Below are 115,343 nucleotides of genomic sequence, written 5' to 3' on the forward strand. Positions count from 1 at the left end.
CGCGGCGCGGCCCACAGCAGTCCGGTGGCCATTGCCGCGGCGAGGGCCGCGTGGTTGCTGGGGAAGGAGAGGTCGTCCGCGGGCGGGCAGGCGGCGAGCGATTCGGCGTCCGGCAGCGCGCGGCAGGGCCGGTCCTCGTCCACGACGAGCTTCAGCGCCTCGCTCGCGGCGTACGCCCCCGCGGTGCCGACGGCGGCGAGGGCGGCGAGCGGTCGCGGCTCCCTGCCGCGCAGCGCGGGCAGGGCGGTCCATGCCGCCAGCAGCGCGAGGGCCACCAGGAGACCGTCGGAGGCCAGGTCGAGTGGGCGGCCGAGCCCGTGCGGCAGGCCCCGGAGGGCGTCGGTGACCTGGCGGTAGACGGTCGCCGAGGCGCCGTCGGTGACCTCGATCCGCCCCGGGTCGCCGAGGCCGCCGGGGGCGAGCCAGGCGACGAGTGCGCAGCCCGCCGCGAGCACCGCAGACGCCGCCGCCCAGCGCGCCACGGCGGGGTGTGTGTCGTTCATGGGCCAGGGAGCCTAGGCGTGCGGCGGGCCCGGGGCTTCGGCCGAAAGGGAGAGAGACGCCCTGACGAAAGTGGGAATCGGGACGGCCGGCAGGCAGCGAACCACTGGGGTTGACATGCCCTCAACAGCTGCCAGGATGAGTGAAGCTGGGAGGTGCTGTTCGATTCTGTTCCGTCAGCCGATCTCTGGAGGTCCCCCCATGGACGGACGCACCGATCGCAGAACGTTCCTCACCGGCGCCGCCGCAACCTTCGCCGGAGCCGCGGCGGCAGGCATCGGCCTCGCGGGCGCCGCGCGGGCCGACACGTTCGAAACCGTGCTGGACACCACCTCGTTCGCCGGCTACCAGGCGTTCGAGGCGCACTGGAACTACCTCTACCCGTGGGGCTCCGACCACAACGGGACCGCGCGGATGTACGGGAGCACCTCCGACCACAACCACGTCTACCTGGAGCCGGGCGGGGTGCTCACCCTCAAGGCCGCCCGGATCACCTGGGACGAGGGAACGAGCAGTTCCTCGCCGCACCTGCCGATCCACTACCACTCGGGCGCGGTGCACCTGAAGCACCAGGTGCTGGTGAACAGCCAGTTCCCCAACTACGAGGTGAAGGGCGAGTTCCAGGCGCCGAGCGCGCCGGGGACCTGGCCCGCCTTCTGGCTGACCGGGGTCAACAGCTGGCCGCCGGAGAGCGACATCCTGGAGTTCAAGGGGGACGCGCGCAACTGGTTCAACACCTTCCGCACCTCCTCCGACGTGGACAGCACCATCGTGTCGGTCTCCTCCCCCGGGAGCTGGCACGAGTACCGGGCGTGGATCACCAAGGTCAACGACGCGGACGTGGACATCCACTACTACCTGGACGGCACCTGGAAGGGGGCGCACCGCGGCGCCGGCTTCGTGGGCAAGCCTCTGTGGCTGATCTGCAACCTCCAGATGGAGGGCTCGTCCGGCAGCTCCGGCCCCTCGGGCGAGACGCTCTACCACGCGCGCAACGTCTACGTCGGCCGCTCGCGCGCGAGCTGAGCCGCCCGCCCCGGCGCGCCCCGGGCGCCGGCGCGCGACCGGGCGCACGAGTGGCAGTTGCGCCCCGGTGCGGGCCCGTCCCGCCGCGCGCGCCGCCGCGGCCGGACACTCGCCGGGACGGGGCGGCGTCCGGCCGCGGGAGCCGGGCGCGCAGCCCGCGCCGGATCGCGCCAGTTCGACGACAGCCGTAGTTCGACAATGGCCGTAGTTTGACAAGCGTCAAACTTTGGCGTTCAGTGGGACTCGCGATCCGGCGCACAGCCGAGTGAAAGGTGCGTGGCATGGTCAGGGTGGTGCGGTTCCACGAGCACGGCGGGCCAGAGGTGTTGCGGGTGGAGGAGGCCGAGCCCGGGAAGCCGGGCGCGGGCGAGGTGCGCATCCGGGTGGACGCGCTCGGGCTGAACCGGGCGGAGGCGCTGTTCCGCGCCGGGACCTACGGCCAGCCGGTGCGGACGTTCCCCGCGGGGCTCGGCTACGAGGCCGCGGGCGTCGTCGAGGCCCTCGGCGAGGGGGTCACCGGCCTCGCCGAGGGACAGCGGGTGAGCACGATCCCGGCCTTCCGGATGAACGACTACCACGTGTACGGCGAGGCGGCGATCGTCCCGGCGCACGCGGTCGTCGACCGCCCGGAGAACGTGGACGCGGTGACCGGCTCGGCGGTGTGGATGGCCTACCTCACGGCCTTCGGCGGCCTGGTCCACACCGGCGGGCTGCGGCCGGCCGAGACGGTGGTGCTGACCGCGGCGTCCAGCAGCGTGGGGCTCGCGGCCATCCAGCTCGCCCGCCGCCTCGGGGCCAGGCCCGTCGCCACCACCAGGACCGCGGCCAAGCGCGAGCAGTTGCTCGCGGCGGGCGCGGCCGAGGTGATCGTGACGGACGAGGAGGACGTGGCCACCGGGGTGCTCCGGGTCACCGAGGGCCGCGGCGCCGACCTCGTCTTCGACGCGGTCGCGGGCCCCGGCGTGAGCGAGGTGGCGCGCGCGACGGCGCACGGCGGCAGGATCGTGCTCTACGGCACGCTCGGCGGCCAGACCATCGAGGCCCCCGCGCTCAGCTTCCTGCGTTCGGGGGTCCGCCTCAGCGGCTACAGCATCACCGCGGAGACGACGGCCGACGCGGGCAAGCAGCGGGAGGCCACGGCCTTCGTCACCGCCGGCCTGCGCGACGGGACGTTCCGGCCGGTCGTCGACCGGGTCTTCGAGGGGCTCGACAGCATCCGGGAAGCCCACCGGCACCTGGAGTCGAACGTGCAGATCGGCAAGATCGTCGTCACCGTCCCGCGCTGACGGGCACCGACCGCGCGCGCCGGGCGCGCCGTCGCACACCCCCGCGCGCCGTCACCGGCCGGCACCTGCCGCCGCGCCCGGTCGCCTGCCGTCGCGCACCGCCGCGTGCGTACCGGCCGGGCGCCGGGCGCGAAGCGGCGGAACACCGAACGCCCGGGGAGCGCGAACGTCCTTGCGCGCCCCCGGCGTTCAGGCCTGGCGGCCCCCGGCGTTCAGGCCTGGCGGCTCCCGGCGCTCCGGCGTCGCGCCTTCCGGCGGTCAGGCGTCGCGCCTCGCCAGGAGGAGGGTGCCGAGCAGCAGGGCGGCGGCGCTGTACGCGAGGAGCACGCCGAGCCCAGGCCAGGGGGCGATCGGCAGCCGGTCCAGGCCCCTGGTCGACTGGATCGCCAGCCCGGCCGGCATCGGGGAGAACTCCTCGATGCGTTCCCGCCACCGCTGGTCGCCCATCAGGGAGGCCAGCACCGGCGCCAGGTACAGCAGGGAGAGCACCAGCGTGAGGGCCGCCGCCGTGTCGCGGACGACGGCCCCGACGCCGAGCGCGAGCAGCGCCACCAGCACCAGGTAGAGCACGGTGCCCACGGCCGCCCGCAGCGTGGGCCCGTCGGCGAGCGAGAGCCCGGGATAGCCGTTCGCCGCGGTGAACCCGCCGGCGGGCAGGATGCCCCGGCCCGCGGCGAGCGAGCCGAGCACCGCCACCGTCCCTGCCACGGCGACCGCCGCCGCGAGCACCCCCGCCTTGGCGAGCAGCACCGGCACCCGCCGCGGGAAGGCGGCCAGCGTGAGCCCCATGAGGCCGGTGCCGTACTCGCCGGTGATCACCAGGACCGCGAGCACCGCGACCGCGGCCTGCCCGAGCCTGACCCCGTCGAGGCTGAGCCGCGTGGTGTCCTCGAAGCACTCGGCGGGCGAGGGGCACTGGGAGACGTCCACGGCGGCCATGGCCGCGGCGCCCGCGCCCACCGTCAGCAGGACCACGGCGGGCAGCAGCCAGCCGGTGCTCGGCACGGTCCACAGCTTGGTCCACTCCGCGCGCAGCGCCCGCCTCACGCGTCCCGCCTCCGCATCCGCGCGTACGCCGCCGCGAGCACCACCGCCGTGTAGCCCGCCAGGACCGCCAGGCCCGCCCAGGGGCCGATCGCCGTGTCGTAGCGCCGCACCGTCTGCTGAATCGCGAACCCGGCGGCGGGGGTGAGGCGTTGCAGCCACTCGGCGGCGTTCAGCGGCAGCCCGCCGGCCAGCAGCCTGGGCACCAGCAGCGGCAGCAGCACCAGGGCGATCGCCGCCGCGCTGTGCCGCACCAGCGCCGTCACGCCGAGCGCGAGGACCGCGACCAGCCCGAGCAGCAGCCCGGTGCCGAGCACGGCGCGCAGCACCGGCCCTTCGGTCAGCGAGACGCGCCCGGCCCCGTCGAGCATCGGCCCCGCCAGGAGCACCGCGGCCGCCGCGGCGACCGCCCCGGCGGCCCCGGCCACCGCGCCGAGCACCGTGGCCTTCGCGGCGAGGACCCGGCCGCGTCCCGGGGTGGCGGCGAAGGTGAGGCGGATCATGCCGCGCCGGTACTCGGAGCCGAGGAAGAGCACCGCGAGCGCCACCACCGCGACCAGCCCGGCGAGGGCGCCTTCGAGGAGGTTCCTTGCGCTGTCGTCGGCGAAGCCCGGGTCGAGGCCGATGTCCCCCGCGCCCCGCAGCGTGAACGCGTCCGGGCCCAGCCGCGTGGCGGAGCCGCCCGCCGCGAGCGAACGGGCCCGGTCCTGCCACTCCCCCGCCGCCGCGCCGCTCTCCGGCCGCAGCGTGACCCCGTCGAACGTGGCCTCGGCCTCCGTCGGTTCCTGCGAGATGCTCTCCCCGCCGAACTGCCGGTCCACGTGCACCTCGTCGGGCGAGGCCACGAAGAGCCCGGCCTGTGCCGTGGCGGGCAGCCCGGTGAGGTCGACGCTGCCCACCCTGCTCCAGTTTTCGCCGTCGGCCGACTCGTAGCCGGTGACGGTCCGGCCCTCGCGGGTCAGCCGCAGCCAGCGCGGCACCGCGGCCTCCGCACGCTCGCCCGCCACCTGCGTGAACCCGGTCTGGAGCCTGACGCCGTGCCCGGGGGTGGCGACGAGCGCGGCGTAGGTGCCGCCGGCCTCGTCGCCCGCCCTGATCATCAGGCCCGCCTTGGCCCAGTCCTGGGTGCCGGTCAACTCGGTCACCCTGGCGACCAGTTCGCCGTCGCCCGGCAGCGGCTGGTACAGGAAGTGACCGCCGTCCCGAATGCGGAAGTCCGCGGAGGCCCCGGAGTCCGCGGGGTCCTCGCCCCCTCCGGCGACGGCGCGTTCGCTGCCGTTCGCGGTGATCAGCGCGATCAGCACGGTCAGCACGACCGCGGCGAGGAGGGTGAGCACCCAGCGCGGGACCGACCTGAACTTCGTCCACTCCGCGCGCAGCAGGCCGCCGAACCCGGGCGTCCCGTCCGCGAAGTTGCTCCGGTAGGGCACCACCCCGGCGCCCGTTGCCGCATCCGCGCCCCTGTCCGCGCCTGCGCCCGCGCTGACGACGGGGGCCGCGCCCCCGTCCGCGCCTGCGCCCGCGCCGGCGCCCGGCCGCTCGCCGCTCACGACCCGTCCTCCGCCCGCTGCCCGGCGGCCCGGTAGTCGGCCGCGTCCCTGGTCAGTTCCATGTACGCCTCCTCCAGCGAGGCCCGGTGACCGGCGAGTTCGGTGAAGGGCACGCGGTGCTCGCCGAGCAGCTCCACGATGCGCTCGGCCGGGAGGCCGGAGACGGTGAGCGTGTCCGCGTCGAGGGAGGCCACGCGCGCACCGGCCCGGGCCAGCACGGCCATGGCCCGGCCGCGGTCCCGGGTGCGCAGGCGGGTGTGGCCGCCGGAGGCCGCGTCGAGCAGCTCGCGCACGCCGGTGTCGGTGAGCAGCCGGCCACGGCCGAGCACGAGCAGGTGGTCGGCGCTGTCCTCCAGCTCGCTCATCAGGTGGCTCGACACCAGCACGGCCCTGCCCTCGGCGGCGAGCGAACGCAGCAGCCCGCGAATCCAGCGCACGCCCTCCGGGTCGAGGCCGTTGACCGGCTCGTCGAATATCAGCACCGGAGGATCGCCGAGCAACGCGCCCGCGATGCCGAGCCGTTGCCGCATGCCGAGCGAGAAGCCGCCCACGGCGCGGCGGGCCGCCGAGGCCAGGCCCACCTGGTCGAGCACCTCGGTGACCCGCCGCGCCGGCAGCCCGCCCGCGTGCGCCAGCCACAGCAGGTGGTGCCGCGCGGACCGCGCCGGGTGCGCGGCGGAGGCGTCGAGCATCGCCCCCACCTCGCTGAGCGGCTTGCGCAGGTGCCCGTAGGGGCGCCCGCCGATCAGCGCGGCCCCCTCGTCCGGTCTGTCGAGGCCGAGTATCAGCCGCAGCGTGGTGGACTTGCCCGCGCCGTTCGGGCCCACGAATCCGGTGACCTGGCCGGGCCGCACCGTGAACGTCAGGCCGTCCACGGCCACGGTCGGGCCGTAACGCTTGCGCAGGCCGCGCACGTCGATCGTCGCTTCCAAGCTCATGGCCCGGAGGCTACGGACGCGGCGGGGCCCTTCGCGTCCCACGGGCGTGCCGACTTGGGGGCCACGGGGCAGGGGACGGGCGCCCGGTCTGTCCCTCCTGAGAGCTACTCGTGTGCCCCCGGCCAGGGGGATTCGGCGGGAGGGCGGCGCGGCAAGAATGTGAGCCATGAAGCAGCCGAGTGCCCTTGGAGAGCGCCTGGCCCACGCGGGCCGGGCCGCCGGCCTGGCCCGCGTGGGCCAGGCGGCCGCGGCGGCGCTGTGCCCGGCGGCCGTGGCGGAGGCCGTGCTGCGCGCGGACGGCGCGGTCGGTGTCCTGCCCTTCGCGGTGATGCTGGCCTTGTGCACGACCGTGCCCGTGGCCTTCTTCGCCACGTATCCGCTGCCGGCCGCGCTCGCGGTGACCGCGGCGGAGCTGCTGACCCTCCCGCTGGCCACCGGGCCGAGCCTGGTCGGCGCGGTGCCCGCGCTCGGCCTGTGGCTGCCGCTCGGCCTGCACAGGTGGCGCGCGGCCAAGGCCGCCGCCAGCCGCAGGGCCGAGTCGGCCCGGGCCTTCGAGGGCACCCTGCTGGAGCTCACGGCCCGCGGCGAACGGGCCCGCATAGCCCGGGAGTTGCACGATGTCGTCGCCCACCACATATCGATGATCTCGGTGCAGGCGGAGACGGCCAGGCTGACGACGCCCGGCCTGCCGCCCGAGGGTGCCGCCCGGCTGCTGGCCATAGGCGACACGGCGCGGACCGCGCTGACCGAGATGCGCCGGCTGCTCGGGGTGCTGCGCGAGGACGCCGACGGACCTGAGCCGGGCAGGCGTCCGCAGCCGGGGCGCGGCCGGCTGCTCGACCTGCTGGAGCTCGTCGACGAGAACCGCGCCACCGGCGGTGGCCGGGTGCGCCTCATCGTCCACGGCGCGGAGACACCGCTCGACGACGGCGTCGCGCTGACCGCCTACCGGGTGGTGCAGGAGGCCCTGACCAACGCCCGCAGGCACGCGCCGGGGGCCGCGGTCGACGTCGAGGTGGGTTACGCACCCGGCCAGGTGCGGTTGCGGGTCCGCGACATGGGCCCGGGTCTCCCGCCGGGCCCGGCGGCGGGCGGCGGGCACGGGCTGCTCGGCATGCGGGAGCGGGTGGCGGCCGTCGGCGGCAGCGTGCGGGCGGGGCCGGCGCCCGGCGGGGGGTTCGTGGTGGAGGCGGCGCTGCCGGCGGGGGCGGGGCCGTGAGCGCCCCCGGGCCCGGGCAGCCCGTGCGGGTCGTGATCGCCGACGATCAGGAGGTGGTGAGGGCCGGGTTCGCCGCCCTCCTCGGCACCCAGCCCGACCTGACGGTGGTGGGCACGGCGGCCGACGGGGCCGAGGCGGTCGAGCTGTGCCGGGGGCAGCGGCCCGACGTCGTGCTGATGGATGTCCGGATGCCGCGGCTGGACGGCATCGAGGCGACGCGGCTGCTGACGTCGGGGCCGAGGCCGCCGCGGGTGCTGATGCTGACGACGTTCGACCTGGACGAGCACGTCTACGACGCTCTGGTGGCAGGGGCCAGCGGCTTCCTGGTCAAGGACGTGACGGCCGAGCGGCTCTTCGACGCGGTTCGCGTGGTGGCGGCGGGCGAGGCGTTGCTCGCGCCGAGCGTCACCAGGCGGCTGATCGGGGAGTTCGCCCGCCTGCGGCCCCGGCCGGCCTCTCCCGCGCTGGGGGCGCTGACGGTGCGGGAGCGGGAGGTGCTGCGGCTGGTGGCCGAGGGCCTGTCCAACGGGGAGATAGCCGCGCGGCTGTCGGTCAGTGAGGAGACCGTCAAGACCCATGTCAGCCGGGTGCTGCGCAAGTTGGGCCTGCGGGATCGCGCCCAGGCGGTCGTCGCCGCCTACGAGTCCGGCCTCGTCGTGCCCCGTTCCCCGGGCTGAGCACCGCGGAAGCCGGGCCCGCCGCCCGGTGCAGAGCCCGCCGCCCGGTCCGGGGGTGGCGGACCGGGCGGCGGGCCGGGGCGGGCGCCGGGCGCGGCCCCGGCGGCGCGCGCCGGGGCCGGGCGGGCCGGGGGCTCAGGACACTGTGGCGCGCCTGAGGGCGATGCGGCCGGGGATCACCGTGGCGGCCAGGGCGATCACGAGGGCGGTGCCGGCGATCGCCAGATAGGTGAGGGGAGCGAAGGAGGGGGATGCCTCGCCGGTCATGCCGATGCTGAAGGAGGTGAGAGTCGCCAGCGAGACGACGGTGCCGAGCAGCACCGCGACCAGGCCGACGCCCAGGGCTTCCAGGCGCAGCATCCGCAGCACCTGCCGACGCGTGGTGCCCACCAGGCGCAGCAGGCCGAGTTCGCGCGAGCGGTCGGCCGTCGACATGGCCAGGGTGTTGACGGCGGCGATGGTGGTGAAGGCGAGGATCAGGCCCATGCCGAGGTAGACGACCTGTGCCTGCGACTCCCGCTGCTCCGCGCCGGCCTCGGCCACCCGGGCGGCGCCCCCGGTTTCCAGTCCGGGGAAGTCGGCGAGCGCCTCGGCGATCCGCTCCTCGGGGAGGTCGGTGGCGAGCAGCACGGTGTCGGCGAGCGGGTTGTCCACGTGGGCGGCGAGCAGGTCGTGGTCCAGCGTCAGGTCGCCGAAGCCGAGGCTGCGTTCGTAGACCGCGGCGACCTGGAGCGTCACCGGCGTGCCGTCGCCGAGCACGAGCTTCCACTCGTCCCCCGGGTGCAGCCCGTGGCTGTCGGCCACCACCTCGCTGACCGCCACGCCGTCCGGGCCGAGCCGGTCGAGGGAGCCCTCGGTGACGCCCAGGTCCATGGTGTCGGTCAGGCCGGCGCCCGTGGTCACGCCCTGGACCGCGTACTTGTCGAGGCCGGGGGTGCGGACCGTGCTGTGCACGATCTCGGTCACCGCGGACACGCCTTCCAGCGCGCGCAGGTGGTCGGCGGCGGCGCCGGGCACGCCGGGGCCGTTCGCGGCGGCCACCACGCGGTCGGCCACCACGCCCTGCCTGGCCTGCCGCTCCGCGGCCTCGCCGAGCGTGGTCTGCGTGAACAGGATGGTGCCGGCCATGGCCACCAGCAGGGTGAGGGGGGTGAGGACGGAGGCCAGGCGCCTGGCGTTGGCGGCCGAGTTGTGGGCGGCCAGGTGGCCCGTCACGGCGAAGAGCCGCAGGGGCACCCCGAGGAGGGCGAACGCGCCGCGCGCCAGGGCCGGGCCGAGCAGCGCGACCGCCACGCACAGCAGCAGGACGGTCAGGTAGGTCACCGGCGTGGAGGCCGGCTCGACCCGCAGCAGGGACAGGACCCAGAGCAGCACGGCGCCGCCCGCGAGGACCAGCAGCCCGGCGACGAGCCGGCCGGGGCCGAGGCGGCGTGGTTCCGCGGCGGCCTCGGTCAGGGCCTGCGCCGGGCGGAGCGCGGCGGCGCGGCAGGTGGAGACGCGGGCGGCGAGCCAGGCCGCGAGCAGCGTGGCGAGGACGGCGGCGGCCGCCGGGAAGGGGCTGCGGACCTGGCCGAGCGTCTCGGGGACGGCGCCGAGTTCGACGAAGCGCCGGTAGAGCGGTCCCGAGAGGGCGAAGCCCGCGGCGGCGCCGACCGGGCCGGCGGCCAGGCCGACGAGCAGCGCCTCGCGCCCGATCAGCCGCCGCACCTGGCGCGGGGTGGCCGCGATGGCGCGCAGCAGGGCGATCTCCCGGTGGCGGGCGCGTGCGGTGAGGGCGAAGGTGCCGACCACCACCAGGATCGCGACCAGCAGTCCGGTGCCGCCGAGCGCCGCGCCCATGCTGACGAGTTCGACCCGGGCCTGGGCGGCGTCGAGGAACTCGGCCTCGCCGCGGCCGGAACCGGTGTGGACCTCGGCGGGGGTGCCGTCCAGGGCCTCGGTGAGGCGGTCGGCGAGTTCCTCCGTGGAGACGCCTTCCGCGGGGAAGACCCCGAGCACGGCGTCCTGACCGTTGTGGCCGGCCAGCCGCCTGGCCTCGTGGCCGGTGAAGAAGAGGGCGGACTGCTCGGCGATGTCGCCCTCGGCGATGCCGCTCACCGTGTAGCGGGCGGGGGCGGCGGTGGACTGCACGGTCACCTGGTCGCCCACCTGCGCCCCGGCGTCGCGGGCCAGTTCCCGGTCCAGGACCACCTCGTCGTCGGCCTCGGGGGCCCGTCCCTCCGCGAGGGTGAAGGGGGTCAGGGCCGCGGAGGACCAGGCGTGGCCGAAGGAGCGATCGGGGTCCTCGCCCGCCACGACCGCGGGGAAGGACAGGTCGGCGAGCACCTCGCCGACCCCGGGCACGGCCGCGACCTCCCCGGCGGTGCCGCTGGGCAGCCAGACCCGCTCGTACACCGGCTTGGCCTTGTGCTTGACCTTGCCGTGCTTGTGGGTCTCGTGGTGCACGTTCTGGTCGGCGGCGATCACGACGGGGGTGGCCGCGTAGCGCTCGGTGCGGATCTCCCCGCGCAGGCCGGTCTCCAGGAGCGAGCCGCAGGCCGTCACGAGCGCCGCAGCGCAGGCCAGCGCGAGGAAGGCGCCGGCGAATCCGGCCTTGCGGGCGCGCAGTGTCTCCAGTGCGTACCGGAACATCAGGCCCACGCCCCCAGGTGCGTCATGCGCTCGGCGACGCCTTCTGCGGTGGGCGCGGACATCTCGTCGACGATTCTGCCGTCGGCGAGGAAGAGGACGGTGTCCGCGTAGGAGGCGGCCACCGGGTCGTGCGTCACCATGACCACGGTGCCCTGCCGCTCGTGGACGACGTCCCGCAGCAGGCCGAGGATCTCCCGCGCGGTGACGGTGTCGAGGGCGCCGGTCGGCTCGTCGCCGAAGACGACGTCGGGGTCGGTGATCAGCGCCCTGGCGATGGCCACCCGCTGCTGCTGGCCGCCGGAGAGTTCGGCCGGCCTGGCCTCGGCCTTCCCGGCCAGGCCCACGCGTTCCAGGATCTCCGCCACCCGGGCCCGGTTCGGCCGCTGCCCCGCGAGCCGCAGCGGCAGGCCGACGTTGTGCCGGACGGTGAGCGAGGGCACGAGGTTGAACGCCTGGAAGACGAAGCCGACGCGGCGGCGGCGCAGCCGGGTGAGGCCGTTCTCGTTCAGCTCGCCGAGGTCGGTGCCGCCGATCCGGACGGTGCCCGAGCTGACCCGGTCCAGGCCGGCCGCGCAGTGCAGGAAGGTGCTCTTGCCCGAGCCGGAGGGGCCCATGACGGCGGTGAAGGTGCCGGAGGGTATGGCCGTGCTGACGCCGTCGAGGGCGCGGACGACGTTGGCGGAACGGCCGTAGATCTTGGTGACGGAGTCGAGGCGGACGGCGGGTGTCATGGCTGTCATGAGGGGTCTCTCGGTTTTCTCGCGGCCGCACACGGCTTACGGGTACGGTTTTGCTGTTTTTTTTCGGGATGTTAGAGGTTTCAGAGGGACAAGAGCGCTGATGTTTCAGAAGTGAGATGCGGGGAAGGCGAGGAAGCGGGTGAGGACGGTGCGGGCGTCCGGCGGGGTCAGGTGGTCGGGGCGCTTGTAGCGGTTGAGGAGGGCGATGTACTCCTCGAACAGCTCGCGGAGTTCGTCGAGGGTCAGCCGCACGGTTCCCCTGGAGTACGGGAAGCCGTCCTGCCACGGGTCGGCCTCGCCCTCGGCCGCCGCACGCTGGGCCGCCTCCTGGAGTTCGTCGAAGAGCCTGAGGTCCGAGGCGTAGGCGAGCCGGTTCATCTGCCGGACGACGGCGCTGGTCTCCGCGTCGCGGCGGCTCGGGGGCGGGAACCGCAGGTCCTGCGCGACGGCCCGCCACCAGCGTTCCCGGCCCTGCCCCCGGCCCTCGACGACCTCGACGAAGCCGTGCCTGGCGAGTTCGCGGACGTGATAGCTCGTGGCCCCGGTGTTGAGGCCGAGTTCCCTGGCGAGCATCGCCGAGGTGGCGGGCCCCTTCCTGGCCAGCCACTCCAGGATCTTCAGGCGCCGCGGCTGGGCGAGCGCCTTCAGTCCGTCGAGCGAGGGCGTCTGCCGCGGGGGCGGGGGAGAAGGCGGGGACGGGGTGTCCGGCGCCTGGTGGGGGGCGCCGTCGGCCGGGCCCGGGGGGTTCGCTGCCATGTGCACAGGCTCTTATGCACAGGTACGTGTGCACGATCCGGCGTCCCACCGGATGAGGGCTGGGGATAACCCCACCTGCCGCCCCGCCTGCCCCCCGCCTCCGCCCGGCCGGCAGGCTCCGCACGAGGGCCCGTGGCGGCGCGGTGTCAGGATGTACTCATGTCCTCGCCGAGTACCACCGGGCCCAACGGGCCCACCGCGCACCCCACATCCGCCACTCCCCTCCCCTCCCGCCCCGGCGCGCCCTCGGACGCGCCCGCCCCCGGCAAGCCGGTTGCCGCCCTGGCGATGAGCCGCGGCGGCGCGCGGCAGTTGCTGAACGAAGCGGCGGTGGCGGCCTTTGCCGAAGCGACGGATTTGCGGTACCCGCCGCTGCTTGACGACTTCGGCACCGAAGAGGCCCGCGCGATCCTGGCCGAGGCCGAGGTCCTGATCACCGGCTGGGGGTGCCCGCCGGTGGACGCCCCGGTCCTGGCCGCCGCGCCCCGGCTGCGGGCGATCGTGCACGCGGCCGGCACCGTGCGCCTCCACGTCACCGAGGCCTGCTGGGAGCGGGGCATCCTCGTCTCCTCCGCGGCGGCGGCCAACGCGCTGCCGGTCGCGGAGTACACCCTCGCCATGATCCTGCTCGCCAACAAGCGGGTGCTCGGCATCTCGGCCGACTACGGCCGCGGGCGGGAGCGCCGCAACTGGGCCGCGGAGGGGGAGGTCCTCGGCAATTACGGCCGCACGGTGGGCATTCTCGGCGCCTCGCTGATCGGCCGCCGGGTGCTGGAACTGCTGCGGCCCTTCGACCTGCGTCCGCTGCTGCACGACCCGTTCGTCTCGCCGGAGGAGGCGGCGGCGCTCGGGGCCGAGTCCGTGGGCCTGCGGGAGCTGTTCGAGAGGAGCGACGTGGTCAGCCTGCACGTTCCGCTGCTGCCCTCGACCCGCGGCATGGTGAACCGGGAGCTGCTGTCGGCGATGCGCGCGGGCGCGACGCTGATCAACACCGCGCGCGGCGCGGTGCTCGACCAGGACGCCCTGGCCGAGTTCGCCGCCGCCGGGCGTGTCAGCGCCGTGCTCGACGTGACGGAGCCGGAGGTGCTGCCGCCCGGCCACCCGCTGTGGGACTGCGAGAACGTGCTGATCAGCCCGCACATCGCCGGCTCGGTGGGCAACGAGGTGCAGCGGCTCGCCGAGTACGCCGCCGCCGAGGCGGCCCGTTACGCGGCGGGCGAGCCGTTCGCTTATCCCGTGCTGCCCTCCCGCCGGGACCTCACCGCCTGAGCGGACCCGCCCACGGGCTCCCCCCGGCCCCGCCGTTCGGGCGGGGGCCGGGGCGAGCCGGCGACAGGGCCGACGGGGCCGACGGCACGGGCTGGGCCGACAGGGCCGACGGCACGGGCTGGGCCGACGGGGCCGACGGCACGGGCTGGGCCGACGGGGCCGACGGCACGGGCTGGGCCGACGGGGCCGACGGGACAGGCAGGGCCGACGGGGCCGACAGGCTGGGGAAATCCCTCGCCGCGGCGCACCTCGCCCGGTACGGTCGCCGGGTGTTCCCGCTGCCGGGAGCCCCGGCGAGCCGGGAGCGGCCGCCCGGCAGCTCCGACCGAGAGGAGGGGTGCGCCCATGGCCTGCCGTATCAGTGCACTCGTGCTCGGTTGCCGCGACCCGGAGGCGCTGGCGCGGTTCTGGTGCGAGGTCCTGGACTTCGTGGTGCTCGACCGCGAGGAGGGCACCGTCGAGATCGGGGCGCGCGAGGGCTTCGGGGGCCCCCAGCCGACCATCGTCTTCAGCCGCCGCGACGAGCCGAAGAACGGGACGCTCCGGCTGCACTTCGACGTCAACGCCACCGACCGCGATCAGGACGCCGAGCTGGAACGCCTCTTGGCGCTGGGGGCGCGCCCGGCCGACATCGGGCAGAGCGGCGAGGAGCCCTGGCACGTCCTCGTCGATCCCGAGGGCAACGAGTTCTGCCTGCTCAGGCGCCGCCTCGACCCGCTCTGACCACCCTGGCCCACGCCCCCTGCGATGCACGCCCCCGGCGCACGCCCCCGGCGCAGGTGGCCGGCGCACGTGACCGGCGTGCGCTCAGCGGGCTGCCGTCCGCGCGGGGGCGGTCGCCCCGGCGGCCGTCGCCTCGACGGTGGCAGCGCCGAGGGCGGTCGCGCCGGCCGGGGCCCCGGGCTCGCCCGCCGCCGTGGCCTGTTCGGGCTTCCGGGCCGCGGCGTCCTGTTCTGGGGCCTGGGCCGCGGCGTCCTGCCGGGCCCGGCGCGGCAGGAGGAAGCCGAGCAGGAAGGCCACGGCCAGCAGCCCGAGCGCGAGCAGCGTCACGTGCCGCCCCGCGGTCACGAACCCGGCGCCGGGGCCCGGCTTGCCTGCCGCGGAGAAGAACACGGTCCCCAGCACCGCCACGCCCAGGCTCGAACCCAGCTGCTGCACCGACTCCAGCAGGCCGGCGGCCGAGCCCACCTCGTGGTCGCGGATCTCGCCCATGACGATGTCGAAGAGGGGCACGAAGATCTGTCCCATGCCGAACCCGTAGACCAGCAGCGGCAGCGCCAGGTCCGCGCCGTCGAGGCCCATGCCGGAGCGGTCGAAGACCAGGTAGACGCCGCCGAGTCCGACCGCCATCAGCGTCAGGCCCAGGTGGAGGATGCGCCGCCCGAGGCGGCCGCGCATCGCCGCGCCGAAGCCGGAGCCGAAGAACGCGCCCACCGCCCAGGTCGCCATCGCCACGCTGGCCTTCGCCGGGCCGAAGCCGAGGCCGAGTTGGAGGAACAGCCCGAGGGCGAGCGAGAAGCCGACCACCGAGCCGAAGAAGACCAGGGTGAAGGCGACGCCCGAGGTGTAGGAGCGCCTGGTCAGGACGCTCAGCTCGACCAGCGGCGCCCGTCCGGCCCGCCGCCGGCCCGCCTGCCGCGCGGCGAAGGCGGCGAGCCCCGCGACCGAGCCGGCCGCCGGGGCCAGCAGCCAGGCGGGCCAGCCCAGTTCGCGGCCCTGCACCAGCGGGAAGACCAGCAGGAACATCGCCGCCCCGGCCAGCAACGCCCCCGGCACGTCAAGGCGCAGTTCGCGCGCCCCGCGTGAACGCGGCAGCGCACGCGCCCCCGCGCTCAGGGCGAAGGCGCCGAGCGGCAGGTTGATGAGGAAGACCATCCGCCAGCCGGTGCCGAAGAGGTCGGCGTCCACGAGCACGCCGGCGACGACCGGCCCGAGGATCGTGGAGAGGCCGATCACCGGCCCCAGCGCGCCGAAGGCCTTGCCGATCTCCTGCGGCGGGAACAGGTCGCGGATCAGCCCGAAGGACTGCGGGATCATGATCGCCGCACAGAGTCCCTGCGCGACCCTCGCCCCGATCAGCGCCTCGGGCGACCAGGCGAGCGCGCAGGCCACGGAGGCGGCCAGGAAGCCGGCCACGCCGAGCAGCGCCATGCGGCGGCGGCCGAACATGTCGCCGAGCCTGCCCCCGGTCAGCAGGCCGACCGCGAGGGCCAGCGTGTACGAGGCGGCGATCCACTGCAGTCCGGCCTCGGAACCGCCGAGGTCCTCCCGGATCGAGGGGGCGGCCACGTTGACGACCGTGGCGTCGAGCAGGTTCATGATCATCGCGGCCAGCACGGCGAAGAGGCCGAGCCAGCGGTGGTCCCGGCGCCCGGGCGCCTCGGTGAGTTTCTCCATGGCCACAGGCTTTCAGCCGTACCGGAACGAATCGTTCCTAAAGCCCGCGGCAGAATCGACGGCATGCTGGAGACATCGGCCCGCCTGCTGCGCCTGCTCTCCCTCCTGCAGACCCCCAGGGAGTGGAGCGGCACCGAACTCGCGCGGCGCCTCGGCGTGACCACCAGGACCGTGCGCAACGACGTGGAGCGGCTGCGCCGCCTCGGCTATCCGGTGGACGCGGCCAGGGGCCCCCTCGGCGGCTACCGGCTGGGCGCCGGGAGCAGCCTGCCGCCGCTGCTGCTCGACGACGAGGAGGCGGTGGCCGTGGCGGTGGGCCTGCGCACCGCCACCGGCGGCTCGGTGGCGGGCATCGAGGAGTCCTCGCTGCGCGCCCTGGCCAAGCTGGAGCAGGTGCTCCCGCCGCGGCTGCGGCGGCGGGTCGGGGCGCTGGGTGCGTACACGGTGGCCGCGCCGCCGGACCGGGGCCCCGCGGTCTCTCCCGAGGTGCTGACCACCCTGGTCACGGCCTGCCGGGACCGGGAGCGGCTGCGGTTCGACTACCGCGCCCACGACCGCACCGCCAGCCGCCGGGACGTCGAGCCCTACCGCCTGGTCAACCGGGGCCGCCGCTGGTACCTGATCGCCTGGGACACCGCCCGGGAGGACTGGCGGACGTTCCGGGTGGACCGGATCGAGCCGAAGGTGCCCACCGGGCCGAGGTTCGCCCCCAGGCCGCTGCCCGACGAGGACCTCGCCGCCTACGTCACCCGCGGCGTCGGCTCCGCCGTGGTGCGCTACCGGGCGCGTGTCCTCATGTACGCGCCCGCGCAGGAGATCGCCGAGCGCCTGCCCGCGGGCGTGGGGCAGGTGGAGGCGCTGGGGGAGGGCTCCTGCGCCGTGACCTTCGGCGCGTCGAGCGCGGCGTCGCTGGCGGTGTGGCTCGGCGCGCTCGGCGTCGACTTCGACGCCTCCCAGGCCCCGGAACTCGCCGCCGAGTTGCGGCTGCTGGCCGAGCGCTACGCCCGGGCGTCCGGCAGCGCCCAGGGCCGCCCCGCAGGAGGGGAGTCCCTGCCGCCCGGGGGAGCGGGCGGATAGGCGTGCCGGGGCCCGGCCGCCCGCCGGGGCGCGCCGCCCGCCGCGACGGCCGGGCCGGGAACGGGCGGCGCGGGCCGTCAGCTGCCGCGGATGGCCCGCTGGTAGGCACGCAGCGCGTCGGGGTCGTCGATGCTGCCGTGGTGGTGGTACTGGCGCCAGCGGCCCTCCTCGTAGCGGAAGTACCGGCTGGTGCGGATGTCCAGCGGGGTTGTCGTGCCGTCGGCGGTGGTGTAGCTGCCGGTCTCCCGGCCGGCGAAGACGGCGTGCCGCTCGCCCAGGTAGGCAACCGCGTCGCCGAAGGTGACCCGGACGGTGACGGGGCCGTGGAAGATCCGGGCGTAGAGATCGGCGATGGCGTCCCCGCCCCGGAGGATGCCGCCGACCGGATTGTTCAGCTGGGCGAGGGGGTGCGCGGACCAGTCGGCGCCGAGGGCGTCGAGATCGCCGTTGTTCAGGCTGTAGTAGAAGGTTTCGAGCGCCGCCTCGGCCCCCCTGTGGGAGGGGTCTCCCGTCTCGGCAAGCCGGTTGCGCGAGGCAGGCCCGAAGGACATGTCCGTCTTTTCGATCATGCCGCGGTCAACTCGCCCGCGCTCCCTGTCATTCCGCCGCCGGGGCGGCCGGGCGCCCGGTCCTGGGCGGGTGACGGGGGCCCTGTGCTGCCCGGCGTGCCGCCCGGCCGGAACTTCCCGGCGTTCGCGCGCTTTGTACGGTGGGCGGGGAATCGGCCGGGAAGCGCCATCCCGCCCCGGCCGAAGACGAGACAGACGAGACGACGGAGTGATGGGCATGGCCCTGTGGGACCGCATCAAGGAGTCGGCGTCCACGATGCAGACGCAGCTCAACGCCAAGAAGAACGACCTGAAGAGCGGCGCCTTCCGCGATGCGAGCATGGCGATGTGCGCGCTGGTGGCGGCGGCCGACGGCTCGATCGACATCACCGAGCGCCGCCGGGTGGCCCAGCTGATCGCCTCCAACGAGGTGCTCCAGAACTTCCAGGCGGACGATCTCCAGCGGCGTTTCGAGGCCAACCTCGACAAGCTGGTCGCGGACTTCGAGTTCGGCAAGGTCGGCGTGCTGCAGGAGATCGCCAAGGCGAAGAAGAAGCCGGCCGAGGCCCGGGCGGTGGTCCAGATCGGCATCGTGATCGGCGGCGCCGACGGCAACTTCGACCAGACGGAACGCGGCGTGGTCCGCGAGGCCTGCTTCGCCCTGGGCCTCCCGCCCGCCGAGTTCGACCTCTGAGCCGAAGCAGCCGGCCGCGGGCGGGCGGCCCGGCGCACCGCCGCGCCGGGAGTGCCGCCCTCCCGCGGGCCGCCCGGGCCCGTCGGCCCGCTTTCCCGGCCGCCGCGCCTCGGTGTCCCCGGGGCCGTGGCCGGTCCCGGGCCGTGGCCGGTGTCGGGGCGCGGCCGGTGTCGGGGCGCGGGGCGGTGGCCGAGGGGCCGGCGTCCCTGTCGGTGCGGCCCTGTAGATTGCCGGACACAGGCATTCGAGACGCGTCGGCCGGGGGCGTCCTTGCCGCCCGCGGCGCGAGAAAGGCAGGGTGACGGTGGGAGTCTCGCTATCCAAGGGCGGCAACGTCTCGCTGACCAAGGAGGCCCCGGGGCTGACCGCGGTGCTCGTCGGCCTGGGCTGGGACGTGCGCACGACCACGGGCGCCGACTACGACCTCGACGCCAGCGCGCTGCTGCTCGGCGACTCGGGCAAGGTGCTCTCCGACAGCCATTTCGTCTTCTACAACAACCTGACCAGCCCCGACGGCTCGGTCGAGCACACCGGCGACAACCTGACCGGTGAGGGCGAGGGCGACGACGAGGTGATCAAGGTGAACCTGGCGGCCGTTCCGCCCGAGGTCACCAGGATCGTCTTCCCGGTCTCCATCCACGAGGCCACCGCGCGGGGGCAGAGCTTCGGCCAGGTGCGGAACGCCTTCATCCGCGTGGTCAACCAGTCCGGCGGCGCGGAGATCGCCCGCTACGACCTGAGCGAGGACGCGGCCACCGAGACCGCGATGATCTTCGGTGAGCTGTACCGGCGCGACACGGAGTGGAAGTTCCGCGCGGTGGGCCAGGGGTACGCCTCGGGGCTGGCCGGCATCGCTCAGGACTTCGGCGTCAACGTCTGAGCCGCCCCGTGGCCGCCGGGCCGGCCGGCGGCCACCACCGGCGTTCCCTCGCGCACCGCGCGGGTGACCGGGGTGCGTTCCGCGATGTCGAGCAGCCGCGCGCGCTGGGCCTCGCCGAGGGTGCCGAGCAGGTCGATCCGCCGGGTGATGCGGTGCGCGCCGCCGGGGCCCTCCTCGTAGGCGAGGTGCACGCGGACCCCTTCGAGCGGCCAGCCCTTGCGGCCCGCGTACATGCGCAGCGTGATGGCGGTGCAGGAGCCGAGCGCGGAGAGCAGCAGGCCGATCGGGCTCGGGGCGGTGTCGGCGCCGCCCACGGACTTGGGCTCGTCCGCCGCGAGCGGATGCCGCCCCGCGCGGATCTCCACGCGGTAGTCGGCCGCCGTGCTGGTGGCGATCGCCGCCGTCTTCCTGGTGTATCCCGCCTGCGTGGCGCGGTCGGCGCCGGCGGCTTCCCCGGGTGTGCCCATCCTCGTTCTCCCCTTCCGCGGGGCCGCGGCCCCTTGGTGACCGGCCCCGTCCGCGACCGCTCCCTACCGGCCCTGTCCGCGACCGCTCCCGACCGTTCCTGACCGCTCCCGTCCGCGACCGGCCCTGTCCGAGACCGGCCCTCTTCCCTACCGGCCCCGTCCGCGACCGGCCCGGTCCCGGCCGGCCGCCTCCGTGCCGACCGGCAGGGGGTTCCCCGCGGCGGGGCCCGGCATGCCACGGCGGCCCCGCGAGCCGGGCCGCACCCATATAGTTTATGCTTCAACGTCTGGTGCGGGAGATCCGCACCGGCCCGCCGCCACCGCCACCGGCGGCCCGCCGTGAACGCGCGCACGTGAACGAGAGGGAGCCCAAGCCCATGAGCACGCCCGTCAAGCTCGCCGTCATCTACTACTCCTCGACCGGCTTCAACGCCGAGATCGCCGGCGAGGTCGCCGATGCCGCCAGGAAGCAGGGCGCGGAGGTGCGCCTGCTCAAGGTCGCCGAACTCGCCCCGCAGAGCGCCATCGAGTCCAACGAGGCCTGGGCCGCCCACGCCGCCGCCACCGCGGACGTGCCGGAGGCCACCCAGGACGACGTGGTGTGGGCGGACGCCGTGATCTTCGGCTCGCCGACCCGCTTCGGCAACATCTCCTCGCAGCTGAAGCAGTTCCTCGACACGCTGGGCGGCGCCTGGGCGCAGGGCCTGCTCGCCGACAAGGTCTACAGCGGCTTCGTCACCACGGCCACCCGGCACGGCGGCCAGGAGTCCACGCTCCTCGCCCTGTACAACTCCTTCCACCACTTCGGCGGCGTGGTCGTGGCCCCCGGCTACACCGACCCGGTGAAGTTCGTCGACGGCAACCCCTACGGCACCTCGCACGTCGACGCCCAGGGCGGCAACCCGATCGGCGACGAGACCCGCAACGCCGCCCGCCACCAGGCCGAGCGCGTCGTGCGGATAGCCGCCGCCCTCAAGCGCGGCCTCGCCGCCTGAGCCGCCGAGAAGGCGCGGCGGACCGCGGCCCGGCCGCCGCGCCCCTCGGCCCCCCCGGGGTGCGGTCGGCCCCCGCGGCACCTCCGGCGTTCCCGGCGCCCGTGGCGCGTCCCCGGCGCCCCCACCCGCGCGCCGCACCGGCGACGCGCGGGCGGCGGGCCGTTCCCCGGCCCGGGCGCCCGTCCGCCAGGCTGCTGGGTACACGCCACGCCGCGCGCGCCGGCGCGCCGGAGCACCCCCCGGCGCGCCGGCCGGGCGCGCGGCGACCCGACGAAAGGAGCCGGCGGCGGCCATGAACCGCAGGAACGCAGCACCCACCGGCGCCTCTTCGGCCGCGCGCGGCCGGACGCGCCCCACTCCCACGCGGCAGGCCCGCCGTGGGTGAACTGATCCTGGTCCGGCACGGCGAGACCGAGTGGAGCGCCACGCACCGGCACACCAGCTACACCGATCTGCCCCTCACCCGGCACGGCGAGGAACAGGCCAGGTCCGTGGCGCCCCTGCTGGCCGGCCGCCGCATCGCCCGCGTCCTCAGCAGCCCGCTGCGCCGGGCGCTGCGCACCGCGGAGCTCGCCGGGCTCCCGGAACCCGAGCCCGACCCCGACCTGCACGAGTGGGACTACGGCGGGTACGAGGGCATCACCACCGAGGACATCCACCGGGAGCGCCCGCGGTGGGACCTGTGGACCGACGGCGTTCCGCCGGGGCCGGAGGGGCACCCCGGCGAGCGCCCCGAGGAGGTCGGCGCCCGCGCGGACCGGGTGCTCGCCCGGCTGGCCCCGCTCCTCGACGAGGGCCGGGAGGGCGAGCGGAGCGGCGACGTGGTCCTGGTGGGCCACGCGCACTTCCTGCGGGTGCTCACCGCCCGCCGCCTGGGCCTGCCGCCCGCGGCCGGGGCGCTGTTCCTGCTCGACACCGGAACGGTCAGCCGGCTCGGCCTCGAACACCACCGCCCGGTGATCACCGCCTGGAACGCCGGCCGGCCCTGAGGGAAGCGGCCCGCCGGGGCGGGAGGAGCCGCCGGGGCGGGAGGGGCGGCCGCGCCGGGCGGGGCCGCCCGGCCGATCCGGGGCGGAAGGCGGCCGGGGCCCGCGCCGCGGGAAGTGGGGCTCGCCGCGCCGATGAGTTCCGGGCGGGAGGCGGGTCTCAGCATGCAGGGAGCACGCCACTCGACCCGAGGAGCACACCATGTCCCGCATCACGCCCACCCTCTGGTTCGACGACCGGGGCGAGGAGGCCGCGCGTTTCTACGTCTCGGTCTTCCCGAACTCCGGGATCACGCGGATCACCCGCTACACCGGCGCGGGCCCCCGCCCCGAAGGCGCGGTGATGACCGTGGACTTCACCCTGGACGGGCAGCCGTACACGGCGCTCAACGGCGGCCCCGAGTTCACCTTCAACGAGGCGATCTCGCTGTCGGTGAGCTGCGCGGACCAGCGGGAGGTCGACCACTACTGGGCCGCGCTCTCCGAGGGCGGCGAGGAGGGCCCCTGCGGCTGGCTGAAGGACAGGTTCGGCCTCTCCTGGCAGGTGGTGCCGAAGGAGATGGAGGAGCTGCTGGCGGACGAGGACCGGGAGCGCGCCGGGCGCGCGATGGCGGCCATGCTGAAGATGGGCAAGCTGGACGTCGCCGCGCTGCGGGCCGCGGCGGACGGCGCCTGAGCCGGCCGCGCCCCCGATCGGCGGCCGGCCCGGCGCCGGCGGCCCCGGACCGGGTCCGGGGCGCCGGGGGGAGGGTCCTAGGACGGCAGCCGCACCGACTGGGCGTGACGGAAGAAGTCGGTCGGGTCGTAGGCCTTCTTGACCTGCTGCAGGCGCGGGTAGTTCTCGCCCCAGTAGAGCGTGTACCAGGGCACGCCGGAGGTGTTGTACGCGGGGTCGGCGATGTCGGTGTCGGGGTTGTTGACATAGCACCCGTCGAACCGGTCGCCGGGCACCGGGTAGCCGCCGGTGTCCGCGAAGACCGCCGCGTACAGCTCACGCAGCCAGGTCAGGTTGGCCTCGTCCTCGGCCGGCGAGGTCCACTGGGCCTCGAACTCGGCGAAGAGCACCTCGTCCCGGTGGGCGGTGGCGGTGGCGGTCCTGGAGAGCTCGTTCATCCGGCCGCCGGCGCCCGCGATCTGGGCGAAGGAGTTCGCGTTGGAGTAGTCGGTGCGCAGCAACTGCTGGTAGATCGTGGCCAGTTGGTCGTCGGTGAAGCCCGTCTTCGTCCAGACGGTCTTGATGGCGCTGCGCAGGGAGGGGTCCATCATCGAGGTGGCCGCGCTGATCGGCAGCAGCTTGCTCGCCGTCAGCCAGGCCAGGGGGCGGCCGGCGAAGGGGGTGGTGATGCCGGTGCCCGCGGTGATCTCGGCCCCGTAGTCGGCGAGGAAGCCTGCGGCGTCCGGCAGCCCGCCGTCGACCTGGGTGACCAGGGCCATGCCGCCGCCGGCCCGCTGCCTGGCCAGGATGATGCCGGAGAGGCCGAGTGCGTCGCTGCCCGGCTCGCTGTTGTTCCGGTACCAGTCGGTGTAGTTGTTCAGCAGCCGCACGAACTGGTCCTCGGACAGCGTCGCCCAGGGCACGGCGACCGAGCTGAGCAGCACGCTCTTCGGCGGGGCAGGCAGCTGGGCGGCCGGGTCGGAGCCGGCGGCGTCGGGGGAGCGGAACCAGTAGCGGGTGATGACGCCGAAGCTGCCGCCGCCGCCACCGGAGATCGCCCACCACAGGTCGTGGTTCGTGTCGCTCGCGTTGCGGCAGGCCACCACGGTGCGGGCGCGGCGCCTGCTGTCCACCACGACCACCTCGACGGCCGAGATGTAGTCGGCGACCAGGCCGTGCTGCCGGGTCAGCAGGCCGAAGCCGCCGCCCGTGGCGTGGCCGCCGATGCCGACGGAGGGGCAGACCCCGCCGGGGAGGGTGACGCCGAAGTCCCGGTAGAGGGTCTCGTAGATCTGCCCGAGCTGGGCGCCGGCCTCGATGCAGAACGCCCGGCGGCTCGCGTCGTACGAGATCCGGTTCATGGTGGAGAGGTCGATCACGACCTGGGTCTGCGCGTTGTAGACGAAGTCCGCGAAGCAGTGCCCGCCGCTGCGCACCGACACCCGCTTCCCTGCGCTCGCGGCCTCCTGCACGACCTGGAGCACCTGTTCCGTGCTGCTCACCAGGCGCACCGCCTCGGGCTGCGCCACCCACCGCTGGTTGATGCCGCGGACCAGCTCCTCGTAACGGGCGTCGTCCGCGGTGACGCTCACCGGGCTGGGCAGCGTGCCGCCCTCCAGGGGGCGGAAGCCGGACTCGGCCGCCGTCGCGCGGGACGCGGCGGCCCCGGCAAGTGCCGCCCCGCCGGCGGCGCCCACCCCGCCCTTGATGACGCTGCGTCTGTTGATGCCTGCCATGTCGTACCTCCGTGAGCTTCGCTGTGAAACCGTCCCCGCGGGATGCGGGCGGCGCCCGCGCGCCGCCCGCCGACTGCCGCGGGGCGGGCGCCTGGTGAGGGATCGGGCGCCCGCCGGCCGCCCCCGTGCCGAGGCACGCGGGCACGCCGGGAACGCGTGCCTGACTGTGTGGTGAACCTGGTGAGGAAGCGCTGGGACAACGCCGGCCAGGCGGGGCCGTGGGTGGCCGCCGGATGCCGGGCGCCTGCCGTGAAACGCCGGGAGTACCGCCGAAGGAACCGCCGAGTGCACCGCCGAGAAAAGCCGTCGGGAACAACGTCAGAAAGAACCGCGGAACGAACCGCAGAACGCGCGGGTGAACGCATCGGTGAACGAGCCGGACGAGGCCCTGCGGAAAGTCCCGCCGAACGAGCGCGGAAAAGGAAGGGGAAAAGATAGGAAAGGGGGAAGGCGGGAAAGGGAAGTCGGAGGGGCCGGGGGATCGGGGGCGGCCCGGGCGCCGTCACGGCCCCGCCGGCGCCGGGCGGACCGCGCTCAGCCGGGCGTGGGCGGCCCGCATGTCACGCCGGGGAGAACGGGCGGGCGGGAGTACGGGATTGCCCGCGGAACGCCCCACCGGCGCCGCGCCGCCTGCGTCTCCCAGCTCACCGAAACTCCCCCCTGCCTACGGACGAGAAAAGGCGCCGTCCCACGTGCCCGAGAGTGCATACTCGCCACATCCGCACGGCGTGAGCACGTTATGAGCGCGCCTCCGCAAACGTCAACCAGTCGTCCACGCAATGCCCCCACGCCCCGCCCCCGGCGCGCGCCTCGGGCACCGTCGCCCGCCTCCCGCCCGGCGCCTGACCTGCACGGCTCCCGGAAAAGCCGGTGACATTGCCGGCCCGGGGCGCGCTAAGTAAACATAAAGCGAAGCTGAATCACGCGTTCATCATCTTCACGTCCGTCAACGCCCGCGGTCCGGCGCGGGGTTCGGCGGCGGCGGGGGCCCCACGTTTGGCGCGGCGGGTGAGGGTAACAGCGAAGTAACGACAACCCGGCACGAGGGATCTCTGCGAAGGGGAAGTCGCATGACGACAGTAGTGATCATCATCCTGGCCGTGGTCGTCCTCGCCCTGCTCGCGCTGCTGCTCGCGCCGTCCGCGAACCCCGCGGCGGCCGGCAGACTGCAGCGCCGCTTCGGCCCCGAGTACGACCGGACCGTGGCCAGGCACCACGGCGACACCAGGGCGGCGAGGAAGGACCTGGCGGAACGCCTGCGCAGGCACGGCGGGCTGCACACCCGGGCGCTGGGCGCGGAGGAGCGGGAGCGCTACCACCGGCGCTGGGCCGGGGTCCAGGAGAGGTTCGTGGACTCGCCGGGCGGCGCCGTGGCCGAGGCGGACCACGTGCTGACCCAGCTCATCCACGACCGCGGCTACCCGGCCGACGCCTACGAGGAGCGGATCTCCGCGCTGTCCGTGCACCATCCGCGGCACGTCGAGGGCTACCGGAGGGTCCACGCCCTCGCGGGGCGGGAACCGGCGGACGGCTCGGTGACGGAGGAGCTGCGCGCGGCCGTGGTCTCCGCCCGCGCGCTGTTCGAGGACCTGCTCAGCCCGCAGCCGCAGGACGAGAAGGACCGGCAGGACCGGCCCGAGCGCCGGACGGCCAGGCTGCTTCGGCCCCGTGGCCGCGGCGAGCGCGCGGCGGCGTCCGGGGCGCAGGCCCGCCCGCAGGCCGGGGAGGGCGCGGCGGGCCAGGAGGCCACGCCGCCCGCTCGGGACTCCGGCGCCGGCCGGGCCGCAACGGGCCGGGAGGCGTGAGGAGATGAGCGCACACACGCGGGGCGCGGGCAGGGAGCGGCCCGGCACCGGGCAGGCCCCCGGCACCGGCACCCGGTCCGGCGCGGAGAGCGAGCCCGGGCCCGGCGGGCGGTCCGCCCCACCGGGCGAGGCGGCCACGGGCCCGGGCGGCGCCGCCGCGGAAACCGGCGGCGATGCGGCGGAGACGGGCGGCGGCGTCACGGAGACGGGCGGCGTCGCCAAGACGGGCCGCGGGGCGGCAGGAGAGACGGGCCGCGGGGCGGCGTGGACGAGCCGTGCGGCCGGGGCGGCGGAGGCCGTGCCGGGCGAGGCCGCCGGCCCGGCGGCGGGCGCCGAAGTCCCGCGGCCCGCCGCGGGAGCGGCCGGGGAGGGCAGCCTCCTCCCGGCGGCCGAGGCGGCGCGGCTGCGGGCGAGCCTGCGGCGGGCCGTCGTCGGCTTCGTCGACGGACCGGCCCAGGCGGTGGTCGAGGCCGACGCCGTCCTGGAGTCCGCCGTGACCCACCTGACCGAAGCCCTGCGGGAACGCCGGCTGGCGCTGCGCACGGCCTGGCAGGCGGAGTCGGCGGAGTTCGGCGACGGCGCCCTCGGCGCCCTGGGCACCGAGGAGGCCCGGCAGTTGCTCCTCGACTACCGCGACACCACCGAGCGCCTGCTGGGCGCCTGAGGCGGCGCCGCGCGGGCGGCCCCTCTCAACCCGGCGGTCCCGGTGCCCCACACACCGGGACCGCCGCACGCGCGCCGGCGCGCCCGGCCCGGCCTCCCCCGCCGGCCCGCCCGGCCCGCCCCGTGTGCCCCACGGCCCCGTCTTGCGCAACTCCCCGCCCGGCTACGCGCCTTCGCCACCGCCGGGACCCTCGCCGCCGCCGGGGCCTTCGCCCGCGTCCTCGCCGCCGATGCCGAGGTCGCGCCGCATCTCGCCGCGCAACTCCCGGATCAGGCCCCGGGCCGCCTCCAGGTGGGCCCGGACCGCCTCCGGGCCGTCCCCGGCGCGGCCCGCGCCGCCGCCCAGCCGCTTGACGACGCCGTAGGCCGAGCTGAGCCTGCGGTTCGCGGCCACCGCCGCCGCCAGCACCGCGTCCGGCACGATCAGCTGCGCCTCCGCGTACGAGGCCAGGTACCCGGCGCGCACCTCGTCGAGTTCGCCCGTCGGCACCCCGGGCACCCCAGGACCGCCCGGCGCCCCAGGACCGCCCGGCGCTGCGGGCTCCCCCGCCTCGGGCGGCAGGTGCTGAAGCGCCTCCCTGAGGGCGGCGAAGTAGCGGCGGGCCGCCTGGTTCAGCGAGACGTAGGCGGCGCGCCGCAGCTCAAGCTCCCGCTCCCGGGCCCTGGCCGTCTCCTCCGCGCGCCGCCTGCGCTCCGTCTCCCGCCGCTCCAGCGCGAGCGCGCGCTCGCCGCTGCGCTGGGTCAGCCAGGTGGCGCAGAGCGTCCCGCACACCCCGATCACCGCGGCGATCAGTGCCTCCACGGACGGCTCCCTCCCCTCCCGCACGCCGGCGCCCGGGAGCGTACCCAGGCGCGAGCCGATTGCCGCGCGCCCCTCACCCCCGGGCCGAAGACCGGTCGCCCGTACGGCAGTTGAGCCCGCCGGGCGACCGCGGTCCCCATTGTCCCGCCCGTCCCCCTCGCGATACCCCGCCTTCCCTCTTCACAGGGAGTAACGCCCGTGCCTTCGTTCGGTAATCTGGGAAGCATGCATCGCGACCCGGCGAGCGGCGAGGGGGACCCCGGCCGCGACCTCCTGGACTCCGCCCTCAGGCTGCTGCGCAGCGACTTACCGAGGGCGAGCACCGTCCGCGTGGTGAAATCCCTCGCCGGCGGCTACTCGGACGCCCGCGTCGTGCTCTGCGACATCGGCAGCGTCCCGGGCCGGGACGCCGACGGCGCGCTCAACGGCCAGTACATCCTCAAGGCCGGCTTCTCGACGCGGCGGCCCCAGGCCGCGGCGCACGGCGCGTTCACCGAGCCCCTCGGCGAGTTCGGCCGCACCCGGGTCCCGCGGCTGGCCTACTCCCTGCAGGACTCGGGCACCAGCCTCGACGTCTACGACATCGCCGGCTTCAGCCTCGACCGGGTCCGCTCCGCCGATCACGTGGACGCCGAGGACCGCGAGGAGGTCTGCGCCCGGGCCTCCCGCCAGCTGCTCCGCGCCCAGCTGGACGCCGCGGGGCCGCCCGGCTACCAGGGCAGTGTCGGCACGGTCCTGCGCGAATGGCTCGGCGAGGACTTCCCCGGCAACCAGCGCGGCGCCCGGGTCCGCGAGGCCGCCGCCCAACTCGACGGCGGCGGCCGGGTCTTCCGCTACGAGGGCGAGCTCCTGCCGAACCCGCTGGTCCTCTTCGACCCGGCGCTCGGCATCGCCGACGCCCCCCTGCCCTGCTTCCGCGGCCCCACCCACGGCGACCTCCACCTGCGCAACCTCCTGGTCCGCGGCTCGCTGCCGACCCGCGACCTGGCGTACTGGCTGATCGACGTCAGCTGGGACGCCCCCGCCCCGCTGCTCTACGACCACGCCTATCTGGAGCTGTCCGCGCTGCTTTTCGGGCTCGGCACCTCCACCAGCGGCCGGGTGCTGCCGGTGCTCGCCAGGCTCGACGACGAGAGCCTCACCGTCCCCGTCGAGCTCGACCTCAACGACGTGGGCCTGGTCACCCTGCTGCGCCGGATACGCGGCGAGGCGGCGGCCGTGCTGGAGGAGCGCGAGGCCAAGCGGGTCGACGTCTGGCGGCGCCAGCTGCTCATCGCCAGGATCGCCGCCGGGCTCAACTGGGCGGCCAAGCCCCTGGACGACCTGGCGCTGCGCCGCGCGGCCCTGATCAGCGCGGGCTGGGCGGCCCGCCTGCTGCTGCGCGAGAGCCACCCCGCGCAGTGGGTCGAGCTGGCCAGGGGGGAGCGCCTGAGCACCGTGGGCCTGGCGACCGGCGCCAGCGCCACGCCGGTGACCGCCGAGGAGGCGCTGCGCCGCTGGCGCCCGTTCCACCAGGCCGGCGGCGCCATGGACCTGTTCCTCGTCGCCGACGCGGTGGCGGGCAAGCCGGAGCTGGCGGCCCTCGCGCACTGCGGCTGGTCCGCGGTGATCGACCTCGACCCGGACAGCGACGAGAGCGGCCTCGCCGGCGTCGTCCGGCCCGAGCTGGCAGAACGCCGCCACGTCAGCATGTTCGGCGCCAACCGCCCCCAGGTGCCGCCGGCCGGCGCGACGAGCTGGCTGATGGCGGCGGGCTGGCACTCCCGGGACGAGCCGGCCGCCGAGTCCGACGCCGACTGGCGCCGCGGCGGCCACCTCCAGCGGGTGCGGCGGCTGGTCGACGACACCCACGAGGGCACCCCGCACCAGGCCGCGGCCGTGCTCTGCCTGCGCTCGGGCCGGCGCGACCGGGAGATCGACCGCGTCGCCGAGTACATCGACGAGCGGTACGGCGGCATCGCCGTCCGCCTCGACCTGGCCCAGGCCCCGGCGGTGGGCGGCATCGACCTGGACGCCTTCTTCAGCGTGGTCGCCGAGTCCCTGCCGCCCGCGGACCGTTCGGCGATGCCCTCCCTGCCCGCCCTGGACGGCGGGCGATGGCACCTCAGCTGGTCCGACCTGCACCGCCTCTCGGTCGACCTGGAGGTCCTGCACTCGGAGATCCTTTCCGACAGCCAGTCCTCCGCCCAGCCGAGGGACGGGTTCTGGCGCGGCCGCCCGCCCACCTGGCAGGAGCTGGAGGCGCGGGTGGACGTGGCGCGCAGCGCCTACCCCAGCCTGCTGGAGGAGATCGAGCAGCGCCTCGGCGACCACCAGCTCGCCACCGTCCGGCTCAACCACTCCCCCGGCGCGGGCGGCACGACCCTCGCCCGCCGCGTCGCCTGGGACCTGCACCGGGCCTACCCGACCGTGCTGCTGCGCACCTACTCGGAGACCACCGCCGACCGCATCGACGAGATCTACCAGGAGACCGGCCGGCCGGCCCTGGTCGTCGCCGAGTCCGCCGTCCTGCCCGAGTACGACTGCGACGAGCTGACCCACTCCCTCGCACAGCGCAACACCAGGGCCGTCCTGCTGTGGGTCAACCGCACCAACGTGGCCCGGGACCGCAGGCAGGGGACGCACCAGGTGGTCGACCCCCTGAGGTCCCCGGAGCGAGAGCGGTTCCTCGACGAGTTCCGGCGCCGCGCCACCACCGACCGGGCCAGGCAGCGGCTCGACGACTTCGCCGCGGGCACCGCGAACGTCGTGGCCGCACAGGAGCTTTCGCCGTTCTTCTTCGGCCTGTGCGTCTACGAGGAGCGTTTCGAGGGCATCGCCTCCTACGTCCGCAACCACCTCGCCGAGCTGAGCCCCCGGCAGAAGGAGCTCGCCCGGCACCTGGCTCTCATCACCCGCTACGGCCAGGAGGCCGGGCTGCCCGTCGACATGGTCGAGTCGTGGATGGGGCGCGAGCGCCCCCGCTTCGCCGAGCTCTCCGAGGCGGATTTGCACGACCTCCTCGGCCCCGACCTGCGCCACCTGGTCGTCGCCAGGGGCCGGACCCTGCGGCTGCTGCACCCGCTGATCGCCGAGGAGGTGCTCAAGGGGGAGGCGGACGGGGCGCGGTACAGCCTCGGCCAGATCTCCGTGGACTTCATCAGGAAGACGACCGAGTACCTCGGCCCGGACAACAGCACCACGGCCTTCCTCCTCAACGAGCTGTTCATCCGCCGCACCAGCTGGTCGCCCGAGAAGCGGAAGGCGGACAACTTCTCCGAGCTGGTCGAGAGCATGCCGGAGGAGGCCGGCGCCCGGGTGTTCGAGCAGCTCACCGAGCAGTGCCCGAACAACGCCCACTTCTGGAACCACCGCGGCAGGTACGACATCTACAAGGTGCGGGCGGACTTCGGCCGCGCGGAGGGCTACGTCCTCAAGGCGGTCGAGAAGTCCAAGGGCCGCGACGCCACGCACCTGCACACGCTCGGCATGGTCCGCAGGTTCTGGATCGAGAACGAGCTCAAGGAGCTCGCCAGGGACGGCGGGAAGCACACGCCCGAGGAGCTGCTCGCCTCCGTGGAGCCGCTGTTCGACCGGGCGATGGAGGCGTTTGCCGACGCCGCCAGGCACCAGCGGAACACCGACTACACCTGGTCGACCCCGATCCAGCTGATCGCCCACGTCGTGGAGCGCCTGTGGCGCGCCTCGGGCGAGGGCAGCTTCGCGGACTTCGTCGCGGGCAACGCGCCCTCGGCGCTGTGGGCCACCGAGCAGCTCGCCCGCGCCGAGGAGCTTCTGGACAACCTCCGCAACACCAACGCGGAGGGCAAGTACTACCACCTCCTCAACAACCAGCTGACCGAGCTGTACGGGGACATCGAGCGGCTCGTCGAGCAGTGGCAGGAGCTCAGGCGCCGCGGCCGGCAGCACCCGGAGGTCGACCTCGCGATCGCCCGCACCCTGTACGCCCAGTCCGGGCGCGACTGGTCGCGGATCTCGGAGGAACAGGCCCGCACCATAGCCGAGATGGTGGAGGGGTCGGTCACCAGCGGCCGGGCCACGGACGCCGACCTCAGGCTGTGGTTCCAGTCCTACCGCAGGCTGCCCGAGTACAGCGAGACGAACGCCATGGAGCGGCTGGGCTGGTTCGCCTCGGAGAAGAACAGCCTGGACGCCAACTACTACCTGTACATCCTGCACTTCCTCATCTGGCTGCGAGGAGACGCCCGCGACCAGGAGCGCATCCGCTACTACCTGGAGGAGTGCAAGCGCCTGGGCCGCCAGCACCGCAGGCAGTGGAGCTTCGAGTGGCTCGGCAAGGAGTCCCGCCCGCACCCCCTGGTGCACTTCAGCGAGCTGGGCCGCCAGCGTTTCGGGCCCACCAGCTTCTGGAGCCACCCGCAGCCGCTGGCCCGGGTGCGCGGGGTCATCGAGGAGATCCACGGCCCGCAGTCGGGGCGGCTGCGCATCACCAACGGCCGCCTTCCCGCGTTCTTCACCCCGCGCAACCGCTTCCGCGAGACCCGGGACGTCAACGCGGCGGTCGAGTTCTACCTCGGCTTCAGCTACGAGGGCCTGCGCGCCTGGGAGCCCACCTACCCCGGTGAGGTCCCCGAAGCCCTCGCCCAAGCCGAGCCGCTCCGCCCTCCGGCCCCGGCGGCCCCCACCCCCGCCCTCAGCCTCGGCCGCGCGTCCGCCCCCGAGCCCCCCGGGCCCCCCGGGCCCCGAGCTGCCGCACCGGCCGCGCCCGAACCGGCAGCCGCCGCACCGGAGCCGGCCGCGCCCGCCGCCCCCACGCCCACGCCCGCCGCCACGCCCGCGCCCGCGGCCCGGGTCTCCCCGCCCACCACGCCGGCCGCCGCCGAGCCGCCCTCTCCCGTCATACCCGTCACGCCCCCACCGCAGGTCACACCTCCACCGCCGGTCATGTCCCCGCCGCCGCCCGCGGCGCGCCCCCATCGGCCCGACCCGGCGGTGCTGCGGTCCCTGGCCCCGCGGCACAAGGGCCAGGGCACCCCGGAGGACTTCCAGCGCGCGATCCTCGATCTCCTCCAGCGGGCGCGCGCGGGCGGCCGCCCCCTCACCTCCCTCGAACTCGGCGACGCACTCCAGACCCTCTTCGGCCCGGAGAGCTACCGGCGCTTCCGCAGGGAGTGCGGCAGGGGGAAGCTCAGGCGCGCCGTCGAGTCCGTCGGCTTCCGCACCGTCCCCACCCCCCAGGGCTTCGACGTGGACCTGCTGTGAGTCACCGGGTGTGAGTCACCGGGCGGCCGGGCCTGCCCCGGCCGCGGCCTCCCCGCGGAACAGCGCCTCGAACTGTGCCCGGCCCTCCCGCTCCAGCCAGGCGCGGAAGGTGAGCAGCCCCGGGTGCAGCCGCCGCAGGGCCGGGATGTCGGCCTGCCAGCCGCCCCGCTCGTTGGCGAACCGGTATCCGGCGAGCGCGTCGGGGTCCTGTCCCTCCAGGGTCTCGCGCGGAATCGGGCGGTAGGCCACCGGGCCTCCCGTGGCCTCGGTGATCGCCTGGCACACCTGGGGCATGGTCAGCTGGTCACCCGCGAGTTCGAGGCTCAGGCCCAGGTAGGTCTCCGGGTCGCCGAAGGCGAGCGCGGCGAAGGCGCCGATGTCGCGCACGGCGATCAGCTGCACGGGAACCTCCGGCAGGAACACGTCGGTCAGCAGCCCGCCGCGCACTCCGAGCCGCGGGTCCGACTGGTTCTCCATGAACCTCACCGGCCGGAGCACCGTGGCCGGCAGCCCGCGTTCCCTGAGGTGGCGCTCGATGCGCCACTTGCTCTCCCAGCGCCGGATGCCGCTGTCGCGCTCCGCGCCCCCGACCGAGGAGTAGACGAGGTGCCGCACGCCCGCCCGCAGCGCCGCGTCGGCCACGTTGACGCCGAGGCGGACCTCGTCCTCGGGGGTGAACCCGCCGGGAACCCCCCGCTGCCCCATGGTGGGCTGCACGCTGAACACCCCCTCGACGTCCCGCATGGCCGCGTCGAGCGAGGCGGGGTCGTCCATGTCCCCCGGCACCAGCACGGCCCCCGCCGCGGCCAGGGCCCGGGCCGCCGGGGAGTCCTTCCGGCGGACCAGGGCGGAGACCGGGTGCCCCGCGGCGAGCAACTGCTGTGCCACGGCGCCCCCTTGCAGGCCGGTGGCCCCGGTGACGAGCACCGGCCCCCGCCGCGGCACCGGGGACGGCCGCCCGGGACCCGGCGCCGGTTCCGGCCCGGGCCGCGCCCCCGGCCCGGAGTGCCGAGGGGATTCCGGACGCGGACGGGACTCGGCACTCGGAGGGAACTCGGGATGCGGACGGGACTCGGGATGCGGATGCGGCACGGCGGCCTCCTCACAAGAGCGTTCCCGGCCCGCGCGCGCCCCCCGGCGTGCCGCACGGCACGGCCGCACTGGCACGCCCGGGGGGCGCCGGGCAACGGGCAACCGACAAACGGGGACTCTCCCCGCTTTCGTCGGCTAACATACGGGGACCGTCCCCGCTTGACAAGCGGAACCGGGGACGGTCCCCGTTCGACGAGAGGAGGCGCCGTGCCGAAGACCGCGGGCGGCCCGCCGGCGCCCGGGCGCCCGCTGCGCGCGGACGCACGCCGCAACTACGAGCGGCTGCTGGCCGCCGCCCAGGCCACGTTCGCCGAGCACGGCATCGACGCCCCCCTCGACGACATCGCCCGCCGCGCCGGCCTCGGCAACGCCACGCTCTACCGGCACTTCCCGACCCGCCAGGCGCTGCTGGAGGCGGTCCACCGGGACCGCATCGAGGAACTGCTCGCCCAGGCCCGGCAGTTGCTCGACGCCCCCGCGCCGGACGAGGCGCTGATCGCCTGGCTCCGGGCCGTCGCCGGCCACGGCAGCGCCTCCCGGGGCCTGACGGCCACCCTCACGGCCGCCCTCTACGGCGAGGGCGGCAGCTCCTGGTGCCACGGGGAGATCCTGGCCGCGGCCACGGCCCTGCTCGGCCGCGCCCAGCGGGCCGGCACGATCCGCACCGAGGTGACGGCCTCCCACCTGCTCAGGCTGGTGCACGCGATCACCTTCGCCGTCGAGCGGGAGCCGGACGCCGCGGAGCAGGCCCGCACCCTCGTCGGCCTGCTGCTTGACGGCCTGCGCTCCGGGCCGCGCCCGCCGGCGCCCCCCGGCTGACCCCTCCGGCACCGCGCCCCCCTCCACGCGCCCAACAGGCCGCATGCGCAAGGGGTGTTGACACGTTTCGGCGCGCTCCTATCATCGAGAATGTCCGAGCAATCGATCACCATTCGATATATCGGACGACACCCAAGGACGCCACCCCCACCCCCCACCCCGCACTACCGAAAGTCCACCCGCACTTCCGCCCCCCTACCCCGCCCCCACAGGCCGCCGCCCCCGCCCGCCGGATGACATGACCACGACATCATCTCGTTCGCGGGTGGGGACGCCGCCGACCCCACGGCCGGGAACCCGAAGACGTTCCCGCGGGCCGTGGCCTCGCCAACCCCCATCACCAGGGAGGTCCCATGCTCACGTCGCCACCGGCAGCCGCCGGTTCCCGGCGGGCCAGACCGCTCGCCATCGTCCTGCTGGTCCTCGCCATGGGCGCGGTCCTGCTCGGCGGCCAGGCCGCCGCCACCGCCCCCGCGGCGGCCCCCGCCGCCGACGCCGGCGCGGCGGCGGCCTCGCTCCCCTGCGACATCTACGCCTCGGGCGGCACCCCGTGCGTGGCCGCGCACAGCACCACCCGGGCGCTCTACGCCTCGTACAACGGGCCGCTGTACCAGGTCAAGCGCTCCTCGGACAACGCCACCCGCGACATCGGCCTGCTGAGCGCCGGCGGATACGCCGACGCCGCGGCCCAGGACGCGTTCTGTTCCGGGACGACCTGCCTCATCAGCGTCATCTACGACCAGTCGGGCCGCGGCAACCACCTCACCCAGGCCCCGCCCGGCGGGTTCTCCGGCCCCGCCCCCGGCGGCTACGACAACCTCGCGGACGCCACCGCCGCGCCGATCACCGTGGGCGGCCACAAGGCGTACGGCGTCTACGTGTCCCCCGGCACGGGCTACCGCAACAACCACACCTCCGGCATCGCGACCGGTGACCAGCCCGAGGGCATGTACGCCATCTTCGACGGCACCCACTACAACGGCGGCTGCTGCTTCGACTACGGCAACGCCGAGACCAACAGCCGCGACAACGGCAACGGCACCATGGAGGCCATCTACTTCGGCAGCAGCACGACCTGGGGCTACGGCCCGGGCAACGGCCCCTGGGTCATGGCCGACCTGGAGAACGGCCTGTTCTCCGGGGTGAACCGGGGCTACAACGCGAACGACCCGAGCATCAGCCACCGGTTCGTCACCGCCATCGTCAAGGGCGGCCCCAACCAGTGGGCCATCCGCGCAGGCAACGCCCAGTCCGGGGGCCTGTCCACGTACTACAGCGGGCCGCGCCCCAACGCCTCCGGCTACAACCCGATGAAGAAGGAAGGCGCCATCATCCTGGGCATCGGCGGCGACAACAGCGTCGGCGCCGCCGGCACCTTCTACGAGGGCGTCATGACCTCCGGCTACCCCACCGACGCCACCGAGAACGCCGTCCAGGCCAACATCACCGCGGCCGGCTACGCGGTGCCCTCGGGGGGCTCGGCCTCGCCGACGCCCGGCTCCCGGATCTCGCTGCGGGCGACCACCTCGTGCTGCACCGGCGAGTACATCCGGCACGACGACGCGAACAACGTCGCCATCGCGGCGACCTCCGCCTCCAGCCCGGCCGCCGAGCGCGCCGACGCCACCTGGATCGTCCGCGCCGGCCTGTCGAACAGCGCCTGCGTCTCCTTCGAGTCCGCCGACAGTTCGGGCCGGTACCTGCGCCACTACAACTACCAGCTGCGCCTGGACGCCAACGACGGCTCCTCGCTGTTCGCGCAGGACGCCACCTTCTGCCCGCAGTCGGGCCACAACGGGCAGGGCTACTCCTTCCAGTCCGCCAACTACCCGAACGACTACCTGCGTCACTACAACTACCAGGTCTACATCGCCTCCAACGGCGGCTCCCACGACTGGGACAACAGCGCCTACTGGAGCGACGACACCAGCTGGGTCGTCACCCCGGGCCTGGGCTGAGCCCCGGCCCCACCCGCTCCCCCACCCACGCGGGGCCGCGCCGTCCCCCGACGACGCGGCCCCACCCGCTGCGCCACCGCACCGGCCGCCACGCCCTGAACCGCCGCCGGGCGAACCGATGTCCGGTCGGGCCGGAGCCCGGCGAACCGGTGCCCGGCGAATCCGTGCCGGGCGAATCGGCGCGCGGCGGTTTCGATCCGGTGGCCGCGGCTCATGCTTCCGGGTGCGGAACTCGGCAGTCGAACATCGTGCGGTGGAGCAGAGCCAGGACCGGATCAGGTGCACGGTCCCCCCACGTGCCCAGGACGACGCGACGGAGGGGAAATCGGCTGCGGTCCTCATGGACCGCGGCGTGCCCGCCTCTGCCCTGGTGCCTGCTGCCCGCGGCTGGGAGGGCGGGGATTGCTGTCGCAAGGGGTGTGGGAGGAGATCGTCCGGGAGGGCTGGCAACGGCGTTACGCGGCGGGGGACATGATGCTGCGGCAGGGGAGCCCGGGTACGCATCTGCTGGCCTGTACGGCCGGGCTCGCCAAGGTCGTTCAGCACCGCCCGGACGGGGCCGTCCTGTGGCTGGCCTTCCGCGGCCCGGGCGAGTTGCTCGGCGAGGTGTCCGTCCTCAGCACCCGCGGTGAGCCCCGCAGCGCGGACGTCGTCGCCGTCACGGAATGCGTGACGCAGGTCCTGGACGCGGCCAGGTTCCGGCGCTTCGTCGAGGAACGCGGCCTGGGCGCCGACCTGTTGCAGCAGGCGATGGACCGGACGCGCGAATCCGACGAGTACCGCGCCGAGTTGGTCACCCTCTCGGTGAGCGAACGGCTCGCCCGCACCCTCCTGCGCCTGTCCGTCCTGGCCGATTCCCGGCAGCTGACCGGCCTGACCCAGGAGGAGCTGGCCCAGGCCGTCGGCGGTTCCCGCAACGGCGTCGCCGAGGGGCTGCAACGCCTGCGCGCCGCGGGCGCGGTGGAAACCGCGCGCCGGGTGATCGGGATCACCGACCTCGGGGTCCTGCGGCGGTGGGCGGGCTGCACCTGCCGCCCGGCCCCCGGCCGGAACACCCCGGGCCCCACCGGGCGGGCGCGGCCCCCGGTGCCGCCCTGCCCGGTCTGCCGCCGCGGCTTCGCGCCCTGACACGGGGTGCGGCCCGCGGGGGTGCGGCCCGCGGGGTGTGACCGCCCTCACGGCCCCAGCGCCCACTGGTGGGCACAAGCCTTCGCCGCCCGGCGCGAGGATCGGCGACGTCCGGCCGGGCTTCGCCCGAACTCCCAAGAGAGAAGCGAAGGTTCATGTCCACTCCCCTCCCCCCATCCATCCCCGTCCCCAACGCGGTGAGCCGCCCGCTCCCCGGCTACCGCGCCCTGCTCGCCGTCGACGCCAAGGACTTCACCGGCCTGGCCGCGATCCAGCACTCCGCGGTCAGCATGGTCATCACCGAGCTGGTGGACCGCGCCCTCACCGAGGCCGGCCTGGCCGAGCTGAAGGACGCCAAGAGCTTCCCGGCCAGCACCGGCGACGGCCTCGTCTTCGGATTCGACCCGAGCTGGCTGCCGTTCGTCGTCTTCCCCTTCTTCCGGGTGCTCGACGGCCTCCTCGGCCGCCACAACGGCCAGTTCGTCACCTCCCGCCTGCGGCTGCGCGCCAGCGTGCACGTCGGGCCGCTGCCCGAGGCCGACGGCAACGGCACCGCGCGCAACGACACGCACCGGCTGCTCGACTCCCGGCCGGTCAAGGCGATCCTCGCCGCCCCCGGCAGCGAGCAGACCACCCACCTGGCGGCGATCCTCTCCCACCGGGTCTACGAGGACGTGGTGCTCGGCGGCTACACGGGCCTGGACCCCGACCACTTCATCGAGGTCCCCGCCACCGTCGAGGGCAAGCAGTTCGCGCAGCGGGCCTGGCTGTACATTCCCTCCCCCTCCGGCCACCTCCTGCGCCACGGGATCGTCGCCGCCCTCGGCGAGGAACGCCCCGCCGAGGCCGCGGACCGGGAGACCGAGCCCGCGGAGCGGAAGGCCGGACGCGCGACGCGGAAGCCCGGGCGCGCCGCCGCCAAGCGGCCGCGGCCCAGGCGGGAGATCAGCCAGCGGGTCGGGCAGGGCAACGCCATCGGCGGCGACGTGAGCGGGAACGTGTCGAACACCTTCGGCGCCCCGGAGTACGACGACCCGGAGGAGGACCTGTGACCGGCGAGCCGGAGCCAGAGCCCGAGCCCGGGGAGGACGGCCCCCGGCAGCACGTGGGCCAGGGCACCGCCGTCCTGGGCGACGTGAAGGGCGACGTCAACGTCCACATCGCCGCCGCGGCGCAGGACGCCGCCGCCGAGAAGGTGGTCAAGCCCCGCTTCCGGGAGGGCCCCTACCCCGAGGAGGACGTGGCCAAGCGGCTGCGGGCCTTCGTGGAGCCGCCCTCGTTCGCCCGCGCCCGCGAGGTACTGGCCAGGCGCCGCGTGCTGCTGCTCGTCGGCGCCGCGGGCACCGGAGCCGGCACCGCCGCCTTCGCGCTGCTGCGCGAACTACCCGGCGAAACCGGCCGCCTCATCGGCCTCGACCCGCGCGACGACCCCACCGGGCTGGAACCCAAGGGAAAGGGCAGGCGGTACCTCGTCCCCTGGCTGTCCCAGGACTCCGCGGAAGCCCTGACGGAGGTGGCGCTGACCGCGTTGCAGGACCGGCTGGAGCGGGCCGGCGCCCACCTGGTCGTCGTCGCCGCCCCGACCCTGCGGCTCCCGGCCGGGACGGCCCGCTGGCAGATACGCCACGAGCCGCCGCTCCCCGCGGAGGTGGCCCGCGCCCACCTGCGCACCCTGGGGCTGTCCGAGGATCACCTCTCCCTCGCCGCGGCGCACCTGGGCGACCCACAGGTCAAGGCGTACCTGGACGGCACCAGGGACCCGGCCGCGGGCACCGAGGTGGCCGAGGAGCTGAAGCACGTCGCCCTCGGCAGCCGGACGTTGCACGAGGCGCTGCTCAACCTGACCCGCACCGCCGAGGACGAGGCCACCGAGACGCTGCGGGAGGCGCGCAAGGACCCGGCGGCGCTGGCCCTCGCCACCTCCATCGCCCTCCTCGAAGGCCAGGACCGCACCGTGATCGCCCGCTGCGCCGCCGCGCTGCGGCCCCTGCTCGACCCCACCCCGCCCGAGCCGCCCCCCGCCGGTCCCAAGGGGCTGGCGAAGGCCGAACCCGACGTGCTCGGGGACGACTTCACCACGCGCCTGGACCGGGTCAACGCCGACCCGCTGCCGCGCGTCGTCGACAGCGGCAGCCGCTATTGGTACCGCTACTGGGTGGAGCCGATCGCGTTCCGGCGCCGCCACCAGGCCGAAACCATCCTGTCCCGGCTGTGGCTGGACCACGAGGGCATCGCCGAGGCGATCCTCCACTGGCTGCGGAAGGCGTCCACGCGGTACGCGCCCGGCCTCGACTACACCGCAGGGCAGGCGATCGGCCGCGTGCTGCGCCGCGCCACCGGGCCCGACGTGCTGCAACGGCTGGAGCCGCTGGCCGAGTCCCCCGAGCGCTGGCGGCGCCGGCTGGTGGCCTACGCGCTGAACGAGGCGGCGCGGGACGGGCTGCTCGCGGGCGCCGTCCGCGACCAGCTGTGGACCTGGAGCCGGGCCAGGAACGAGCACCTGCGCGCCACCGTGGCCGAGACCTGCGCCGGCGGCTTCGGCCTGGTCCGGCCGGACCGCACGCTGCGGATGCTGGACCGCCTGCTGGACGGCCCCGCCAGGTCCGTCGTCCGCCGGGGCGTCTCCCTGGCCATCGCCGTTCTGCTCACGGAGGGCCAGAACGCCGCCGCGGTGACGGAAACGCTGACCCGGTGGATGGCCAGGCCGGAGAAGTCCGGACAGCGGGACTACGCGCTGGGCGCCGCGCCGCAACTGCTCTCCGACTTCCTCGCCCTGGACGCGGGCGAGCCCGGCCCGCTGCTCCCGCTGGTGCGCGAGTCGCTGGACGACCCCAAGGCCAGGAGCGCCGTCATGGACGCGCTGCTGCGGGCGGAGCGTTCCCCGCACCCCGGCACCAGGGCCCGCGCCACCGCCCTGGTCACCGCCCTGGCCGCCACCGCGGGCGGGCGGCGCGGGGTCCGCGCCCTGCTCGTCGCCCGCCTCCGCAACCAGGCCGGTAACGGAAAGCTCACCGAAGGGAATCTCGCATGAACGCGCCGCTCGTGGAACCGCTGACCGCCTCCCCCTTCCGTTCCGTCCTCCACCTGCGTTTCGGCGCGAACCCCAGGCCCGACCGGGCCCTGGTCCTGATCGCAGCGGACGGCAGGGCCCTGGTCGGCGTTCCGGCCGGGGGATGGGGCGGCTTCGACTACCCGCGGCCCGGACTGCTGCGCGTGCTCGGGAGCGTGTTCCCGCAGTCCGGCTGGGTCTCCCTGTCCGAACGCCCCGACTGGGTCGACGTGGCGGCGCCCCGCGACGGCACCCTGCCGCAGCCCGTGATCCGGCACTCGGTGAGCTGGCAGGTGTGCGACCCGGTCACGGTGGTGCGCAACCGCGTCACCGCCGAGCAGGTGCCGCACTGGATCGCCGCCCACCTCGCACGCAACGGCATGGGCACCGGCGGCCCGCACGTGATGAACGAGGCCGGCATCGCGTTCCGCGTCCTCGAGCAGCCGGCGGCCGAGCAGGACGAGACCCCGCCGCTGCCATTCTCCTGGGACAGCGGCACGCTCAACGCGTTCCGCTTCTTCCGCGAGTTGATCAGCGAGGACCCGCGGGGCCTGGCCGCCCTGTGGCTGCTGTACCACCCGCAGAACGCGGAGGACGTGCTCAGGTGGACGGTGGACCACCGGAAGCTGCTGCTGCCGCCGGACCCGGCCGAGCCGGGACCGGACAGCTGGGAGCGGTCGCTGGCGACCGCACTGCGCGACCTGACCCCGGCCGACCGCGCGTACGTCGGGGTCAACATGGCCAGGCTGCTGAACGATCTCGGGGTACCCGAGGCCGAGGAGGCACTGCACCGGCTCGGAGACGGGTAGCCGCGGCGCGGTGGCGGAGGCGCCCGCCCCCGGGCGCCCCGCCCCGGACCGTGCCCGCCCCGGCCGGGCCGACTCCGGCCGGGGCCGTTACGGCGTCACGCGGGTGGTGCGGGTGAGTTCGACGACGAGCTGATTGGCGAGGAACCAGTCCGCCTGCGGGTGGCCGAAGGGCAGATCGGCGTCCTCGCTCCCGGCCAGGCGACCGCCGCGGCCGGGCACGAAGAAGCCACCGAACACCCCCCACACCCGCGGCTTGCGCACCCGCACGAACGCGGGCTCCCCCAGGTGCGGGCAGTGCGCCACCGCCACCCCGGCACACGGCTCGCACACCGGCGGCTTCGTGCACAACGCCCCCTCAGGCCAGCCCGGCACACCGTCCTCCCGGCCAGGGCGGCCCAGCACGAACAGCCAGCCCTTGCCGTTGCGATCCGCCGGCCCGCCACAAACCTGGCAGAGCCGCTCAAGCATCGCCCGCCGCTGCCGCGCCGGATGCATGCACCGGAACTCCGGCTGCCCACCGCCCGGCTCCTCCGTCAACCGGGCCCACAGCACCCCGTGCCGATCCCGATCCCCCGGCCGCTCGTCCCGATAGCCCAGCCCCCGCCCATCCGCCCTGACGATCAGATCCCGATCGGTGACGACCACCTCCCCACTCCAGCGCACGACATACGGCACGGGCAGCCCCTTCGGCCCCCAGGTACGCAGCGAACGGGCAGGCACGGTCATGAGTCGGAGTCCTCCGGTGAGGCGGTGAAGTGGAGTTGCGCCCTCGCGCACGACGGGCATCGGGCCGGGTACTCGGCCGCCGTGACGTCTCGAAGGGCCAAGGTGATCAGCTCCCCGCAGACGCAATGCCGCCGCGGCGGAGAGTCCGCCAGCCCCGTGGCCGCATCCGCCACGTACGCCCGGCGCGTACGCGGCCCGCCCGCGCAAGTGCCGTTCACCGGCTCTTCTCCTCGGGCTGCGTGGCGAGGAGCCGACCGATCTCGCGGTGTAGCTCGGCGGCCTCGTCACAGGTCATGACGAGCGCGCCATCACCCACATGCTCACCATCGTTGAGCACCCACAGCGGCAGCGCGATGCGTCCAGCCTCGGTGCGTTGCAACGGCCTGCTCGGCAGGCGCTCGATGCGCACGCCTTGGGCAGGATTGGCCGTCGTTCCTTTGTTTCGCCCGCTCCGGTTCTTCTGAGTTGCCATCATGTCGCTGATGGTGACGGCAAAATGGCGGTGCACCCCGGAAACTGCTTCCGGGGTGCACCGGTTTCCGGGTCAGGCCGCGGCGACCACGCCGACGTGTTCGGCCAGACTCCGCAGGTCATCGCGGAACTCGGGCCGCTCGCGCTTCATCAGGCCGAGAATCGCTTCACGCACAAGGGGGAAGTACCGGATCTCCTCGGGTGACGCCTTCCTGATCTTGTCCAGCATGTAGACAGTGGCGAAGTCGTCACCCACCAGCCGGTTCGCGTGCATGACCTCCACGAGGTACCGGGTGGTGCGCTCCAGCGGCAGCACGCCGCCCGCCTGCGGGACGCTCACGTTGTCCGCCAGACGCAGCGCCTCTGCAGCATCACCCTCCTCGGCGGCGAGGTGGACGGCGTGCATACGTACGTTGGTGGGCCCGAACGCGGTGTGCCAGTCGTTCCGGTCATGGCCGATGCGATCGGCGACCCGCGCTGCCTCGCGGAGAAGGTCCCATGCGGCAGGGGCGTTGGTTGCCCGGACTGCGGCGATCACGCCGACCAGGTGCAGCGCACCGAACGCGCTCAGGTGGTCCGGGGCGGCGTCGTCGCCGGGCCGCACGTGCGCGATCGTGGCGCGCGCCAGCTCCAGAGCTTCGGCGACGTCACCACTGGAGAGCAGGATGCCGGCGAGGTTCCAGGCTGCGGCCGCGATCAACGTGGGGTCGTCGGTGTCGTCTGCGATCTGCATCGCTCGGTCGGCGGCGAGGAGGGACAGCCGCCGTTCACCGACGCGCCGCAGGTAGACCTGGTGGAGATGGAGGAGGCTGACGAGTTCGCGTGCGGCTTGGCTCTCCTGCTCGCCGGTCGCGGCCCGGAGCGTGGAGTACGCCTCGGCGAGCAGCCCCGGAAGCATGTCGCCCACGGGCCCGTACCGTTCAGTGCGGGTCTCGTAAATACGCCACGCGTCCCGGATACGGTCGCCCAGCTGTTGCGGGGTGAGAGGTTCTCCCTGGAGGGTGTTGCCGAGAAGGCTCGGAGGCGTGTTGAGGGCGCGGCGGATGCGCGGCACGGCTGGATGCTCGGGGGCACCGGCGACGTTGACGCTGACCGCGGGCCCGATCAGGTCTCCGAGATCGGAGACGCCGAGGACGCGTCCGATGTCGAGCAGGAGGGAGAGCCGGTCCACGGGGATGATGTCCCGCTCGACCTTGCTGACCCAGTCCTCCGAGCGTCCGACCAGACCTCCCAGAGCTGCCTGCGACTTCCCTGCTCGCTGTCGGTAGTACTTGATGCGCTGACCGATCGTCAGCTGAGGTACGTCAATCATGTGGGAATCCCCTTTGGGGCTGTGTGCACTCCCCGCCAGGGTAAGTCCGTTCAACGGCGTCGGCTGCGATACTGGCGGGCGTCATCCCTTCGGGGTGCACTCCACACGGCCTCGCCACCGGCGGGGCCGTTGTGCTCTGCGGTCGAAGAGCCGGGGCCCGCCGGGATTTCGTGCGGCAGGTGGTCGGCGCGGTCGCGAACTCACAGGCGGGACAGGGCGGTTCAGGGGTGCCTGCCCGGGGTCAGGAGGGCCGTTTCCGCGGGGGAGATGTCCAGGCGCAGGATCTCGGTGCCCGCGGGGCGGAAGAGGACGACCTCGCCCGGGCTCAGCGCGGCGGTCACGCGGGCCGCGTCCGCGCCGAGGAGGCGGCCGGTGGCCTCCGCGAACCTGGCGTCGAGGGCGAGCAGCGCGTCGGGGGCCGTCCAGAAGAAGGAGCGGCGTGGCGCGTCCCGGGTGACGTGCAGGATCGTGCGCCAGGCGCCGTTCGCGAGGGTGACGGACGGCGGGCGGCGCAGGTCGCAGACGAGGGCCTGGGGGCCGCCCTCCTGGCTGGGCGGGGCGGCCGGTCCCGGGGGCCAGCCGGCGACGCCGTCGGCGACCGTGAGCCGGCCGCCCGCCACCTGCGCGATGCCGTGCCACTGGGCGGGCACCCGGGTGGCGGCGGTGACCCGGGCGCCGACGGCCAGCATCCGGAGGCCGAAGAGGCGGCCGAACAGGGACTCCCCGAGCACCGCGATGCGGGCCGGGCCCGGGCCCGCGGGCAGGGCGACGACCCGGCCCTCGCGGTTGGTGCCCAGCTGGACGCCCGCCTCGGCCCAGGTCAGCCTGAAGTCCGCCGGGGGCACGTCCCGCCAGTGGGCGACGGGGAGTTGCGGGTGCTCGCGGCGGTTCATCGGGGCGCTCCGGGGGAGACGAGGCCGGCCGTCTCGGCCGGCGAGCGGAAGGGGTGGGCCACCGGCAGGGTGGCGAGCAGTCCGGCGCGCTGGTCGGTCGGCGTCTCGCGCAGGATGCCGGAACGCAGCAGGCGGGCGCGTTCCTCGGCCGCGTGCTGGGCCCGCATGCCGACCACGCGCACCGCGGTCAGGGCCCGCAGCGCCCCGCCCTCGCGGGTCAGGGTGGTGGCGGCGACGACGCGTTCCGCGGTGCAGCCGGCCAGGGCGTGCAGCAGGCGCGTCCACTCGACCGGCGAGTCCAGGGGCGCGGCGAGGCAGCAGTGGGTGAAGTCGATGCCGGCCCAGCTGTCCGGCAGGGACCGCCCCTCGCCCGCCGGGTCGCCGACCTGCCGCAGCAGCTCGCGCAGTTCGGGGGCGCCGAGCGGGGTGGTGGGGGCGCCGGCGGCGGCGAGCCGGGCGCGGATGCGGGCGGTGGCGGCGGCCGTCGCCGCCCGGGCGCCCGCCAGACCGCCGCCCCGCCGCTCGGCGGCCTCGGGGGCGCCGAACGCCTCGTAGCGCAGCACCAGCCAGGAGCGCACGGCCAGCGGCCGGGGCCCGCCGGGCAGCGCCCGGTAGGCGATCGTGGGCCGGTACCCGTACTGGAGGTCCCAGGGCGGCGGGCCGAACTGTTCGACGAGGAGCTGGGCGGCGGCGGGCCGGGCCGGGTCCGTGTCGAGCCACGCGCCCAGCAGGGCGGCGGGCAGGTCGGGGAGGGTGCCGGCGGGGAAGGCGAGGACCGCGGCGCAGCCCCGGCCGTCGGACAGCACGCCGAGCCCTGGCGCGTCCGCGGGCAGGTTCCGGTCGGCGACCTCGGTGACGTCCAGCACGGGCAGCAGCGTGTGCGCGAGCCCGAGGTGGTCCTCCCCCGGCTCCGGGATGCCTGCCGGGGTGGCCGCCTGCGGGAAGGGCTCGAGGAGCCTCCGGTCGGCGTGGACGCCCCGGCGCCGCAGCAGCCCGGCGGCGAGGGCGAGGGCCCCGGCGGCGGCCAGGGCGCAGCCCCCAGGGCCGCCGGCGGCAAGCCCGGCGAGGAGCAGGCCGAGGCCGCCCTCCACCGCCACCACCCGGCCCCGGCCGAAACCGCCGCGGCGGCCGGGCCGAGCGGCACTGCCGGGCCGAGCGGCACTGCCGGAACGGCCGGGGCGAGCGCCGGGGTGAAAGAGGCGGGAGAGGCGGGAAGGGTGGGAGGGGTGAGAGGGGTGGGAGGGGCCGGTGGGGCGGGTGGGTGTGCTCGTGCGGGTCACGGTGCCGTCTCCTCGGTGTCCTGGCCGGCTTCGCCGGCGGCCCCCGCGCCGTCTGCCGCGCCGGCCTCCCCGCCGTCCCCCTCGGCGGTGCGCTCGCGCAGTTCCCTGGCGGCGTCCTCGGGGTCGAGGACCGGCCCCCTGGGCAGCAGGTCCACGAAGGCGCGCGGCATCGAGGGCGCCGCCCGGTGGTCGTAGCGCAGGCGTTGCACGGCCTCGGCGGAGGCGAACGGGTAGGCGATGCCGGCGTCGGTGATCAGGGTGTGGGTGCCGCCGGTGCCGCCCGAGGTGGTGGCGAGGACCAGGGCCCCGGCGCCCGGCGGCAGGTAGACGGCGTCGAGCAGGCCGAGCCTGGCGCCGTTCGCGGAGGTCACCGGCGCGAGCCCGGCCGGCTCCGGCATCCTGCCCGGCAGGTGGACGGTGGCCCGCCAGGGGGCGTCGCCCGGCTCGCTGCCCGGCGGGGTGCTCACGCACACCGGCTGCTCGCGGCCGGGTTCCGCGGCCCGGGGCAGGGCGTCGGGCCAGGCCGCGTCGCCCGGCGGCGGCTCCGCGGAGCGCGGGGCCGCCGCCGCCTGGGTGCCGTCGAGCGCGTGGTCCGCCCCGGCCGTGGCGCCGAGCAGCGCGTACACCAGGGGGGAGACGGACACCAGGCCGTCCGGACGCACCAGGTAGTACTGCGGGTTGGCGCCCTGGAGCCCGGTGTGGGCCAGGTCTCCCACCCGGGCGGGGAACGGCAGGGCCACCTGCGGTTCCGCGCCCGCGCCGCCGGGTTCGGGGGCGGTGATCGCGGGGCCCTCGGGCACGGTGGCCAGCACCTCGGGCGGCAACGGGACCGGGCGCACGCGCTGGAGGCCGAGCAGCCCGCGGACCGCCTCGGTCAGGGCGTGGCGGCGGCCTTCGGTGAGCAGCCACAGCCCGCCGTCGTCCGTCTGCGCCAGCAGGGTGACGCCCGCCGCGCCCTCGCCCGGCGCCACCCCGGGCACCGACACGTACAGGGCGGTCCTGGTGGGCGAGCCGCCGGTCTCGGCGGGGATGACGCACAAGGTCCAGTCGCCGTCGAGGAGCCGGCCCTCGTCCGGCAGCGCGTCGGGGGCGCCCGGGATGCCGACGGGCAGTCCGCGGGGCGCCGCGTCGAGGGTGGCCTGCCGCACCCGGGTGAGTTGGCCGCCGCCGACCAGCAGGGCCGAGCTGAGGTTGAGCGCCGGGTGCACGGTCCCGTCGCTGACCACGTAGCTGTCGCCGTCCTCGCCGACGACGACGGCCCCGGCGGAGGGCAGGGCGGGTCCCCGGCCGCCGCCCAGCCAGCCGGCGATGCCGAAGCCCGCCATGAGCAGGACGGCGAGGACCGTGCCTGCGGCGAGGGTGCGGTTCAGCCGGCGGCGCGGATCGCGGGCGGCCTCGTCGGCGCCGCGCAGGAGGCTGGTGCTTCTGCGGCGCGAGTCGTAGGCGTGGGCGTCGGCCCGTTCGCGTGTCGTGGCCATCGGTCAGCTCCCCTTCCTGCCGCGCGGCGAGGTGGTGGAGGCGGGGACGTCGCCGCCGTCGAGCAGGCGCAGGGCGGGACCGGCCGGCCTCGCCGGGACGGGGGCGGCCCCGGTGCCGGGCTCCGCGGCCCCGGTGCCGGGCTCCGCGGCCCCGGTGCCGGGCTCCGCGGGCCCGGCCCGCCAGTGGCGGGCGGCGGCGCGGCGGATCGCGGGCGTGCCGAGCAGGCTGAGGGCGCAGGCGAGCAGCAGCACGCCGCTTGCGGCCAGGGCCCTGGCGGTGGCGGCGTCCACCAGGGGTTCCTCGCGCGGGACGGCCTGCACGGGGACGCTGCCCTGCGTCCCGTCCCCGGCTTCCTGCGCGGGGCTCGCGCCGAGGTGGGTCAGGGCGCCGAAGGGGTCGACGATCCCGGCGCCCGTGGCGTCGTTGCGGCCGCCGCCGACCGGGGAGGCCGACTCGGTGAGCCGCCGCGCCACCTCCTGGGCGGAGAGCCGGGGGAAGCGGGACCGCACCAGCGCGGCCACGCCCGACACCTGCGCGGCGGCGAAGCTGTTGCCGGCCACGGTGCGGTAGCCGGAGCCCCCGGGGGCGGCCACGGTCAGGTCCTCGCCATAGGCGGACAGGTCGATCCACTCGCCGGTGTTGGAGGAGTCCATGGGCAGTCCCGCGTCGGTGACCGCGCCGACGGCGAGCACGCCCTCGTAGGCGGCCGGGTACATCAGCCCGCCGCCGGGGCCCGCGTCGCCCTCGTTGCCCGCGGCGGCGACCACGACCACGTCGGCGGCGAGCGCACGCTCCACCGCCCGCCGGATGGCCCGGTCGTCCGCGGGCCGGCCGAAGGACAGGTTGAGCACGCCGACGTGCGCGTCGACGGCGTCGTCGATGGCGCGGGCGATGGTCTCGGGCGGCAGCTGTTCGACCGAGCCGTCCAGGCGCACCGGGTAGACGGTGGCGGCGGGCGCGACGCCGGTCATCCGGTCCCCGGCCGAGCGGCGGGCCGCGATCAGCCCGGCGATGGCCGTGCCGTGGCCCGAACAGTCCTGCCGGGGCGGCGGCGCGGTGCGCCGGGTCTGGCGTGCGGTCGCCTCCGCGGTGAACTCGCTGCCCCTGGTGACCGCCTCCCCGCCCAGGTCGGGGTGGCGGGCGTCGACGCCCGAGTCGACGACGCCCACGAGGACGCCCGCGCCGGTGGACAGGTCCCACGCCTGCCGCAGGCCGAGTTGGTCGATCAGCCGGTAGGGCCCGGCGTTCTCCGCCAGGTCCCCGCCGGTGACCTGGGTGCGGCAGGGGGTGGCCGCGGCGGGACGGGCGAGCCCGGGAACGGTCAGCGGGGCGGCGAGGCCCACGAGCAGCGCCAGGGCGGCGGCCCCGGCAACGCGGGGCAGGCGCGCGGGGCGGGCCGGGCGGGCCGGGCGCGCGGGGCGGCCCGGGCGCGCCGGGCGGAAGTACCGGGCGCGTTCCGGGGGTTGGGGCGGGCGGGCCGGACGGGCGGGGCCGGCCGGGTGCGCGGGCCCGGCGGGTGTGGTCCTTCGCATCGGCCTCACGCCCTCAGGTCCAGGAGGGCCGGGTAGACCTCCCACACGGCCAGGCAGAGCGGCACGACGGACAGCAGGAGCGTCCCTTCCAGCAGGTCGATGGCGCGGGAGAGGCGGGGGTTCAGCCGGGTGCGGCCGGTGAAGAGGCCGACGAGGCCGGCCGCCAGGGCGATCAGCAGCGCGCCGGGCAGGGCCACGCCCAGCATCGGGACCGTCTCGCCGAAGCGGCCGGTCACGTAGGCGGCCGCGGCGCCGCCCGCCGCGAGCAGGGCGCAGGTGAGGGGCACGGCGGCCTGGGCGGGCCCGGCGAACAGGCGGGTGCGCGTCAGCATCAGCAGCGTGAGCGCCGCGCCGAGCACGCCGGGCCACAGCCGGCCCGAGCCGAACAGCACCACGGCGCCGCCCCCGGCCACGAGGTGGCTGCCGGCCTGCATCCCGAGCAGCAGCCGGCGGGCGGCGGCGATCCTGGCGCGCAGCCGGTCGTAGGCGAGCTGGCTGGGCAGCGCGTCCAGTTCCTCCACGGTGGCCGCCACCTGCGGGCCCGGGATGCCGGCGAGGCGCACCGCGACCGTGGGCCACAGGGTGGTGAGGGCCAGGGCGAGCGGCGCCGCGATCGCCGCGGCACGCGCCGGCGCCACGTCCCACACCGCGCACACCAGTGCGCCGGTGGCGGTGAGCGGCCCGGCGGTCACCAGGGCGGCGAAGGCGCCGTCGCCGCCGTCGGCCAGCAGCGGGCCCACCGCGCCGATCAGGGCCAGCACCCCGCAGGCGAGGAGGAGTTGCCCGGCGGTGGCGCCGCCGAGGATGCCGGTGCCGCCGCCGAGCAGCCGGACGGCGCCGAGCATGGCGGGCGGGGCGGCCAGCACGGAGGCGAGGACGCCGGCCCGGGTGTCGCCGAAGGCGCGGGACAGCAGGAGGCCGAAGGACAGCGCGCACACGGCCGTGGCGAGGCCGAGCCAGCCGGGCAGCGCGCCGGGCGCCGCGTCGAGCGCGGCGCAGGCCGCGAGCACGGCCAGGGTGGCCAGCGCGCCGGTGGCCCCGCGGACGGCGGCGGCGGGCAGCCCGCCCCCCGCGCTCCCCCGGCCGCCGCCCCCGCCGGCACCCCCGGCAGCCCCGGCGGTTCCCGCGCTGTTTTCCCCACGGAAGTCCCCGCGGAAGTCCCCGCGCAGGTCCCTGCGGACGTCCCCGCGCAGGTCCCCGCGGATCTCCCGGCCCATGACCTCCACGACGTCGTCGTACAGCGGTGGCGTGGTGTCGTCGCTGCCCCGGCCGACGAACAGCAGGTCGCCCTCGCCCACCCCTTGGGCGGCGAGCGGGGCCGCGGTGTCGAGCCGGGTGCCGTCGGCGCGGCGCAGCACCCAGCCGCCGTGCCCGACCCCGCCGTCGGGCCCCGGCTCCTCGCCGGCGTGCCGCAGCAGGGCCGGCATCAGCCGGGCCAGCGGAACGCCGGCGGGCACGGCGAGGTCGGCGCGGCCCGCGGGTCCCGCGAGGCCGATGCGCACGAACGTGGCGCCCGCCTGCGTCGCGGGCCGGTGGGTGAGGCTGCCGCTCATGACGGGTTCCCCCTGGGGTCGTCGAGGGTGGTCAGGGGCGAGTCGGCGCGGACCAGCTGCACCGGTACGTTGCCCAGCTTGCGGTGGAGGAGCAGGCCGCGGCCCTTGCGGCGCTGCGCCGGCTTGATGCCCCAGATGGGCATCTCGTCCTTGGGGATGCTCAGCAGGACGGCGGGCGTGTTGAGTTCCTTGAGGCGGCCGAGGACGGGCTCGGCGACGGCGCGCGCCGAGCCGCCGGCCTGGCGGGTGAGGAAGAGGTGGAGCCCGATGCCGCGGGCCTGCGGGAGCAGGTCGAGGAGCGCCTTCAGCGGGTTGCCGCGCGAGGTGGCGACCAGGTCGTAGTCGTCGACGAGGAGGTAGATCTCGGGCCCGTGCCACCAGGAGCGGTCGCGCAGTTGCTCCGGGGTGACGCCGGGGCCAGGGAGGCGTTTGCGCAGCCCCTCGACGAGGCCGCCGACGACCTCGTGGGAACGTTCGAGGCTGGTCGAGTAGCCCAGCAGCCCCGGCCCCTCGAACTCGCGGAGCATCGTCATCCGGTGATCGAGAATGATCAGTTTGGCCTGCTCCGGGGTGTGGTTCTCGGTGATCTGGCGGGCAATGCCGCGCAGCAGCGAGGTCTTTCCCGACTCGCTGTCGCCGATGACGATCAGCCCGGTGTCCTCGCCCGGGGTGAGCCGGACCGGTTCGAGGCGGTTGCCCTCCACCCCGATGACCACGCCGGGCCGCCCGGCCGGGTCCGCCGGCACCTCGGCCGCGTCCAGGCTGGTCGGCAGCAGCCGCACCCCGGGGGCGCGGCGGCCCGGCCAGCACTCGGCGAGGTGGCGCACCAGCCCGGCCACGCCCTCGGCGAGCCCGGCGTCGGAGCGCACGCCGTCCACGCGGGGGACCGCCGTGAGGAAGTGCAGCTTCTCCTCGGTGATGCCGCGGCCCGGGCGGCCGGCGGGGATGGTGCGCTGCGCCTTGCGGTCCACCTCCGAGTCCAGCGGGTCGCCCAGCTTCAGCTCCACCTTGGTGCCGATGAGGTCCCGCAGGCCCATGCGCATGTCCAGCCAGCGGTTGCCGGTGACCACCAGGTGGATGCCGTAGGTGAGCATCCGGCCGGCCAGGGCGGTGAGGGTCTGCTCCAGCTCCGGATAGCTCTGCCGCAGCACCGCCCAGCCGTCGACGATCAGGAAGACGTCGCCGTGGGGGTCCTCCCGGCCGGAGGCCGCGGAAGGGCCGTCGGCGAAGCGGCCCTCGGCGCGGGCCGTGCGGTACCCGGCCATCGACTCGATGCCCGCCTCGCGGAACAGGGTCTCGCGGCTTTCGAGGATGCCGAGGACCTCGGCGACGGTCCGGTTGATCACCTCCGCGTCGAGGCGTCCCGCGACGCCGCCCACGTGCGGCAGCCCGGCGAAGGGGAAGAGGGCGCCGCTGAAGTCCAGGCAGTAGAACTGCACCTCGGCCGGGGAGTGGCGCAGCGCCAGGGAGCCGATGAGGGCCCGCACCGCCGTGGACTTCCCGCTGCGCGGGCCGCCGACCACCGCGACGTGGCCGCCGGCCCCCGCCAGGTCCAGCTCCAGCGGGTCGCGGCGCTGGTGGAAGGGCCGGTCGACGACGCCGATGACGGCGGTCAGCGGGGCGTTGCCGCCGCCGCGGCCCGGCCGTTCCCCCGGCGCGGCGTGGAGCGCGTCCAGGGGCTCGGGCTGGTCGAGTGGCGGCAGCCAGACCTGGTGGGCCTGCGGCCCCTGCCCGGCCATCTGGCCGACCATCACGCCGAGCACCGTGGTGCCCAGATCCTCGCCCTCCCCGAACTCGTCGGGCTCCGGCTCGGGTTCGGGCTCCGGGGGGCGTTCGTCCACGGGGACGGGCAGGTGGCCGGCGCGGAACGGGCGGACGTCCGCGCCGCCGCCGAGCACGGCCTGCCCCGGGTCCTCGCCGGTGCGGTGGGGGCCGGAGACGTAGGCGGCGCGGAAGCGCCTGAGGGTGGCGGTGTCCGTCTTGAGGTAGCCGTGCCCCGGGGCGCTGGGCAGGTGGTGGGCGTCGGGCACGCCGAGGGCGGTGCGGCTCTCGCCCTCGGAGAAGGTCCGCAGGCCGATGCGGTAGGACAGGTGGGCCTCAAGTCCCCGCAGCCGGCTCTCGTCCAGCCGCTGGGAGGCCAGCAGCAGGTGCAGGCCAAGCGAACGGCCCAGCCGCCCGATCTGCACGAACAGGTCGGCGAAGTCCGGCTTCTGCGCGAGGAGTTCGGAGAACTCGTCGACGACGATGAACAGGCTGGGCAGCGGCGGCAGGTCGGCGCCGCGCTGCCTGGCCCGCTCGTAGTCCCGCACCGAGACCAGGTTCCCGGCGGCCCGGAGCACCTCCTGGCGCCGGTTCATCTCGCCGGAGAGGGCCTCCTTCATCCGGTCGACCAGGGTGAGGTCGTCCTCCAGGTTGGTGATGACGGCCGCCACGTGCGGCAGTTCGGCCATGCCGGCGAAGGTCGCGCCGCCCTTGAAGTCCACCAGCACGAAGTTCAGCTGGTGCGGGGAGTGCGTGGCGGCCATGCCGAGCACCAGGGTGCGCAGCAGCTCCGACTTGCCCGAGCCGGTGGCGCCCACCAGCAGGCCGTGCGGGCCCATCCCGTTCTGCGCCGACTCCTTGATGTCCAGCTCAAGCGGCCCGCCGTCGGCGGAAAGGCCGATCGGGACGCGCAGCCGGTCCCGCATGGGCCTGGTGCGCCACAGGGTGTCCAGGTCGAGGCGCCCGGCGTCCTGGATGCCGAGCAGGCCCGGCAGCGTGTTGACGGCGGCCGTGAGGTCCTCGGCGTCGCCGGTGCCCGCCGAGTCCGGGCGGTACCGGGCGAGTTGCATCGCGAGGGCCTCCGCCTCGGCGACGGTCAGCCCGTCGGCGGTGCCCAGCTCCTCGCGGGTGTCGCCGCTCCGGACGGCGAGCGTGCCCTCCCCGATCTCCAGACGCACCCCGTGCGCCTCGGCCAGCGCCTCGGCCTGCCCGTCCACGTCCAGCACCGTGACGTGCTGCATCCCGCCGGGGTCGAGCAGCGCCTCCCCGCCCGTGGCCAGCCCGCCGTCCAGGACGACCAGCAGGTGCGGCACGTCGGGGTCGGGCGCGGCCCCGCGGCTGAACCGGGTCCGCCGGGTCAGCTCCGCGCCCAGCCACTCCTCCAGCACGGCGAGGCTCCGGTGCATCATCCGCACCGGGCCGACGTGGTCCAGCTCCTCCGGGTGGTGCACGTGCGGCAGCCACTTCAGCCAGCCCCACTCGGGCGCCTCCACGTCCCGGGTGCACACCACGATCCGCAGGTCCCTGGGCGAGTGGAACGTCACCGCGTGCGCGAGCATCGCACGCACCAGCGCCCGCGCCGCCTCGCGCCCCTCGCCGTCCGTGACCGACACGGCCGCGAAACGCCGCAGCGCCACCTGCACCGGCAGCCCCGGCACCACCGCGTACGCCTCGATGAACCGCTTGAGGGCCACGGTGCACAGCGGTTCCAGGTCCTCCACGTGGGCGGTCTCCGCCGCCTTCAGCGGGGTCGCCAGGTACCGGGGGCCGGCGCCGACCCGCACCACCCCGAAGTCCGCGTCCCCGCCGCGGCGTTCCCACAGGCGGCGGCTGTCGGCCACGCACCACAGCAGCCGCGGGTGCGGGGCGCCCCACTCCAGCGCCTCCCGCTGGGCCTGCGCGGTGCGCCGCACCTCGGTCCTGGTGCGCTCCAGGTAGCGCAGGTACTCGCGGCGCTCGTGGCGGGCCTGGCTCTTCACCGCGCCGCGCTGCCGCAGCACCGAGCCGGCGATCATCGCCACGCTGGAGACCAGGAACATCGCGCCGATGACGTAGCCCAGGGTGCCGCGGCCCATGGTCAGCATGTAGAGGACGGAGCCGAGTCCGCTGAGCGCGGGCAGCGCGCTCAGCCACACGTTGCCCTCCTCCGCCTTCGGCAGCAGCGGGGGCGGCTTGAGCACCAGCTCCTCCTCGGGCACCACCGGCGCCGCCGCCCGCGCCGGCCGCCGCACCACGCGGGTGGGGGCGTTCACTGCCGGCCCCTCAGGCTTTCCCGGTACTCGCGCAGCAGCCGGTCGGCCTCGTCCTCGTCGAAGTCGTTCCGCACCTCGTCCCAGCCGAGCATGCCGGCGCGGCCTTCGAGGAACTCGTCGCCCAGCTCGCCGAGGGCGCGTTCGAGCGCGTGCCGCCGGTTCGGGTCCCGGTGGCTGCCGATGGCGTCCCACTGCTCGGGGCTCAGGTCCCAGTCCCCGTGGGTCTGCGGAATGACCCGGGCCGCCTCCCCCTCGTGCATTCCCCGGTATCGGGCGTCCCGCGCCGCGTCGTAGATCCGGTTCAGCTGCTCCGCGCCGCCGCGGTTCTCCTCCCAGTAGCGCCGCAGGTTGTCGTTCCGCTCGGCGGTGGCCTCCGGTTCCACGCCCGGCAGGTCGGCCAGCCCGCTCGTGACCCCGGCAATCGCGCCCCAGGGGCCCGGGGCCTCCCCGACCACGCCGAGCACGCCCTTGAAGATGTCGTAGGTGTCCGCCGACAGTTCGTCGCCCCGCTGCTCGACCCGGTGCAGCGTGTCCAGGGCGGCGTTGGAGACGGCACCACTCAGCTTGCCGAGCATGCGCATCTCCGTGTGATCGTCCCCCGTTCCTTCGGCCTGCCGGAAAACCCTGCCTGCCTCTTCCTCGATGTACGCGTCGACGTGGGAGGTGAAGTGTGCCGCGGTCTCGGCTTCGCCGTTCATCAGCACCGAGAAAATGTTCTGTTGTGACGGAGGGGGATAGACGCCGTCCTCCGCCTGCATGGCGCGCAGGTTTTCCGGGTGCCCCACGACGTCCGCGAGCGTGAGCTCGGCCCGCGCGGGAATGTCGTACTGCCCTTGGATGATCGCGTCGGAATTGTCCGAGACGAACCGCATCAGGGTGTCGCGCGCGGTCCGCTTGAACGCCTCGCCCTGCGTGAGGGTGGGGCCGTCGGGCAGGGTTCCGGAACGGATCAGGTCGCCCACGGCGGCCCCGTTGTCCGCCCAGGACGCCGTGGGAGCGGCGTCGAAGAGCCGGCCGATCCGGTTCTCGTCGCTCAGGAATTCCGCGGCCGCGGCATCGTTCTTGGCGGCGAGCGAGAGGAGTTGCGGACTGCCTTCGAGCGGGTCGGCACCGAAGGCCATGCGCTGGTACTGGAAGTCCTCCTGGGCGTTGAGAGAGGCGTTGATCAGCGCCGTGCTGAATTCCTTGCTCGGAGTGAGCGTGGCATGGCTCATGAGGTCGCCGAAATCGTCGAAGCGCTCCGCCTGCTGCCGCACGCCGAACGCGCCCTCGCTCTGGTGGGCGGTCAGTCTCTCCTTGACGAACTCCCGTATGTCGTCGAGGGGTTCCGGACCGGTGGAGGCGGCGATGACGCCATTGGCCAGGTACCGCTGAGCCTGCTCGTAACGAGGGCCGAAGAGCTGCCCGGCCTTGAGCAGGTCGTCGGTGTCGAGCGTGCCGAAGAACGCGTTCAGGTACGCCTGTTGCTCGGGCGTGGGCGGCTTGGCGCCGTGCGGCCCCTGGCCGTCCTCCGCGATGCTGTTCAGCCCGGCGCTGTAGCGGGCCAGCAGTTCGGCGTCGGGGCTGCTCTGGCCGATGAGCTTGCCGAATTCCTCGCCGTTGAAGGCGGCCATCTCGGGGCTGCGCCAGATGCCGAGCGGCCCCTGCGAGGTGTCGAAGCCGGCCTCCTCCAGCTCGGCCCCGTACTCGGCGAGCTTCTGCCGGTACTGCCGGATGGCGTCGGTGATCTCGTTGTCGGCCCAGTATGCGTCGTCCGCCGTCATGTTGAGGTAGGCGTCGCGGATGTCGGCCGGCAGGTTCGCCGGCGGGGCCCAGCCGCCGCCCGAAGGCACTCCCTGGTACTCCACGCCGTCGAAGTCGAAGACGGGCGCCCTGGCGCCTCCGAACGCGTTCGGCAACTGCACGGAGGGAAACACCTGCTGGGCGGGCGCCTGCTGGGCGGCGAAGAACTCCTGCGCGCTCCGCCACGCCGCCGCCGCCCGCGCGACGTTGCGTTCGAGGATGGGCTGCATGCCGCTCACGCCCCCGGCCCCGTCGATCTGCGCGTCCACCTCGTCCCTGGCCTGCATGGCCCGGTTCATGGCGCGGACGACCATGCGGACGACGTTGTCGATGCCCTCGCCGTTGCCCTGGAGGCCCGCGGCGGTGATGTCGATGCGGTCGTCCTCCACGAACGCCGCGCCGTCGTGGTGGGCACCGGCCTGTTGCCCCATCCGCGTGGCGCGTTCCGCCAGGTCACCGGCGCTGCGCGCCTCGTGGGCGGCCCGCGCGAAGATCGAGGCGGTGTCCGCCATGTGCTCCGTGTCCACCTCGGCGGCGAACTCCTCGCGATGGGTCCACGGCTTCCCGTTGCCCACCGCCTCCACGTCGGCCCGGTCGAACGACATGTCCATCGCGGACCCCGCCCCCTACATCCCGTCGGCGATCGCCCGCGCGACCGCCGAGTTCGCCTTGCCGAGGGCCGACTGGGCGGCGGCGTCCGTCTCCTCGCCGATGTCGGCGGTGCGCTGGTCCGCGCCGGCCATGTTCTCCCGCCCCTCGGCCGCCTGCCGCACCTCGCGGGCCTGGCGGTCCCGGGTCGCGTTCAGCGAGGCGACGAAGGCGTCGGCGCCCCCGAAGCCGTGGGCGTCCGGCCGGGCGTTGCGCAGGTAGCGGCCCGTGCTCTCCGCCGCGTCCGCGGAGTCCAGGCCGACCCGCGCCGACTCGCGAAACTCGTCCGGGAGGTAGTACAGCTCGTCGCCGGACATGGACGTTCCCCCTTTCCTGGCGTTCCTGGCGTTCCTGGCGTTCCTGGTGTTCCTGAATTGCTCGGCATTTCCCGAATGTTCCGGATGTCCCGGCGGGGGGCGGCGCCGGTGATCGGCCGGCGTTCCCGGCGCCGCCCCCGCCGGTTTCGCTACTCGCCCAGCACGCCGCGGGCGGCGGTGCGGCGCGCGGACCAGACCTCCGGGTCCTCGGTCAGGTCGGTGGCCCGGCCCGCGCGCCCCGGCTCGTTCGCGCCGCCGCCCCTCGACCGGCCCCCCGCGCCGGTCGAGGCCGGCGGCGGCAGGATGGGCCGTCCCCCCTGTGCCGCCTCGCGCATCGCGAACCGGCCGGCCACCGCGGCGCGTTGCCGCAGGTTCCGCTGCGCCTCCCGCAGCACCTGCGACTGCGCGGGGCCCGGGTGCGCCACGCTGGGCGGCAGCACCCCGCCGTACAGCCCGGCCAGCCCGCTGCCCCCGCCGACGGCCCCGCCGCCCCCGAGCGGGGCGAGCCCCACCCCGGTGGCCATGGCGCCGGGCCCGGTGCCGAGCCCGGACAGGCGGGTGGCGTACTCGGTGGCCTCCCCGAACGGCAGCCCGGTGACCGGGTCGATCCACCGGGCGGAGGCCGGGTCGAACTCGCGGCCGGTCGCCGGATCGACCAGGTATCCGGTGTTCGGGCTCTGCACCCAGCCGCTGAACTCCCCGCTGTCCGGGCCGAGCACCGACAGGTTCGACGGCTGGTCCCCGCCGAGGGTCTGCACGATGCCGGGCGGCGGCGTCCCCGCGATCAGGCCGTCCCGCTCCGCGTTCGGGTCCCCGGCGGCCGGGCCGGCCGGCGAGCCGGGCCGTTGCGCCGCGGACGGGTCCTCCGCCCGCCGGTCGGAGCGTGGCACGTCCCGCACCGTGACGTCGGCTTGGACGGGAACGCCGCGTTCCGGCGAGGGCGGGGGCTCGCCGCCGGTCACCTTGGCGAACTCGTTGCTCAGCTCGTCGAGCAGGCTCCTGGCCTCCGCGAGCAGCCGCTCCTGTTCCTCCTCGCCCCGGAGGGCGGCGCTCACCATGGCGGGGCTGATCGCCTCGTCGCCCCGCAGCTCGACCTCGGCCTCCTCGTACGCGAACAGCAGGGCAAGCGCCCGCTCGGTGGCGCGGGCCGAGGCCGTCCCCGCGAGCCGCAGCTGGCCGGCGATCCGGTGCGCCAGCGCGCTCGCCCCCTCGGCCCAGCCCGCCGTTCCCCTGAGCCGGTCGGCGAGTTCGGCCAGCCCGACGCCGGGCTCGGCCTCGGCCTCCCCGGCCACGCCCGCGAGCCGGTCGCGCTCCGCGGTTCCCGCTGTGGCCAGGGCCAGCCATCCGTCGGCCGACGCGTGGATCGAGACGTGCTCGGCGCTCAGGATGCGGTTGATGACGGCCATGAACTCCTCGTCCTTCGCCATCGCGCTCACTCCCCCTCGCTCGCCGGGGGCGGCCCGCCCACCGCGCCGGGCACGGACCCGACGGCCTCGCTCGCCGTGATCAGGCGGTCGTGCGCCGCCTGATCCGTCTCCTCGGCGATCTCGGCCATCCGGTAGGCGCTGTCGCTGATGTCCTGCACGGTCAGCCCGGTCCGGGTCAGCTCGTCCAGCATCGCGGCGGCGGCCGAGAGAAGCGCCTGCTCGGCGAGTTCGCCGCCCGGCACCTGGCCGAACAGCCCGCGGGCGTTCGCGAGTCGCTGGAACGCCTCACGCATCGCGGCGAGTTGCTCGCTCTCCCGCACGCGGTCCCCCGCGCGCAGCGCCGCGCCGCGGTTCAGGTCGAGGGCGCCTGATTCGGCCATGGCTCAGCGCCCACTCCCCATGGCCGCCCGCACCATCGCGGCGCCACCCTCGTTGCCGATGGTCTGCACGTCGCGCATCGCCGTGTTCTGCGCGGTCACGCCCTCGTCGAAGCCGGCCGACTCGCGGTGGAACTGCTCGTCGCGCTCGTTGAGCACCTGCCCGATGCTCGCGTCGACCTGGCCCTGCTCGACCAGGGCGAGCAGCTGGCGATGCACGTTGTTCCAGATCTCGTTGTACTCGTCCTGCTGGCTCCTCGTCTGCGACTGGATGCTGTCCAGCCCCTCGTTGGTGAACCTGATGAGGTCACCGCCGTACGCCGTCATGGTGCTGTTCCCCCTTCGGTCGCGTGCGTGTCCACGCTGTGGTCTGCTCCGTTTCCGGCCCCGGCCCGCTCGGTGCCGCGGGCGGGCGCCGGTCAGATGCCCTGGGCCACGCCCAGGTCGATGCGGATGCCGGAGGTGTCGACGCGGTTCAGCGCGCTCTCCGCGTCCGCGTCCGTCTCCCGGCCGGTGGCCGCCGTCAGGCCCAGGTCCTGCGACAGCCCGTCCAGCGCGTTGGCCAGCGCCTGGCCCGCGCGCCCCAGCTCCTGGTAGGTCGCCTGGGCGCGGCTGGTGCCGCCCCCCTGGTAGGCGGCGATCACGTGGTCGCTGTGCGCCCCGATCCCGTGGGCCACCGCCTCCATGTCCGTGTACGCCTGCTGGATGATGCTCATGACCCGCTCGACCTCTTCGGGTGAGAGCTTCACCTCGTCGCCGTTCACCACTTCCCCCTCACTCGGCTGTGCCGCTTTGCTGTGTCGGCGCGCCGCCCACGGGGCGGCACGATGAGGCCCGCCGGGCGGCGCGATGGGGCCGGCCGGGCGGCTTGCGGGAGCCCGCCTGGCGGCATGAGGGAGTCTGTGGCGGCCGGAAGGCGCCGGGCAACGGGCGCCGCCCGTCCCGGACATCCGGCCGCCGTCCTGCCTGGCCGGCGCCCTGTCCGGACGGAAATCCGGACGGCGCGGACACCCCGGACGGCCCGCGGGGGCAGGGAGGCGGCTCCCGGGCGGGGGCGGGGGAGAGCCGGGGCGGCGTCAGGGGGTGGCGTCGATGAGGAATGCCTGCGCGGAATCCCCGGTGCAGTCCCCCAGCACGGCCTCGGCACCGGCACCGGCCTGGGCACCGGCATCCGCGTTCGCGTCCGCGTCGCCGGGCTCGGCGTCCTCCGCGAAGGCCAGGCACCGGCCGCTCTGCTCGTGCCGCAGCAGATAGGCCGTCTCGCCCGAGGCGGCGCCCGGGCCTGCCACCGGCTCCAGCCGGAAGTGCTGCTCCGGCCGCCGGGCGGAGCAGTCGGCCCGGTTGACGGGTTCGAAGAGGCCGGCGGCCGGGCCCTCGTCGATGAGGGTGAGGCAACCGTAACCCTCGGATGGCTTGTACCACTCCACGAAGTACCAGTCCTCCGTGCCGACGGCCCGCAGGTAGGAGCGCGGCCGGCCGGCCGTGTCACAGGGCCCCTGGACGGCGACGGCCGACGCGTACGCGCCGCCGCGCTGGCGGCCCTCGGTGAGGCACAACCCGGGGGCATCCGCGGGGTGGATGACGACCTCGCCGTCCGGAAGGGGCAGGGAGCGGGACCCGGCCGCCGGCTCGCCCTCCGGCCACCAGGCCCACGCGCCGAGGGTCGCCAGCGCCGCCAGCCCGGCCCCGGCGGCCCACAGCAGCGGCCCACGGCGGCGCCGCGCCGTGGCGCCGGCCTCCCGCGGGGCCGGGGCGGCGACCCGTTCCCTGGCGGCCAGCCACTCCCGTACGTCCTCCTCGCCGCCGCCGCAGGCCCGGACGAACGCGGCGAGCAGCTCGGGGCGCGGCAGGGTGGACCGATTCAGCACGTCCGCGAGCGTGCTGCGGGGCAGCACGTCGCCCCGCTCCTCGGCGCGTTCCCCGAGCTGACGCAGCGACAGTCCGGAATGCTCCTTCAATGCCCGCATGATCGCGACGAGTTCGCCGACGTCCTGTGCGACAGCGGGGGAGGGAGCCGGGCCGCCTGGTGTCATGGGCCAATCCTCCGGGCCCGCCCAGCGCATGAGCAACCCCACTGAACCCACCGGAAGTTGAGCAACCAGCCATCCCCCTCCCGCCGCGCGCCCGCCCGGCCGGGGGTGCGGGGACGGCCGGTGCCGCGGGCGGCCACCGAGCCGGGGCCGCCGGGGGCCGGAGGCGGCCGGAGGCGGCCGGAGGCGTATAAAGACCTACGCCTCACGGGGCCGCGGCCACCCCCGCGCCCCCGTCCCGCGGACATCCGCCGAAGGAGCACCGCATGCTGCGTCCCCACCGGGGCCACCACCCCGTCGTCCACCCCGATGCCCATGTGGCGCCCACCGCCGTCCTCGCCGGGCAGGTGACCCTCGGCGCCGGGGCGGCCGTCCTGGACGGGGCGGTCATCACCGCCGAGTCGGCGCCCGTGGAGATCGGCGCGGAGAGCATCGTCATGGAGAACGCCGTGGTGCGCGGCGCGGGTTCACACCCGGCGCACGTCGGGCGGCACACGCTGATCGGGCCTGGCGCCCACGTCACCGGCGCCCGCATCGGGGACGAGTGCATGATCGCCACGCACGCGAGCGTCTTCAACGGAGCCCGCCTGGCCGACGGCGTGCTCGTCGCCATCGGCGCGATCGTGCACGTGGGCACCCGCCTCGCGGAGGGAGCACGCCTGCCGATGCAGCACATCGCCGTCGGCGACCCGGCCGAGATCTTCCCCCCGGAGCGCGCGCCGGAGGCCCACCAGGCCGTGGAACGCATCGGCTTCACCCGGCAGGTCTTCGGCCGCGACACCGGCGCACTGTCGTTCCGCGAGACCATGGCCTGGCTCTGCACCACCTACGCCGGCTCCCTGCGCCGCCACGCCCAGGACCCCACCCCCGGGCCCTGACCCGCGCCCTCCGCCCGGCACGGGGGTTTTCCTTGCTTGAGCAAGCAGGTACCGTACCGGCGTGACGACCGAGACCCGGGGGCTCCCCGCACCGCGGCGCCCCGCGGACGACGCGCAGGACGACCGCTGGTGCATGGCCGTGCGGCTGCTCGGCCGGGTGGAGAAGCAGTTGGACGAGGCGCTCCAGCGGGGGCACGGCCTGCCGCTCTCGGAGTTCCGCGCCCTGTGCGCGCTGAGCCGCGAGGACGCCGGACCCGCCCTGCGCATGGGCGAGTTGGCCGACCGGATCGGGCTCAAGGACAGCACGGTGACCCGCCTGGTCGGCCGGCTTGAGGCCCGGGGCCTCGCGGCGCGCGCGACCACCGCGGAGGACGGCAGGGCGGTGGCCGCGAGCATCACCCCGGCCGGCCGGGAACGCCACGCCGAGGCGGCCCCCACCTACCGCGCGGTCCTCGGGGAGGCCCTGGACTCCGCGCTGGGCAACGTGTACCTCGCCGACCTCGCCGCCTGGGTCCTCACGGGCGAGTCCGCACGGACCGGCGGCCCCGCCCCCGGGCCCGGCCGCCCGAAGGGAACCGCATGACCACCGTCGCCGACCACTACGAGGACCTGCTGGCCGCGCACTACACGTGGATGCTCGGCGGCGACATCGAGGCGGTGGCGGCGGCCCAGGCCGAACTGCTCCGCGGGCTCGGGCTGTCCCGCCGTCCCGGGGAGCAGGCCACCGCGGTGGACCTGGGCTGCGGTCCTGGTCCGCAGACCCTCGCCCTGGCCCGCCTCGGCCACGCCTCGGTGACCGCCGTCGACACCAGCGCCACGCTCCTCGCGGAGCTCGTGGCACACGCGGGGCGCGCCGGGCTCGCGCCGGCCGTCCACCCCGTCCACGCGGACCTCCGCGGCGTGCTGCCCCGCACCGTCGCCCCGGGCTCGGTCGCCACCCTCGTGTGCATGGGCGACACCCTGCCGCACCTGCCCGGCCGGCCGGACGTGCAACAGCTGATCGCCGACATCGCCACGGCGCTCCGCCCCGGCGGGAGCTTCGTCGCCACCTACCGGGACCTGACCCGTGAACTCCGCGGCCACGACCGCTTCCTTCCCGTCCGCAGCTGCGCCGACCGGATACTCACCTGCTTCCTCGACTACCTCGACGAGGACGTGGTCCTGGTCCACGACCTGCTGCACACCCGCCGCGACGGCGCCTGGCACCTGAAGACGGGCAGCTATCCCAAACTCCGCCTGGCCCCCGCGTGGCTGGCCGCCCAGTGCCGCGCGGCCGGCCTGGAGATCCGCCACGACGAGGCGACCCCCTCCGGCCTGCGCCTCCTGCACGCCGCCAAGCCCTGACCCCCCGCCCGCCAACCGGATTCCCGGCGACCGGCCGGACTCCCGGCGACCGGCCCCATTTCCGCCCACCGGCCGGATTCCCGCCCACCGGCCGGATTCCCGGCGACCGAACGAACGACAGGAGCAGGCCGATGACCTTTCGCCTCGAAGGACCGCCGCTGGAAGGCTCCCTGGTGCGGCTGGAGCCACTCGGCCCGCAGCACGCGCCGGGCCTGGCCGCGGCGGCGGAGGAGGACCGCAGTTCCTTCTCCTACACCTGGGTCCCCACCGCCGCGGAGGCCGGCGCGTACATAGACGCCCAACTGGCCCGCGCCGCGGCGGGCAGGCTCGCCCCGTACGCGCAGGTGTCGGCCCGGACGGGACGCGTGCTCGGGGCCACCGCCTACTGGGACCCGCGGACCTGGCCGGAGGGGGACCGCCTCTTCGCGATCGAGGTGGGCTTCACCTGGCTCGCGGCCTCGGCCCAGGGGACGGGCGTGAACACGGAGGCCAAGTACCTCCTGTTCCGGCACGCCTTCGAAACCTGGGGCGTGGCCCGCCTCGACCTGAAGACCGACGCACGCAACGCCCGCTCCCGCGCCGCCATCGCCTCCGTCGGCGCCCGCTTCGAGGGCGTCCTGCGCAACTGGTCCCGCTCCTGGGCCCCCGGCGAGACCGGCCGCCTCCGCGACTCCGCGATGTTCTCCCTCACCGCGGAGGAATGGCCCGCCTGCCGCGCCCACCTCGAATCCCGCCTGCACACCCACCACCGCACCGAGGTCGCCTGAACCACCCCGCCTCCCGGTCCGGCGGGCGGGCCACGGAGAGCCGCGCGAGGGAATCGAACCCGCGGCCTCCGCACCACGCGCCGGCCCCCCGCGATGGCGGACCGGGCCGACGGCCGCTACCGAGCGTCGCGTGCCGAGCGCGGTGCGCGGCCCCTGGCCGGATACCGCCGCTTCCGTCCCCCCGGATCTCACCGGCCACGTGCGGGTACGGTGTCCGTTCCCTGGAGACCCACCGGTAATCTGAACATATTGACGCCCGGTGTGAGGGAGAGGGCTCTTCGGTCGGACTCAGGTCGGTGGCCTGAACGGGGCGGAGGTCTCCCGCTTGCGGGAGGGTCCATGAGGACCGCCGTCCCCGGCGGTCACGGAAAGTGGCCGGGCCTTAGTGACGTACGCGGTGCTTGACCCAGGAAAGGCTGAGCAGTGGCCATATCGCAACAGGGCGAGAGCAGCCCTCCTCTCGACACGTCCGGCGACCGGCTGGACAGGGGGGTCCTCCTCGTAGCCGGCGTGATCGTGCTGGGCGGGATCATGTCGATCCTGGACATCACGGTGGTGTCGGTCGGGCTGCAGACGTTCCAGAAGGAGTTCGACGCGACCTCGGCCCAGGTGGCCTGGACGATGACGGGCTACACACTGGCGCTGGCCAGCGTCATCCCGCTCACCGGCTGGGCCGCCGACAGGTTCGGCACCAAACGGCTCTATCTCCTCGCGATCATCCTGTTCGCCGCCGGCTCCGCCCTGTGCGCCGCGGCCACCTCGCTGGAGATGCTGGTCGCCTTCCGGGTCGTCCAGGGACTCGGCGGCGGCATGCTGATGCCGCTGGGCATGACGATCCTGACGCGCGCCGCGGGCCCCGAGCGGATCGGCCGGGTGATGGCGGTGCTCGGCATCCCGATGCTGCTCGGCCCGATCTTCGGCCCCATCCTCGGCGGCTGGCTGATCGACGCCGCCTCGTGGCACTGGATCTTCCTGATCAACCTGCCGATCGGCGTGGTGGCGCTGGCCTACGCGGCGAAGGTCCTGCCCAAGGACCAGGTCCAGCCGTCGGAGAGCTTCGACTGGCTGGGCATGGTAATGCTCTCGCCCGGACTGGCGACCTTCCTGTACGGCGTCTCGTCCATCCCGGAGACCGGCACCGTCTGGGACGCCAAGGTGCTGGTCCCCGCCGCCATCGGGCTGGTGCTCATCATCGCGTTCGTCCCGTGGGCCCTGAACCAGCGCAACCTCCACCCGCTGGTGGACCTGCGCCTGTTCCTCAACCGGGACATGACCATCGCGGTGATCGCGATGTCGCTGTTCGCCATCGCGTTCTTCGGCGCCAGCCTGCTGATCCCGCTCTACTTCCAGCAGGTGCGCGGCGAGTCCGCCCTCGACTCCGGGCTCCTGCTCGCCCCGCAGGGCATCGGCGCGATGATCACCATGCCGATCGCCGGAATGCTCGCCGACAAGATGGGCCCCGGCAAGATCGTGCTGACCGGCATCGCGGTGGTCACCGTCGGCATGGGCATGTTCACGCAGCTGGATGCCGGCACCTCCTACGCCTACATCATCGCGGCGCTGTTCGTGATGGGCCTCGGGATGGGCGGGGCCATGATGCCGATCATGGCGTCGGCCCTGGCGACCCTGAGGGAACACACCGTCGCCCGGGGCTCGACCCTGATGAACATCGTCCAGCAGGTGGCGGCCTCCATCGGCACCGCCCTGTTCTCGGTGCTGCTCACCAACGGCATCAAGGACATCACCGCAACCACCCCCGACGCGATAAACGACCAGATGGGCGACGCGTTCGCCTCCGTGTTCCTGGTCGCGGCCATCCTCGTCGCCACCTGCCTGATCCCGGCCGCCCTCCTGCCCCGCAGGAAGGTCCAGGCCCCCGACCCCACGGTGATGATGGGCCACTGAGCCGCCCCGCCCCCGCCGGCCGGAGCCACGAACCCCGGCCCCACGCGGCCACCGAGCCGACCACAACGAGGCGCCCCCGACCCACCGGGGGCGCCTCGTGCCGTCCGTACGAAAGCCCGAAGCCCCCGGCCCGCGCCGCCCCCACGCCGGCCACAGGGCCGAGCCGGTCCCCCATCCCGGCAACTCCACCGCCCAACCGACGGCGACCTCAGACGAGTTGGGCAACTGCGCCCCCTATCACGGAGTTTCCCCGGCACCCAGGACCGGCCGGGCCAGACGGCAGGCGAGGCAACGACCGCAACGCCCGAAGGAGGGCGACACACCGAGTGGGAGACGCCTTCACGCCCCACCAACGGAACGCAACCGAGACCGGAACCGAGACTCCGGACGGCCGCGCGGCCGATACGCGACGCCGCCGCCGCATCCACTGACGCAGAGAACCCCAGGCCAGAACGCGCTGACCTGGGGTTCTCAGATGAGCCGCCTGAGGGAATCGAACCCTCGACCTACGCATTTACGAGCCCCCACAAGATCGTGATGATGAGGTGTGAACCGTGCTCGACGCCCCGATGCCCCCAGGTCAGCGGCGGCCCAGTCTGGTGGTCGAGCCGGGCCATGGTAACCACTCCTACCTCGTCCGCTCACGCATCGCTCACGCGTCGAGCTGAGGGGACGGGGACGTCACCTGCTCAACCTCGACCTGCCGTCCGACTCAGGGGACGCAGCGGCTTCGCCGTCCACAAAATGAGCAGCTCCTTCTTGCGTTAAGGTAGCGGCGTCGATCCCAATGCGGACAGAGCGCGACAGCGGAAGGACACTCAGCCTTGAGTTCGAGCAGCAGTGGCCAAGAGGAGAAGGTACGCCAACGCGTACTCACTGACCTCAAGAAGCTGGGCTGGAAGGACAGCCGACTTCAGTGGCGCCCGGAGTGGCGAGTTCCAGCAAGTCCACATGAATTGACCAAGCGTGAGCGGGGCCAGGCATTCAAGGTGCTCGGTCGAGCTGACCTCGCCGCATTCGCGGACGACTCCCGAGAACCACACGCTCTACAAGTGCTGTTCGAGTTCAAGGCGCCATCAATCTCCGAGGGGAAGGAACAGCTCAAGAGCTACCTTGCCATGGAGCCAGTTGTCCGGATGGGCTACTGGACTAACGGCGACGAAAGCCTGGCCATCTACAAGTCGCACACCAACGACTGGATCGAGGTCAAGAACGCGCCACTGCCGCATCCCGGCGATGATCTCACTGCTCCTCCAAGAACGCCACCGACTTGGCACGATCTCGTCGTTCCAACTGAGGGGCAGCTATCAGCTGCACTGCGACGCCTGGTTGCCACCGTAGTCGTCGGCGACACGCGTTCAACTCGCCGCGAGGACCAGCTCCGAGAGCTGCTCCATGTCGTGCTCGTAAAGGTCGACTCGGACGCCTGGGCGTCAAACCCCAAGAATCACCTCAAGCCAGTCCCGTTCAGGGTTTACGGAGACCAGGCTTCGATGGTCCAACTCACCGCAGACCAGATTCAGCGGCAGTTCAGAGAATACTTCGCCAAGCAGAATAATCGAGTATTCAACCCGGACGACCGCAATGAAATCTTCTTGAATGAAGAGACCATTTTCGCGGCAGTTGACATACTTTCACCATGGCGGATCCTGGGAGACCAGGTTGACTTGCTCTCCAAGGCGTTTCAGATCTTCCGCACGAAAGCGCTCAAGTCCGGCGAAGGGCAATTTCTCACCCCCCAACGCGTCATCCGCCCATGCGTTTCGATCATGGAAATTACATCGCGCGACAAAGTGATCGACCCTGCATGCGGCACCGGAGGGTTTCTTATCGAAGCCCTGCGACAAGTTCAGGAACACGAGTTCCCCGGGGAGAGCGAAACTTGGCGGCTGGTTAAATTCGCGAACGACAACCTCTACGGGATCGATCTAGACCCATTGAGCGTCAAACTGACTCGCGCAATGATGATCGCAATGCGCGATGGCTCTACACATGTGCTGCTCGGCGACGCCATCCGTCAGCACAATTGGCCTTCAAAGTTCCCGCGACTCAAGCAAGAATTGGGTGGCAAGGACACATTTGTGGCGGAATCTTTCACGGTCGTTCTCACCAACCCACCCTTCGGGGAGGATCTCAAGGTGAGGGCGTCAGACGCGAGGGCATCTGGATACACGATCGCCAGAGCGGCCGCGACTGGCAGAAAAGACTTTGTCGATCTGGAGATCGGCCTGGTTTACCTGGAGCTGGCACACCGCCTGCTCCAGGTAGGAGGGCGCGTTGGGATCGTGCTCCCAGAAACATATTTCTTCTCATACAAATATCGATGGCTTCCCTCCTGGCTCGAGGGAAGATTCGCTTTGCGCGGCATGTTCAATATCGCAATGGAAGCCTTTGAGGAATTCTGTCGCGCAAAGACGAACTTCTACGTCTTTGAAAAGGTCGGGAACGGGCCACATGATGGTCCTGCATGGGAGTCCAGCACAGGGGAGAATTGCTAATGCCCGCCATCAACGCACCATCGTGGTTCTCCGAGGACACAGTTACTGTTTCCACGGCACCAACGTGCGGCCTCACTAAGGGAGGCCGGCTCCTGCCTCTACTTGATTCACAAACTGGTGCGCCAGTCTGGAGACAGGATCCGGAAACCGGCGAGCTGACGCCAGCAATCAACGACGTACTACTCGACGACGCTCTGGCTCTGCGCCGCGGTGAACGGACCGATACGATGCGCGACATCCCGGCATCACAGGTAAATCCGCGGACCCGCGTCCCCGTCTACTACGACCGGCGTTACCATGAGCACTTCTCTGCCGAGATGCGGTCATCACGCTTCCAGGGTTTCCGCGGCGCCACGCTTGCCCAGCTGGCGGAAGACAGACTAATCCGGATTCGCAATGGACACGGATCACCATCGTCTGGTCAGCGGATCGGAAACGTTCCCTACATTAAGGTTTCTGACCTGCGGGCCGGGTTCGTAAACATCAACCCTACAAACCGTGTGCCGCGCTCTATCGCGAGATCATTTTGGAAGGGCGGCGATTCAGGACTCCAAGCATTCGATATCCTTTGCCCAGAACGCACGAGCAAGAATATCGGGGACTTCTGCGTCTTGATGCCCGGCCAGGAACAACTCCTCCTGACCAAAGAAATCATCATCATGAGGCCTGGCCCTCGCGCAGAATTCGACTCCTTCTACCTGCTCTGGGCGATGACCCTCAAAATCGTCAGAGAGCAATGGAAGCGCGTGATTTTCATGCAAACGAATCGTGAAGATGTCGGTGATCGCTTCCTGGAGATTGAGATTCCAGTACCCAAGAATCCAGAAATTGCCGCGCAGGTCTCGCAACCGTTCCGCACGTACTACCAGACCGTGGCCAAGGCACGGACCAGTCTCGGTCAGTATCTCGCCGATTCCGGCGAACATCACTTCTTCGTCTCAGGCGCCGAGAACGACATCGAGGCACAAGAGTAGGCAGGCCAGGACTGATGTGCCGTAGAGCCCAGCCAGGACTGGTGGTTTTCTCTTTTCTGGCTGGAATCTAGAGCGACCATCTCGACTTTCGTAGGCTGAGAAGGCCCGCAAGGCCGCACGGAAGGCGAAGCGCGAGGAGAAGGCCCGCAGGGCGGCGAGGAAGGCCAAGCGGGCCGAGAAGGCCAAGGCCACGGGACGGAAGAAGCGCGGGCGGAAGCCGGGGAAGCGGAAGGACTGACCAGGCCCGCTCACGCATCGCTCACGCACGAGGGGTGTGGGCGCCTTCGGAGTGATGGCCCGCAAGCCGAGGGAACGGGAAAAGGCCAGGTCAGAGGGGACTGACCTGGCCTTTCCTCGAGCCGCCTGAGGGAATCGAACCCTCGACCTACGCATTACGAGTGCGTCGCTCTGGCCGACTGAGCTAAGGCGGCGAGGCGCTGGTCACCCGGGAGGGTGCAGCGCTGGTTAGTCTACACAGGTTTGGGGGGTGCACCTGTGCGTTTGCGGCTGAGGAGGAGGGCGTCCGTGGCCTCGCGCAGGGTGCGGACGTGCTTGGCCCAGCGGCGGCAGTCGAGACAGGTCGCCAGGTGGGCGTCCAGCTCCTCGGGTGTTACCTCCGGAGGGAGACGGTCTCCCTCGGTTCGTGCCGATATGGCAGCGCGGAAACGGATGCACGGCATGGGTACATCATCGCAGGTCAACAGCGGGTGAACACCCGGGAGGTGGGGCTCTCGGACCGGGCGGGCGAGGCCGTGGGAAGCCCGCAGGTGGGGCCCGCGCCCGGCCCTCGCGGGCGGCCGCACGGGGCGTGCGCGCGGGAGGCGTGACGGGGGTCCGGGAACACGGCGTGACGGGGGACGGACAAGGCCGGAGGGGCGGGCGAGGGCCGGAGGGCGTGACGGGGGATGGAAAGGCCGGAAGGGCGGACCGGGGCCGGAGGAGCCGGAGGGGCGGACCGGGGCCGGAGGAGCCGGAGGGGCGGGCGGGGGCCGGAGGGGGTGGCGGGGGAGATCGGACGGCCCCCGGCGGGGTGTGCGCGCCGGGGGCCGTGGCGGAGGCCGGGTGGCCGTGGCGGGCGCCGCCTGCCGTCGGGGCGGACGGGCGGCGCCGCGCGGCTAGCAGGTGGTGCCCTCCTCGGGGGTCTGGCCTTCGAGCAGGTAGGCGTTCACGGCGGCGTCGATGCAGGGGCTGGTGCCGCCGTAGGCGGTGTGGCCGTCGCCGTCGTAGGTAAGGAGTACGCCGGAGGACAGCTGGTCGGCGAGGCCCTGGGCCCAGGAGTACGGGGTCGCCGGGTCGCGGGTGGTGCCGACGACGACGATGTCGTTGGCGCCCTCGGCCTCGATGGTCACCGGGGCGCCGGTCGGCTCCACCGGCCAGGCCGCGCACTGGAGGGTGGCCCAGGCGAAGTCGCGGCCGAAGGTGGGGGACGCCTCCTCGTAGGCCGGCAGGTTCTCCTCGACCTCGTCCTCGGTCGCGTTGCCCGCGGGGCTGTCGAGGCAGCTGATGGCCGGGAAGGCGAACATGTCGGTGCCGTAGGAGCCGTCGGGCTCGCGGGAGTTGTACTCGTCGGCGAGGGCGAGCAGCTGGTCGCCGTTGCCCTGGCTGATCGCGGCGCGCAGGGCCTCGCGCAGCTGCTCCCACATGTAGTCGGAGTACATCGCCATCGAGACGCCGGTGGAGGCGAGGGATTCGGTCAGCGGGCGGTCCGGGTCGGAGGTGGGCAGCGGCTCGGCGTCGACCTGCTCGAAGAAGTCGAGGAGGCGCTGCGAGGCGTCGTCCCCGCCCTGGGTGCCGAGCGGGCAGTCCGGCCTGGAGGCGCAGTCCTCGGCGAAGGAGCGGAACGCGGTCTCGAAGCCGCCCGCCTGCTGGCGGTCGGTGTCGAGGGTGGGGAACCGCGGGTCGATCGCGCCGTCGAGCACCAGCCGCCCGACGCGCTGCGGGAACAGGCCGGCGTAGACCGCGCCGAGCTTGGTGCCGTAGGAGAAGCCCACGTAGTGGAGCTGGTCGTCGCCGAGGAGCGCGCGCAGCACGTCCATGTCGCGGGCCGACTCGATGGTGGAGATGTGGCCGAGGAGGTCGCCGGAGTGCTCCGCGCAGGAGGCGGCGAACTCGTCGAAGGAGGAGAGCAGGGTGTCGATCTCGTCCTGCGAGTCGGGGGTGCGGTCGTTCAGGGTGAACTCGTCCATCTGCTCGCCCGACATGCACTGCACCGGCTCGCTGGCCCCGGTGCCGCGCGGGTCGACGGCGACCACGTCGTAGTGGGAGGTGACCTCGGAGGAGAAGATGTACGAGGCGGAGTCCTGGGCGAAGTCGACGGCGGAGGCGCCGGGTCCGCCCGGGTTGACCAGGAGGGAGCCGATGCGCGACGACGGGTCGGTGGCCTGGGAGCGGGTGACGGTCAGCTCCAGGTCCTGGTCGGGGTCGACGTTCTCGTAGTCGAGGGGGACCCGCATCGTGGCGCACTCGAAGCCGGCCTCGCAGGGCTGCCAGCTCAGCTGCTGCTCGTAGTAGGGGTCGAGCTCCGCGGGGATCTCCTCGGGGAGGGCCTCGAGCACGGGAGCGTCGGGGGCTTCCGGGGGCGGGGTCTGCTCGCTGCCGCTGGGGGACTCCGAGGGCGCCCGCTGGTCGGGGCGGTCGTCGGACGAGCAGCCGACGGCGCCCGCCAGCAGGGCCGTTGCGGTACAGAGGGCGAGGACGGGCTTGCGCATGGTTCCCCCGTGCGTGGCGTGTGGGCTGGTGAGGTGGGAAGCCTGGTGGCTCAGCGCAGCGCCATGGTCATCGCCTCTACGGCGAGGAGCGGCGCCACGTTGCGGTCCAGGGCTCTGCGGCATTCGAGGACGGCCTCCATCCGGCGCAGGGTGCGCTCGGGTCTGGAGGAGGCGGCCACCCGCTCGACGGCGGCCGCCGTCTCCCCGCCGGCGAGCGCGACGCCGGTGCCGAACTGGCGGGCCAGCACGTCGCGGTAGAAGGCGGTGAGGTCGGTGAGGGCCAGGTCGAGGGCGTCGCGCTGGGTGCGGGTGGCGCGGCGCTTCTGGCGCTCCTCCAGGTCCTTCATGGCCCCGGCGGTGCCGCGCGGCAGCCGCTTGCCCTCGGCGGCACCGAGCGCGGCGCGCAACTCCTCCGCCTCCTTCTCGTCCAGCTCGGCGGCGAGTTGCCTGGCGTCCTCGGCGGCGGCGTCGACGAGCTCCTGGGCGGCGCGCAGGCAGCCGCCGACGTCGCCGACGCGCTCGGGCAGCCTGAGGACGGCGAGCCGCCTGGCGCGGGCGCGCTCGTCGGTGGCCAGGCGCCTGGCGCGCCCGACGTGGCCCTGGGTCGCCTGGGCGGCGGCGAGCGCGACGTCCGGCTCGATGCCGTCGCGGCGCACGAGGACGTCGGCGACGGCGGCGACGGGCGGGGTGCGCAGCGCGAGGTGGCGGCAGCGGGAGCGGATCGTGGGCAGCACATCCTCGGTCGAGGGGGCGCACAGCAGCCACACGGTGCGCGGGGCGGGCTCTTCCACGGCCTTCAGCAGGACGTTGCCCGCGCCCTCGGTGAGGCGGTCGGCGTCCTCCAGGACGATGACCTGCCAACGGCCGCCCGCGGGGGCGAGCTGGGCCCTGCGGACCAGTTCGCGGGTCTCCTTGACGCCGATGGTGAGCAGGTCGGTGCGCAGCACCTCCACGTCGGCGTGGGTGCCGATGAGGGAGGTGTGGCAGCCGTCGCAGAAGCCGCAGCCCGGGGCGCCGCCGAGGGCGCGGTCGGGGCTGACGCACTGGAGGGCGGCGGCGAACGCGCGGGCCGCGGTGGAACGCCCCGAGCCCGGCGGGCCGGTGAACAGCCAGGCGTGGGTCATGGCGGAGCCGGCGAGGGCGGCCTCCTCGCCGCGGCCGGCGGCGGTGACGTACGCGTCGGCGCCGCGCGCGGCGGCGGCGAGCTGCGCGGCGACCCGGTCCTGGCCGACCAGGTCGTCCCACACCGTCATCCTCTTCACCCCTTCCGGCTCGCCTCGCGCTTCCGACGTGCGCCCGACCATTGTGCGCCAGGGCACCGACAGGGACGCGCGGGCGCCGGGCGGCTCGGCCGTTCGGCTGCCTACACGCGGATCGGCACCGCGGTGGTTCCTGCCCGCCAGGGCGAGGAGGCGGGCGGGGGTGTGCGGGGAGGGCGTGCGCCCGGCGCGCGTCAGCGGGCATGACGGTGTGCACGGGGCGGGCGGGGCGCCCGCCGCGCCTCGGCGGCCATCGCGGCGCCCGCCCCCGCCGTGACAGCGGCCCCTGCCGTGACAGCGGCACCCGCCGCGGCGGCGGTGCCCGTTCCGGCTCGGTGCCCGTTACGGCCCGGCACCCGTCCCGGCTCGGGTGTCGCCGCCGGACGTGCCGGCTAGCGGCGGTTGCCCTCGCCCGGGGCGCCCGGGGTGTCGGGACCCTCCGGGTCCTCCTGGTCCTCGGGGCGGTAGCGGCCGAGGAGTTCGTCGGCGAGGGTGGGGAGGTCGTCCAGCGGGGTCTCCTCGGCCCACTGGGGCCGCGGGGGTGCGGCGTCGTCCGGGCCCGCCGCGTCCTCGGGGATGCGGGGCAGCGGCCGGGTCTCGCCGACCTCGCCGCCCGCGGCGTACGGCGCCCCCGGGGCGCCGCCCGGCTGGTCGGGCCTGGGGATCACCGCGGTGTCCTCGTCGTCCGGGGCGCCGGGGGCCGCGCCCGGGCGCGGAAGCTGCTGGGTCTCGGCGTTGTCGGCCGCGGCCAGCCTGGCCTCCTCGGCCCGTAGCAGGGCCTCCTCGGCCTTGCGCTGCTTCTCGCGCCGGCGCTCCTCGGCCTGGGCGCGCAGCCGCGCCTCCTCCTCGGCCTCGCGGCGGCGGCGTTCCTCCTCCTCGCGGCGCAGCCGCTCCTCCGCCTCGCGGCGGCGGCGCTCCTCCTCGGCCAGCCGCCTCGCCTCCTCGGCGCGCAGCCGCGCCTCCTCGGCCCGGCGCGCCTCCTCCGCGAGCCTGCGCTCCTCCTCCTCACGGCGCCTGCGCTCCTCGGCCTCGGCGCGCAGGCGCGCCTCCTCCTCCAGGCGCTCGCGCTCCCGGCGCGCTTCCTCCTCCTTGCGCTGCCTTTCCTCCTCGGCCCGCCGCCTGGCCTCCTCCTCGGCCCGGCGCCGCGCCTCCTCCCTGGCGCGCAGCTCGGCCTCGGACAGGGGCAGCATCTGGTCGAGCCGGTGCCTGGCGGCCCTGGTGACGGACTCGGGGTCCTGGCCGGCGTCGATGACGAGGTAGCGGGCGGGGTCGGCGGCGGCCAGGGCGAGGAATCCGGCGCGCACCCGCTGGTGGAACTCGCTCGGCTCCGACTCCAGGCGGTCGGGCGCCTCGGTGAAGCGCTCGCGGGCCGTCTCGGGGGACACGTCGAGCAGGACGGTGAGGTGCGGGACGAGGCCGCGCGTCGCCCAGCGCGAGATCCGCGCGACCTCGGTGGAGGAGAGGTCGCGCCCCGCGCCCTGGTAGGCGACGGAGGAGTCGATGTACCGGTCGCTGATGACGACGGCCCCCCGCTCCAGGGCGGGCCTGACGACGGAGTCGACGTGCTCGGCGCGGTCGGCCGCGTACAGCAGGGCCTCCGCGTGGTGGGACAGGCCGCCCGAGGAGACGTCGAGCAGGATGGAACGCAGCCGCTGCCCGATGGGGGTCGCGCCCGGCTCCCTGGTGACGACCACCTCGTGGCCCTTGGCGCGAATCCACTCGGCGAGCGCCTCGACCTGGGTGGACTTGCCGGCGCCGTCGCCGCCCTCGACGGCGATGAAGAAGCCGTGGGGCGCGGGGGCCGAGGCGGGCTCCGCGGAGCGCGCCGGGGTGCGGACGGCCGCGGCGAGGTCGCGGCGCAGCGAGACGCCGCGCCGGTCGTCGGTGCGGCCGAGCACGATCGCCGCGACGGGGAGCAGCAGGACGCCGACGATGACCAGGGTGAACGCGGCCCCGCCCTGGTCGATGGTGAACCGGCCGCGTTCGACGCGGTGCGGGCCGATCAGCGCGGCGGCCAGGGGGGCGGCGACGGCGCAGAGCGCGACGGCGATCCTGACCACGGCGTGCAGGTGCCTGGTCAGCCTCGGCCGCCGGAACTCCTCGGTCTCCTGGTCGAGCAGCACGTGCCCGGTCTGGGCGGCGATCCCCGCGGTGACGCCGGCGGCGGCCGCGATGAAGAGCACGGTGGCCGGGTCGGAGACGAGGCCGACGCCGAACAGGCCGATGCCGGTGAGGGCGAGGGCGAGGGCGAACAGGCGACGGCGCGAGAGGGCGGGCAGGGTCGCGGGCGCCAGGCGCGTGCCGGCGGCCACGCCCCCGCTGAGCGCCAGCACGAGGATGCCGTACTCCACGGGGCCGCCGCCGAGTTCGAGGACGTGGAGGGCGGCGAGGGAGACGGAGGCGGCGCCGGCGCCGGCGAGGGCCGCGCAGCCGAGGACGAGCACGCCGATCGCGCCGGTCCTGCCGCGGTCGGGGGTGGTGCCCGCGGTGGGGCGGCGCAGGCCGTCGAGCGGGGAGACGGGCCGGCGCGGCTCGGCCTGGGGCAGCCGCAGGAAGTACAGCACCGAGATGGCCGCGGCGAAGAAGCCGGCCGCCACGTAGGAGGCCAGGGCGGCCTGGTGGGTGCCGAACCAGTCGAGGCCGGTGGCGAGCAGGTTGCCGATCAGGCCGGCGGCGATCAGGGTCGCGGCGGCCACCGGCAGCGCGAGGTAGCCGCTGCGCAGCCACAGCCGCCGCAGCGCCTCCTGGTGGTCGGGCAGCGGCCTGACGGCGGCGCCCTCGGGCGGCGGCGGGGGCAGCAGGGCGGGGGCGACCCCGTCCCTGGCGATGGTCCAGACGCGTTCGGCGAGCCCGGTGACCACGACGGTGGCCAGGAGGTAGGCGTAGGCGCTGTTGGGGGTCCAGTCGATCCACAGCGGGGCGATGATGAGCAGGACGGCGCGCAGCGCGTCCGCGCCGATCATGGTCCAGCGGCGGTCGAGGGGCCCGGCGGGGGCGAGCAGCCCGGCGAGGGGCCGCAGCAGCACGACGCCGGCCAGCGCGGTGGCGGCGATCCTGGCGGCCACGGTGACCGTGACGGCCAGGGCCAGGCCGCGGTACTCCCCGCCGAAGAGCGGCTCGCCGCCGTCCTCGGGCACGTGCAGGGCGGCCTGCACGGTGAGCAGCACCAGGGCCAGCAGCGCGAGAGCGTCTCCGATGCCTCCGGCGAACTGCGCCTCCCACAGGCGGCGCAGCGAAGGCACCTGGAGCAGCGCCCTCCTGGCGCGCTCGCGGGAGTCCGCGGCGAGCGCCTCGTCGGTGGCGCCGCGGGCGGGGTCGACAACCTCGGGTTGCTCTGCTCGCGTCATTCGGCCAGCGTAACCGTAGCGGGGAAAGGGGAAACCACCTCCCCGAACATTTGCCCGGGGAACGCGGCCGGTTGGGGCGGTGGCTACTCCGCCTCCGCCGCCGACGTGCCGCCCGGCGCCTCGTCGGGGCCGCCGGCGGCCGGCCTCTTCGCGGTTGCGGACTTCGCGGCGGCCGTCTTCCCGGCCGCGGCGGTCTTCGCCGCGGTCTTCTTGGCGGCCGATTTCTTGGCCGGGGCGGCCTTCTTGGCTGCCGCCTTCTTCGCCGGCGCCTTCGCCGCGGTCTTGGACGTCTTCGCCGTCTTCGCCGTCTTGGCCGGTGCCTTCTTCGCCGCCTTCTTGGCCGTCTTCTTCGCCGGGCCCTTGGCGCGCTTCTCGGCGAGCAGCTCGTACCCGCGCTCGGGCGTGAGGGTCTCCGGGTCGTCGTCGCGGCGCAGCGTCGCGTTCGTCTCGCCGTCCGTGACGTACGGGCCGAAGCGGCCGTCCTTGACCACGACCGGCCTGCCGGTGACCGGGTCGCTGCCGAGCTCCTTCAGCGGGGGCCTGGCCGCGGCGCGACCGCGCTGCTTGGGCTGGGCGTAGATGGCGAGGGCCTGGTCGAGGGTGATGCCGAAGATCTGGTCCTCGCTCTCCAGGGAGCGCGAGTCGGTGCCCTTCTTCAGGTACGGGCCGTAGCGGCCGTTCTGCGCCGTGATCTCCTCGCCCGACTCCGGGTCGGTGCCCACGACGCGGGGCAGGGAGAGCAGCCGCAGCGCGTCCTGCAGGGTGACGCCGTCCAGCGACATCGACTTGAACAGCGAGGCCGTGCGGGGCTTCACGGCGTTCTTGCCCGTCTTCGGGGTGCCCTCGGGCAGCACCTCGGTCACGTACGGGCCGTAGCGGCCGTCGCGGGCGACGATCTGCCGGCCGGTCTCCGGGTCGGTGCCGAGCTCGAAGTCGCCGCTCGGCTTGGCGAGCAGCTCCTTGGCCAGGTCGACGGTCAGCTCGTCGGGCGGCAGGTCGTCGGGCACGTCGGCGCGCTTGCCCGGCTCGCCCGGCGCGCTGCCCTCCTCGGGCGGGGCCTCGACGTAGGGGCCGTAGCGGCCCACGCGCAGCACGATGCCCTCGCCGACCGGGAAGGAGGAGATCTCCCTGGCGTCGATCGCGCCGAGGTCGGTCACCAGCTCCTTGAGGCCGCCGAGGTGGTCGCCGTCGCCGTTGCCCGCGTCGGCCGCGCCGCCCGCGCCGTCGCCCTCGCCGAAGTAGAAGCGGCGCAGCCACGGCACGGCCTCGGCGTCGCCGGTGGCGATGCGGTCGAGGTCGTCCTCCATCTTGGCCGTGAAGTCGTAGTCGACCAGGCGGCCGAAGTGCTGTTCGAGGAGGTTGACGACGGCGAAGGAGAGGAAGGAGGGGACGAGGGCGGTGCCCTTCTTGAACACGTACCTGCGGTCGAGGATCGTGCCGATGATCGTCGCGTAGGTGGAGGGGCGCCCGATCTCCCGCTCCTCCAGCTCCTTGACGAGGGTGGCCTCGGTGTACCGGGCCGGGGGCTTGGTGGCGTGGCCGTCCGCGGCGATCTCCCGCGCGGTGAGCGGGTCGCCCTCGGCGACCTGCGGCAGCCGCCGCTCGCGGTCGTCGAGCTCGGCGTTCGGGTCGTCGGCGCCCTCGACGTACGCCTTGAGGAAGCCGTGGAAGGTGATCACCTTGCCGGTGGCGCCGAACTCGCAGTCCCGGCCGTCGGCGCTGACGCCGCCGACCCGCACCGCGACGGACTGCCCGACGGCGTCCTTCATCTGGGAGGCGACGGTCCGCTTCCAGATCAGCTCGTAGAGGCGGAACTGGTCGCCGGTGAGGCCGGTCTCCGCGGGCGTGCGGAAGCGGTCGCCTGAGGGGCGGATCGCCTCGTGCGCCTCCTGCGCGTTCTTGACCTTGCTCGCGTACACGCGGGGCCGGTCGGGCAGGTAGTCGGCGCCGTACAGCTGGGTCACCTGGGCGCGGGCGGCGGCGACGGCGGTGGACGAGAGGGTGGTGGAGTCGGTCCTCATATAGGTGATGAAGCCGTTCTCGTACAGCCGCTGGGCGACCTGCATGGTCGTCTTGGCGCCCATCCCGAGCTTGCGGGAGGCCTCCTGCTGGAGCGTGGTGGTGCGGAAGGGCGCGTACGGGGAGCGGCGGTACGGCTTGGCCTCCACGGAGCGCACGCCGAACGCCGTCTGCGCCAGTGCGCCGGCCAGTGCCCTGGCGCTCTCCTCGCTGAGGGCCTGCACCTGTCCCGGGTTGCGCAGCTCGCCGTCGGAGCCGAAGTCGCGGCCCTGCGCGACGCGGCGGCCGTCCACGGAGACCAGCCGCGCCTCGAAGGAGCCCTCGTCGGGGACGGTGACGAAGGTGCCGGTGAGGTCCCAGTACTCGGCGGACCTGAACGCGATCCGCTCCCGCTCCCGCTCGACCACGAGGCGCGTGGCCACCGACTGCACCCGGCCCGCCGAGAGGCGGGGCATGACCTTCTTCCACAGCACGGGCGAGACCTCGTAGCCGTAGAGCCGGTCGAGGATGCGGCGGGTCTCCTGGGCGTCGACGAGGAGCTGGTTGAGCTCGCGGGGGTTGTTCACCGCCTGCCTGATGGCGTCCCTGGTGATCTCGTGGAAGACCATGCGGCGCACCGGGACCTTGGGCTTGAGCACCTCCCTCAGGTGCCAGGCGATGGCCTCGCCCTCGCGGTCCTCGTCCGTGGCGAGATAGAGCTCGTCGGAGTCGGCAAGCAGCTCCTTGAGCTTCTTGACCTGGTCCTTCTTGTCGCTGTTGACCACGTAGAGCGGTTCGAAGTCCGCCTCCACGTTCACGCCGAGGCGGGCCCAGGGCTCGCTCTTGTACTTCGCCGGCACCTCGGCGGCGCCGCTCGGCAGGTCGCGGATGTGCCCGACGCTGGCCTCGACCACATAGCCGGGGCCGAGGTAGCCCTTGATCGTCTTCGCCTTGGCGGGCGACTCGACGATCACAAGTCGCCGTCCGCCGTTCGCGGTCTCGCTGGTCGGGGACAACTTCTGCTCTTCTCTCCAGCCCGGGGAAAGTACTGACGGTGCGGAGTGTGACGGTACATCCCTGCTGCGTGTCAAATGGGAAAACCCCGCAACGCATCTCGAACGGTAACCCGAGACTCCCTGTTCCCGCCGCCCGGCGGCACCCGAGCATTTGTCCGTGAGCAGTCACCCACGGTGCGGGCCCACGGCAGGGGCCCGGCGCCCGCTCAGCCGGCCGGCAGCAGAAAACCCTGCTCGACCAGGGGACGCAGCCACTCCGGCGCCCGGTCACGCAGCGTGGCCGGCTCCTCGCCGAGAAGCTGCGCGATGGCGTCCACGATCGCGCCCGCCGGGAGTGTCCCGTCACAGCTGCCCGCCAGTCCGGCGCCCACCGTGTCCATGGCGCGGGCGCGCATCATGCCGTGCCGCTGCCGCAGCACCACCGCCTGCGGGTCCTCGGCCCCCGGCTCGCCCACCTGCTCCTGCACCACCCCCTCGGCGAGCAGGAACCGGCCGGCCAGCAGCTCGGCCCCGGAACGTCCCCGCAGGTAGTCCTGGCGCCGGAAGTGCGCCAGGACGGTGTCGCCGAGCGGCTGCTCCACGGCGTGCGGCCAGTCCTCCACGACGAGGGAGGACTCGGCGTGGCCGGTCCTGCGCAGCGTGATCCAGCCCAGGCCGACGGCCTCGGTGCGGCGGGCCGCGAACTCGTCCAGCCAGGCCGCGTACGCCGCCCGGTACGCGCCCGGCTCGCCGCGGTGGGCGCCCGCATCCCGCAGCCACAACTCGGTGTACTCCGTGACGTCCTGCACCTCACGCTGCACGATCCAGGCGTCGCAGCCGGCGGGCACCCAGGCGGCGACGCGCTCGCGCCAGTCCTCGCCCGCGACGTGCTGCCAGTTGGCGAGCAGCTGGCAGAAGCCGCCGGGGGCCAGGTGGGAGACGGAGCGCTGGACCAGCGTGCGGCACAGGGCGTCGCCGCCGAGGCCGCCCTCGCGGTAGGTGAGCCGCTCCGCCGCCCCGCCCGGCGCCGTGGGGGAGATCACGAAGGGCGGGTTGGAGACGATCAGGTCGAACGCGCCGGGCCCCGGCACCTCCGCAGGCCGGTGCGCGCCCGGCTCCCCTGCGCCGGGGGCGGGCCGCTCCAGCGGCTCGTAGAGGGAGCCCTGCCTGAGGTCGGCGGCGGGCGCCCCGGACAGCGCGAGGGTGAGCGCGGCGACGCGCAGCGCGCGGGGATTGACGTCGGTGGCGGTCACCCGCTCGGCGTGCTGGGCGGCGTACAGGGCCTGCACGCCGCAGCCGGTGCCCAGGTCGAGGGCGCGGCCCACCGGGCGGCGCACGGTGAGCTGCGCCAGCGTGGTGGAGGCGCCGCCGACGCCGAGCACCACGTCGGCCTCCCGGCCCTCGGCCCCGGCGGGGCCGCCGACGGCGCAGCCCAGGTCGGCGACGATCCACCAGTTCCGGCCGCCCTCCCCGGCGTAGGGGCGCACGTCGACGGTGGCGCGCACCTGTGCGCCCCCCTCCGCCGGCCGCACCCAGCCGTCGGCGAGGGCGGCCTCCAGGGGCAGGGCGGCGCGCGCCGCGGCCAGGGGAACGGGCTCCTGCAGCAGGAAGAGGCGGGTGAGGGTGGCGAGCGGCCCGGTCTCGCCGCGGACCGCGCGCAACGCCGGCACGGCCTCGCCGCGGGCGAGGGCGGCGTAGGCGGGGGCGCCGAGCAGGTCGAGGAGCCCGTCGGGCGTGAAGGAGGCGGCGAGCAGCGCCTCCCTGAGGCGGGCGGTGGCGGGGCCGGGAGCGGGAAGACCGGGAAGGTTCACCCGCTCATTCTCGCGGCCACCCGGCCCTGCTTCGGCGGCCGCCCGGCCGCGGCTGCCGGCGGCCCGCCTGGTTCCCCGTTGCCGTGGCCGCCCGGGGGGTTGGCCGCGGTTGCCCGGGCCGCCCGGATGGGTTCGGCCACCGCGTTCCGCGCCGGTTCAGCCGCCGAGTTCCGCGCCGCCGTCCTCCTGGGCCGGGTCGGCGCTCTCGCCGCCGTCGGCCTGCTCGCCGCCGTCGGCCTGCTCGCCCCCGTCGGCCTCGCCGCCTTCCGACTCGCCGCCTTCCGACTCGCCGCTTCCGCCGGCCGCGGCGTCCCCGGCCTCCTCGCCCGGGGAGGCGGAGGAGCTCTGGCAGCCCTGCTGGCGGGCCATCGCCTCGCCGAGGTCGCCGCCCTGGAGCTCGTTCAGCGCCTCGTCGCCGCTCTGCCCGAGCCCTTCGAGCCGGCCCGCGACCTCCTGCAGGCCCTCGGCGAAGTGCGCGTGGTCCGAGGTGTCGAGCGCGCCGACGTTTTCTGTGAGCTCGGCGTAGGAGTCGGAGATGTCGCGCAGTTCGGTGACCGCGTCCTCGCGCAGCTGGGCGCCGTCGTCGACGGGCGGGTCCCCGGCCTGGTCGACGGCGTCGGCGAGGGAGGCGTACGCCTCGGACATGTCCTGGAACGCCGCGGCGTCGGCCTCCTGGACCTCGGCCGGGGAGCGGTCGTCGCTGCTCGCCTCGGCAATCGCGGCGTTGGCGGCCTGGATCTTCTCGACCTGGGGCCGCACCTGATCGCAGATGTTCTTGGCCCACTCGTTGGTCTTCTCGTCGCTGTCGCCGCAGGCGGACAGCGTGAGAACGAGCGTCGCGCACCCGGAGAGCGCCACCGCGAGCTTCTTCTTCACCGTTTCCCGTCCCTTCGTGCCGCTAGGCCGCGTCGACCTAGGGCGGGAACTTACACGCCGCGAGTCCCTCGTCAGAGTGAAGCCGAGGCGACAGACGCCTGGAATGCCGGGAATTGCCACCGTTTGCACCACCGGAAAAGGGGCCCGAATGTGGCCGGGGAAACGTCGTGTCGACACGCCGACCCACCCCCCGGCCCGCCCCGGCCCGGCGCCCCGGACCGGCGCGGCCCGGGCGGGGTGGCGGCTCAGTCCCGGCCGGACGGCGCTCGCGGGGCAGGGACGAGGGGGCCGAGCGCCCGGCGCAGTTGCCCGGCGCGTCGGTAGTGCAGGCCGGTCATGCCCAGGGCCACGGCCGCCGCCACGTTCTCCGCGGTGTCGTCGACGAACAGGCAGCGCGCCGGCGGGGCCCCGGCGCGCTCCGCCGCGATGTGGTAGACGCGCGGGTCCGGCTTGGCCGCGCCGATCCGGGAGGTGTTGACCACGTGGTCGGCGACGTCGGACAGGCCGAGGGCGGCCAGGTCGGCCTCCAGGCGGGTGGTGGCGTTGGACACCAGCACCACCGGCACCCGGCGGCGGACGGCGAGCAGCAGCCCCCGCACCTCCTCGTCCACGCGGGCCGCCTGCCTGCCCCACTCCGCGACGAGTTCGGCGGCCCTGTCGGCGGAACCGCAGGCCCCGGCGAGCGAGGCGGCGATCGCCACCCGCCACTCCTCGTCGGTCATCGCTCCGGTGACGGCGGCGAGGGCCGACTCGCCGTGGAAGGCGGTCGCGAACAGGGTGCCGGGCGGCAGGCCGTACTTCCGGTCGAGGCCGGTCATCCCGTCCGGGTCCCACAGGCGCAGTACGCCGTCGATGTCGCACAGCAGGGCGTCGCAGGGCAAGGCGCTCACGGGCACTCATGCTAGGAACCCCGCGCCTTCGCGGTAACCCCGCGCGCAGCCACGCGAGAGGCACCCGGCGCCCGCGCCCGCGCGCCCGCCCACCCGCACCCACCGCGGCCCGCACCCCGGCGCGAGCACAGACGCGAGCGCCGAGCGGGCCGGGGCCGGCCGGGGGCGCGGGGCGCGGACGCGCGGGTGCGGGCCCGGACGCTTGTGCCGGTGTGCCGGTGTGCGGGTGCGGTGCGGAACGAGCGGGTGCGGAACGGGCGGGTGCCCGGCGTGCAGGTCCGGGACACAGGTACGCGATACGGGTCCGGGACACAGGTACGCGATACCGGTGCGGGATGCGGTGCCGTGGGACGGCCGGGGTCTGCTCAGGGCGTGACCGCCGGGGAGTCCGCCGCGCGGCCGGCCCCGGCGGCCGGCTCCGCCTCGTCCACGGCGATGCCGCGCCGCTTCGAGGCGTAGACCGCGCCGACGATCACCAGCACGGCGATCACCGCGATCAGCGCGCGCAGCGGCGCGCTGGCGTCCTCGCCGTAGGTGAGGGTGATCACGGCGGGGGCGATCAGCAGGGCCACCAGGTTCATCACCTTCAGCAGCGGGTTGATCGCCGGGCCCGCGGTGTCCTTGAAGGGGTCGCCCACGGTGTCGCCGATCACCGTGGCCGCGTGCGCCTCGCTGCCCTTGCCGCCGTGATGGCCGTCCTCGACCAGCTTCTTGGCGTTGTCCCAGGCGCCGCCCGAGTTGGCGAGCAGGACGGCCATCAGGACGCCGGTGCCGATCGCGCCGGCCAGGTAGGAGCCGAGGGCGCCGATGCCGAGGCTGAAGCCGACGGCGATCGGGGCCATGACGGCGAGCAGTCCCGGCGTCGCGAGCTCGCGCAGCGAGTCCCTGGTGCAGATGTCGACGACCTTGCCGTACTCGGGCTGCTCGCTGAAGTCCATGATCCCCGGGTGCTCGCGGAACTGCCTGCGGACCTCGTACACCACGGAACCCGCCGACCGGGAGACCGCGTTGATCGCGAGGCCGGCGAAGAGGAAGACGACCGCGGAGCCGATGACGAGACCGACGAGGTTGTTGGGCTGCGAGATGTCCAGGCTGAGCCCGGGGCCGCCCACCGCCTGTGGCCCCACGTCGGCGACCGCGTCGGCGATGGCGTCGCGGTAGGAGCCGAACAGGGCCGCGGCGGCCAGCACCGCGGTGGCGATGGCGATGCCCTTGGTGACCGCCTTCGTCGTGTTGCCGACGGCGTCCAGGTCGGTGAGCACCCGGGCGCCCTCGCCCTCGACGTCGCCGGACATCTCGGCGATGCCCTGGGCGTTGTCGGCGACCGGGCCGAAGGTGTCCATCGCGACGATCACGCCGACCGTGGTGAGCAGGCCGGTGCCGGCCAGCGCCACGGCGAACAGGGCCAGCATGATCGTCGACCCCGCCAGCATGAACGCGGCGTACACGCTGAGCCCCACCAGGAGCGCCGTGTAGACGGCGGACTCAAGGCCGACGGAGAACCCGGCGAGCACCACGGTGGCCGGGCCCGTCCGCGAGGTCTTGCCGATGTCCCGCACCGGCCGCCGGCCCGGCTCGGTGAAGTAGCCGGTGAGCTGCTGGATGAGGGCGGCGAGCACGATGCCGATGGCGACGGCCGCCAGCGCGAACAGCCGCGGGTCGGCGTCGTGCGCGGCGATCTCGGCGTCCTCGACGCCATCGAGTTCGGCGAAGCTGCCGGGAAGGTAGAGGAAGGCGACGGCCGCGACCAGCACCAGGGAGATTCCGGCGGACAGGAAGAACCCCCGGTTGATGGCCGTCATGCTGCTGCGGTCGCCGCGGCGGGGGGAGACCAGGAAGATCCCGGCCATGGCGGTGAGCACGCCGATGGCGGGGACGAGCAGCGGGAAGGCGAGGCCCGAGTCGCCGAAGGCCACGGTGCCCAGGATCAGGGCCGCGACGAGGGTGACCGCGTAGGACTCGAACAGGTCGGCGGCCATGCCGGCGCAGTCGCCCACGTTGTCGCCGACGTTGTCCGCGATGGTCGCGGCGTTGCGCGGGTCGTCCTCCGGGATGCCCTGCTCGACCTTGCCGACGAGGTCGGCGCCCACGTCGGCGGCCTTGGTGAAGATGCCGCCGCCGACCCGCATGAACATCGCGATCAGCGCGGCGCCGAGGCCGAAGCCCTCCAGGACCTTGGGCGCGTCGGCCGCGTAGACCAGCACGACGCAGGCGGCGCCGAGCAGGCCGAGGCCCACGGTGCACATGCCGACCACGCCGCCGGTGCGGAAGGCGGTGCGCATCGCCTGTTCGCGGCCCGCCTCACGGGCCGCGGCAGCCACACGGACATTACTTCTCACCGCGAGCCACATTCCGAGATATCCGGTCGCCGCGGAAAAGGCCGCGCCGATCACGAAAAAGATCGAACGGCCGATGCGCTGTCCCCAGTCATCAGCCGGTAACAGCAGAAGCAGAAATACCACCACCGCGGCGAACATGCTGAGGGTGCGCAGTTGCCTGGCGAGGTACGCGTTGGCGCCCTCCTGTACCGCGGCGGCGATCTTCTTCATGCCCGCCGTGCCTTCGTCGGCCGCGAGAACCTGTCTCACCAGCACGAACGCGAGGGCTATCGCGGCCAGGGCAACCACCGCGACGAGCAGGACAAGGCCCCGGTCGCCACCGGTGAGTTCGGCGGTCCCGGCTGCCTGCGTGACGTCTGGATGTGCTGCCATTCGTCCTCCTTGACGCTCGGGCGCGGTCCGAAACGGACATACGTGGCCGGAGTGTAGGCAGGCAAACGACATCCAAGAAGGGGCCGGGAAAGGGGAATTATTCGCCCCGGAACCCGACGATCTTTCGCGCGCATATCAGCGCGAAGATCCAGAAAAGAAATTCTCCTGATCAGGACAGGGAAGCGGTGGCCGTCGGCCAGCTCATCCTGATCTTTCCGCCGTACGCGTCGGAGATCACCTCGACGTCGTCGACGAGGCCGCTGATGACGGCGAGCCCCAGCTCGTCGGTCTCCTCGGCGGCCTCGGCCGCCGACTGGTCCCTGGGGGCGGGAACGCCGCTGGGCGCGTCGTCGCCCACCTCGATGGAGAACGACTTCTCGCCCTCGGTGAGCATGACCCGCACGGGAGAGGTCAGGCCGTGCACGGCGTGCAGGCCGACGGCCCTGCTGCACGCTTCCCCGACCGCGAGTCTCAGCTCGTCGAGCACCGACTCGTGCACCCCGGCGCGCCTGGCCACCGCCGCGGCCACCAGCCGCGCGGTGCGGACGTGCTCGGGGGAAGCGCTGAAGCGCAGTTCCACCGTGGCCATGCCATCCCCCTAGATCGTGCGAACACGCCGCCCCGGCATGGAGCCCGGGGCGGTCCCACATGATGGTCCCAGCTGACGCCTCGCCCGGGCGCCCGCAGGCGCCTCAGTCGGTGGCCGCGATGGCCTCGTCCACGGACTCGTGGATGGGGAACACCTTGGTCAGGCCCGTGATCCGGAAAATCTTGAGAATCCGCTCCTGGTTGCACACCAGACGCAGCGAACCCTCCTGGGCGCGGACCCGCTTCAGGCCGCCGACCAGCACACCCAGCCCGGTGGAGTCGAGGAAGTCAACGCGCTCCATGTCCACCACGAGGTGGTGGTTTCCGTCGTTGACCAGCTCCACCAGCTGTTCGCGCAACTTGGGCGCGGTGTAAACGTCAATCTCGCCGCCTACCTCGACGACTGTGCGGTCGCCGACGGTTCGGGTCGACAGGGACAGGTCCACGGACTCCTCCAGCACCTTGCTATCGAGCGGTCGCCCCCCATGGAATGGCAGCCGCCAGGGCATTCAACCACTTACCGCCTGCCCAGGACGACGTCTTACAGCCATTGTCCGTCGGACCAGTGACAGACTCGACGCCGATGTCCTACGAACCGGAAGCCCGTCACCGCCCGCCGCCGCAGGCCGTGCTCGAACGCCTGTCCAGCCATCGGGACCGGACGGCACGTGTCACTCACACGGAGCACGTGCCCGCGCGGCCCGGCAGGCATGCCGAATGGCCGGAGGGCATATCCGGCGACGTCCTGGCCGCGATCCGGGCCGCCGGCATCGAACGGCCGTGGGCGCACCAGGCCCGCGCGATCGGCCACGCGCTGCGCGGCGAGTCGGTGGTGATCTCGACCGGCACCGCCTCGGGCAAGTCGCTCGCCTATCAGGTCCCGGTGCTCACGGCGCTCGCCGGGGGGCACCGCGACACGGCCAGGCCGGGCCCCCGCCCGGCGACCGCGGTGTACCTGGCGCCGACCAAGGCGCTCGCGGCCGACCAGCTGCGCGCCGTGCGCCGGCTGGCCGCCCCGCTCGGCACCGCCGTCCGCCCGGTCGCCTACGACGGGGACACGCCGCCCGAGGAACGCGCCTGGGCCCGCGAGCACGCCAACCTGCTGCTGACCAACCCGGACATGCTGCACCGCTCCCTCCTCCCCGGGCACCGGCGGTGGTCCGCCTTCCTGCGCGCGCTGCGCTACGTGGTCGTCGACGAGTGCCACGTCTACCGCGGGGTTTTCGGCTCGCACGTGGCCCAGGTGCTGCGCCGCCTGCGCCGCGTCTGCGCCCACTACGGCGCCGACCCGGTCTTCCTGCTGGCCTCGGCGACCACGGCGGAGCCCGGCCTTGCGGCCGGACGGCTGACCGGGCTGCCCGTCGCCGAGGTCACCGAGGACGCCTCGCCACGCGGCGAACTCGTCTTCGCGCTGTGGGAGCCGCCGCTGACCGAGGCGCGCGGCGAGCGCGGTGCCCCGGTCCGCAGGACCGCGACCGCGGAGACCGCCGAGTTGCTGACCGACCTCACCGCCCAGGGAGTGCGCACGCTGGCCTTCGTCAGGTCCCGGCGGGGCGCCGAGCTGATCGCGCTGATCGCCCAGGAGCGCCTGGCGGAGGCCGACCGCGCGCTGGCGGGGCGGGTGGCGGCCTATCGCGGCGGCTATCTCCCCGAGGAGCGCCGCGCCCTGGAACGGGCCCTGCACGGCGGCGAGCTGCTCGGGCTCGCCGCCACCACCGCGCTGGAACTCGGCGTGGACATCGCCGGCCTGGACGCCGTGCTCCTCGCCGGCTATCCGGGCACCAGGGCCTCGCTGTGGCAGCAGGCCGGGCGCGCCGGGCGGCAGCGGCAGGGGGCGCTGGCGGTCCTGGTGGCCAGGGACGACCCGCTCGACACCTATCTGGTGCACCATCCCGAGGCGCTGTTCCGCAGGCCGGTGGAGAGCACGGTGCTCGACCCGGGGAACCCCTACGTGCTGGCCCCCCACCTGTGCGCCGCGGCCGCCGAACTCCCCCTCACCGAGGCCGACTTCGCCAAGGAAGCGGGGCTCTTCGAACCGGCGGCGGCCGGGCTGCCGGCCAAGCTGGCCGACAGGTCCCTGCTGCGCCGCAGGGGCACGGCCTGGTACTGGACGCGCCGGGAGCGCCCCGCGGACCTGGTGAACCTCAGGGGCGGCGGAGGCGAGCCGGTACGGGTGGTCGAGGCGGCCACCGGCCGGCTGCTTGGCACCGTGGACGCCGCCGCCGCGCACGGCACCGTGCACGAGGGCGCGGTGCACCTGCACCAGGGCCGCAGCTACGTCGTCCGGACCCTCGACCTCGCCGAGGCGGTCGCCCTCGTCGAGCAGGACGACCCGCCGTGGTCCACCTCGGCCCGCGAGGTCACCGAGCTGTCCGTGCTCGAAACCGACACCGAGGTGCCCTGGGGGGACGCCCGGCTGTGCTTCGGCTCGGTGGAGGTCACCCACCAGGTCGTCTCGTATCTGCGCCGCCGGCTGCTCACCGGCGAGGTCCTCGGCGAGACCCGCCTGGACCTGCCGCCGCGCACGCTGCGCACCAGGGCGGTGTGGTGGACGGTGACCGAGGACCAGCTGGACGCCGCCAGGATCGCCCCCGAGATCCTGCCGGGCGCCCTGCACGCGGCGGAACACGCGGCCATCGGCATGCTGCCGCTGTTCGCCACCTGCGACCGGTGGGACATCGGCGGGGTCTCCACGGCCCTGCACCCGGACACCCTGCTGCCCACCGTCTTCGTCCACGACGGGCACCCGGGCGGCGCGGGCTTCGCCGAACGCGCCTTCCACACCGCGCGGCAGTGGCTGGCCGCGACCAGGGACGCGATCGCCGCCTGCGAGTGCGAGGGCGGCTGCCCGTCCTGCATCCAGTCCCCCAAGTGCGGCAACGGCAACGACCCCCTGCACAAGCGCGGCGCGGTCCGCCTCCTCACCGAGCTGCTGCGCCCGCACGGCCCCGCCTGAGCCCCGGCCCACCGCCGTCGGCGCCCGCCCCCCTCGGGCCGCCCCCGGCGCGCCGCCCCTTTCCGCCGCCGCGCGCGTCTCCCCTTCCGCGCCGCTGCCTCTCCCGGCCGCGCCCGCGCCGCCCCGGGCCGGGGCGGCGTCAGGCCCGGGGGCAGGCTCCGCCGCCGGCCCGGCCCGTGCCCTGGCGTGCGCCCGGTAGGGGCCCGCGGCCGCCTCGGCCGTCAGGTCGGCGGTCTCTCCGCCCACCTGGCAGCGGACGACGCGGGCCCCCTGGGCCCTGGCGACCCGGTGGGCGAGGCCGCAGGCCGCCTCGGGCCCGGCCAGGGCCAGGTCGGCCGCGGCCAGGGCCGCCAGGTCGGCCGCCGCCGCGGCCCGCTGGCGCGCCGCCATCACCTGGCCGAGCGCGAGGACCACCCCGAAGACCAGGCAGAGCGCCACCGCACACAGGGCGGCGAACACGGTGGCCGAGCCCCGGTCTCCGCCGGGCGCCCTGCGCCTACCCCTCCGCATGGGCCACCGCCTCCCCGCCGAGCCGCAGGGCGAGCGGGCCTGGCCCCAGGGTGCGGGCCGTCACCCGCACCCGGTACAGCCCGCCCTCCCGCTCGACCCGCACCACGGCCCCGCCGGGCGCCGCCGAACGGGCCACGTCGGCGACGGCCGCCGCCTCCTCGCCGCGGGCCGCCGCCCGCGCCCCCGCCCTGGCGGCGTCCGAGCACCGCAGCTGCACGGTCACGGCGGCCAGGCCCCACAGCAGCATCCCGAGCAGCAGGACCAGCGCGGGCACGGCGAGCGCGGCCTCCGCGGTGACGTAGCCCCGGTCACGGCCGCGCGCTGAGCGCTCGCTCCAGCAGCCCCTGCAGCGCATCGGTCACCGCCCCCGAGGTGAGCACCTGGTAGAGCACGAGCCCGAAGGCGGAGGCGGCGATGGTGCCCACCGCGTACTCGGCGGTGCTCATGCCGGCGTCCCTCCGGGGCCCCGTCACCAGCCGCAGCCGGCGCCTGATCAGTCCCATGGCGTGTTCCTTCCTTGTCGGTTGCCGACGTCGACCGACGTGCGGTCGAAGCGGCGGATGAAAGCGAGCAGTTGACGTGGCGAATGAATCGGATGAATCGGATGAGTCGAAAGAAGGCGGACGAGGACGCGGGAAGCGACGGCGGGCGCCGGTGGACAGCGGGCGCGAAGGGCCGCCGGACGCGGGTGTGCCCGAGTAGGTGGCCGCTCGCCCGAGCCGCTGCCGGGCGGCGGACGCCCCGGGGAGGCCGGCGCCCGGGCCGGAGGCGGGGGCGGGCGCCCGGGGCGGGTGGGAGGCCGGGTCACAGCAGCCGCCAGGCCAGGCCGAGCACGACGGGCGCCACCCCGATCAGCAGGAAGGCGGGCAGGAAGCACAGCCCGAGGGGGCCGGCCACCTGGACGGCCGCGCGCCTGGCGCCGACCTGGGCCGCCCGCCTGCGGCGGGCCCTGGCCTGCGCGGCCTCGGCGGCCACCGCCCGCACCATCGGGGCGCCGCTGGTCTCGGCCAGCTCCAGGCGCCGCGCCAGCCCTCCGGCCCCGGGGTACCGCCCGAATCTCCCCCAGACCTCGGAGGGATCGCCGCCGAGCCTGAGCTCGGCCGCGGCTCTCCGCAGGCTTTCCCCGAGCGGCCCGCCGAGCGAGGCGCCCACCGCCCCGGCCGCCGCGCCCGGGGCGGCCCCCGCCGCCAGGCAGGCGGCCAGCAACTCGGTCGCCAGCGGCAGGCGGTGATCCGCCGTGGGCCGGCCGCGGCGCCGCAACGGGGTCGGAATCAGGCGCGCGGGCACCGGCCGCTCCCCGCGCAACGCGGCCAGCCTGCCGAGGAGCCGGCGTCTGGCGCTCAGCCGGCACACCCCGGCCAGCGCGAGGAGGGCAAGCAGCGTGGCGGAGAGCGCCGCACCGGACTCGGCACCCGCCGCGCCCGCCACCACCGCGGGCCAGGCGGCCGCGGACGCGCCGCTCACGACCCGGCCCGTTCCGCCGCGCGGACGATCGCCGCGACCCAGGCCAGCCCGGCCCATTCCAGCGCGGTCCCCAGCAGCAGGCAGCACAGGCCCAGGGGCGTGCCGAGCAGGATGCGCAGCGGCTCCACCCCCATCGCCGCGCCGAGCAGCAGCCCGAATACCGGCAGCGCCGCCAGCACCAGCGCGGTCGCCCGCGGCCCGGCCAGCTGGGCCCGCAGCTCCTCCTCCTGGTCCCGCTCGGCCCGCAGCGCCTCCGCGACCCGGTCGAGGCCCGAGGCGAACGAGGCGCCGCCGTCCACCGCGACCTCCCAGCAGGCCGCCACGCCGCGCAGCCCCTCCGCGCCCGGGCTGCTCGCCGCGGCGCACAGCGCCGCCGGGACGTCGCCGCCGTACCTGGCGGCGGCCAGCACCGCGGCGCCCTGCTCGCCGAGCCCGAGCCCGCCGGTGCCCACCGCGCTCAGCGCCTGACCGGGCGGCCGTCCCCCGCGCACCTCCCCCGCGAGCGAGCCGCAGAGGTCGAGCACGGCATCCCGCCTGCGGTCGGCCGCGCGCCGCTCACGCGCCCGGCGCCACCGGCGCACGGCGAGCGGGGCCAGCGCCGCTGCCGCCGCCACCGGCAGCACCGACCCGCCCCACAGGGCGAGCAGGCCGCCCACGGCCAGGCAGGCGAGCAGCACGCGCCGCTCCTCGTGGTCCCCCGGCCACCACGCCGCCCCGAACCGCGCCCGGCCGACCCGGCCGCAGCCCGCCGTCAGCAGCCGAACCCGGCGCCTCCCCCGCGGCCCCTCCGCCAGGGCCCACGCCCCGGCGCCGGCGCACAGGGCAGCCGTGAACTGCGCGAGCGCCCCGGTCACGGCTCGCCACCCCCGCCCTGCGCGCACAGGAACGCCAGCCGGTCCCAGCCGGGCTCGCGGCGGAAGCCGCTCGCCGTCCAGCGCGCGGCCGGGACCGTGCGCACCAGGCCGTCGGCGGCCCGGTCGAGGACGTGGACCTCGGCGATCCTGCGCCGTCCCGTGGCCCGGTCCCTGGCCAGGTGCAGCACGACGGACAAGGCGGAGGCCAACTGGCTGTGGAGGGCGGGGCGCGACAGGCCCGCGGCGCTGCCCAGCGCCTCCAGGCGCGCCGGAACATCGGCGGCCGCGTTGGCATGGAGCGTTCCACAGCCTTCGTGGCCGGTGTTGAGAGCGCCGAGCAGGTCGGTGACCTCGGGGCCGCGGCACTCGCCGATCACCAGCCGGTCCGGGCGCATCCGCAGCGCCTGGCGGACCAGGTCCCGCAGGATGACGCGGCCCGCGCCCTCCTGGTTGGCCGGCCTGGTCTCCAGCCGGACCACGTGCGGGTGGCTGGGCCGCAGCTCGGCCGAGTCCTCCACCAGCACGATCCGCTCGTCCTCGGGCACGAGCCCGAGGAGGGTGGCGAGCAGGGTGCTCTTGCCCGAGCCGGTGCCGCCCGTGACGAGGAAGGAGAGCCGGGCGGCGAGCACCGCGCGCAGCAGCCGCTCGCCCCCCGGCGGCACGGTCCCCGCCTCGGCGAGCTCGGCGAGGGTGAACGCCCGCGGCCGCACCACCCGCAGCGACAGGCAGGGAGAGCCGACCACCACCGGGGGCAGCACGGCGTGCATCCTGGTGCCGTCGGCCAGCCGGACGTCGGCCCAGGGCCGCGCGTCGTCCAGCCTGCGGCCCGCGGTCGCGGCCAGCCGCTGCGCGAGGCGGCGGATGGCCGCGGCGTCCGGGAAGCGCACCCCGGCTCGCTCCAGGCCGCGGCCGCGGTCCACCCAGACGTCGTCGGGGCCGTTCACCAGGACGTCCGTCACCTCGGGCTCGGCCAGCAGGGGCTGGAGCGCCCCGGCGCCCACCAGCTCCGAGCGCAGGGCGCGGACGACGGCGAGCACCGCGCTGTCCCCGAGCAGCCTGCCCTCGGCCCGCAGCGCGGCGGCCACCCGCCCCGGCGTGGGCTCCGCTCCCTCGGCGGCCAGCCGCAGCCGCACGCCCTCCAGGAGCTCCCGCAGCTCGTCGGGCTCGATCGGCCCGAAGCCGGCGGCGCTCACGCGGCGGCCCCCGCGGGCAGCGCGCGCTCGAGCAGCGCGGCGGAGAACCTGGCCAGCACCCCGCGGGGGCGGGAGCCGGGCGGCTCGCCTGCGCCCGCGGCCGCGGACAGGCCCGGCTCCTCAGGCAGCTCCCCGGCCAGGGGCAGGTCGAGCAGGCGGCTCAGCTCGGCCGCGGGAATGCCGTCGCCCGCCATGACCCGGGCGACCAGCCGCAGGTCCCGCACGAGCGGCCCGGCGGCGGCCACCACCCCGCGGGCCGCGGCCACCGCGCGCAGCTCGCCCGGCACCACGAGCAGGCCGAGATCCACCTGCCCCAGCGCCTCGTCGACGGCCTCGTCCCTCCTGCGTGGCAGATCGAGCACCACCACGCCGCCGCCGCGCCGCGCCGCGCCGAGCACGGAGCGCATCGCGTCCGCCGGGACCCGGGTCACGTCGGACCTGTCCCAGCTGAGCAGGCTCAGCCCGTGCGGCCGGGGCAGCGACTCGGCGAGCGCCGCGCAGGAGAGCCGGCCGCGCGCCGAGACGAAGGCGGGCCAGCGCGGCCCCGGCAGCCGCTCGCCGCCGAGCAGCAGGTCGAGGCCCCCGCCGAGCGGGTCGCCGTCGACGAGGGTGGTGCGCCTGCCCTGCCTGGCGGCGGTGACGGCGAGGGCGCAGGCGAGCGAGGAGGCTCCCGCGCCGCCCCGGCCGCCGAGGACGCCGAGGGTCAGGGCGGGCGGCCCCGGGCGCTCCACGGCGTCGGCGATGCGGTCGGCGAGCCAGGGCTCGTCCCCCGGCAGCCGGAGGACCTGCTCGGCGCCCAGCTCCAGGCCGCGGGCCCAGATCGCCGGGTCCTGCGGCCGGTGCCCGACCAGTAGCACCCCCGGGCGCCTGCCCGGCCAGCGGCTCGCCTGCGGCCTGGCCGCGGCGCGGTCCTCGCCGATCAGCACCAGGGGCGCCCGCTCCCAGCGGCCCGCGGTGGGCGGCTCGCCGTGCACGACCTCGGCGTCCGCCCCGGCGGCCGCGCACAGGCGCAGCAGGTCGTCGAGCAGCAACTCGTCCTCGGTGAGGATCAGGATGGCCTCGGCCGCCGCGCCGGCGCCCCCGGCCGTCCGCGCCGCCCGGGCGGCGCCCCTCGTCCTTGCGGCGCCCGCCGTCGCGCCGCCCGTCCCCGCCGCGGTCCTCCCCGCGGCCCTCGGCTCTGTGGTGTCCAACACTGCAACCCCTCTCCCCTCGGCGCCTCACTCACCGCGCTCGCCCGATCGCCGAGCGCGACGGAGGCATGTCCCCAGGGTGCGGCAACCGGCCATCCCGAGTGGATCTTGGTCGGAATCTGTGGACAACCCACCGCCTGTGGATAACTTCCTCACCCGTTCGACTGACCGGCGGCGTGTCGCCGCGCCGGCCCGGCGGCCCCCTCGGGGAGCGGAGCCGCCCGGATGGACGGCGGGCGCACCCCCGGGCCGAAGAGGCGCACGCCCGGGCTGAGGAGGCGTCACATGAACACGAAGGGTGACCGAGCGCGGGAGAAGTGCGGGGGTCCGGGGCGGCGTACGCCGGGGGCGCGGCGGGGAGGCGCAGGCGATCGGCGCGGCCCTGACATGGCCCCGGACATGCGACGACCCCCGCCGGGGGGGAGAGCGGGGGTCGTCATCCACGGCCGACTCGGGGGGGGAGGAGCCGGACCGGGTTAGCACGGTCGCGAACGATCCGTGACTTCCATGGTGTACCCGAGAGCCCTCTCAGGCAAACCCAACGCCCACAGGGTACGCCGAATGGCGGGACCGTATGCTCAGCAGGTGGAAACCCTGCCCCAGCCACGCGCCGCCGCGTTCTTCGACCTGGACAAGACGGTCATCGCGAAGTCGAGCACGTTCACCTTCAGCAGACACTTCTACCAGGGCGGACTCATCAACCGGCGCGCCGTCCTGCGCTCCGCCTACGCGCAGTTCGTCTACCTGCTCGGCGGGGCCGACCACGACCAGATGGAGCGGATGCGGGAGTACCTCTCCGCGCTCTGCCGCGGCTGGAATGTGCAGCAGGTCAAGGAGATCGTCGCGGAAACCTTGCACCAGGTGATCGACCCGATCATCTACGACGAGGCCGCCTCGCTGATCGAGGGGCACCACGCCGCGGGCCGCGACGTGGTGATCGTCAGCTCCTCGGGGGCGGAGATCGTCGAGCCCATCGGCAGGCTGCTCGGCGCCGACCGGGTGGTGGCCACGCGCATGGTCGTGAAGGAGGGCTGCTACACGGGCGAGGTCGAGTACTACGCCTACGGCCCGACCAAGGCGGAGGCGATCGCCGAGCTGGCCGAGTCGGAGGGCTACGACCTCAAGCGCTGCTACGCCTACAGCGACTCGGCCACCGACGTCCCGATGCTGGAGTCCGTCGGCCATCCGCACGCGGTCAACCCCGATCGGGCGCTGCGCCGCGAGGCCGTGGCGCGGGGCTGGCCGGTGCTGGCCTTCGAACGCCCGGTGCGGCTGCGGCAGCGGCTGCCCTCCCTGGCCCTGCCGCCGCGCCCGGCGCTCGCGGTGGGGGCCGCGGTCGCCGCCGCGGCCTGCGCGGCGGGCCTGGTCTGGTACGCGAGCAGGCGCTGGGGCGGGCGCGGCGGCCGGGCGGTCGGCGCGGCCGCCGCCTGACCGCCGCGGCTCAGGCGCCGCGCTGGAGGGCCTCGCAGACCGCCGTCGACTCCCGGGCGCCCAGTTCCACCGCCCGCGCGCAGTGCACGATCCACGCCCCCACGCCCTCCCGCGTGCCCTGGGCGTAGCCCGCGAGCGCCCGCAGGTAGGCCGTACGCCCCAGCTCGGCGTGCCCGACCTCGGCCGGGGCGACGGACTTGGGGTCGAGTCCCGCGCCGACCAGGACGATCCGCTCGGCGGCGCGTGCCACCAGCGCGTTGTGGCTGCGGAAGGGGCGCAGGGCGAGGAGTTCGCCGTGCACGATCGCGGCCGTCACCGGCGCGGGCGCCGCGGTGCCGGCGACGATCAGGCCGGTGAGCGCCTCCAGCCTGGCCGCGACCTCGGCGGCCCCGGGCTCCGGCGCGCCGAGCCCGGCGAGTTCCGCGAGCGCGGGCTCCGCCACCGGCTCCCCGGCCAGCCGGGGACGGCCCACGGCCTCCGCGCCGCCCGGCGCGCCCGAGCCCGGCGCGCCCCCGGCAAACGCACCGCGCGCCGGCGCGCCCCGGCCCGCCGAGGCGCCGGCCGCCACCAGGTGCAGCCTGGCGAGCGCCCGCGCCGGGGAGACCCGCCAGACGCCGAGCAGCCCGCCCGCCTCCGCGTTCAGCCGCAGCGCTGCGCCGACCGTTTCGCTCTCCTCGTCGGCGCCGAAGTCGCCGCGCCTGCGCACCTCTTCGAGGGCCCAGTCGGCGCCGGACAGGGCGGCCGAGGCGCGGGCGCCGCGCAGGGCCGCCTCGGCGGCGACCTCGGGCGCGCGCCGGCGCAGCACCCGGTGCCCGTAGACGCGGTCGACCGCCGCCCTGGCCGCGTCGACCGCCTCCCGCACGCCGGGGAGTTCGGTCAGCGGGGCGAGCGGGTCGCCGGCCGGGGAGCCCCCGCCCCCGGGGGCACGTGGCTCGCTGCGCGGGTCGGGGTTCATGGCCACGCAGCCTAGTTGCTGCGCTCGGGGCGGTTCACCGCGCAGGAAGGCCCGCAGGGGCGGGGCAAACCACACGTTCGAGTGGGCTTAGGCCGTTCGTGGCCACGGGTGCGGGGCGCGTGGTTACGCTGTTGAACATGAAGATCGCTTTCGTCGGCAAGGGAGGCAGCGGGAAGACGACGCTGTCCTCGCTGTTCATCCGGTATCTGGCCGCGCGGCGCATCCCGGTGACCGCGGTGGACGCCGACATCAACCAGCACCTGGGCGTGGCGCTCGGCCTCGCCGAGGAGGAGGCCGCGGCGCTGCCCGCGCTCGGCGCCAGACTGCCCGCGATCAAGCGCTATCTCCGGGGGGACAATCCGCGCATCCTCTCGCCCGAGAGCATGATCAAGACCACGCCGCCCGGGGCGGGTTCGCGCCTGCTGCGGCTCGGCGAGGGGAATCCGGTCTTCGGCGACTGCGGCCGCGAGGTGGCGCTCGAGGGCGGCACCGCGCGGCTCCTGGTCACCGGCGGCTTCGCCGAGGAGGACCTCGGGGTGGCCTGCTACCACTCGAAGACCGGCGCGGTCGAGCTCTGCCTCAACCACCTGGTGGACGGCCGGGACGAGTACGTCGTGGTGGACATGACGGCCGGGAGCGACTCGTTCGCCTCGGGGATGTTCACCCGCTTCGACATGACCTTCCTGGTGGCGGAGCCGACCAGGAAGGGCGTCTCCGTCTACCGCCAGTACAAGGAGTACGCCCGCGACTTCGGCATCGGCCTGCGCGTGGTGGGAAACAAGGTGCAGGGAGCCGAGGACGTGGAGTTCCTGCGCGCCGAGGCGGGGGAGGACCTGCTGACCACCTTCGGCGACTCGGACTGGGTGCGGGCCCTGGAGCGCGGCAGGCCGCGGCCGTGGGGTGAGCTCGGCGCCGCGGCCGGGCGGGCGCTCGGCACGCTGTACGAGGCGGCCGACGCCGCGTACGCCCGCCGCGACTGGGAGCGCTACACCCAGCAGATGGTGCACTTCCACCTGAGGAACGCGGCGAGTTGGGGCAACGAGCGCACCGGGGTCGACCTGGCGGCGCAGGTCGACCCGGCGTTCGTGCTCAGCGAGTCCGCGGGCGGCGCGGCGGGCGCCGGGGCGGAGCCTGACCGCGCCCCCTCGGCGCAGCCCGCCTGAGCCTCACGGCCTCACCGCCGGGAACTGCTCCCAGCCCCCGGCCGGCGCCTGCCCGACGTCCAGGCCGCGCAACTGCTCGAGCACGGCGGGGTCCTGGGCGTCCAGCCAGTCGACCAGCTGGTGGAAGGAGACGCACTCGACGCCCTCGCGCGGGCACAGCTCCTTGATGGCGTTCTCGACGGCGTTCATGTAAATCCCGCCGTTCCAGTCCTCGAAGTGATTGCCGACGATCAGCGGCGCCCGGTTTCCGTCGAAGGAACGCTGGAATGCCTGCATCAGCCCCTGGTACATCTCGTTCTCCCACTCCGGGTATTGGGCGGGGTCGCCGTCGCCGGGGCCGGACTGGTTGTACATGAAGTTGTAGTCCATGGACAGGGTCTCGTAGCTGTGGCCGGGCACCGGGATGGACTGGAGGGAGAGGTCCCAGACGCCGTTCTCCTGGCGGGGCCACACCTGCCGCGCGGTGCCGCTTGAGTCGTAGCGGAATCCGGCTTGGCTCGCCGCCTGCAGCAGGTTCTCCTGGCCTTCGAGGCAGGGCGCCCGGCCGCCGATGAGCTCGGTGTCGTAGTCGAACGGCAGCGGTTCGAGGTCGTCGAAGCCCGTCGTGGTGCGCCAGTGCTCGACCATCCACGTGGCCTGGTCGATCTCGCTCAGCCAGTCGTCGACGGACCAGCTGCCGACGCCGTTGTCCCCGCAGAAGTGGCCGTTGAAGTGGGTGCCGATCTCGTTGCCCTCCAGCCAGGCGCTGCGGACCTGTTCGAGGGTGGCCCTGATGTGGTCGTCGTTGAGGAAGGAGATGTCGGAGGCGCCGCGTTCGTGGCCGGGCGGCCGGTAGAGGTCGCGTTCGCTCTCCGGGAGGGTGTAGATGCCGGAGAGGAAGAACGTCATGTCCGCGTCGTACTGTTCGCCCAGTTCCCTGAAGTGGGAGAAGAGGTGGTTGCCGTCCTCGCCGGCGCCGTCCCAGGAGAAGACGATGAACTGCGGGGGCGCCTCGCCCGGGCGCAGCGCCTCGGGGACCGGCTGGTGGGGCTGGGGCCCCGAGTCGGCGGTCGAGCCGTCGCCGAGGAGCTGCGGCCCCGGGTTGTCCTGGCCGCCCTCCTCTGCTCCGTCTCCCCGACCGTGGGCCTCCCCCTCGTCCTGGCCACCCTGGGCGCCCTGCGCGCCGGCCCCCGCGCCGTCGCGATCGCCCGTGCCCGGGTTGTCCTTCGAGCCGCCGCAACCCGAGATCGCCAGGGCCAGCGCGGCCGCCACCGCCCCTCGTACCGCCAACCTCCTGTGTGTGACCATTTTCGGTCCTCTCGCCACTGATCAGGTGCCTGGATCTGCGTGCTCCGCACCGCACATGTTCCTGTCAGTATTAAGAGATGTTTGTATGACAAGCGGTTCCCGTGACGGTTCCCAGGGCGATTTACCTCGATCGGTGCAGCGCACCGGCGCGGCTAACCCCCCGAACAGAGCAGCCCTTTACCTGGGATTGCCCTTCGATTACCGGGAGTTGGGACAGAGAAGAGACGGCCCGCGTTTCGCCGCCCCACCCGGCTGACCCGGCCCGCCGCGGCGGCCACTTCCCCGCCCGGCATTCACCTCCGCCACCCCGTTCCGTTTCCCCATCTCCCCCGCGCCTCCACGATTCCGCGACATCCACCGGGCGCATACCCCCCCACATCCGCCCGCGCCGCCCGCACGCCTCCCGAGCCCGGGGGCGGCGGCACGGCCGGACCAGCGGCGGGCGTGATAGGTCTACACCAGCGCTCCCGCCGCCCTTGTCAAAGGGCAACCTGACTGATGGGGTGGGCCGTGGGACACAGCTGAACGCCGCAAGGGAGATGTCGTGAGTAAAGAGAGCCTGGCCAATCTCCTGACGGAGGAGCGGAGGTTCGCTCCGCCCGCCGAGGTGGCCGCAGACGCCAACATCACCGCCGCCGCCTACGAGGTCGCCGCCGAGGACCGGCTGGGTTTCTGGGCGGAGCAGGCCCGCCGCCTCAGCTGGGAGCAGGAGCCGACCGAGACCCTCGACTGGTCGAACCCGCCCTTCGCCAAGTGGTTCGCCGACGGCAGGCTGAACGTCGCCTACAACTGCGTGGACCGCCACGTCGAGGCCGGGCACGGCGACCGCGTGGCGCTGTACTTCGAGGGCGAGCCCGGCGACTCACGGGTCCTGACCTACGCCGACCTGCAGCGCGAGGTGTCCAAGGCGGCGAACGCCCTGACCGAGCTCGGCGTCGCCGCGGGCGACCGGGTGGCGATCTACCTGCCCATGATCCCCGAGGCCGTGATCGCGATGCTCGCCTGCGCGCGCATCGGCGCCCCCCACTCGCTGGTCTTCGGCGGCTTCTCCGCCGACGCCCTGGCCACCAGGATCGAGGACGCCGACGCCCGCCTGGTCATCACCGCGGACGGCGGCTTTCGCCGCGGGCAGCCCTCCGCGCTGAAGCCCGCCGTCGACGAGGCGCTGACCCGGCCGGGCGCCGCCCGGGTGCGCAGCGTGCTCGTGGTGCGCCGCACCGGCCAGGAGACGCCCTGGACCGAGGGCAGGGACGTGTGGTGGCACGAACTCGTCGACCGGCAGTCCGAGGAGCACACCCCGCAGGCGTTCGAGGCGGAGCACCCGCTGTTCATCCTCTACACCTCGGGCACCACCGGGAAGCCGAAGGGCATCCTGCACACCTCGGGCGGCTACCTCACCCAGACCTCGTTCACCCACCACGCGGTCTTCGACCTCAAGCCGGAGACCGACGTGTACTGGTGCACGGCCGACGTCGGCTGGGTCACCGGCCACTCCTACATCGTGTACGGCCCGCTCTCCAACGGCGCCACCCAGGTGCTGTACGAGGGGACGCCCAACACCCCGCACAACGGCCGGTGGTGGGAGATCGTGCAGAAGTACCACGTGACGATCCTGTACACCGCCCCGACCGCGATCCGCACCTGCATGAAGTGGGGGGACGACGTACCGGCCGGCTTCGACCTGTCCAGCCTGCGCATCCTCGGCTCGGTGGGCGAGCCGATCAACCCCGAGGCGTGGGTCTGGTACCGCAAGCACATCGGCGGCGACCGCACCCCGGTGGTCGACACCTGGTGGCAGACCGAGACCGGCGCCGTCATGATCAGCCCGCTGCCCGGCGTCACGGTGGCCAAGCCAGGCTCCGCGCAGGTGCCGCTGCCGGGCATCAGCGCCACGGTCGTGGACGACGAGGGCAGGCCGGTGGCCAACGGCTCGGGCGGCTACCTCACCCTCACCGAGCCCTGGCCCTCGATGCTGCGCACCATCTGGGGCGACGACCAGCGGTTCGTCGACACGTACTGGTCGAGGTTCCCCGGCCAGTACTTCGCCGGCGACGGCGCGAAGAAGGACGACGACGGCGACATCTGGCTGCTCGGCCGGGTGGACGACGTGATGCTGGTCTCCGGGCACAACATCTCGACCACCGAGGTGGAGTCGGCGCTCGTCTCCCACCCGAAGGTGGCCGAGGCCGCCGTGGTCGGGGCGACCGACCCGCAGACCACGCAGGCGATCTGCGCGTTCGTCATGCTGCGGGGCACGGCCGCCGAGGACGAGGGCCTGGCCGACGAGCTGCGCGCGCACGTGGCCAAGGAGCTCGGGCCGATCGCCAAGCCGAAGCGCATCCTCGCCGTGGACGAGCTGCCGAAGACCAGGTCGGGCAAGATCATGCGGCGGCTGCTGCGGGACGTCGCGGAGAACCGCGAGCTGGGCGACGTCACCACCCTCACCGACACCACCGTCATGGAGCTCATCCAGCGCAAGATGCCCAGCGCGCCGAGCGAGGACTGAGCCGGTAACGCGCGCGGGGGCACGCGCCCGCCCCGGCCGCGCCAGGGCGCGCGCCGCAGCGCGGGAAGGCGAGGACGGGGGACGAAATGCCAAGGGGCGCCCGGGTGATGACCGGGCGCCCCTTATAGCATTTGGGACATCACTCCCCAGGGCGACCGCGAGTGTCAACGGCTGACGCGCCACCGGCACCCCAGTACTGTCACCAGCACAGACCACGCGTCGGCACACCCGGCACCCAGCACATCGGAGAGCGGCTCCGGCGAGGTCCCGGGGGGCCCGGAGAGGAAAGAGGGAGAACGCGATGACCGCAGCCGACGAGGGCCGCAGCCTCGGAGAGCTGGTCGCCTCGGCCACCGCCGAGCTTTCCGGCCTGGTGCACGACGAGATCGCGCTGGCCAAGGCGGAGGTCAGGCGGGACGTGCGCAAGGCCCTGTTCGGCAGCGCGGCCGGCCTCGCCGGGGCGCTGCTCGCGCTGTTCGCGGTGCCCCTGTTCAGCTTCGCGCTCGCCTTCTGGCTGCGGAACTGGTGGGGCGTGCCGACGGCGGTGGCCTGCGCGGTGGTCGGCGGCCTGTACGTCGTGATCGCCCTGGTGCTGTTCCTGCTCGCCAGGGCCAAGTTCGGCGGAATCGCGCCGCCCGAGCGCTCGATCAAGTCCGCCAGGGAGTCGGCTGCCGTACTGTCGAACGTAAGGCCGCATCCGCGTACCGTCTCCATGGACAAGGCAGGCTCGGCCACATGACGATCGCCGAACAGTCCGGCATGCGGTCCTCGGTCATCCTCCGGGACGGCCCCTGGACCCACCGCGACGTCGCCGCCAACGGCGCCCGCTTCCACATCGCCGAGGCCGGCGAGGGCCCGCTGGTGCTGCTGCTGCACGGCTTCCCGCAGTTCTGGTGGGCCTGGCGGCATCAGCTGACCGCCCTCGCCGACGCCGGCTTCCGGGCCGTGGCCATGGATCTGCGGGGCGTCGGCGGAAGCGACCGCACCCCCCGCGGCTACGACCCGGCGAACCTGGCGCTCGACGTGACCGGCGTGATCCGCTCCCTCGGCGAGCCGGACGCGGCCCTCGTCGGCCACGACCTGGGCGGCTACCTGGCCTGGACGGCGGCCGTGATGCGGCCGAAGCTGGTCAGGCGGCTGGCCGTCGCCTCCATGCCGCACCCGCGCAACTGGCGGGCCGCCCTGCTGCGCGACCCCAAGCAGACCGCGGCCAGCTCCTACATCTGGGGCTTCCAGCGGCCCTGGCTGCCCGAGCGGCAGCTGGCCGCCGACGAGGCGGCGGCCGTGGGCAGGCTGCTCGAGGCATGGTCGGGCCCGCGGGGGCCCGAGCCCGAGGACGTCGAGGTCTACCGCAGGGCCATGACCATCCCCTCCACGGCGCACTGCGCGATCGAGCCCTACCGCTGGATGGTCCGCTCGATCGTCCGGCCCGACGGCATCCAGTTCAACCGCAGGATGAAGCGCCCGGTGCTGGTGCCCACCCTGCACCTGCACGGCTCCCTCGACCCGGTGCTGCGCACCCGCAGCTCGGCCGGCTCGGGCGAGTACGTCGAGGCGCCCTACCGCTGGCGGCTCTTCGACGGCCTCGGGCACTTCCCGCACGAGGAGGACCCGGTCGCGTTCAGCGGCGAACTCGTCGACTGGCTGCGTGACCCCGAGCCGGACCGCTGACCGGCCCGCCGCGCCTGGCACATGCCAGACGCATACGCCGGGCGAGTTCGCTCCCGGGAGGTTACTGACCTTGGACCCCGGGCAGGGACGAGGGTATGGGCTGGACGCACGACTACCGTGACGTGGCACGTGAGCGAGGCGGCAATGGCGCCGCCACCCGGGAGCAGGGCGCCGTGCGGCGCCTCCAGAGCGGCACCCTGCCGGACCCGATGATCGGCTTCCCGGACATCCTGCGCCGCCGGGCGCGCTGGGTGAGCGCGCGCCTGCGGCACCCGCGCGGCTAGCGCCACGGAACGCCGGTCCTGCCGGGCTCACATCGCGCAGTCCTGGCTGTCCACCGGCTCGTCGGCGGCGCGGCCCCTGGTCGCGGCCTCCCGCACCTCGTCGCTGGTCAGCGCGTATCCGGTGTGCTCGTCGTCGAGGGACTTGGCGAAGATCACGCCGAACACCCGGCCGTCGGGAGTGAGCAGCGGGCCGCCGGAGTTGCCGGGGCGCACCGTCGCGTACAGGGAGTAGACGTCGCGGCTGACCGCGCCCCGCCGGTAGATGTCGGGTCCGTCGGCCTGGAAGCGCTCGCGCACCCGGGCCGCCCGCACGTCGAAGGGCCCGCTCTCGGGGAAGCCCGCCACGATCGCGTCGTCCCCGGTGACGGCGTCGCCCTCGCTGAAGTGCAGGGCGGGCGCGTCGAGTCCGGGCACGTCGAGCACCGCGATGTCCCGCTCCCAGTCGTAGAGGACGACGCTCGCGGTGTAGAGCCGTCCCCGGCCGCCGATCTGCACGGTGGGCTCGTTGACCCCGCCGACGACGTGGGCGTTCGTCATCACCCGCTCGCGCGCGAAGACGAAGCCGCTGCCCTCCAGGACCTTGCCGCAGCCGGTGGCCGTGCCGACCACCTTGACGATGGAGCGGCGCGCCCGCGAGACCGCGGGGCTGTCGGCGAGCCCGGGGTCGGGCGGCGGGACCCGGGTGATGGGCTCGGCGGTGAAGGGCGAGAAGACCTGCGGGAAGCCGTTCTGCGCCAGGATCGCGCTGAAGTCGGTGAACCAGGTGTCGGCCCGCTCGGGCACCACCTCGGAGATGCCGAGCAGGATGCGCGAGTCCCGCACCTCGCGGCCCACCGTGGGGAGGGTGGTCGTCGCGAGGGCGGAGCCGATCAGCCAGGCCACGGCGAGCATCGCCAGCACGTTGACCAGGGCGCCGCCGGTCGCGTCGAGGGCGCGGGCCGGGGACCAGGTGATGTACTGGCGCAGCCGGTTGCCCCAGTGGGTGGTGAGCGCCTGCCCGACCGAGGCGCAGACGATGACCACGACCACCGCCGCCATCACCCCTGCGCCGCCGGGCTCCGCCCCGTCGCTCGCCTCACGCCACACCACCGGCAGGGTGTAGACGGCGACGAGGCCGCCGCCGACGAAGCCGCTGACGGACAGCACGCCGACGACGAAGCCCTGGCGGTATCCGACCACCGCGAACCACACGCCGGCGAGCAGGAGCAGAGCGTCGAGCACGTTCATGCCCGCCACCGTCTCACGCCCCGTGGTCGAGCGAGACCTCCCGGTCACGATCCCAGGGAGACTCCCACCCCGCGTAGTGGAGAATCCGGTCGATCACGCCCGCGGTGAAGCCCCACACGAGGGTCCCGGCGACCTCGAAGCAGGGGCCGCGGTACCCGCTGGGGTGCACGGCCGTGCCGCGGCAGCGCCGGTCGGCGAGCTCGCTGACCGGCACCCGGAAGACCCGTGCCGTCTCGGCCGGGTCCACGGGCCCGACCGGCGAGGGCTCGCGCCACCAGGCCAGCACCGGGGTGACCACGAACCTGCTGACCGGGATGTAGAGCCGCGGCAGCGTGGCGAAGACCCGCACGCCCGCGGGGTCGAGGCCGGTCTCCTCACGGGCCTCGCGGAGCGCCGCGCGCACCGGCCCCTCGCCCTCGGGGTCGCCGTCCTCCGGGTCGAGGGCGCCGCCGGGGAACGAGGGCTGGCCCGCGTGTTCCCGCAGGCTGGAGGCCCTCTCCAGCAGCAGCAGCTCGGGGCCGTTCGCGCCCTCGCCGAACAGCACGAGCACGGCCGAGGGCCGCCCGCCGTCCGCGGGCGGCAGCCAGCGGCTCAGCTGGTGCGGCTCGATGGTGGCGACGGCCAGGGCCAGGGGCCTGAGCCAGCCGGGCAGCTCTTCCGGGCCCGACACGAGGATGTCGGCTTCGTGCGCGCTGGTCATGTGGCCTCACGGTGGGCGGGGGCGGCGGGTCTGGGGCGGCGGGCTGCGGTACCGGCGGGCCGGCTCGCCGGGGGGGCGGGCCGCGTCGCCGGCGGGCCGGGCGGCGCGCGGGGGCGGCCGCGGGGGTCAGGCGGCGGGCGCGGGCTTGCCCGGGTAGTCGGCCGGGGGGTTGAGCCGCTGGCCCGGCTGCCCGGCCAGCTCGTATTTCAGCAGCTTCTTCGCCTTCTCCGGATCGGTCTCGCCCTCGCCGAAGGAGGGGCACAGATGCGCGACGGGGCAGGCGCCGCACGCGGGCTTACGGCTGTGACAGATGCGGCGGCCGTGAAAGATGACGCGATGGGACAGCAGCGTCCAGTCCTTCTTCGGGAAGATCTCCGCGACCTCGGCCTCGATCTTCTCCGGGTCCTTGGACTCCGTCCATCCCCACCGGCGCGCCAGGCGCTGGAAGTGGGTGTCCACGGTGATGCCCGGCTTGCCGAACGCGTTCCCCAGGACGACGTGCGCCGTCTTGCGGCCCACGCCGGGCAGGGTGACCAGGTCCTCCAGGCGGCCTGGCACCTCGCCGCCGAACCGGTCGCGCAGCGCGGCCGAGAGCCCGAGCAGGGCCTTGGCCTTGCTGCGGAAGAAGCCGGTGGGCCGGACGATCTCCTCCAGCGTGGCCGGGTCGGCGGCGGCCATCTCCTCCGGGGTGGGGTAGGCGGCGAAGAGCCTCGGAGTCGTCTGGTTCACCCGCAGGTCGGTGGTCTGCGCGGACAGGACCGTCGCGACCAGGAGCTGGAAGGGGTTCTCGAAGTCCAGCTCGGGGTGGGCGTAGGAGAAGACGTCGGCGAGCACCCGGTCGATCTTCCTGGCCCTGCGGACCATGGCCAGCCGGCTCTCCTGCCGGGCGCCGGCCGGGCTCCCGCCCTGCCGCGCCCGGCCGGCGGAGGCCCGTTCGCTCTCAGCTGAATCCTGGCTTGCGCTCACCCGCACGGCCCTTCCTCGTCACGTTCGTTCACCCTGCCACCTCGCGCATCCCCGGGGCCCGTTGGCCACCCGGCCAGCGTAAACGGCCCCGCCGACATTCGTCCGGTGTCCGGCCGGGGCACGGCCGGAACCAGCCCCTGCCCTCGGGGTACCCGTCCCGGTAAGTCAAACTTGTGACTGATAGCACTGCCGAGGCGTCCGGCATCATGAGGACGTGACCCGGCCGACCACGGCCGCCACGGCCGTCCATAGGAAAGGGAACTCGTGGACGACGTTCTGCGGCGCGCCCCGCTCTTCGCGGCGCTCGACGACGAGCAGGCCGCTGAGCTGCGCGCTTCCATGACCGAGGTGACTCTGGCCCGCGGCGACACGCTCTTCCACGAGGGGGAGCAGGGCGACCGGCTCTACGTGGTCACCGAGGGCAAGGTGAAGCTGCACCGCACCTCCCCGGACGGCCGGGAGAACATGCTGGCCGTCATGGGCCCCGGCGAGCTGATCGGCGAGCTCTCCCTCTTCGACCCGGGCCCCCGCACCGCCACCGGCACCGCCGTCACCGAGGTCAGGCTGCTCGCCCTCGGCCACGGCGACCTCCAGCCCTGGCTGAGCGCCAGGCCCGAGGTGGCCGCCGCGCTGCTGCGCGCCGTCGCGCGCCGCCTGCGCCGGACCAACGACAGCATGTCCGACCTGGTCTTCTCCGATGTGCCCGGCCGCGTCGCCAAGGCGCTGCTCGACCTGTCGCGCCGCTTCGGCGTGCAGTCCGAGGAGGGCATCCACGTGGTGCACGACCTGACGCAGGAGGAGCTGGCCCAGCTGGTCGGCGCCTCCCGCGAGACGGTCAACAAGGCCCTGGCCGACTTCGCCGCCCGCGGCTGGCTGCGCCTGGAGGCGCGCGCCGTCATCCTGCTCGACATCGAGCGCCTCGCGCGCCGCTCGCGCTGAGACGCACGCCGCCCGGGCGGGCCGGTTCACGGCTCCCCGGCGGTCACGGCTCCCCCGGCGGTCACGGCTCCCCCGGCGGTCACGGCTCCTCGGGGGGTATGGCCGCCTCCTCGGGCGGCGTCCCGGCCGGTTCCGGGAGGGCGTCGCGTTCCCGCAGGTAGTCGAGCTGGGCCCGTACCGAGAGCTCGGCCGCCGGCCACACCGCCCGGTCCACGTCCGCGTAGACGTGCGCCACTATCGCGGCCGCGGTGACGTGCCCGGCCGCCACCGCCGACTCCACCTCGGCCAGCCGCCTGGCCCGGTGCGCCAGGTAGTGGTCGATGGCGCCCACGGCGTCGGCGAGCACCGGCCCGTGCCCCGGCAGGACGGTGCGCACCCCCTCCTCCTCGGCCAGCGCCCGCAGCCGGCGCAGCGAGTCCAGGTAGTCCCCGAGCCTCCCGTCCGGGTGCACGACCACGGTCGTGCCGCGGCCGAGCACCGTGTCGCCGGTCAGCACCGCCGCGTCGGCCGTCAGCTGGAAGGACAGCGAGTCCGCGGTGTGCCCCGGCGTGGGCACGACCCGCAGTTCGAGGCCGCCGGTGGTGACGACGTCCCCGGCGCCGAGGCCCTCCTCGCCGAGCCGCAGCCGCGGGTCGAGGGCGCGCACCGGGCTGCCGGTCAGCTCCGCGAACCGGCCCGCGCCCTCGGCGTGGTCCGGGTGCCCGTGGGTCAGCAGGGTCAGGGCCACCCGGCGCCCGGCGCGTTCCACGGTGTCGATCACCCGCCGCAGGTGGGCCTCGTCCCGCGGGCCCGGGTCGACGACGACCGCGAGCCGCGAGCCCGGCTCGGCCAGCACCCAGGTGTTCGTGCCGTCCAGGGTCATCGGCGAGGGGTTGGGCGCCAGCACGAGCGTCGCGCGCGCCGTGACCTCGCCGTCCTTCACCTCGGGTGCGGGCGCCCCCGGCTGCCCGGCCGCCTCACTCATCCCTCTCCCGCCTCCGCCGCGTGGTCCGCTCGGCTTTCCCGGTCCGCCCGGTCTTCCAGGGCCGCCCGGCCTTCCCTGCTTGCTCGCCCGGGGCCCGGCGCCCCCGGCCGGCTCCGCCCGCTCTCCTTGAGCTTCCCGAACTCGTCGTACCCCGGCCAGTCGAGCACCACCCGGTCGCCGTCCAGGCGGGCGGTGGCCATCACCGGCTCAGGCCGGCGGCCGGCGGCGGCCGCCAGGGCCCGGGCCGCGGTCGGGTATCCGGAGACCTCCCGCAGGGTCGCCAGGGTGGGCGGCAGCATCGACAGCTCGCCGCGCCCGCAGGCGGCGAGGGCGTCGGCGGGCCGCACCCAGGCCGCGTGGTCGGCCTCGGTCGAGGCGTTCCTGGTGCGCTGGCCGGCGGGCAGCGCCGCGAGGAAGAACCAGGTGTCGTACCGCCTGGCCTCGAACTCCGGGGTGATCCAGCGCGCCCACGGGCAGAGCAACTCCTCGCGCACCGCAAGCCCCCGCCGGGCGAGGAACTCGGCGAACGACAGCCGGTGCCCGGCCAGCGCGGCGCGGTCCGCCTCCCAGCCTGGCCCGGTGACGTCGGCGACCACGCTGCCCGGGGCGGCCCCGTCCGCGGGGCCCGCGAGCAGCACCCCGGCCTCCTCGAAGGTCTCGCGCACCGCGGCGTGCAGGACGGAGCCGTCCCTGGCGTCGACCGAGCCCCCCGGGTAGGCGTACGCGCCCCCCGCGAAGGCCATGGTGGTGCGCCGGCGCAACATGAACACCTCGAGACCGCCGGGCCCGTCCCGCAACAGCAGGACGGTCGCCGCCACGCGCGGGGTCACCGGCTCCAGCTCGCCCCTGGCGAGCGCGCGAATGCGGTCCGGCCAGTCCGCCGGGTACCACCGGCCGTCGGTCGCTGCCATTCCCCGGATGCTACGCGCGTCGCCCGCCGGCGGACAGGGGTGCCCGGCGGGGCGGCCCGGCCCCCCGCCCGCCCGCGCGGTGGGGCGGGCGGGGCCGGGCGGGCCGCGGGCGGGGCGCCTTTCAGCCGCGCCGCTCCAGGATGCCCCGGACGAACGCCGCCTGGCCGACGTGCTGGGTGTCGTCGTTCACGACGCTGACCAGCCGGACGCCGAGGGTGACGTGCGGGGTCCAGGAGGTGTCCACCACCCGGGCCAGGTCCTCGTCGGCGAGCCCGGAGACGTACCCGATCGTCCGCTCGTGCACCGCGTCGTAGTAGCCGAGCAGCAGCTCGGCCGTGAGGCCGCCGACGGCCGCCACGTCCTCCGTGGTGTGGCCGTAGCCGGTGTCGCGGGGCGGGAGGCTCAGCCCGAACCGCTTGGCCCAGCCCTCCGAGGTCCAGATCTGGGGGGTCCCGGCCACGTCGGCCACGTGGTCGTCCTGCACCCTCGTCAGGTGCCACACCAGCCAGGCGATCGAGTTCGCCTCCGCGTCGAGGCGGGCGGTGAGCTCCTCCTGGCCGAGTCCCTCGACGACCTCGTGGACGGACTCCCTGACCCGGCCGAAGGCGTCGACGAGCAGGTCTGCGCTTGCGGTCACGGTGCTACTCCTCGTGTGGGCGGCGTGCTTCGCTCCCCCTGATCAGCTTGCCGCGGGCGCCCGTTGTTCCCGCCCCCGGCGCGCAGGCCGACCCGTACCCCCGCGTTGCGCCCCGCGGGGCGCCCCGGTGGGCGGCGACAGGTCTGCTGCCGGCCGCCCGGATGGCTGGGAAAGCCCCTTACGTGTCCTGAGCGGTGACGGGCGTGCCGCAGAGCGCGTGGTCGACGAGACGACTGGCGGCTTGCTCCTGCCGGAGGGTGTTGCCGGGCGAGTCGCCCAGGGCGGTGGACATCGAGACGGTGACGGTACGGCCGCCGTCGCGGGTCGCGCCGTTCAGAGTGATGTAGCCACTTTCGCCGCCTTCGTGGCCCCAGTAGCTGCCGCCGCAGGACAGCGGCCGGTTGACCAGGCCCAGGCCGTAGCGCCCGTCCGGCCAGAACGCCCGCATCTCCTCGTTGACCGGGACGGTGTCCTGCATCTCGGCGAGCCGTGCCCGGGGCAGCAGCTCGCCGCCGAGCAGGGCCTGGAAGAAGCGGTTGACGTCTGCGGTGACGGAGACGTAGCCGCCGGGGTCGGGGACGATGACCCGGGTGACGTCGGCCCGTTCTCCGGAGGGGTAGACCTCGTAGGCGTTGGCGTGGGGGCGGCGGAGGGTGGGGGTGCCGCCCGGCAGGTAGGTGTGGTGCATGCCGAGTGGTCGCAGGATCCGCTCCTCGACCTCCTGGTGCCAGGGGTGGTTCGTGACCTTCTCGATGATCATGTCGAGCAGGACGTAGCCGGTGTTGGAGTAACCCCACCCGTCGCCGGGCGCGAAGTCCGGGCGGTGCCGTATCGCCCGCGCGACGATCTCCTGGGGGGTGTAGGTGTCGTACCGGTGCGCGTAGTACTCCTGCGGCGTGGCGAAGCCGGGAAGATCGTCGTGGAGGCCGCTGGTGTGCCGGAGCAGGTCGCGGATGGTGATCCGGCGCCCGTCGTTGCCGTTGCCGTGCACCAGGCCGGGCAGCCGGCGGTCCACGGTGTCGTCGAGCGCCAGTTTTCCCTCGTCGACCAGTTGCAGGACCACGGTGGCCACCAGGGCCTTGCCGGTGCTGGCCATCCGGAAATAGCCGTTGCGGGGCACCGGACGGCCGGTGCCCACCTCGGCGACGCCGCTGGTGGCGACCAGGTCCCGGCCGGCGCCGGTGGTGACCCGTGCCTGGACGCCGGTGATCCCCAGCGCCCGGATGGCCTCGGTGTCCCGGCTCAGGTCGTCCTGCCCGTATCCGGGCGCGGCCGCCTCGTGCTCGTCGGCGGGCAGCCGGGAGGCAACGGCCGTGCCGACGGCGAGCGCGGCCGCGGCAACGACCAGCCAGCGGCGGTGCCGCCGCCGTGCCGGCCGGGCGGGCGAGGGGGTGTTCCGGTGGTGCGGAGCGGAGGCCGGGTCTGTGGATGCCATGCCTCCACGCTAGGTAAGCGAGGAAACGCCGATCGCTACCGCAGGCTCCCGAACCAGAGGTACAGCCAGCTGTAGTGCGCGCGGGGCGCACGGTCTCCTAGGGTCAACGCCCTGGGGTCTGCCACAACACCGTGGGGGTCCTCCACCGGCCTCCTGAACGACCTGGGAAAGCGACACGAGTGCTCGGCATACTCCGCGCGGCCCGCGCACAGGGGCACACGACATGGCGTAGCGGGCGTTACCTGCTGGGCACCGTGGTGGCCGCGACGGCGACGCTCGCCGCGGCGCCCCTGCTGTGTCTGCCGTCGGCGGCCCGGCCCTGGGCGGAGCGTCATCGCCGGCGCGCCGGGAAGCTGCTGGGACGGCCGGCCGAGCCGCGCCCACGCGCCGCCCTCCGCACCCTCGGGTGGCTCGTGACCCAGGTGGTCACCGGTCTGCCGGCGGGCGCCCTTGCCCTGCTCCTTTTGGGCAGCCTGTTTCTCACCCCCCTCATCACCACGCTGTGGTGGGCCCTTCCCACGGCGCCGTGGCTGCCCGTGGCCAGCGACCGCATCACCGGCTGGGGCACCGCGTTGCCGCTCGGCCTGACCAATCTCGTGGTCCTGGCGGCGCTGGCCGCCCTCACCCTCCCGCCACTCGCCCGGGCGCACGCCCGGTGCTGCCTCGCGGTCCTGGCGCCCTCACCCGCGGAGCACCTCGTCGAACGTGTCACCGCACTCACCCGGACGCGTGCAGACGTTCTCCAGGCGCACAGTGCGGAACTCCGCCGGATCGAAAGGGACCTGCACGACGGCACCCAGGCGCGGCTCGTGGCCATCGCGATGCGGCTCGCCGTGGCCGGCGAAAGCTTCGCCGCCGACCCCGACGCGGCCGCCGCCCTGGTGCGGCAGGCCCACGCCGAGACCGAGGACGCGATGACCGAGCTGCGCTCCGTCATCCGCACCATCTATCCGCCGGTGCTGGCCGACCAGGGCCTCGCCGGCGCGCTCGGCACCCTGGCCACCAGGGCCGGGGTGCCGACCCGCATCGACGTCGGCCCGCTCGGTGAGATCCCCGCGGCGGTCGAGGCCGTCGCCTACTTCGCCGTCACCGAGGCGCTGGCGAATGTCGCCCGGCACAGCCGGGCCTCCAGGGCCTCGGTTCGGGTCAGCCGCGACGGTGCGGTGCTCCGTGCGGAGATGTCGGACAACGGGACCGGCGGGGCGGACGCCGCCCGGGGGTCCGGCCTCGACGGAATGCGCCGCCGCGCCGCCGCGCTGGACGGCACCCTGGAGATCAGCAGCCCGCCGGGCGGGCCGACCGTCATCACCGTGGAGCTGCCGTGCGCGTAGTGATCGCCGAGGACAACGTCCTGCTGTCGTCGGGGCTGAGGCTCCTGCTCAACTCCCAGGGCTTCGAGGTCGTCACGATCGCGGCCGACGCCCCGGGCTTCCTCGCCTCCGTCGAGACCCACCGCCCGGACGTCACCATCGTGGACGTGCGGCTGCCCCCGGCCTTCCGCGACGAGGGCATCCGGGCCGCGGTCCGGGCCCGCCGCGACCATCCAGGACTTCCCGTCCTGGTCCTGTCGCAGTACGTGGAACAGGAGTACGCCGGCCGTCTCCTCGCCGACGCCAGGGGCGGCATCGGATACCTGCTCAAAGACCGGGTGAGCCGCGTCGCGGAGTTCACCGACGCCCTGCGCCGGGTGGCCGGCGGCGGTACCGCCATGGACCCCGAGGTCATCGCCCAGCTCCTCGCCGCACGTGGCGATCCCGTCGATGCCCTGACCGCACGCGAGCGCGAGGTGCTCGCGCTGATGGCCGAAGGTCACGACAACGCGACCATCGCCGAGCGGCTCGTCATCACCGGCAACGCCGTCCACAAGCACATCGGCAACGTCTTCCTCAAACTCGGCTTGTCGGCCGGCGACAGCGGCCACCGTCGCGTCCGCGCCGTCCTGGCCTACCTCCGTCGCCACGGCGGCACCGCGCCCTCCCCGACGACCTCCCCTCCGCTGGCCTGAACAGCGCTGCCCCCCAGGCACCGCCGGCTCACCGTGCTCAAGGCCGGCCGCGCGCGGACCCACGCCGAGTCCGGCAAGAACGCAGGCACGCGAGGAGCAGCCGGCAGCGCGCGGCCACCTGCGGCGGACCGTCCCCGGTCAGGCGCGTGGCAGGTCGGCCCAGACCGTCTGGCCCCAGCCGTTTCCCGGCTCGGCCACCCCCCAGGCCGTGCTGAGCGAGGCGACCAGGCAGAGCCCGCGGCCGTGTTCCTCCCAGGGGCCCGGGCTCCTCGTCTCGGGGGAACGCCTGCCGCCGCCGCGGTCCGTCACCTCGACCCGCAGCCAGTCCGGCGCGTCCCGCAGCCCGCAGCTCATCGACCGGCCCGGGGTCCCGGCGTGGAGCAGCACGTTCGTGGTCAGCTCCGATACCACGAGCGCCGCCGTCTCGACCGTCTCCGCGCCGACGCCCCAGCGCCCCAGGGTCCGCCGCACCCAGCCGCGGGCCAGCCCGACCGAACGCGGCTCGACCCGCAGGCCGATCGCCAGCACCCGCACCTCGGGCCGCGGGCCCGGCTCGGGTCCCGGCTCCGGCGGGAGCGGTAGGGGGGAAGCCATGGGGACCGACCGCCTTTCGGGTGCCGCACGCACGGCCCACGCCCGCCCCCGGCGGCCGGGCACGCCCGCCCCCGGGCCCGGCGGCCCCGGCCCGGGGCGCGCCCGGCCGTGCCGCATCGGCGTGCACGGCGCCCGCTTCACCGCTTTTGTGCCGCAAAGGCGCGCGCGGGTGCCCCACTATGGCACTCCCAACTACCGCCCGCAATGGGCGACTTGAGATCCGCGCCGCCACCCGCCCGCAGTGCGCCGACGCCGGGCGCGGTGGCGCGGGAGCGGACGGCCACCCGGCCGGGTGGCCCGCCGGGCGGCGGCCCGAGGGCGGCACCGGAAGGACCGCAAACACTGCCGGAACACGGCAATGAAACGATCCGCCTCCCCATGTGAACATCTCCTCACACGCCGGAGACCAGCGGCGGGCGAGAGGGGGCAGCACTATGGCGTGGTTTCTCGGAACCGGCATCGTGGGGGTGGTGCTGCTCACCCTGTCGCTGGTCTTCGACGGTGTGCTGGACGGCGCGTTCGACGGCGCGCTCGACGGCGTCTTCGAGGGGTGGCTGTCGTTGCCGGTCCTCGCCGGATTCGCGGCGATGACCGGCTTCGGCGGGGCCATCGTCCTCGGCACCACCGAGGCGGGTCCCGCCGTCGCCACCGGCGGGGGCGCGCTGGCCGGCCTGGGCACGGCCTGGCTGACG

94 protein-coding genes, 1 tRNA gene and 1 pseudogene (2 of these 96 running past the window's edge) are annotated in these 115,343 nt (G+C 74.6%); 39 read left to right on the plus strand and 57 right to left on the minus strand.

Annotated elements, in window-relative coordinates; translation table 11 throughout:
- On the minus strand, window positions 1–503 hold the 5' portion of the coding sequence (locus D7294_RS32615) for a phosphatase PAP2 family protein (RefSeq protein WP_206619494.1). The gene continues 490 nt to the left of window position 1, outside the view; 503 of the gene's 993 nt are visible here — the first part of the coding sequence; its start codon is at window positions 501–503; its stop codon lies off the left edge, out of view.
- 199 nt (window positions 504–702) lie between these two features.
- Here D7294_RS32615 and D7294_RS10800 point away from each other — a divergent pair, with 199 nt between their 5' ends.
- Both D7294_RS10800 and D7294_RS10805 read left to right on the plus strand, forming a co-directional pair.
- Window positions 703–1,527, plus strand: a complete 825-nt coding sequence (locus tag D7294_RS10800) for a LamG domain-containing protein (RefSeq protein ID WP_241562262.1) — start codon at window positions 703–705, stop codon at window positions 1,525–1,527.
- Window positions 1,528–1,808: 281 nt separating this feature from the next.
- The gene (locus D7294_RS10805; protein WP_120678184.1) at window positions 1,809–2,813 is read left to right on the plus strand and encodes a zinc-dependent alcohol dehydrogenase family protein; all 1,005 of its coding nucleotides are present in this window, start codon (window positions 1,809–1,811) and stop codon (window positions 2,811–2,813) included.
- Window positions 2,814–3,071: 258 nt separating this feature from the next.
- Here D7294_RS10805 and D7294_RS10810 read toward each other — a convergent pair whose 3' ends face one another.
- The 3 genes from D7294_RS10810 to D7294_RS10820 are packed head-to-tail and all read right to left on the minus strand — an operon-like array spanning window position 3,072 to window position 6,345.
- Window positions 3,072–3,860, minus strand: coding sequence for an ABC transporter permease (locus D7294_RS10810; protein WP_120678185.1), 789 nt, complete (start codon window positions 3,858–3,860; stop codon window positions 3,072–3,074).
- The gene (locus D7294_RS10815; RefSeq protein ID WP_241562263.1) at window positions 3,857–5,407 is read right to left on the minus strand and encodes a DUF1349 domain-containing protein; all 1,551 of its coding nucleotides are present in this window, start codon (window positions 5,405–5,407) and stop codon (window positions 3,857–3,859) included. Before D7294_RS10815 ends, D7294_RS10810 begins: the two co-directional genes overlap by 4 nt.
- Window positions 5,404–6,345, minus strand: a complete 942-nt coding sequence (locus tag D7294_RS10820; protein ID WP_120678187.1) for an ATP-binding cassette domain-containing protein — start codon at window positions 6,343–6,345, stop codon at window positions 5,404–5,406. The genes D7294_RS10815 and D7294_RS10820 overlap by 4 nt, the downstream gene beginning before the upstream one ends.
- Window positions 6,346–6,511: 166 nt before the next feature.
- Between D7294_RS10820 and D7294_RS10825 the strand changes: the two genes are divergently transcribed.
- Window positions 6,512–7,564, plus strand: coding sequence for a sensor histidine kinase (locus tag D7294_RS10825; protein WP_174248323.1), 1,053 nt, complete (start codon window positions 6,512–6,514; stop codon window positions 7,562–7,564).
- Window positions 7,561–8,241 (plus strand): response regulator, encoded by a 681-nt coding sequence (locus D7294_RS10830; RefSeq protein WP_120678189.1) that lies wholly within the window; start codon window positions 7,561–7,563, stop codon window positions 8,239–8,241. The genes D7294_RS10825 and D7294_RS10830 overlap by 4 nt, the downstream gene beginning before the upstream one ends.
- A gap of 135 nt (window positions 8,242–8,376) precedes the next feature.
- On the opposite strand, the gene D7294_RS10835 is transcribed toward D7294_RS10830, so the two are convergent.
- The 3 genes from D7294_RS10835 to D7294_RS10845 all read right to left on the minus strand — a co-directional run bounded on the left by D7294_RS10835 (window position 8,377) and on the right by D7294_RS10845 (window position 12,368).
- Complete coding sequence (locus D7294_RS10835) at window positions 8,377–10,872, minus strand: ABC transporter permease (protein WP_174248324.1); 2,496 nt, start codon at window positions 10,870–10,872, stop codon at window positions 8,377–8,379.
- A complete protein-coding gene (locus tag D7294_RS10840) occupies window positions 10,872–11,612 on the minus strand; it encodes an ABC transporter ATP-binding protein (RefSeq protein ID WP_241562264.1) in 741 nt (246 codons plus the stop codon). Before D7294_RS10840 ends, D7294_RS10835 begins: the two co-directional genes overlap by 1 nt.
- A 105-nt stretch (window positions 11,613–11,717) precedes the next feature.
- A complete protein-coding gene (locus tag D7294_RS10845; RefSeq protein ID WP_120678195.1) occupies window positions 11,718–12,368 on the minus strand; it encodes an ArsR/SmtB family transcription factor in 651 nt (216 codons plus the stop codon).
- Between the two features lie 288 nt (window positions 12,369–12,656).
- On the opposite strand from D7294_RS10845, the gene D7294_RS10850 reads away from it, so the two are divergent.
- Both D7294_RS10850 and D7294_RS10860 read left to right on the plus strand, forming a co-directional pair.
- Window positions 12,657–13,637 (plus strand): hydroxyacid dehydrogenase, encoded by a 981-nt coding sequence (locus tag D7294_RS10850; RefSeq protein ID WP_241562294.1) that lies wholly within the window; start codon window positions 12,657–12,659, stop codon window positions 13,635–13,637.
- A gap of 345 nt (window positions 13,638–13,982) precedes the next feature.
- Entirely contained in the window at window positions 13,983–14,360 is a 378-nt protein-coding gene (locus tag D7294_RS10860; protein ID WP_120678198.1) for a VOC family protein, read from the plus strand.
- An 84-nt stretch (window positions 14,361–14,444) separates the two neighbouring features.
- On the opposite strand, the gene D7294_RS10865 is transcribed toward D7294_RS10860, so the two are convergent.
- The gene (locus D7294_RS10865; RefSeq protein ID WP_120678200.1) at window positions 14,445–16,034 is read right to left on the minus strand and encodes an MFS transporter; all 1,590 of its coding nucleotides are present in this window, start codon (window positions 16,032–16,034) and stop codon (window positions 14,445–14,447) included.
- A 63-nt stretch (window positions 16,035–16,097) separates the two neighbouring features.
- On the opposite strand from D7294_RS10865, the gene D7294_RS10870 reads away from it, so the two are divergent.
- Window positions 16,098–17,111, plus strand: coding sequence for a helix-turn-helix transcriptional regulator (locus D7294_RS10870; RefSeq protein ID WP_120678201.1), 1,014 nt, complete (start codon window positions 16,098–16,100; stop codon window positions 17,109–17,111).
- A 77-nt stretch (window positions 17,112–17,188) separates the two neighbouring features.
- Here D7294_RS10870 and D7294_RS10875 read toward each other — a convergent pair whose 3' ends face one another.
- Complete coding sequence (locus D7294_RS10875) at window positions 17,189–17,680, minus strand: YybH family protein (protein WP_120678204.1); 492 nt, start codon at window positions 17,678–17,680, stop codon at window positions 17,189–17,191.
- Window positions 17,681–17,897: 217 nt separating this feature from the next.
- Here D7294_RS10875 and D7294_RS10880 point away from each other — a divergent pair, with 217 nt between their 5' ends.
- Both D7294_RS10880 and D7294_RS10885 read left to right on the plus strand, forming a co-directional pair.
- On the plus strand, window positions 17,898–18,353 hold the full coding sequence (locus D7294_RS10880; RefSeq protein ID WP_120678644.1) for a tellurite resistance TerB family protein: 456 nt from the start codon (window positions 17,898–17,900) through the stop codon (window positions 18,351–18,353).
- Window positions 18,354–18,657: 304 nt separating this feature from the next.
- Entirely contained in the window at window positions 18,658–19,233 is a 576-nt protein-coding gene (locus tag D7294_RS10885; RefSeq protein WP_120678646.1) for a TerD family protein, read from the plus strand.
- Here the strand turns inward: D7294_RS10885 and D7294_RS10890 are convergent.
- Complete coding sequence (locus tag D7294_RS10890) at window positions 19,209–19,700, minus strand: OsmC family protein (RefSeq protein ID WP_120678206.1); 492 nt, start codon at window positions 19,698–19,700, stop codon at window positions 19,209–19,211. The two genes, D7294_RS10885 and D7294_RS10890, sit on opposite strands and share 25 nt — an antisense overlap.
- Window positions 19,701–20,077: 377 nt before the next feature.
- Between D7294_RS10890 and wrbA the strand changes: the two genes are divergently transcribed.
- The 3 genes from wrbA to D7294_RS10905 all read left to right on the plus strand — a co-directional run bounded on the left by wrbA (window position 20,078) and on the right by D7294_RS10905 (window position 22,357).
- Window positions 20,078–20,695 (plus strand): NAD(P)H:quinone oxidoreductase, encoded by a 618-nt coding sequence (gene wrbA / locus D7294_RS10895; protein ID WP_120678208.1) that lies wholly within the window; start codon window positions 20,078–20,080, stop codon window positions 20,693–20,695.
- A 377-nt stretch (window positions 20,696–21,072) separates the two neighbouring features.
- Window positions 21,073–21,684, plus strand: a complete 612-nt coding sequence (locus tag D7294_RS10900) for a histidine phosphatase family protein (RefSeq protein WP_120678210.1) — start codon at window positions 21,073–21,075, stop codon at window positions 21,682–21,684.
- Window positions 21,685–21,883: 199 nt separating this feature from the next.
- Window positions 21,884–22,357, plus strand: a complete 474-nt coding sequence (locus tag D7294_RS10905; RefSeq protein ID WP_120678212.1) for a VOC family protein — start codon at window positions 21,884–21,886, stop codon at window positions 22,355–22,357.
- Window positions 22,358–22,434: 77 nt separating this feature from the next.
- On the opposite strand, the gene D7294_RS10910 is transcribed toward D7294_RS10905, so the two are convergent.
- Complete coding sequence (locus tag D7294_RS10910) at window positions 22,435–24,072, minus strand: FAD-binding oxidoreductase (RefSeq protein ID WP_241562265.1); 1,638 nt, start codon at window positions 24,070–24,072, stop codon at window positions 22,435–22,437.
- A gap of 1,070 nt (window positions 24,073–25,142) precedes the next feature.
- Between D7294_RS10910 and D7294_RS10915 the strand changes: the two genes are divergently transcribed.
- Window positions 25,143–25,877 carry a hypothetical protein gene (locus tag D7294_RS10915; protein WP_147450814.1) on the plus strand — a complete coding sequence of 245 codons (735 nt, stop codon included), beginning with the start codon at window positions 25,143–25,145 and terminating at the stop codon, window positions 25,875–25,877.
- Window positions 25,878–25,881: 4 nt separating this feature from the next.
- Window positions 25,882–26,541: a hypothetical protein gene (locus tag D7294_RS10920; RefSeq protein ID WP_120678216.1), complete on the plus strand. Its 660-nt coding sequence runs from the start codon at window positions 25,882–25,884 to the stop codon at window positions 26,539–26,541.
- A gap of 162 nt (window positions 26,542–26,703) precedes the next feature.
- Here D7294_RS10920 and D7294_RS33695 read toward each other — a convergent pair whose 3' ends face one another.
- Entirely contained in the window at window positions 26,704–27,342 is a 639-nt protein-coding gene (locus D7294_RS33695) for a hypothetical protein (protein WP_120678218.1), read from the minus strand.
- A 225-nt stretch (window positions 27,343–27,567) separates the two neighbouring features.
- Between D7294_RS33695 and D7294_RS10930 the strand changes: the two genes are divergently transcribed.
- A complete protein-coding gene (locus tag D7294_RS10930; RefSeq protein WP_120678220.1) occupies window positions 27,568–32,565 on the plus strand; it encodes a P-loop NTPase in 4,998 nt (1,665 codons plus the stop codon).
- Window positions 32,566–32,580: 15 nt separating this feature from the next.
- On the opposite strand, the gene D7294_RS10935 is transcribed toward D7294_RS10930, so the two are convergent.
- A complete protein-coding gene (locus D7294_RS10935; RefSeq protein ID WP_120678222.1) occupies window positions 32,581–33,510 on the minus strand; it encodes an NmrA/HSCARG family protein in 930 nt (309 codons plus the stop codon).
- Window positions 33,511–33,864: 354 nt separating this feature from the next.
- On the opposite strand from D7294_RS10935, the gene D7294_RS10940 reads away from it, so the two are divergent.
- The 6 genes from D7294_RS10940 (at window position 33,865) to D7294_RS10965 (ending at window position 41,420) form a co-directional block, all read left to right on the plus strand.
- Window positions 33,865–34,476, plus strand: coding sequence for a TetR/AcrR family transcriptional regulator (locus tag D7294_RS10940; protein ID WP_241562267.1), 612 nt, complete (start codon window positions 33,865–33,867; stop codon window positions 34,474–34,476).
- Between the two features lie 428 nt (window positions 34,477–34,904).
- Window positions 34,905–36,434, plus strand: coding sequence for an alpha-L-arabinofuranosidase B (locus tag D7294_RS10945; RefSeq protein WP_120678653.1), 1,530 nt, complete (start codon window positions 34,905–34,907; stop codon window positions 36,432–36,434).
- A gap of 402 nt (window positions 36,435–36,836) precedes the next feature.
- Window positions 36,837–37,562, plus strand: a complete 726-nt coding sequence (locus D7294_RS10950; protein WP_241562268.1) for a Crp/Fnr family transcriptional regulator — start codon at window positions 36,837–36,839, stop codon at window positions 37,560–37,562.
- Between the two features lie 155 nt (window positions 37,563–37,717).
- A complete protein-coding gene (locus D7294_RS10955) occupies window positions 37,718–38,614 on the plus strand; it encodes a hypothetical protein (protein WP_120678226.1) in 897 nt (298 codons plus the stop codon).
- Window positions 38,611–40,593, plus strand: coding sequence for a hypothetical protein (locus tag D7294_RS10960; RefSeq protein WP_120678228.1), 1,983 nt, complete (start codon window positions 38,611–38,613; stop codon window positions 40,591–40,593). Before D7294_RS10955 ends, D7294_RS10960 begins: the two co-directional genes overlap by 4 nt.
- Window positions 40,590–41,420: a hypothetical protein gene (locus D7294_RS10965; protein WP_120678230.1), complete on the plus strand. Its 831-nt coding sequence runs from the start codon at window positions 40,590–40,592 to the stop codon at window positions 41,418–41,420. The genes D7294_RS10960 and D7294_RS10965 overlap by 4 nt, the downstream gene beginning before the upstream one ends.
- An 87-nt stretch (window positions 41,421–41,507) precedes the next feature.
- On the opposite strand, the gene D7294_RS10970 is transcribed toward D7294_RS10965, so the two are convergent.
- The 16 genes from D7294_RS10970 to D7294_RS11045 all read right to left on the minus strand — a co-directional run bounded on the left by D7294_RS10970 (window position 41,508) and on the right by D7294_RS11045 (window position 61,263).
- Entirely contained in the window at window positions 41,508–42,146 is a 639-nt protein-coding gene (locus tag D7294_RS10970) for a hypothetical protein (RefSeq protein ID WP_120678232.1), read from the minus strand.
- A 214-nt stretch (window positions 42,147–42,360) separates the two neighbouring features.
- Window positions 42,361–42,621, minus strand: a complete 261-nt coding sequence (locus D7294_RS10975) for a hypothetical protein (protein ID WP_241562269.1) — start codon at window positions 42,619–42,621, stop codon at window positions 42,361–42,363.
- A gap of 69 nt (window positions 42,622–42,690) precedes the next feature.
- On the minus strand, window positions 42,691–43,929 hold the full coding sequence (locus tag D7294_RS10980) for a helix-turn-helix domain-containing protein (protein ID WP_241562270.1): 1,239 nt from the start codon (window positions 43,927–43,929) through the stop codon (window positions 42,691–42,693).
- Between the two features lie 221 nt (window positions 43,930–44,150).
- Window positions 44,151–44,822 carry a hypothetical protein gene (locus D7294_RS10985; protein WP_241562271.1) on the minus strand — a complete coding sequence of 224 codons (672 nt, stop codon included), beginning with the start codon at window positions 44,820–44,822 and terminating at the stop codon, window positions 44,151–44,153.
- Entirely contained in the window at window positions 44,819–45,913 is a 1,095-nt protein-coding gene (locus tag D7294_RS10990; RefSeq protein WP_158674606.1) for a type VII secretion protein EccE, read from the minus strand. Before D7294_RS10990 ends, D7294_RS10985 begins: the two co-directional genes overlap by 4 nt.
- A gap of 185 nt (window positions 45,914–46,098) precedes the next feature.
- Window positions 46,099–47,580, minus strand: a complete 1,482-nt coding sequence (gene eccB / locus D7294_RS10995) for a type VII secretion protein EccB (protein WP_120678236.1) — start codon at window positions 47,578–47,580, stop codon at window positions 46,099–46,101.
- A gap of 3 nt (window positions 47,581–47,583) precedes the next feature.
- On the minus strand, window positions 47,584–49,113 hold the full coding sequence (locus tag D7294_RS11000) for a S8 family serine peptidase (RefSeq protein ID WP_120678238.1): 1,530 nt from the start codon (window positions 49,111–49,113) through the stop codon (window positions 47,584–47,586).
- A 5-nt stretch (window positions 49,114–49,118) separates the two neighbouring features.
- On the minus strand, window positions 49,119–50,666 hold the full coding sequence (locus D7294_RS11005) for an EsaB/YukD family protein (protein ID WP_120678240.1): 1,548 nt from the start codon (window positions 50,664–50,666) through the stop codon (window positions 49,119–49,121).
- Window positions 50,663–54,679: a type VII secretion protein EccCa gene (gene eccCa / locus D7294_RS11010; RefSeq protein ID WP_120678242.1), complete on the minus strand. Its 4,017-nt coding sequence runs from the start codon at window positions 54,677–54,679 to the stop codon at window positions 50,663–50,665. The genes D7294_RS11005 and eccCa overlap by 4 nt, the downstream gene beginning before the upstream one ends.
- The gene (locus D7294_RS11015; protein WP_120678245.1) at window positions 54,676–57,072 is read right to left on the minus strand and encodes a hypothetical protein; all 2,397 of its coding nucleotides are present in this window, start codon (window positions 57,070–57,072) and stop codon (window positions 54,676–54,678) included. The genes eccCa and D7294_RS11015 overlap by 4 nt, the downstream gene beginning before the upstream one ends.
- 15 nt (window positions 57,073–57,087) lie before the next feature.
- Window positions 57,088–57,426 (minus strand): hypothetical protein, encoded by a 339-nt coding sequence (locus D7294_RS11020; protein WP_120678247.1) that lies wholly within the window; start codon window positions 57,424–57,426, stop codon window positions 57,088–57,090.
- A gap of 149 nt (window positions 57,427–57,575) precedes the next feature.
- Window positions 57,576–58,853: a hypothetical protein gene (locus tag D7294_RS11025; protein WP_120678249.1), complete on the minus strand. Its 1,278-nt coding sequence runs from the start codon at window positions 58,851–58,853 to the stop codon at window positions 57,576–57,578.
- A gap of 5 nt (window positions 58,854–58,858) precedes the next feature.
- Window positions 58,859–59,233, minus strand: coding sequence for a hypothetical protein (locus D7294_RS11030; protein ID WP_120678251.1), 375 nt, complete (start codon window positions 59,231–59,233; stop codon window positions 58,859–58,861).
- A gap of 3 nt (window positions 59,234–59,236) precedes the next feature.
- On the minus strand, window positions 59,237–59,557 hold the full coding sequence (locus D7294_RS11035; protein ID WP_120678253.1) for a hypothetical protein: 321 nt from the start codon (window positions 59,555–59,557) through the stop codon (window positions 59,237–59,239).
- A gap of 92 nt (window positions 59,558–59,649) precedes the next feature.
- Complete coding sequence (locus D7294_RS11040) at window positions 59,650–59,994, minus strand: WXG100 family type VII secretion target (RefSeq protein ID WP_147450815.1); 345 nt, start codon at window positions 59,992–59,994, stop codon at window positions 59,650–59,652.
- 312 nt (window positions 59,995–60,306) lie between these two features.
- Window positions 60,307–61,263, minus strand: coding sequence for a helix-turn-helix domain-containing protein (locus D7294_RS11045; protein WP_241562272.1), 957 nt, complete (start codon window positions 61,261–61,263; stop codon window positions 60,307–60,309).
- Window positions 61,264–61,526: 263 nt separating this feature from the next.
- Here D7294_RS11045 and D7294_RS11050 point away from each other — a divergent pair, with 263 nt between their 5' ends.
- From D7294_RS11050 to D7294_RS31560, 7 genes are all read left to right on the plus strand, one after another.
- Window positions 61,527–62,138 (plus strand): gamma carbonic anhydrase family protein, encoded by a 612-nt coding sequence (locus tag D7294_RS11050; RefSeq protein ID WP_120678259.1) that lies wholly within the window; start codon window positions 61,527–61,529, stop codon window positions 62,136–62,138.
- A gap of 61 nt (window positions 62,139–62,199) precedes the next feature.
- Entirely contained in the window at window positions 62,200–62,721 is a 522-nt protein-coding gene (locus D7294_RS11055) for a MarR family winged helix-turn-helix transcriptional regulator (protein ID WP_241562273.1), read from the plus strand.
- On the plus strand, window positions 62,718–63,482 hold the full coding sequence (locus D7294_RS11060) for a class I SAM-dependent methyltransferase (RefSeq protein WP_120678261.1): 765 nt from the start codon (window positions 62,718–62,720) through the stop codon (window positions 63,480–63,482). Before D7294_RS11055 ends, D7294_RS11060 begins: the two co-directional genes overlap by 4 nt.
- A 131-nt stretch (window positions 63,483–63,613) precedes the next feature.
- Window positions 63,614–64,249: a GNAT family N-acetyltransferase gene (locus D7294_RS11065; protein WP_120678263.1), complete on the plus strand. Its 636-nt coding sequence runs from the start codon at window positions 63,614–63,616 to the stop codon at window positions 64,247–64,249.
- A 423-nt stretch (window positions 64,250–64,672) separates the two neighbouring features.
- Window positions 64,673–66,154: a DHA2 family efflux MFS transporter permease subunit gene (locus D7294_RS11070; RefSeq protein ID WP_120678266.1), complete on the plus strand. Its 1,482-nt coding sequence runs from the start codon at window positions 64,673–64,675 to the stop codon at window positions 66,152–66,154.
- A gap of 1,052 nt (window positions 66,155–67,206) precedes the next feature.
- The gene (locus D7294_RS11075) at window positions 67,207–68,652 is read left to right on the plus strand and encodes an HsdM family class I SAM-dependent methyltransferase (protein ID WP_120678268.1); all 1,446 of its coding nucleotides are present in this window, start codon (window positions 67,207–67,209) and stop codon (window positions 68,650–68,652) included.
- Window positions 68,652–69,626 carry a hypothetical protein gene (locus D7294_RS31560; protein WP_147450816.1) on the plus strand — a complete coding sequence of 325 codons (975 nt, stop codon included), beginning with the start codon at window positions 68,652–68,654 and terminating at the stop codon, window positions 69,624–69,626. Before D7294_RS11075 ends, D7294_RS31560 begins: the two co-directional genes overlap by 1 nt.
- A gap of 357 nt (window positions 69,627–69,983) precedes the next feature.
- Here D7294_RS31560 and D7294_RS11085 read toward each other — a convergent pair.
- The 11 genes from D7294_RS11085 to D7294_RS11145 form a co-directional block, all read right to left on the minus strand.
- Window positions 69,984–70,057 (minus strand) — tRNA-Thr (locus D7294_RS11085).
- Between the two features lie 684 nt (window positions 70,058–70,741).
- Window positions 70,742–72,334, minus strand: coding sequence for an alpha/beta hydrolase (locus D7294_RS11095; RefSeq protein WP_120678274.1), 1,593 nt, complete (start codon window positions 72,332–72,334; stop codon window positions 70,742–70,744).
- 50 nt (window positions 72,335–72,384) lie between these two features.
- Entirely contained in the window at window positions 72,385–73,587 is a 1,203-nt protein-coding gene (locus D7294_RS11100) for a DNA polymerase III subunit delta' (RefSeq protein WP_120678276.1), read from the minus strand.
- A 398-nt stretch (window positions 73,588–73,985) separates the two neighbouring features.
- Window positions 73,986–76,940, minus strand: a complete 2,955-nt coding sequence (gene tmk, locus D7294_RS11110; RefSeq protein ID WP_120678278.1) for a dTMP kinase — start codon at window positions 76,938–76,940, stop codon at window positions 73,986–73,988.
- An 83-nt stretch (window positions 76,941–77,023) separates the two neighbouring features.
- Window positions 77,024–79,954, minus strand: coding sequence for a type I DNA topoisomerase (gene topA, locus D7294_RS11115; RefSeq protein WP_120678280.1), 2,931 nt, complete (start codon window positions 79,952–79,954; stop codon window positions 77,024–77,026).
- Between the two features lie 206 nt (window positions 79,955–80,160).
- Entirely contained in the window at window positions 80,161–81,744 is a 1,584-nt protein-coding gene (locus D7294_RS11120) for a DUF7059 domain-containing protein (RefSeq protein WP_120678283.1), read from the minus strand.
- A gap of 156 nt (window positions 81,745–81,900) precedes the next feature.
- Window positions 81,901–82,620 (minus strand): small secreted protein, encoded by a 720-nt coding sequence (locus D7294_RS11125; RefSeq protein WP_194117739.1) that lies wholly within the window; start codon window positions 82,618–82,620, stop codon window positions 81,901–81,903.
- Window positions 82,621–82,865: 245 nt separating this feature from the next.
- Window positions 82,866–83,510, minus strand: coding sequence for an HAD-IA family hydrolase (locus D7294_RS11130; protein WP_241562274.1), 645 nt, complete (start codon window positions 83,508–83,510; stop codon window positions 82,866–82,868).
- Window positions 83,511–83,875: 365 nt separating this feature from the next.
- The gene (locus tag D7294_RS11135; protein WP_120678285.1) at window positions 83,876–86,221 is read right to left on the minus strand and encodes a sodium-translocating pyrophosphatase; all 2,346 of its coding nucleotides are present in this window, start codon (window positions 86,219–86,221) and stop codon (window positions 83,876–83,878) included.
- Between the two features lie 169 nt (window positions 86,222–86,390).
- The gene (locus D7294_RS11140; protein WP_120678287.1) at window positions 86,391–86,810 is read right to left on the minus strand and encodes an ATP-binding protein; all 420 of its coding nucleotides are present in this window, start codon (window positions 86,808–86,810) and stop codon (window positions 86,391–86,393) included.
- A 103-nt stretch (window positions 86,811–86,913) separates the two neighbouring features.
- On the minus strand, window positions 86,914–87,255 hold the full coding sequence (locus D7294_RS11145; RefSeq protein WP_052847650.1) for an STAS domain-containing protein: 342 nt from the start codon (window positions 87,253–87,255) through the stop codon (window positions 86,914–86,916).
- A 44-nt stretch (window positions 87,256–87,299) separates the two neighbouring features.
- Here D7294_RS11145 and D7294_RS11150 point away from each other — a divergent pair, with 44 nt between their 5' ends.
- On the plus strand, window positions 87,300–89,765 hold the full coding sequence (locus D7294_RS11150; RefSeq protein ID WP_120678289.1) for a DEAD/DEAH box helicase: 2,466 nt from the start codon (window positions 87,300–87,302) through the stop codon (window positions 89,763–89,765).
- 225 nt (window positions 89,766–89,990) lie between these two features.
- On the opposite strand, the pseudogene D7294_RS11155 reads toward D7294_RS11150, so the two are convergent.
- The 7 genes and pseudogenes from D7294_RS11155 to ssd all read right to left on the minus strand — a co-directional run.
- Window positions 89,991–90,275, minus strand: a pseudogene (locus D7294_RS11155) (Rv3654c family TadE-like protein); the annotation flags it as partial.
- Window positions 90,262–90,630 (minus strand): TadE family type IV pilus minor pilin, encoded by a 369-nt coding sequence (locus tag D7294_RS11160; RefSeq protein WP_120678290.1) that lies wholly within the window; start codon window positions 90,628–90,630, stop codon window positions 90,262–90,264. The pseudogene D7294_RS11155 and the gene D7294_RS11160, both read right to left, overlap by 14 nt.
- Window positions 90,584–90,778, minus strand: a complete 195-nt coding sequence (locus tag D7294_RS11165) for a DUF4244 domain-containing protein (protein ID WP_120678292.1) — start codon at window positions 90,776–90,778, stop codon at window positions 90,584–90,586. The genes D7294_RS11160 and D7294_RS11165 overlap by 47 nt, the downstream gene beginning before the upstream one ends.
- Window positions 90,779–91,079: 301 nt before the next feature.
- On the minus strand, window positions 91,080–91,739 hold the full coding sequence (locus D7294_RS11170; RefSeq protein ID WP_241562275.1) for a type II secretion system F family protein: 660 nt from the start codon (window positions 91,737–91,739) through the stop codon (window positions 91,080–91,082).
- Entirely contained in the window at window positions 91,736–92,593 is an 858-nt protein-coding gene (locus tag D7294_RS11175; RefSeq protein WP_120678296.1) for a type II secretion system F family protein, read from the minus strand. The genes D7294_RS11170 and D7294_RS11175 overlap by 4 nt, the downstream gene beginning before the upstream one ends.
- A complete protein-coding gene (locus tag D7294_RS11180) occupies window positions 92,590–93,786 on the minus strand; it encodes a TadA family conjugal transfer-associated ATPase (protein WP_120678298.1) in 1,197 nt (398 codons plus the stop codon). The genes D7294_RS11175 and D7294_RS11180 overlap by 4 nt, the downstream gene beginning before the upstream one ends.
- Complete coding sequence (gene ssd / locus D7294_RS11185) at window positions 93,783–94,976, minus strand: septum site-determining protein Ssd (RefSeq protein ID WP_422070683.1); 1,194 nt, start codon at window positions 94,974–94,976, stop codon at window positions 93,783–93,785. Before ssd ends, D7294_RS11180 begins: the two co-directional genes overlap by 4 nt.
- A 561-nt stretch (window positions 94,977–95,537) precedes the next feature.
- Here ssd and D7294_RS11190 point away from each other — a divergent pair.
- Entirely contained in the window at window positions 95,538–96,407 is an 870-nt protein-coding gene (locus D7294_RS11190) for an HAD family hydrolase (RefSeq protein WP_120678300.1), read from the plus strand.
- Window positions 96,408–96,417: 10 nt separating this feature from the next.
- On the opposite strand, the gene D7294_RS11195 is transcribed toward D7294_RS11190, so the two are convergent.
- A complete protein-coding gene (locus D7294_RS11195) occupies window positions 96,418–97,362 on the minus strand; it encodes a Fic family protein (protein WP_120678302.1) in 945 nt (314 codons plus the stop codon).
- Window positions 97,363–97,499: 137 nt separating this feature from the next.
- On the opposite strand from D7294_RS11195, the gene D7294_RS11200 reads away from it, so the two are divergent.
- Window positions 97,500–98,525, plus strand: a complete 1,026-nt coding sequence (locus D7294_RS11200; RefSeq protein WP_120678304.1) for an ATP-binding protein — start codon at window positions 97,500–97,502, stop codon at window positions 98,523–98,525.
- A 3-nt stretch (window positions 98,526–98,528) separates the two neighbouring features.
- Here D7294_RS11200 and D7294_RS11205 read toward each other — a convergent pair whose 3' ends face one another.
- Window positions 98,529–99,812 (minus strand): polysaccharide deacetylase family protein, encoded by a 1,284-nt coding sequence (locus D7294_RS11205; protein WP_120678306.1) that lies wholly within the window; start codon window positions 99,810–99,812, stop codon window positions 98,529–98,531.
- A 544-nt stretch (window positions 99,813–100,356) separates the two neighbouring features.
- Here D7294_RS11205 and acs point away from each other — a divergent pair.
- The 4 genes from acs to D7294_RS11225 all read left to right on the plus strand — a co-directional run bounded on the left by acs (window position 100,357) and on the right by D7294_RS11225 (window position 104,273).
- Window positions 100,357–102,318 carry an acetate--CoA ligase gene (gene acs / locus D7294_RS11210; RefSeq protein WP_120678308.1) on the plus strand — a complete coding sequence of 654 codons (1,962 nt, stop codon included), beginning with the start codon at window positions 100,357–100,359 and terminating at the stop codon, window positions 102,316–102,318.
- A 301-nt stretch (window positions 102,319–102,619) separates the two neighbouring features.
- Window positions 102,620–103,057, plus strand: a complete 438-nt coding sequence (locus D7294_RS11215) for a phage holin family protein (RefSeq protein WP_120678310.1) — start codon at window positions 102,620–102,622, stop codon at window positions 103,055–103,057.
- Window positions 103,054–103,989: an alpha/beta fold hydrolase gene (locus D7294_RS11220; RefSeq protein ID WP_174248326.1), complete on the plus strand. Its 936-nt coding sequence runs from the start codon at window positions 103,054–103,056 to the stop codon at window positions 103,987–103,989. The genes D7294_RS11215 and D7294_RS11220 overlap by 4 nt, the downstream gene beginning before the upstream one ends.
- Before the next feature lie 95 nt (window positions 103,990–104,084).
- Window positions 104,085–104,273: a hypothetical protein gene (locus tag D7294_RS11225; RefSeq protein ID WP_120678312.1), complete on the plus strand. Its 189-nt coding sequence runs from the start codon at window positions 104,085–104,087 to the stop codon at window positions 104,271–104,273.
- 27 nt (window positions 104,274–104,300) lie between these two features.
- On the opposite strand, the gene D7294_RS11230 is transcribed toward D7294_RS11225, so the two are convergent.
- The 3 genes from D7294_RS11230 to nth form a co-directional block, all read right to left on the minus strand.
- Window positions 104,301–105,500, minus strand: a complete 1,200-nt coding sequence (locus D7294_RS11230; RefSeq protein WP_120678669.1) for a MarP family serine protease — start codon at window positions 105,498–105,500, stop codon at window positions 104,301–104,303.
- A 13-nt stretch (window positions 105,501–105,513) separates the two neighbouring features.
- Window positions 105,514–106,200 carry an NUDIX hydrolase gene (locus tag D7294_RS11235; RefSeq protein WP_120678314.1) on the minus strand — a complete coding sequence of 229 codons (687 nt, stop codon included), beginning with the start codon at window positions 106,198–106,200 and terminating at the stop codon, window positions 105,514–105,516.
- 126 nt (window positions 106,201–106,326) lie between these two features.
- Window positions 106,327–107,166, minus strand: a complete 840-nt coding sequence (gene nth, locus D7294_RS11240; RefSeq protein WP_422070678.1) for an endonuclease III — start codon at window positions 107,164–107,166, stop codon at window positions 106,327–106,329.
- A gap of 264 nt (window positions 107,167–107,430) precedes the next feature.
- Here nth and D7294_RS11245 point away from each other — a divergent pair, with 264 nt between their 5' ends.
- Entirely contained in the window at window positions 107,431–108,105 is a 675-nt protein-coding gene (locus D7294_RS11245; protein WP_120678319.1) for a Crp/Fnr family transcriptional regulator, read from the plus strand.
- A 79-nt stretch (window positions 108,106–108,184) separates the two neighbouring features.
- Here the strand turns inward: D7294_RS11245 and D7294_RS11250 are convergent, their stop codons facing one another.
- The 4 genes from D7294_RS11250 to D7294_RS11265 all read right to left on the minus strand — a co-directional run bounded on the left by D7294_RS11250 (window position 108,185) and on the right by D7294_RS11265 (window position 112,052).
- Window positions 108,185–109,069 (minus strand): MBL fold metallo-hydrolase, encoded by an 885-nt coding sequence (locus tag D7294_RS11250; protein WP_120678321.1) that lies wholly within the window; start codon window positions 109,067–109,069, stop codon window positions 108,185–108,187.
- Complete coding sequence (locus tag D7294_RS11255; RefSeq protein ID WP_120678323.1) at window positions 109,066–109,980, minus strand: NUDIX hydrolase; 915 nt, start codon at window positions 109,978–109,980, stop codon at window positions 109,066–109,068. The genes D7294_RS11250 and D7294_RS11255 overlap by 4 nt, the downstream gene beginning before the upstream one ends.
- Window positions 109,981–110,101: 121 nt before the next feature.
- Window positions 110,102–110,617, minus strand: coding sequence for a mycothiol transferase (locus tag D7294_RS11260; RefSeq protein WP_120678325.1), 516 nt, complete (start codon window positions 110,615–110,617; stop codon window positions 110,102–110,104).
- A 178-nt stretch (window positions 110,618–110,795) separates the two neighbouring features.
- Entirely contained in the window at window positions 110,796–112,052 is a 1,257-nt protein-coding gene (locus D7294_RS11265; RefSeq protein ID WP_120678328.1) for a serine hydrolase domain-containing protein, read from the minus strand.
- A gap of 179 nt (window positions 112,053–112,231) precedes the next feature.
- Between D7294_RS11265 and D7294_RS11270 the strand changes: the two genes are divergently transcribed.
- On the plus strand, window positions 112,232–113,383 hold the full coding sequence (locus tag D7294_RS11270; protein WP_120678330.1) for a sensor histidine kinase: 1,152 nt from the start codon (window positions 112,232–112,234) through the stop codon (window positions 113,381–113,383).
- Complete coding sequence (locus tag D7294_RS11275; RefSeq protein WP_120678332.1) at window positions 113,374–114,057, plus strand: response regulator transcription factor; 684 nt, start codon at window positions 113,374–113,376, stop codon at window positions 114,055–114,057. Before D7294_RS11270 ends, D7294_RS11275 begins: the two co-directional genes overlap by 10 nt.
- Before the next feature lie 138 nt (window positions 114,058–114,195).
- Here the strand turns inward: D7294_RS11275 and D7294_RS11280 are convergent, their stop codons facing one another.
- Entirely contained in the window at window positions 114,196–114,651 is a 456-nt protein-coding gene (locus tag D7294_RS11280) for an ATP-binding protein (RefSeq protein ID WP_158674607.1), read from the minus strand.
- Window positions 114,652–115,085: 434 nt separating this feature from the next.
- Between D7294_RS11280 and D7294_RS11285 the strand changes: the two genes are divergently transcribed.
- On the plus strand, window positions 115,086–115,343 hold the 5' portion of the coding sequence (locus D7294_RS11285) for a hypothetical protein (RefSeq protein WP_120678336.1). 252 nt of this gene lie beyond the right edge of the window; only the first 258 of its 510 coding nucleotides appear in the window; it begins with the start codon at window positions 115,086–115,088; the stop codon falls past the right edge of the window.

This window comes from Streptomyces hoynatensis (assembly GCF_003626535.1).
Lineage (GTDB): Bacteria > Actinomycetota > Actinomycetes > Streptomycetales > Streptomycetaceae > Streptomyces > Streptomyces hoynatensis.

Bases quoted from the DNA above. Each gene is read 5' to 3' on its own strand.
- tmk (WP_120678278.1), bottom strand. From the start codon at position 76,940: ATGACGCGAGCAGAGCAACCCGAGGTTGTCGACCCCGCCCGCGGCGCC.
- D7294_RS10975 (WP_241562269.1), bottom strand. From the start codon at position 42,621: ATGATGGCAACTCAGAAGAACCGGAGCGGGCGAAACAAAGGAACGACG.
- D7294_RS10890 (WP_120678206.1), bottom strand. From the start codon at position 19,700: ATGGGCACACCCGGGGAAGCCGCCGGCGCCGACCGCGCCACGCAGGCG.
- D7294_RS11135 (WP_120678285.1), bottom strand. From the start codon at position 86,221: ATGGCAGCACATCCAGACGTCACGCAGGCAGCCGGGACCGCCGAACTC.
- D7294_RS10800 (WP_241562262.1), top strand. From the start codon at position 703: ATGGACGGACGCACCGATCGCAGAACGTTCCTCACCGGCGCCGCCGCA.
- D7294_RS11045 (WP_241562272.1), bottom strand. From the start codon at position 61,263: ATGACACCAGGCGGCCCGGCTCCCTCCCCCGCTGTCGCACAGGACGTC.
- D7294_RS10850 (WP_241562294.1), top strand. From the start codon at position 12,657: ATGAGCCGCGGCGGCGCGCGGCAGTTGCTGAACGAAGCGGCGGTGGCG.
- D7294_RS11165 (WP_120678292.1), bottom strand. From the start codon at position 90,778: ATGGGACTGATCAGGCGCCGGCTGCGGCTGGTGACGGGGCCCCGGAGG.
- D7294_RS10985 (WP_241562271.1), bottom strand. From the start codon at position 44,822: ATGAACCGCCGCGAGCACCCGCAACTCCCCGTCGCCCACTGGCGGGAC.
- D7294_RS10910 (WP_241562265.1), bottom strand. From the start codon at position 24,072: ATGGCAGGCATCAACAGACGCAGCGTCATCAAGGGCGGGGTGGGCGCC.
- D7294_RS11025 (WP_120678249.1), bottom strand. From the start codon at position 58,853: ATGGCGAAGGACGAGGAGTTCATGGCCGTCATCAACCGCATCCTGAGC.
- D7294_RS10920 (WP_120678216.1), top strand. From the start codon at position 25,882: ATGAGCGCACACACGCGGGGCGCGGGCAGGGAGCGGCCCGGCACCGGG.
- D7294_RS11000 (WP_120678238.1), bottom strand. From the start codon at position 49,113: ATGCGAAGGACCACACCCGCCGGGCCCGCGCACCCGGCCGGCCCCGCC.
- D7294_RS11235 (WP_120678314.1), bottom strand. From the start codon at position 106,200: ATGACCAGCGCGCACGAAGCCGACATCCTCGTGTCGGGCCCGGAAGAG.
- D7294_RS11095 (WP_120678274.1), bottom strand. From the start codon at position 72,334: ATGCGCAAGCCCGTCCTCGCCCTCTGTACCGCAACGGCCCTGCTGGCG.
- D7294_RS31560 (WP_147450816.1), top strand. From the start codon at position 68,652: ATGCCCGCCATCAACGCACCATCGTGGTTCTCCGAGGACACAGTTACT.
- D7294_RS10820 (WP_120678187.1), bottom strand. From the start codon at position 6,345: ATGAGCTTGGAAGCGACGATCGACGTGCGCGGCCTGCGCAAGCGTTAC.
- D7294_RS10945 (WP_120678653.1), top strand. From the start codon at position 34,905: ATGGGCGCGGTCCTGCTCGGCGGCCAGGCCGCCGCCACCGCCCCCGCG.
- D7294_RS11020 (WP_120678247.1), bottom strand. From the start codon at position 57,426: ATGTCCGGCGACGAGCTGTACTACCTCCCGGACGAGTTTCGCGAGTCG.
- D7294_RS10875 (WP_120678204.1), bottom strand. From the start codon at position 17,680: ATGATCGAAAAGACGGACATGTCCTTCGGGCCTGCCTCGCGCAACCGG.
- D7294_RS11280 (WP_158674607.1), bottom strand. From the start codon at position 114,651: ATGGCTTCCCCCCTACCGCTCCCGCCGGAGCCGGGACCCGAGCCGGGC.
- D7294_RS10825 (WP_174248323.1), top strand. From the start codon at position 6,512: ATGAAGCAGCCGAGTGCCCTTGGAGAGCGCCTGGCCCACGCGGGCCGG.
- D7294_RS11030 (WP_120678251.1), bottom strand. From the start codon at position 59,233: ATGGCCGAATCAGGCGCCCTCGACCTGAACCGCGGCGCGGCGCTGCGC.
- D7294_RS11015 (WP_120678245.1), bottom strand. From the start codon at position 57,072: ATGGACATGTCGTTCGACCGGGCCGACGTGGAGGCGGTGGGCAACGGG.
- D7294_RS10905 (WP_120678212.1), top strand. From the start codon at position 21,884: ATGTCCCGCATCACGCCCACCCTCTGGTTCGACGACCGGGGCGAGGAG.
- D7294_RS10805 (WP_120678184.1), top strand. From the start codon at position 1,809: ATGGTCAGGGTGGTGCGGTTCCACGAGCACGGCGGGCCAGAGGTGTTG.
- D7294_RS11230 (WP_120678669.1), bottom strand. From the start codon at position 105,500: ATGAACGTGCTCGACGCTCTGCTCCTGCTCGCCGGCGTGTGGTTCGCG.
- D7294_RS10835 (WP_174248324.1), bottom strand. From the start codon at position 10,872: ATGTTCCGGTACGCACTGGAGACACTGCGCGCCCGCAAGGCCGGATTC.
- D7294_RS11050 (WP_120678259.1), top strand. From the start codon at position 61,527: ATGCTGCGTCCCCACCGGGGCCACCACCCCGTCGTCCACCCCGATGCC.
- D7294_RS11100 (WP_120678276.1), bottom strand. From the start codon at position 73,587: ATGACGGTGTGGGACGACCTGGTCGGCCAGGACCGGGTCGCCGCGCAG.
- D7294_RS11250 (WP_120678321.1), bottom strand. From the start codon at position 109,069: ATGAGTGAGGCGGCCGGGCAGCCGGGGGCGCCCGCACCCGAGGTGAAG.
- D7294_RS11215 (WP_120678310.1), top strand. From the start codon at position 102,620: ATGACCGCAGCCGACGAGGGCCGCAGCCTCGGAGAGCTGGTCGCCTCG.
- D7294_RS10860 (WP_120678198.1), top strand. From the start codon at position 13,983: ATGGCCTGCCGTATCAGTGCACTCGTGCTCGGTTGCCGCGACCCGGAG.
- D7294_RS10955 (WP_120678226.1), top strand. From the start codon at position 37,718: ATGTCCACTCCCCTCCCCCCATCCATCCCCGTCCCCAACGCGGTGAGC.
- D7294_RS11005 (WP_120678240.1), bottom strand. From the start codon at position 50,666: ATGAGCGGCAGCCTCACCCACCGGCCCGCGACGCAGGCGGGCGCCACG.
- D7294_RS11150 (WP_120678289.1), top strand. From the start codon at position 87,300: ATGGCAGCCGCCAGGGCATTCAACCACTTACCGCCTGCCCAGGACGAC.
- D7294_RS11200 (WP_120678304.1), top strand. From the start codon at position 97,500: ATGAAGATCGCTTTCGTCGGCAAGGGAGGCAGCGGGAAGACGACGCTG.
- wrbA (WP_120678208.1), top strand. From the start codon at position 20,078: ATGAGCACGCCCGTCAAGCTCGCCGTCATCTACTACTCCTCGACCGGC.
- D7294_RS11065 (WP_120678263.1), top strand. From the start codon at position 63,614: ATGACCTTTCGCCTCGAAGGACCGCCGCTGGAAGGCTCCCTGGTGCGG.
- D7294_RS11255 (WP_120678323.1), bottom strand. From the start codon at position 109,980: ATGGCAGCGACCGACGGCCGGTGGTACCCGGCGGACTGGCCGGACCGC.
- D7294_RS11035 (WP_120678253.1), bottom strand. From the start codon at position 59,557: ATGACGGCGTACGGCGGTGACCTCATCAGGTTCACCAACGAGGGGCTG.
- D7294_RS11220 (WP_174248326.1), top strand. From the start codon at position 103,054: ATGACGATCGCCGAACAGTCCGGCATGCGGTCCTCGGTCATCCTCCGG.
- D7294_RS10915 (WP_147450814.1), top strand. From the start codon at position 25,143: ATGACGACAGTAGTGATCATCATCCTGGCCGTGGTCGTCCTCGCCCTG.
- D7294_RS10970 (WP_120678232.1), bottom strand. From the start codon at position 42,146: ATGACCGTGCCTGCCCGTTCGCTGCGTACCTGGGGGCCGAAGGGGCTG.
- D7294_RS10880 (WP_120678644.1), top strand. From the start codon at position 17,898: ATGGCCCTGTGGGACCGCATCAAGGAGTCGGCGTCCACGATGCAGACG.
- D7294_RS11205 (WP_120678306.1), bottom strand. From the start codon at position 99,812: ATGGTCACACACAGGAGGTTGGCGGTACGAGGGGCGGTGGCGGCCGCG.
- D7294_RS11160 (WP_120678290.1), bottom strand. From the start codon at position 90,630: ATGCGCTGCAGGGGCTGCTGGAGCGAGCGCTCAGCGCGCGGCCGTGAC.
- D7294_RS10930 (WP_120678220.1), top strand. From the start codon at position 27,568: ATGCATCGCGACCCGGCGAGCGGCGAGGGGGACCCCGGCCGCGACCTC.
- D7294_RS10870 (WP_120678201.1), top strand. From the start codon at position 16,098: ATGCTGGAGACATCGGCCCGCCTGCTGCGCCTGCTCTCCCTCCTGCAG.
- D7294_RS11195 (WP_120678302.1), bottom strand. From the start codon at position 97,362: ATGAACCCCGACCCGCGCAGCGAGCCACGTGCCCCCGGGGGCGGGGGC.
- D7294_RS11060 (WP_120678261.1), top strand. From the start codon at position 62,718: ATGACCACCGTCGCCGACCACTACGAGGACCTGCTGGCCGCGCACTAC.
- D7294_RS11225 (WP_120678312.1), top strand. From the start codon at position 104,085: ATGGGCTGGACGCACGACTACCGTGACGTGGCACGTGAGCGAGGCGGC.
- D7294_RS10840 (WP_241562264.1), bottom strand. From the start codon at position 11,612: ATGACAGCCATGACACCCGCCGTCCGCCTCGACTCCGTCACCAAGATC.
- D7294_RS11140 (WP_120678287.1), bottom strand. From the start codon at position 86,810: ATGGCCACGGTGGAACTGCGCTTCAGCGCTTCCCCCGAGCACGTCCGC.
- D7294_RS10845 (WP_120678195.1), bottom strand. From the start codon at position 12,368: ATGGCAGCGAACCCCCCGGGCCCGGCCGACGGCGCCCCCCACCAGGCG.
- D7294_RS11265 (WP_120678328.1), bottom strand. From the start codon at position 112,052: ATGGCATCCACAGACCCGGCCTCCGCTCCGCACCACCGGAACACCCCC.
- D7294_RS10865 (WP_120678200.1), bottom strand. From the start codon at position 16,034: ATGGAGAAACTCACCGAGGCGCCCGGGCGCCGGGACCACCGCTGGCTC.
- D7294_RS10980 (WP_241562270.1), bottom strand. From the start codon at position 43,929: ATGATTGACGTACCTCAGCTGACGATCGGTCAGCGCATCAAGTACTAC.
- D7294_RS11190 (WP_120678300.1), top strand. From the start codon at position 95,538: ATGGCGGGACCGTATGCTCAGCAGGTGGAAACCCTGCCCCAGCCACGC.
- D7294_RS10965 (WP_120678230.1), top strand. From the start codon at position 40,590: ATGAACGCGCCGCTCGTGGAACCGCTGACCGCCTCCCCCTTCCGTTCC.
- eccB (WP_120678236.1), bottom strand. From the start codon at position 47,580: ATGGCCACGACACGCGAACGGGCCGACGCCCACGCCTACGACTCGCGC.